This window comes from Nocardioides euryhalodurans (genome assembly GCF_004564375.1).
Classification (GTDB): Bacteria; Actinomycetota; Actinomycetes; order Propionibacteriales; family Nocardioidaceae; genus Nocardioides; species Nocardioides euryhalodurans.
This window is the reverse complement of sequence record NZ_CP038267.1, coordinates 1,499,625-1,613,309: the sequence shown is the minus strand read 5'-3', so window position 1 is coordinate 1,613,309 and position 113,685 is coordinate 1,499,625. Positions and strand designations below refer to the sequence as shown.

At 72.4% G+C, this 113,685-nt stretch carries 106 protein-coding genes and 1 riboswitch (2 of these 107 running past the window's edge); of the genes, 69 read left to right on the top strand and 37 right to left on the bottom strand.

Annotated elements, in window-relative coordinates:
- A protein-coding gene (locus EXE57_RS07535; RefSeq protein WP_135075857.1) for a SigE family RNA polymerase sigma factor crosses the window boundary here: on the bottom strand, positions 1–290 show its 5' portion. 241 nt of this gene lie to the left of the window's left edge; only the first 290 of its 531 coding nucleotides appear in the window; its start codon is at positions 288–290; the stop codon falls past the left edge of the window.
- A 107-nt stretch (positions 291–397) separates the two neighbouring features.
- On the opposite strand from EXE57_RS07535, the gene EXE57_RS07530 reads away from it, so the two are divergent.
- The 23 genes from EXE57_RS07530 (at position 398) to EXE57_RS07420 (ending at position 27,950) form a co-directional block, all read left to right on the top strand.
- On the top strand, positions 398–1,645 hold the full coding sequence (locus tag EXE57_RS07530; RefSeq protein ID WP_135075854.1) for a multidrug effflux MFS transporter: 1,248 nt from the start codon (positions 398–400) through the stop codon (positions 1,643–1,645).
- Positions 1,646–1,733: 88 nt separating this feature from the next.
- The gene (locus EXE57_RS07525; RefSeq protein ID WP_135075851.1) at positions 1,734–2,606 is read left to right on the top strand and encodes a GNAT family N-acetyltransferase; all 873 of its coding nucleotides are present in this window, start codon (positions 1,734–1,736) and stop codon (positions 2,604–2,606) included.
- A 28-nt stretch (positions 2,607–2,634) separates the two neighbouring features.
- Positions 2,635–4,137 (top strand): IMP dehydrogenase, encoded by a 1,503-nt coding sequence (guaB, locus tag EXE57_RS07520; RefSeq protein WP_135075848.1) that lies wholly within the window; start codon positions 2,635–2,637, stop codon positions 4,135–4,137.
- A complete protein-coding gene (locus tag EXE57_RS07515; protein ID WP_135075845.1) occupies positions 4,134–4,757 on the top strand; it encodes a TetR/AcrR family transcriptional regulator in 624 nt (207 codons plus the stop codon). Before guaB ends, EXE57_RS07515 begins: the two co-directional genes overlap by 4 nt.
- Before the next feature lie 360 nt (positions 4,758–5,117).
- The gene (locus EXE57_RS07510; RefSeq protein WP_135075842.1) at positions 5,118–7,100 is read left to right on the top strand and encodes a pre-peptidase C-terminal domain-containing protein; all 1,983 of its coding nucleotides are present in this window, start codon (positions 5,118–5,120) and stop codon (positions 7,098–7,100) included.
- A gap of 87 nt (positions 7,101–7,187) precedes the next feature.
- Positions 7,188–8,294, top strand: coding sequence for a GuaB3 family IMP dehydrogenase-related protein (locus tag EXE57_RS07505; RefSeq protein WP_135075839.1), 1,107 nt, complete (start codon positions 7,188–7,190; stop codon positions 8,292–8,294).
- On the top strand, positions 8,294–8,779 hold the full coding sequence (locus EXE57_RS07500) for an SRPBCC family protein (RefSeq protein WP_135075836.1): 486 nt from the start codon (positions 8,294–8,296) through the stop codon (positions 8,777–8,779). The genes EXE57_RS07505 and EXE57_RS07500 overlap by 1 nt, the downstream gene beginning before the upstream one ends.
- Positions 8,776–9,222 carry an NAD(P)H-binding protein gene (locus EXE57_RS07495; RefSeq protein ID WP_135075834.1) on the top strand — a complete coding sequence of 149 codons (447 nt, stop codon included), beginning with the start codon at positions 8,776–8,778 and terminating at the stop codon, positions 9,220–9,222. Before EXE57_RS07500 ends, EXE57_RS07495 begins: the two co-directional genes overlap by 4 nt.
- 14 nt (positions 9,223–9,236) lie before the next feature.
- Positions 9,237–9,884 carry a Rossmann-fold NAD(P)-binding domain-containing protein gene (locus EXE57_RS07490; RefSeq protein ID WP_135075831.1) on the top strand — a complete coding sequence of 216 codons (648 nt, stop codon included), beginning with the start codon at positions 9,237–9,239 and terminating at the stop codon, positions 9,882–9,884.
- A gap of 13 nt (positions 9,885–9,897) precedes the next feature.
- Positions 9,898–11,610 carry a glycerol-3-phosphate dehydrogenase gene (glpD, locus tag EXE57_RS07485; protein ID WP_135075828.1) on the top strand — a complete coding sequence of 571 codons (1,713 nt, stop codon included), beginning with the start codon at positions 9,898–9,900 and terminating at the stop codon, positions 11,608–11,610.
- Positions 11,611–11,754: 144 nt separating this feature from the next.
- Positions 11,755–13,371 carry a succinic semialdehyde dehydrogenase gene (locus EXE57_RS07480; protein ID WP_135075825.1) on the top strand — a complete coding sequence of 539 codons (1,617 nt, stop codon included), beginning with the start codon at positions 11,755–11,757 and terminating at the stop codon, positions 13,369–13,371.
- Positions 13,372–13,374: 3 nt separating this feature from the next.
- The gene (locus EXE57_RS07475) at positions 13,375–15,078 is read left to right on the top strand and encodes a GMC oxidoreductase (protein WP_135075822.1); all 1,704 of its coding nucleotides are present in this window, start codon (positions 13,375–13,377) and stop codon (positions 15,076–15,078) included.
- A gap of 301 nt (positions 15,079–15,379) precedes the next feature.
- Positions 15,380–16,951 carry a glutamine-hydrolyzing GMP synthase gene (gene guaA / locus EXE57_RS07470; protein WP_135075819.1) on the top strand — a complete coding sequence of 524 codons (1,572 nt, stop codon included), beginning with the start codon at positions 15,380–15,382 and terminating at the stop codon, positions 16,949–16,951.
- Positions 16,952–17,015: 64 nt separating this feature from the next.
- A complete protein-coding gene (locus EXE57_RS07465; protein ID WP_135075816.1) occupies positions 17,016–18,227 on the top strand; it encodes a DUF6986 family protein in 1,212 nt (403 codons plus the stop codon).
- Positions 18,228–18,229: 2 nt separating this feature from the next.
- Positions 18,230–19,090, top strand: coding sequence for a factor-independent urate hydroxylase (gene pucL / locus EXE57_RS07460; protein WP_135075813.1), 861 nt, complete (start codon positions 18,230–18,232; stop codon positions 19,088–19,090).
- The gene (uraD, locus tag EXE57_RS07455; RefSeq protein ID WP_135075810.1) at positions 19,090–19,578 is read left to right on the top strand and encodes a 2-oxo-4-hydroxy-4-carboxy-5-ureidoimidazoline decarboxylase; all 489 of its coding nucleotides are present in this window, start codon (positions 19,090–19,092) and stop codon (positions 19,576–19,578) included. The genes pucL and uraD overlap by 1 nt, the downstream gene beginning before the upstream one ends.
- On the top strand, positions 19,578–19,889 hold the full coding sequence (gene uraH / locus EXE57_RS07450) for a hydroxyisourate hydrolase (RefSeq protein WP_135075807.1): 312 nt from the start codon (positions 19,578–19,580) through the stop codon (positions 19,887–19,889). The genes uraD and uraH overlap by 1 nt, the downstream gene beginning before the upstream one ends.
- Positions 19,879–21,204, top strand: a complete 1,326-nt coding sequence (allB, locus tag EXE57_RS07445; protein WP_135075804.1) for an allantoinase AllB — start codon at positions 19,879–19,881, stop codon at positions 21,202–21,204. Before uraH ends, allB begins: the two co-directional genes overlap by 11 nt.
- Positions 21,201–22,007, top strand: coding sequence for a bifunctional allantoicase/(S)-ureidoglycine aminohydrolase (locus EXE57_RS07440; protein WP_135075801.1), 807 nt, complete (start codon positions 21,201–21,203; stop codon positions 22,005–22,007). The genes allB and EXE57_RS07440 overlap by 4 nt, the downstream gene beginning before the upstream one ends.
- Before the next feature lie 19 nt (positions 22,008–22,026).
- Positions 22,027–23,448 carry a xanthine dehydrogenase small subunit gene (locus EXE57_RS07435; protein WP_135075798.1) on the top strand — a complete coding sequence of 474 codons (1,422 nt, stop codon included), beginning with the start codon at positions 22,027–22,029 and terminating at the stop codon, positions 23,446–23,448.
- Positions 23,445–25,811 (top strand): xanthine dehydrogenase molybdopterin binding subunit, encoded by a 2,367-nt coding sequence (locus EXE57_RS07430; RefSeq protein WP_135075795.1) that lies wholly within the window; start codon positions 23,445–23,447, stop codon positions 25,809–25,811. Before EXE57_RS07435 ends, EXE57_RS07430 begins: the two co-directional genes overlap by 4 nt.
- Before the next feature lies 1 nt (position 25,812).
- Entirely contained in the window at positions 25,813–26,634 is an 822-nt protein-coding gene (gene xdhC / locus EXE57_RS07425; RefSeq protein ID WP_135075792.1) for a xanthine dehydrogenase accessory protein XdhC, read from the top strand.
- Positions 26,631–27,950, top strand: coding sequence for a guanine deaminase (locus EXE57_RS07420; RefSeq protein ID WP_135075788.1), 1,320 nt, complete (start codon positions 26,631–26,633; stop codon positions 27,948–27,950). The genes xdhC and EXE57_RS07420 overlap by 4 nt, the downstream gene beginning before the upstream one ends.
- Here EXE57_RS07420 and EXE57_RS07415 read toward each other — a convergent pair.
- The 9 genes from EXE57_RS07415 to EXE57_RS07380 form a co-directional block, all read right to left on the bottom strand.
- A complete protein-coding gene (locus EXE57_RS07415; protein WP_135075785.1) occupies positions 27,899–28,489 on the bottom strand; it encodes a hypothetical protein in 591 nt (196 codons plus the stop codon). The genes EXE57_RS07420 and EXE57_RS07415 overlap by 52 nt on opposite strands.
- Positions 28,490–28,733: 244 nt before the next feature.
- Positions 28,734–31,262: a bifunctional FO biosynthesis protein CofGH gene (locus tag EXE57_RS07410; RefSeq protein ID WP_135075782.1), complete on the bottom strand. Its 2,529-nt coding sequence runs from the start codon at positions 31,260–31,262 to the stop codon at positions 28,734–28,736.
- The gene (locus tag EXE57_RS07405; RefSeq protein WP_135075779.1) at positions 31,262–32,413 is read right to left on the bottom strand and encodes an acyl-CoA dehydrogenase family protein; all 1,152 of its coding nucleotides are present in this window, start codon (positions 32,411–32,413) and stop codon (positions 31,262–31,264) included. The genes EXE57_RS07410 and EXE57_RS07405 overlap by 1 nt, the downstream gene beginning before the upstream one ends.
- The gene (locus tag EXE57_RS07400) at positions 32,410–33,327 is read right to left on the bottom strand and encodes an oxygenase MpaB family protein (RefSeq protein ID WP_208543002.1); all 918 of its coding nucleotides are present in this window, start codon (positions 33,325–33,327) and stop codon (positions 32,410–32,412) included. The genes EXE57_RS07405 and EXE57_RS07400 overlap by 4 nt, the downstream gene beginning before the upstream one ends.
- Before the next feature lies 1 nt (position 33,328).
- Positions 33,329–34,369 (bottom strand): LLM class F420-dependent oxidoreductase, encoded by a 1,041-nt coding sequence (locus tag EXE57_RS07395; protein ID WP_135075776.1) that lies wholly within the window; start codon positions 34,367–34,369, stop codon positions 33,329–33,331.
- Positions 34,370–34,457: 88 nt separating this feature from the next.
- The gene (locus EXE57_RS19685; protein WP_167305848.1) at positions 34,458–34,613 is read right to left on the bottom strand and encodes a hypothetical protein; all 156 of its coding nucleotides are present in this window, start codon (positions 34,611–34,613) and stop codon (positions 34,458–34,460) included.
- Positions 34,614–34,690: 77 nt separating this feature from the next.
- Positions 34,691–35,233 (bottom strand): YbaK/EbsC family protein, encoded by a 543-nt coding sequence (locus EXE57_RS07390; RefSeq protein WP_135075773.1) that lies wholly within the window; start codon positions 35,231–35,233, stop codon positions 34,691–34,693.
- A gap of 9 nt (positions 35,234–35,242) precedes the next feature.
- Complete coding sequence (locus tag EXE57_RS07385) at positions 35,243–35,518, bottom strand: hypothetical protein (RefSeq protein ID WP_135075770.1); 276 nt, start codon at positions 35,516–35,518, stop codon at positions 35,243–35,245.
- Between the two features lie 8 nt (positions 35,519–35,526).
- The gene (locus tag EXE57_RS07380; RefSeq protein ID WP_167305847.1) at positions 35,527–36,678 is read right to left on the bottom strand and encodes a PspC domain-containing protein; all 1,152 of its coding nucleotides are present in this window, start codon (positions 36,676–36,678) and stop codon (positions 35,527–35,529) included.
- A gap of 143 nt (positions 36,679–36,821) precedes the next feature.
- Here EXE57_RS07380 and EXE57_RS07375 point away from each other — a divergent pair, with 143 nt between their 5' ends.
- From EXE57_RS07375 to EXE57_RS07355, 5 genes are all read left to right on the top strand, one after another.
- Positions 36,822–38,129, top strand: a complete 1,308-nt coding sequence (locus tag EXE57_RS07375; protein WP_135075764.1) for an ATP-binding protein — start codon at positions 36,822–36,824, stop codon at positions 38,127–38,129.
- Positions 38,126–38,785, top strand: coding sequence for a LuxR C-terminal-related transcriptional regulator (locus EXE57_RS07370; protein WP_135075761.1), 660 nt, complete (start codon positions 38,126–38,128; stop codon positions 38,783–38,785). Before EXE57_RS07375 ends, EXE57_RS07370 begins: the two co-directional genes overlap by 4 nt.
- Before the next feature lie 91 nt (positions 38,786–38,876).
- Positions 38,877–40,313 (top strand): APC family permease, encoded by a 1,437-nt coding sequence (locus EXE57_RS07365; RefSeq protein ID WP_208543001.1) that lies wholly within the window; start codon positions 38,877–38,879, stop codon positions 40,311–40,313.
- Positions 40,313–40,780, top strand: a complete 468-nt coding sequence (locus EXE57_RS07360) for a universal stress protein (RefSeq protein ID WP_135075758.1) — start codon at positions 40,313–40,315, stop codon at positions 40,778–40,780. Before EXE57_RS07365 ends, EXE57_RS07360 begins: the two co-directional genes overlap by 1 nt.
- A gap of 38 nt (positions 40,781–40,818) precedes the next feature.
- Complete coding sequence (locus EXE57_RS07355) at positions 40,819–41,175, top strand: hypothetical protein (protein WP_135075755.1); 357 nt, start codon at positions 40,819–40,821, stop codon at positions 41,173–41,175.
- A 4-nt stretch (positions 41,176–41,179) separates the two neighbouring features.
- On the opposite strand, the gene EXE57_RS07350 is transcribed toward EXE57_RS07355, so the two are convergent.
- A complete protein-coding gene (locus tag EXE57_RS07350; protein ID WP_135075752.1) occupies positions 41,180–42,994 on the bottom strand; it encodes an NAD(P)/FAD-dependent oxidoreductase in 1,815 nt (604 codons plus the stop codon).
- A gap of 122 nt (positions 42,995–43,116) precedes the next feature.
- Between EXE57_RS07350 and EXE57_RS07345 the strand changes: the two genes are divergently transcribed.
- The gene (locus EXE57_RS07345; protein WP_208543000.1) at positions 43,117–44,247 is read left to right on the top strand and encodes a glutamate--cysteine ligase; all 1,131 of its coding nucleotides are present in this window, start codon (positions 43,117–43,119) and stop codon (positions 44,245–44,247) included.
- Between the two features lie 53 nt (positions 44,248–44,300).
- On the top strand, positions 44,301–46,712 hold the full coding sequence (gene pcrA / locus EXE57_RS07340) for a DNA helicase PcrA (protein ID WP_135075749.1): 2,412 nt from the start codon (positions 44,301–44,303) through the stop codon (positions 46,710–46,712).
- Between the two features lie 16 nt (positions 46,713–46,728).
- Here pcrA and EXE57_RS07335 read toward each other — a convergent pair whose 3' ends face one another.
- Positions 46,729–47,583: a M23 family metallopeptidase gene (locus EXE57_RS07335; protein ID WP_135075746.1), complete on the bottom strand. Its 855-nt coding sequence runs from the start codon at positions 47,581–47,583 to the stop codon at positions 46,729–46,731.
- Between the two features lie 179 nt (positions 47,584–47,762).
- Here EXE57_RS07335 and EXE57_RS07330 point away from each other — a divergent pair, with 179 nt between their 5' ends.
- The 4 genes from EXE57_RS07330 (at position 47,763) to EXE57_RS07315 (ending at position 51,052) form a co-directional block, all read left to right on the top strand.
- Entirely contained in the window at positions 47,763–48,182 is a 420-nt protein-coding gene (locus tag EXE57_RS07330) for a cobalamin B12-binding domain-containing protein (protein WP_135075743.1), read from the top strand.
- Positions 48,183–48,308: 126 nt separating this feature from the next.
- Positions 48,309–49,481: an ADP-forming succinate--CoA ligase subunit beta gene (gene sucC / locus EXE57_RS07325; RefSeq protein ID WP_135075740.1), complete on the top strand. Its 1,173-nt coding sequence runs from the start codon at positions 48,309–48,311 to the stop codon at positions 49,479–49,481.
- A 1-nt stretch (position 49,482) separates the two neighbouring features.
- Positions 49,483–50,364, top strand: a complete 882-nt coding sequence (gene sucD / locus EXE57_RS07320; RefSeq protein WP_135075737.1) for a succinate--CoA ligase subunit alpha — start codon at positions 49,483–49,485, stop codon at positions 50,362–50,364.
- Between the two features lie 10 nt (positions 50,365–50,374).
- Positions 50,375–51,052, top strand: a complete 678-nt coding sequence (locus tag EXE57_RS07315) for a hypothetical protein (protein ID WP_135075734.1) — start codon at positions 50,375–50,377, stop codon at positions 51,050–51,052.
- 9 nt (positions 51,053–51,061) lie between these two features.
- Here the strand turns inward: EXE57_RS07315 and EXE57_RS07310 are convergent, their stop codons facing one another.
- Positions 51,062–52,882 carry a SigE family RNA polymerase sigma factor gene (locus EXE57_RS07310; RefSeq protein WP_135075731.1) on the bottom strand — a complete coding sequence of 607 codons (1,821 nt, stop codon included), beginning with the start codon at positions 52,880–52,882 and terminating at the stop codon, positions 51,062–51,064.
- A 91-nt stretch (positions 52,883–52,973) separates the two neighbouring features.
- Between EXE57_RS07310 and EXE57_RS07305 the strand changes: the two genes are divergently transcribed.
- From EXE57_RS07305 to EXE57_RS07285, 5 genes are all read left to right on the top strand, one after another.
- On the top strand, positions 52,974–54,236 hold the full coding sequence (locus EXE57_RS07305) for a cell division protein PerM (protein ID WP_135075728.1): 1,263 nt from the start codon (positions 52,974–52,976) through the stop codon (positions 54,234–54,236).
- A gap of 27 nt (positions 54,237–54,263) precedes the next feature.
- Positions 54,264–54,857, top strand: a complete 594-nt coding sequence (gene purN, locus EXE57_RS07300; RefSeq protein ID WP_135075725.1) for a phosphoribosylglycinamide formyltransferase — start codon at positions 54,264–54,266, stop codon at positions 54,855–54,857.
- Positions 54,854–54,931: riboswitch (ZMP/ZTP riboswitch) on the top strand. (Overlaps the previous gene by 4 nt.)
- Positions 54,932–54,956: 25 nt before the next feature.
- Entirely contained in the window at positions 54,957–56,540 is a 1,584-nt protein-coding gene (purH, locus tag EXE57_RS07295) for a bifunctional phosphoribosylaminoimidazolecarboxamide formyltransferase/IMP cyclohydrolase (protein WP_135075722.1), read from the top strand.
- A 22-nt stretch (positions 56,541–56,562) separates the two neighbouring features.
- Entirely contained in the window at positions 56,563–57,408 is an 846-nt protein-coding gene (locus EXE57_RS07290) for a bifunctional methylenetetrahydrofolate dehydrogenase/methenyltetrahydrofolate cyclohydrolase (protein WP_135075719.1), read from the top strand.
- A gap of 2 nt (positions 57,409–57,410) precedes the next feature.
- Positions 57,411–57,740 carry a DUF3017 domain-containing protein gene (locus tag EXE57_RS07285; protein ID WP_208542999.1) on the top strand — a complete coding sequence of 110 codons (330 nt, stop codon included), beginning with the start codon at positions 57,411–57,413 and terminating at the stop codon, positions 57,738–57,740.
- 17 nt (positions 57,741–57,757) lie between these two features.
- Here the strand turns inward: EXE57_RS07285 and EXE57_RS07280 are convergent, their stop codons facing one another.
- Complete coding sequence (locus EXE57_RS07280; protein WP_135075716.1) at positions 57,758–58,756, bottom strand: malate dehydrogenase; 999 nt, start codon at positions 58,754–58,756, stop codon at positions 57,758–57,760.
- A gap of 81 nt (positions 58,757–58,837) precedes the next feature.
- Between EXE57_RS07280 and EXE57_RS07275 the strand changes: the two genes are divergently transcribed.
- From EXE57_RS07275 to EXE57_RS07265, 3 genes are all read left to right on the top strand, one after another.
- Complete coding sequence (locus EXE57_RS07275; RefSeq protein ID WP_135075713.1) at positions 58,838–59,593, top strand: hypothetical protein; 756 nt, start codon at positions 58,838–58,840, stop codon at positions 59,591–59,593.
- 10 nt (positions 59,594–59,603) lie between these two features.
- Positions 59,604–61,829, top strand: coding sequence for an NADP-dependent isocitrate dehydrogenase (locus tag EXE57_RS07270; protein WP_135075710.1), 2,226 nt, complete (start codon positions 59,604–59,606; stop codon positions 61,827–61,829).
- Between the two features lie 144 nt (positions 61,830–61,973).
- On the top strand, positions 61,974–63,206 hold the full coding sequence (locus tag EXE57_RS07265) for an MFS transporter (RefSeq protein WP_135075707.1): 1,233 nt from the start codon (positions 61,974–61,976) through the stop codon (positions 63,204–63,206).
- Positions 63,207–63,213: 7 nt separating this feature from the next.
- Here the strand turns inward: EXE57_RS07265 and EXE57_RS07260 are convergent, their stop codons facing one another.
- Complete coding sequence (locus EXE57_RS07260; protein ID WP_135075704.1) at positions 63,214–64,485, bottom strand: glycosyltransferase; 1,272 nt, start codon at positions 64,483–64,485, stop codon at positions 63,214–63,216.
- Between the two features lie 153 nt (positions 64,486–64,638).
- Here EXE57_RS07260 and trpS point away from each other — a divergent pair, with 153 nt between their 5' ends.
- From trpS to EXE57_RS07240, 4 genes are read left to right on the top strand one after another with little or no spacing between them, the layout of a single operon-like run.
- Positions 64,639–65,697, top strand: coding sequence for a tryptophan--tRNA ligase (gene trpS / locus EXE57_RS07255; RefSeq protein WP_135075700.1), 1,059 nt, complete (start codon positions 64,639–64,641; stop codon positions 65,695–65,697).
- A 9-nt stretch (positions 65,698–65,706) separates the two neighbouring features.
- Positions 65,707–66,225: a 2'-5' RNA ligase family protein gene (locus tag EXE57_RS07250; protein WP_135075697.1), complete on the top strand. Its 519-nt coding sequence runs from the start codon at positions 65,707–65,709 to the stop codon at positions 66,223–66,225.
- A gap of 1 nt (position 66,226) precedes the next feature.
- The gene (locus EXE57_RS07245) at positions 66,227–67,285 is read left to right on the top strand and encodes a YihY/virulence factor BrkB family protein (RefSeq protein WP_244247039.1); all 1,059 of its coding nucleotides are present in this window, start codon (positions 66,227–66,229) and stop codon (positions 67,283–67,285) included.
- Positions 67,282–67,506 carry an SCO4848 family membrane protein gene (locus tag EXE57_RS07240; RefSeq protein ID WP_135075694.1) on the top strand — a complete coding sequence of 75 codons (225 nt, stop codon included), beginning with the start codon at positions 67,282–67,284 and terminating at the stop codon, positions 67,504–67,506. The genes EXE57_RS07245 and EXE57_RS07240 overlap by 4 nt, the downstream gene beginning before the upstream one ends.
- Positions 67,507–67,530: 24 nt before the next feature.
- On the opposite strand, the gene EXE57_RS07235 is transcribed toward EXE57_RS07240, so the two are convergent.
- From EXE57_RS07235 to EXE57_RS07225, 3 genes are read right to left on the bottom strand one after another with little or no spacing between them, the layout of a single operon-like run.
- Positions 67,531–68,274 carry a succinate dehydrogenase/fumarate reductase iron-sulfur subunit gene (locus tag EXE57_RS07235; protein WP_135075691.1) on the bottom strand — a complete coding sequence of 248 codons (744 nt, stop codon included), beginning with the start codon at positions 68,272–68,274 and terminating at the stop codon, positions 67,531–67,533.
- A complete protein-coding gene (locus EXE57_RS07230) occupies positions 68,271–70,304 on the bottom strand; it encodes a fumarate reductase/succinate dehydrogenase flavoprotein subunit (protein WP_135080704.1) in 2,034 nt (677 codons plus the stop codon). The genes EXE57_RS07235 and EXE57_RS07230 overlap by 4 nt, the downstream gene beginning before the upstream one ends.
- 30 nt (positions 70,305–70,334) lie before the next feature.
- Complete coding sequence (locus EXE57_RS07225; RefSeq protein ID WP_135075688.1) at positions 70,335–71,036, bottom strand: succinate dehydrogenase cytochrome b subunit; 702 nt, start codon at positions 71,034–71,036, stop codon at positions 70,335–70,337.
- A gap of 108 nt (positions 71,037–71,144) precedes the next feature.
- Between EXE57_RS07225 and EXE57_RS07220 the strand changes: the two genes are divergently transcribed.
- Complete coding sequence (locus tag EXE57_RS07220; RefSeq protein WP_135075685.1) at positions 71,145–71,939, top strand: alpha/beta fold hydrolase; 795 nt, start codon at positions 71,145–71,147, stop codon at positions 71,937–71,939.
- 6 nt (positions 71,940–71,945) lie between these two features.
- Here EXE57_RS07220 and EXE57_RS07215 read toward each other — a convergent pair whose 3' ends face one another.
- From EXE57_RS07215 to EXE57_RS07185, 7 genes are all read right to left on the bottom strand, one after another.
- Entirely contained in the window at positions 71,946–72,929 is a 984-nt protein-coding gene (locus EXE57_RS07215) for an electron transfer flavoprotein subunit alpha/FixB family protein (RefSeq protein ID WP_135075682.1), read from the bottom strand.
- Positions 72,926–73,696 carry an electron transfer flavoprotein subunit beta/FixA family protein gene (locus EXE57_RS07210; protein WP_135075679.1) on the bottom strand — a complete coding sequence of 257 codons (771 nt, stop codon included), beginning with the start codon at positions 73,694–73,696 and terminating at the stop codon, positions 72,926–72,928. The genes EXE57_RS07215 and EXE57_RS07210 overlap by 4 nt, the downstream gene beginning before the upstream one ends.
- Positions 73,693–76,239, bottom strand: coding sequence for a GcvT family protein (locus EXE57_RS07205; protein WP_208542998.1), 2,547 nt, complete (start codon positions 76,237–76,239; stop codon positions 73,693–73,695). The genes EXE57_RS07210 and EXE57_RS07205 overlap by 4 nt, the downstream gene beginning before the upstream one ends.
- Before the next feature lie 109 nt (positions 76,240–76,348).
- Positions 76,349–77,140, bottom strand: coding sequence for an IclR family transcriptional regulator (locus EXE57_RS07200; RefSeq protein ID WP_208542997.1), 792 nt, complete (start codon positions 77,138–77,140; stop codon positions 76,349–76,351).
- 65 nt (positions 77,141–77,205) lie between these two features.
- Positions 77,206–78,882, bottom strand: a complete 1,677-nt coding sequence (locus EXE57_RS07195) for a formate--tetrahydrofolate ligase (protein ID WP_135075676.1) — start codon at positions 78,880–78,882, stop codon at positions 77,206–77,208.
- Between the two features lie 18 nt (positions 78,883–78,900).
- A complete protein-coding gene (locus EXE57_RS07190; protein WP_135075673.1) occupies positions 78,901–80,205 on the bottom strand; it encodes a glycine cleavage T C-terminal barrel domain-containing protein in 1,305 nt (434 codons plus the stop codon).
- A 44-nt stretch (positions 80,206–80,249) separates the two neighbouring features.
- A complete protein-coding gene (locus EXE57_RS07185; protein ID WP_135075670.1) occupies positions 80,250–81,146 on the bottom strand; it encodes a methylenetetrahydrofolate reductase in 897 nt (298 codons plus the stop codon).
- Between the two features lie 199 nt (positions 81,147–81,345).
- Here EXE57_RS07185 and EXE57_RS07180 point away from each other — a divergent pair, with 199 nt between their 5' ends.
- The 4 genes from EXE57_RS07180 to EXE57_RS07165 are packed head-to-tail and all read left to right on the top strand — an operon-like array spanning position 81,346 to position 85,215.
- Complete coding sequence (locus EXE57_RS07180; protein WP_135075667.1) at positions 81,346–82,140, top strand: hypothetical protein; 795 nt, start codon at positions 81,346–81,348, stop codon at positions 82,138–82,140.
- A gap of 23 nt (positions 82,141–82,163) precedes the next feature.
- Entirely contained in the window at positions 82,164–84,002 is a 1,839-nt protein-coding gene (locus EXE57_RS07175) for a fumarate reductase/succinate dehydrogenase flavoprotein subunit (RefSeq protein WP_244247038.1), read from the top strand.
- A gap of 3 nt (positions 84,003–84,005) precedes the next feature.
- On the top strand, positions 84,006–84,782 hold the full coding sequence (locus tag EXE57_RS07170; RefSeq protein WP_135075664.1) for a succinate dehydrogenase/fumarate reductase iron-sulfur subunit: 777 nt from the start codon (positions 84,006–84,008) through the stop codon (positions 84,780–84,782).
- Positions 84,783–84,837: 55 nt separating this feature from the next.
- On the top strand, positions 84,838–85,215 hold the full coding sequence (locus EXE57_RS07165; protein ID WP_135075661.1) for a VOC family protein: 378 nt from the start codon (positions 84,838–84,840) through the stop codon (positions 85,213–85,215).
- Between the two features lie 3 nt (positions 85,216–85,218).
- On the opposite strand, the gene EXE57_RS07160 is transcribed toward EXE57_RS07165, so the two are convergent.
- Positions 85,219–85,503 carry a putative quinol monooxygenase gene (locus EXE57_RS07160; RefSeq protein WP_135075658.1) on the bottom strand — a complete coding sequence of 95 codons (285 nt, stop codon included), beginning with the start codon at positions 85,501–85,503 and terminating at the stop codon, positions 85,219–85,221.
- A gap of 40 nt (positions 85,504–85,543) precedes the next feature.
- Positions 85,544–85,957 carry a hypothetical protein gene (locus tag EXE57_RS07155; protein ID WP_135075655.1) on the bottom strand — a complete coding sequence of 138 codons (414 nt, stop codon included), beginning with the start codon at positions 85,955–85,957 and terminating at the stop codon, positions 85,544–85,546.
- Positions 85,958–86,099: 142 nt separating this feature from the next.
- On the opposite strand from EXE57_RS07155, the gene EXE57_RS07150 reads away from it, so the two are divergent.
- Entirely contained in the window at positions 86,100–87,218 is a 1,119-nt protein-coding gene (locus EXE57_RS07150; protein WP_135075652.1) for a glycerophosphodiester phosphodiesterase, read from the top strand.
- Between the two features lie 6 nt (positions 87,219–87,224).
- Here EXE57_RS07150 and EXE57_RS07145 read toward each other — a convergent pair whose 3' ends face one another.
- On the bottom strand, positions 87,225–87,854 hold the full coding sequence (locus EXE57_RS07145; RefSeq protein WP_135075649.1) for a LysE family translocator: 630 nt from the start codon (positions 87,852–87,854) through the stop codon (positions 87,225–87,227).
- A 106-nt stretch (positions 87,855–87,960) separates the two neighbouring features.
- Between EXE57_RS07145 and EXE57_RS07140 the strand changes: the two genes are divergently transcribed.
- From EXE57_RS07140 to EXE57_RS07085, 12 genes are all read left to right on the top strand, one after another.
- Positions 87,961–89,658 (top strand): methylmalonyl-CoA mutase family protein, encoded by a 1,698-nt coding sequence (locus EXE57_RS07140; RefSeq protein ID WP_135075646.1) that lies wholly within the window; start codon positions 87,961–87,963, stop codon positions 89,656–89,658.
- Complete coding sequence (gene scpA / locus EXE57_RS07135) at positions 89,655–91,865, top strand: methylmalonyl-CoA mutase (RefSeq protein WP_135075643.1); 2,211 nt, start codon at positions 89,655–89,657, stop codon at positions 91,863–91,865. The genes EXE57_RS07140 and scpA overlap by 4 nt, the downstream gene beginning before the upstream one ends.
- Positions 91,858–92,859 carry a methylmalonyl Co-A mutase-associated GTPase MeaB gene (meaB, locus tag EXE57_RS07130; RefSeq protein WP_135075640.1) on the top strand — a complete coding sequence of 334 codons (1,002 nt, stop codon included), beginning with the start codon at positions 91,858–91,860 and terminating at the stop codon, positions 92,857–92,859. Before scpA ends, meaB begins: the two co-directional genes overlap by 8 nt.
- Before the next feature lie 112 nt (positions 92,860–92,971).
- Positions 92,972–94,075, top strand: coding sequence for a ScyD/ScyE family protein (locus EXE57_RS07125; RefSeq protein ID WP_135075637.1), 1,104 nt, complete (start codon positions 92,972–92,974; stop codon positions 94,073–94,075).
- Positions 94,076–94,188: 113 nt separating this feature from the next.
- On the top strand, positions 94,189–95,379 hold the full coding sequence (locus EXE57_RS07120) for an amidohydrolase (protein ID WP_135075634.1): 1,191 nt from the start codon (positions 94,189–94,191) through the stop codon (positions 95,377–95,379).
- 149 nt (positions 95,380–95,528) lie between these two features.
- Positions 95,529–96,554 (top strand): BMP family lipoprotein, encoded by a 1,026-nt coding sequence (locus EXE57_RS07115; protein WP_425271711.1) that lies wholly within the window; start codon positions 95,529–95,531, stop codon positions 96,552–96,554.
- A gap of 117 nt (positions 96,555–96,671) precedes the next feature.
- Positions 96,672–98,189, top strand: coding sequence for an ABC transporter ATP-binding protein (locus EXE57_RS07110; RefSeq protein WP_135075628.1), 1,518 nt, complete (start codon positions 96,672–96,674; stop codon positions 98,187–98,189).
- A complete protein-coding gene (locus EXE57_RS07105) occupies positions 98,186–99,445 on the top strand; it encodes an ABC transporter permease (RefSeq protein WP_135075625.1) in 1,260 nt (419 codons plus the stop codon). Before EXE57_RS07110 ends, EXE57_RS07105 begins: the two co-directional genes overlap by 4 nt.
- Positions 99,445–100,764, top strand: a complete 1,320-nt coding sequence (locus tag EXE57_RS07100; RefSeq protein ID WP_167305846.1) for an ABC transporter permease — start codon at positions 99,445–99,447, stop codon at positions 100,762–100,764. The genes EXE57_RS07105 and EXE57_RS07100 overlap by 1 nt, the downstream gene beginning before the upstream one ends.
- Before the next feature lies 1 nt (position 100,765).
- Entirely contained in the window at positions 100,766–101,164 is a 399-nt protein-coding gene (locus tag EXE57_RS07095) for a cytidine deaminase (protein ID WP_135075619.1), read from the top strand.
- A complete protein-coding gene (locus tag EXE57_RS07090) occupies positions 101,161–102,447 on the top strand; it encodes a thymidine phosphorylase (RefSeq protein ID WP_135075616.1) in 1,287 nt (428 codons plus the stop codon). Before EXE57_RS07095 ends, EXE57_RS07090 begins: the two co-directional genes overlap by 4 nt.
- A 2-nt stretch (positions 102,448–102,449) precedes the next feature.
- On the top strand, positions 102,450–103,223 hold the full coding sequence (locus EXE57_RS07085; protein WP_135075613.1) for a GNAT family N-acetyltransferase: 774 nt from the start codon (positions 102,450–102,452) through the stop codon (positions 103,221–103,223).
- A gap of 92 nt (positions 103,224–103,315) precedes the next feature.
- Here EXE57_RS07085 and EXE57_RS07080 read toward each other — a convergent pair whose 3' ends face one another.
- Positions 103,316–103,768 (bottom strand): MaoC family dehydratase, encoded by a 453-nt coding sequence (locus EXE57_RS07080; protein WP_135075611.1) that lies wholly within the window; start codon positions 103,766–103,768, stop codon positions 103,316–103,318.
- A gap of 18 nt (positions 103,769–103,786) precedes the next feature.
- On the opposite strand from EXE57_RS07080, the gene EXE57_RS07075 reads away from it, so the two are divergent.
- Positions 103,787–104,872, top strand: a complete 1,086-nt coding sequence (locus EXE57_RS07075) for an adenosine deaminase (RefSeq protein ID WP_208542996.1) — start codon at positions 103,787–103,789, stop codon at positions 104,870–104,872.
- A 1-nt stretch (position 104,873) separates the two neighbouring features.
- On the opposite strand, the gene EXE57_RS07070 is transcribed toward EXE57_RS07075, so the two are convergent.
- From EXE57_RS07070 to deoC, 5 genes are read right to left on the bottom strand one after another with little or no spacing between them, the layout of a single operon-like run.
- The gene (locus tag EXE57_RS07070) at positions 104,874–105,407 is read right to left on the bottom strand and encodes a hypothetical protein (RefSeq protein WP_135075608.1); all 534 of its coding nucleotides are present in this window, start codon (positions 105,405–105,407) and stop codon (positions 104,874–104,876) included.
- Positions 105,400–106,008 (bottom strand): ATP-binding protein, encoded by a 609-nt coding sequence (locus EXE57_RS07065; protein ID WP_135075605.1) that lies wholly within the window; start codon positions 106,006–106,008, stop codon positions 105,400–105,402. The genes EXE57_RS07070 and EXE57_RS07065 overlap by 8 nt, the downstream gene beginning before the upstream one ends.
- Positions 106,009–106,011: 3 nt before the next feature.
- A complete protein-coding gene (locus EXE57_RS07060; RefSeq protein WP_135075602.1) occupies positions 106,012–106,890 on the bottom strand; it encodes an aldehyde dehydrogenase family protein in 879 nt (292 codons plus the stop codon).
- Positions 106,890–108,338, bottom strand: coding sequence for an aldehyde dehydrogenase family protein (locus EXE57_RS07055; protein ID WP_135075599.1), 1,449 nt, complete (start codon positions 108,336–108,338; stop codon positions 106,890–106,892). The genes EXE57_RS07060 and EXE57_RS07055 overlap by 1 nt, the downstream gene beginning before the upstream one ends.
- A 5-nt stretch (positions 108,339–108,343) precedes the next feature.
- Positions 108,344–109,303, bottom strand: a complete 960-nt coding sequence (gene deoC / locus EXE57_RS07050; protein WP_135075596.1) for a deoxyribose-phosphate aldolase — start codon at positions 109,301–109,303, stop codon at positions 108,344–108,346.
- 97 nt (positions 109,304–109,400) lie between these two features.
- Between deoC and EXE57_RS07045 the strand changes: the two genes are divergently transcribed.
- Entirely contained in the window at positions 109,401–110,051 is a 651-nt protein-coding gene (locus EXE57_RS07045; RefSeq protein WP_135075593.1) for an SRPBCC family protein, read from the top strand.
- A gap of 1 nt (position 110,052) precedes the next feature.
- Entirely contained in the window at positions 110,053–110,379 is a 327-nt protein-coding gene (locus tag EXE57_RS07040; RefSeq protein WP_135075590.1) for an ArsR/SmtB family transcription factor, read from the top strand.
- Between the two features lie 4 nt (positions 110,380–110,383).
- Here the strand turns inward: EXE57_RS07040 and EXE57_RS07035 are convergent, their stop codons facing one another.
- Complete coding sequence (locus EXE57_RS07035; RefSeq protein ID WP_135075587.1) at positions 110,384–112,036, bottom strand: phospho-sugar mutase; 1,653 nt, start codon at positions 112,034–112,036, stop codon at positions 110,384–110,386.
- A gap of 47 nt (positions 112,037–112,083) precedes the next feature.
- Here EXE57_RS07035 and EXE57_RS07030 point away from each other — a divergent pair, with 47 nt between their 5' ends.
- Both EXE57_RS07030 and EXE57_RS07025 read left to right on the top strand, forming a co-directional pair.
- Positions 112,084–112,629, top strand: coding sequence for a HEAT repeat domain-containing protein (locus EXE57_RS07030; RefSeq protein ID WP_135075584.1), 546 nt, complete (start codon positions 112,084–112,086; stop codon positions 112,627–112,629).
- Entirely contained in the window at positions 112,626–113,057 is a 432-nt protein-coding gene (locus EXE57_RS07025; RefSeq protein ID WP_135075581.1) for an SRPBCC family protein, read from the top strand. Before EXE57_RS07030 ends, EXE57_RS07025 begins: the two co-directional genes overlap by 4 nt.
- A 12-nt stretch (positions 113,058–113,069) precedes the next feature.
- Here the strand turns inward: EXE57_RS07025 and tpx are convergent, their stop codons facing one another.
- Entirely contained in the window at positions 113,070–113,567 is a 498-nt protein-coding gene (tpx, locus tag EXE57_RS07020; RefSeq protein ID WP_135075578.1) for a thiol peroxidase, read from the bottom strand.
- Between the two features lie 21 nt (positions 113,568–113,588).
- A protein-coding gene (locus EXE57_RS07015; RefSeq protein ID WP_135075575.1) for an alpha/beta fold hydrolase crosses the window boundary here: on the bottom strand, positions 113,589–113,685 show its 3' portion. 770 nt of this gene lie beyond the right edge of the window; 97 of the gene's 867 nt are visible here — the last part of the coding sequence; its start codon lies beyond the right edge, outside the window; its stop codon occupies positions 113,589–113,591.

Below are 113,685 nucleotides of genomic sequence, written 5' to 3'. Positions count from 1 at the left end.
GCCACGTCCTGCTCCGAGGAACGGGAGGTGTCCGACTCGGTGGGGATCTCCCCGCTCGACCGCTTGCGGCGCGCGTCGAGGACGGCGCTGACGACGGCCTTGCGGGCGTAGGCGAGCTCACCACCGTTCCGTGTGAGCCGCGGCCACGCGGCGTACACCCGGACCAGCCCCTCCTGCACGTGGTCGGAGGCCAGGTGCCAGTCGCCGCACATCAGGTACGCCGTGCTCCGCAGCCGCGGTCGCGCGGCGAGGGCGAAGTCGACGAACGCCGCCTCGTCGGCCGCCTTCACCGAGATCCCATCCGGTCCATGTCCTCAGAACGTGTCGAGCGGCCGATCGGTTGCCCCGGCCCTCTCGCGGCCTCCTGCGCGGGGTCCGTGTGGGAGGCTGCGGCGTGATGACGAGCCCGGCCGACCGCCGCCTGATGTGGCTGGTCCCCGCCATCCTCGCCGGTCTGTCGATGCTCGGCCCGTTCAGCATCGACACGCCCTTCCCGGCCTTCCGGGAGATGGGCCGCGACTTCTCGGTGAGCTCGGCGGAGATGCAGCTGGTCGTGTCGGCCTACCTCCTCGCCTTCGGGCTGATGAGCCCGTTCCACGGGCCGCTGTCCGACGCCCTCGGCCGGCGACCGGTGATCGTCGGCGGCGTCGTGGTGTACGTCGTCGCGTCGGTCGGCTGCGCGCTGTCGCCGGACCTGACGACGCTGCTGGTGTTCCGGGTCCTCCAGGGTCTCAGTGCGGGCGGCGGCGTGATCGTCAGCCGCACCGTCGTGCGTGACATGTTCGAGGGGCCCGCGGCGCAGCGGCTGATGAGCCGCGTGATGATGATCTTCGGGCTGGCCCCGGCCGTCGCGCCGATCATCGGCGGGCTGCTGCTGCAGCTCGGGGCGTGGCCGGTCGTCTTCTGGTTCATGGCCGGCGCCGGGCTCCTGCTCGTCGCGGTCGTCGTCGTGGCGCTCCCCGAGACCCACCCGGTCGAGCTGCGCACCCCGCTGCACCCGGGCCGGCTGGTCGGGACGCTGCTCGAGGTCACCCGCCACCTGCCCTTCCACCGGGTGGCCTGGGCGGCGGCGCTCAGCTTCGCCGGCCAGTTCCTCTACATCGGCACCGCGCCGATCTTCGTCGTGGAGCTGCTCGGGCTCGGGGAGCTCGACTTCTGGGTGTTCTTCGTGCCGATGATCGCCGGCGTCACGATCGGCGCGTGGGTCTCGGGGCGCGCGGCCGGCCACGTCACGACCCGCACGCTGATCACCGCCGCGCTGGTCTTCTCGACGGCGGGAGCCGCGGTCAACGTCGTGCTGGCGACGCTCCCGACCGCCGCGAGCCTGCCGTGGGCCGTCCTCGGGCCGGCCCTGATCGCGGTCGGCACGGCCGCGGCGTACCCCAGCCTGCAGCTCACGATGCTCGACATGTTCCCGGCGACCCGTGGGGCGTCGGTGTCGATGTTCACCTTCTTCACGCTGCTGCTCAACGGCCTCTCGGCCAGCGCGCTGGCGCCGTTCGTCACCGGATCCGTCCTGGCGCTGGCGCTGGCCTCGACCGGGATGGTCCTCGCCGGGCTGCTCTTCTGGGTCTGGCACCTGCGCGCCACCTCGGCGTCGCCCCGCGGTGTCCCGGAGCCGGTGGAGCCCACGGAGCAGCTGTAGCCGGACGGAAACCTGCGGGCAACACCGCGCAACAATCCCCACGCAGACTCGTCCGCAGCGAACCGTTGCCCGACCCGAGGAGTGAGCGATGCTGTGGCGCGTGCGTACGACCCTGCACGACCGGCCGGGGGCGCTGGCCGACCTGGCGAGCGGCTGCGGGCGGGCCGGGGTCAACATCCTGGGGCTGCAGATCTTCCCGGGCGTCGACCGGGTCACCGACGAGCTGGTGCTCCGCACCCCCGAGGGCTGGGGGCTGGGCGACCTGGTCGCCCTCGTGGAGTCGGCGGGCGGCACCTCGGTCAGTGCGCTGCCCTGCACCGAGGCGGCTCTGGGGGACCAGCCGACGCGCTACGTGGTGGCCGCGCGGAGCATCCTCGAGGCGCCGGCCTCCTTCCCCGACGTGGCCGCCCGGCTCTTCGACGCCGAGCCGGACGCGGCGGGGGAGGGGGACCTGATGGACCTCGAGGTGGACGACGTCTCGGTGCAGCTGCGGCGCACGGCGGCCTTCACCGGGACCGAGCTGGCCCGCGGTGCGGCGCTCGCGGCGCTCGTCACCGAGGTGCTCCACCAGCGGCATGCCCCGCGACGCGACCCCGACGCGGTCGAGGAGTCCGCGACGACGTACGTCGTCGCCGTCGGGCGGGTCTCGGCGCTCGTCGACGGCGCGCCGGTCGGTGACGCCTCGTGGCACCGGGTGGAGGGCGAGGAGCCGGCGGCCTGTCGGCTGGAGCTCGCGGTCGACCCCGCCTGGCGACGCCGCGGGATCGGCAGCGGGCTGCTCCGGGAGGCCGCGCTGGCGGCCTTCGCCGAGGGGGTGGAGGAGCTCGTGGTGCGCACCGCGGCGGACAACCAGGCGGTGCTGCCGCTGGTGCTCGGGACCGGGATGCGGGGCCGGATCCGGATGGCCGCGGACGAGCTGACCGTCCGGATCCCGATCCGGCAGCTCTCCGGCGCACGGTGACCCGGAGCGGCCTCGTAGACTGACCGGCGTGGAGGTCCCTGAGAAGTTCGCTGCGCTCGGTCTCACCTACGACGACGTCCTGCTGCTGCCCGGCCATTCGGACCTGGCGCCCAGCGACATCGACACCACCACCCGGCTGACGCGCGAGATCTCGCTGCGTGCGCCGCTGGTGAGTGCCGCGATGGACACCGTGACCGAGTCGCGGATGGCGATCGCGATGGCCCGGCAGGGCGGCCTCGGGGTGCTCCACCGCAACCTCTCGATCCAGGACCAGGCCTACCAGGTGGACCTGGTCAAGCGGACCCAGACGGGGATCATCTCCAACCCGGTCACGATCGGCCCCGACGCCACCCTCGAGGAGCTCGACCGGATCTGCGGCGAGTACCGCGTCTCCGGCCTGCCCGTGGTCGACGTCGACGACCGGCTGCTCGGCATCTGCACCAACCGCGACCTCCGGTTCACGCCTGTCGCCGAGTGGGCGACCACCAAGGTCGACGAGGTGATGACGCGGATGCCGCTGGTCACCGGACGCGTCGGCATCGCCCGCGAGGAGGCCACCGCGCTGCTCCGCAAGCACAAGCGCGAGCGGCTGCCGCTGGTCGACGACGAGGGCCGTCTGGGCGGCCTGATCACCGTCAAGGACTTCGTGAAGTCCGAGCAGTTCCCCCACGCGTCCAAGGACGGCGACGGCCGGCTCATGGTCGGCGCCGCGATCGGCTACTTCGGTGACGCCTGGGAGCGGGCGACGACGCTGGTCGAGGCCGGCGTCGACGTCCTCGTCGCCGACACCGCCCACGGCAACGTCCGACTGCTGCTCGACATGGTGCAGCGGCTCAAGACCGACCCCGCGACCCGCCACGTGCAGGTGATCGGCGGCAACGTCGCGACCCGGGAGGGCGCGCAGGCCTTCGTCGACGCGGGCGCCGACGCGGTCAAGGTCGGCGTCGGACCGGGATCCATCTGCACGACGCGTGTGGTGACCGGCGTCGGCGTGCCCCAGGTCACCGCCGTCTACGAGGCGTCCCTGGCAGCCCGCGCCGCCGGCGTACCCGTCATCGCCGACGGCGGCATGAAGCACTCCGGCGAGATCGCGAAGGCGATCGTGGCCGGTGCCGACGCGGTCATGGTGGGCTCGCTGCTGGCCGGCTGCGAGGAGTCGCCCGGCGACCTGGTCTTCGTCAACGGCAAGCAGTACAAGTCCTACCGCGGCATGGGCTCGCTCGGCGCGATGAGCAGCCGCGGCAAGAAGTCGTACTCCAAGGACCGCTACTTCCAGGCCGAGGTCACCAGCGACGACCAGATCGTGCCCGAGGGCATCGAGGGTCAGGTCGCCTACCGCGGCCCGCTCTCGGCGGTCGCCCACCAGCTGATCGGCGGGCTCACCCAGTCGATGTTCTACGTCGGCGCGCGCACCATCCCTGAGCTGCAGGAGAAGGGTCGGTTCGTCCGGATCACCTCGGCCTCGCTCACCGAGAGCCACCCTCACGGCGTCCAGATGACGGTCGAGGCGCCGAACTACACCGGTCGATGACCACCAAGCGGCGCTACGACACGACCGGGCGTCGCGCCGCGGCCGAGGAGCGGCGCTGGCGGATCGCGGGCGTCGCCGCCGACCTGTTCACCCGGCAGGGATGGTCGGCCACCACGATCGCGGGCGTCGCCGAGGCGGCCGGGGTCTCGCCCGAGCTCGTGTCGGGGGCCTTCGGGGGGAAGGCCGGCCTGTTCATGGCGGCGTTCCGTCACGCCAGCCTCGGCCACGGCGGCACCCTCCCCACGGCCCTGGCAGCCCTCCACCTCGACGACGAGCCGGACGTGGCGGCCAGGCTCGACCGCATCGTCGCGTTCGCGTGCGAGACGCTCGCGGGCATGGCGCCCCTGGTGCCGGTACTGTCCTTCGGCGCGGACCAGGACGATGAGCTGCGCGCCCTCATGGTCGGGGCCGAGCAGCGCCACGCACAGACGGCCGAGGACGTCGTACGCCTGCTCGCGACCGGGCCGGTGCGCGACGACGCCGTCGACGAGGTCTACGTGCTCACCCGGGCGGAGGCCTACCTCGCGCTCGTCCACCAGCGGGGCTGGAGCAGCGAGCACTACGCACGCTGGCTGCGGCGGTCGCTGCTCGCCGCGGTGGCTCCGGACCCGGGAGCCTGACCGACCGCTGGTCGGATGCGGTTCCGTCGTTTGCCGATATTGGCTACAGTTTGCATGTAGCCAAATGACGGACACCGTGAAGCCGCGCGATCGTGGGGATCCGCGGCCGATGGAACGCGGTGACGGCGTGACGACGTCGTCCGTCTTGGCGAGGGGGCCCTCGAGGTCTCCCGGCGGCGCCGGTCCCACGGGGGAGGCCGGTGCCGCCGCCCCGCCCCGTACCCACCCTGCCTACCTCTGGACGGCGCCGGTCCGGGGGCCTACGTTGACAAGGTCAGGGACCGGGCCCTGGCTGCCTCGGGAGTACGAACCGGCGTGTCACGGTCCGTCCGTACTCCACGGGGGAGGGACCTCCACATCATGCGAAGGGCACTCACCGGCGCTCTCGGCCTCGCGGTCGTCGCCGGACTCACCATCACCACCACCTCGACAGCGGCACCGGACCGCGACCGGCTCTCGCCCGCGCAGCGCGAGGCCCTCGACGCCGGGCTGCAGGTCGCGCCGAAGGGGTCGGCGGGGGCCGGGAAGGGCGTGGGACTCAACCCGTACCTCGCCAACCTGCCGTCGCTCGGCGACGCCGACTACTTCACCTGGAACAAGCGGATGCGTGCGGCCGGAGAGCGCCGCGCGGACTCGGGTGCGCTCCGGGCGAACCGTCGGGCGGCCACCCGCGCGATGACCGGTGAGGCGCTGGCGCCGCCGTTCGTCCACGACGAGGAGGAGCCCGCGGGCACCGCCGGGTCCAACGACACCTGGCAGGACGCGGAGCCGATCCCCGAGTTCGGCACGACGCGGTCGCGCAACCACCGGGTCCGGGTGCTCGGCGAGCTCGCCGACCTGACCGGCCCCGCTCCGGACGAGATCGAGGTGGTCGAGGACAACGGGTCGATCCCGCTCGCGACCGACACCGGGATCGAGGGCACGGGCGCGGTCGAGACCGCGGCGACCCTCGGCGACGGCCCCCACGGGAGCGCCGGCGACGGGACCAACGACTTCGAGTTCTTCGCGATGGACGTGGCTGACGGGCAGTCGATCATCGCCTCGACGATCGGCAGCCCCGCCGGGACCGACACGGTCCTCGCCGTCTACGACGCCGAGGGCGCGCCGCTCGCCGCCGTCGACGACTCCGCAGGCACGCTCGCGAGCGAGCTGACCTATACCCCGGAGGAGCCCGGCACCTACTACGTGCTCGTCGCGGGCTACGACTTCTTCGGCCCGCTCCCCAACGACCCGTTCGACTCGGGCAGCGGCAACGGCGGGGCGGACGAGGGCGGCTACGTCCTCGACATCTCGGTGCAGCAGCTCGACCGCGACTTCTACTCCGTGCGGCTGCGCCCCGGCGACACCGTCGGTGCGGTCGGCAACGGCTCGGCACAGACGCTCGCCGTGACCACGCCCAGCGGCGAGGACCGCGTCGGAGGGACCAACACCGACGCCTCGTCGCTCTACCCGCCCACGTCGCCGCTGCCAGGCGGGGGCAACACCACCGTCGCCTACGTCGCCGAGGAGGCGGGCTGGTACGCCGTCGAGGTCTCCGGGGGCACCGGCGACTACGACGTCGTGGTGGAGGCCTACCGACCCGGTGCCGAGGTGGACCGCAGCCGACGTACGCAGACGGTGCTGCTGGACTTCGCCCCCGGGCGGGTCAACACCGGCACCTGGGGCGGCCCCGGTGTCCGCGAGGTCTCGCCGTTCGCCGCCTTCCTGCCGCTGTGGGACATCCCGCGGTCGCAGGCCCGTCAGGTGGAGAAGCGGGTCCTGGCGCAGGTGCGGGCCAACCTGCAGCGCGAGGTCCAGCGAGGTGGGCTCAACCCCGACGTCAACGTCGAGGTCGTCAACGCCCGGGGCAACCGGGACCTGATCGGCGAGGAGAACGTGTCGCGGATCTACATCGCCGGGACGATCGACCAGACCGGGCTGCCCACGATCGGGGTCGCCCAGTACATCGACCCGGGCAACTTCGGCCACCAGGACGAGGCGATCGTGCTGCTCGACGTGCTCAGCGAGCCGGCCGGTCCGGTCTCCTCGCTCAACACGTTCATGGACGCCTCGAGCGACCGGGTCGCGTTCGTGTCGGCGGCCGTGGGCAACGTGACCGGCCACGAGGTCGGGCACACGATCGGCAGCTACCACACCGACAACGCCAACGACGTGCACAACATGATGGACTCGGGCGGCGAGAACTTCGCCGAGAACCTCTACGGGGTCGGGCCTGACGGCATCGGCGGCACCGCCGACGACGAGAACATCCGTTTCGTCACCGACGTCTACTCACCGGTGGAGGGATTCACCGGGCTGGAGGACACCCTCAACGTCGCGGCCTGGGCCTACTCGGGACGCTGACGTACGTACGCCGACGACGGCCGCACCCCCGGCGGGGTGCGGCCGTCGCCGCGTCCGGCGGAGGGGCCGCATGACAGACTGCGGGACGTGAGCGAGATCGAGATCGGCCGTGCCAAGCGCGGCCGCCGCGCGTACTCCTTCGACGACATCGCGATCGTGCCGTCCCGGCGCACGCGTGACCCGGAGGAGGTCAGCGTGGCTTGGCAGATCGACGCCTACCGCTTCGAGCTGCCGGTGCTCGCCGCCCCGATGGACTCGGTGATGTCGCCGGCCACCGCGATCGCCTTCGGGCGGATGGGCGGGCTCGGGGTGCTCAACCTCGAGGGGCTCTGGACGCGCTACGAGGACCCGAACGACCTGCTCGAGGAGGTCGCCGGGCTGCAGGGCGCCGACGCGACGTACCGGATGCAGGAGATCTACGCCGAGCCGATCAAGCCGGAGCTGATCACGGCCCGGCTCAACGAGATCCGCGACGCGGGTGTCACGGTCGCCGGCTCCCTCTCGCCGCAGCGGACCAAGGAGTACGCGAAGACGGTCGTCGACGCGGGGGTCGACATGTTCGTCATCCGCGGGACCACCGTCAGCGCCGAGCACGTGTCGAGCCAGGCCGAGCCGCTCAACCTCAAGGAGTTCATCTACGAGCTCGACGTCCCGGTCGTGGTCGGTGGCTGCGCCACCTACCAGGCGGCCCTGCACCTGATGCGCACCGGCGCGGCGGGGGTGCTGGTCGGCTTCGGCGGCGGCGCCGCCCACACGACGCGCACGGTGCTCGGGCTCTCCGTCCCGATGGCGAGTGCCGTCGCCGACGTGGCGGCTGCCCGCCGCGACTACATGGACGAGTCGGGCGGCCGTTACGTCCACGTCATCGCCGACGGCTCGATCGGCCGCTCCGGCGACATCGCCAAGGCGGTCGCCTGCGGCGCCGACGCGGTGATGGTCGGCTCGCCCTTCGCCCGGGCCACCGACGCCCCGGGCCGCGGCTTCCACTGGGGCGGGGAGGCGCACCATCCCCAGCTCCCGCGCGGCGAGCGCGTGGAGTTCGCGCCGGTCGGGACGCTGGAGGAGATCCTCTTCGGCCCCTCGCGCGTGGCCGACGGCACGATGAACCTGATCGGCGCGCTGCGCCGCTCGCTGGCGACCACGGGCTACACCGAGCTCAAGGAGTTCCAGCGGGTCGAGGTCGTCGTCCAGTAGTGGCCACCTTCACGAGCACGCGGCGCGACGTCGCGGACGTCCCCCATCCCGTCGACGCGGTCTGGGGGCTGCTGGCCGACCCCGCCGCCGTGGCCCGGATGACACCGATGGTGGCCTCGATCGACGTCGACGACCGGGGTCGGTGGGTCTGGTGCCTGCAGCGCGTGCCGCTGCCCGGGCACCGTCTCGACCTCACGATGGTCGAGGAGATGACCTTCACGCCGCAGACCCGGATCGACTTCACCCACGGCCCGCTCGGCGGCGACCGTGGCCGGGCGGGGGCCGAGGGCCACTACCTCCTCGAGCCGGTGGCCGACGGGACCCGGCTCGAGATCGAGCTCACCGTCAGCGCCGAGCTCCCGATCCCGGGGCTGGCGCGGCGGGCGGTCGAGACCGCCATGCGCCAGGTGCTCAACCAGATGGGCAACCGCTTCGCCGCCAACATGCTGCGCGAGCTCGGCACCCGGGACCCGGGGGCGCGATGACCGCCCCGGAGCCCGACCCCCGGCGGGTGCTGGTGCTCGGCGCCACCGGCTACGTCGGATCGCGACTCGTGCCGGCCCTGCTCGCGGCCGGTCACCAGGTGATCGCCTCGTCCTCGCGACCGCCGCAGCCGGCGGCGTACGACTGGGGGAGCGAGGTCGAGTGGCGCCGCTGCGACGCCACCGACGCCGACCAGGTCGCCGCGGCGCTGGAGGGCGTCGACGCCCTGTGCTACCTCGTGCACTCCCTGGACGGCCCGCGCTTCGACGAGCGCGACCGGGTCGCGGCCGCCACGGTCGCCGAGGGCGTGCGCCGCTCCGGCGTACGTCGCCTCGTCTACCTCTCCGGGCTGCTGCCCGAGCGGTCCGCTCACGACCTGTCCCCCACCTCGCCTCGCGGCACGAGGTCGAGACGATCCTCGCGGCCTCGGACTGCCCGACGCTGACCCTGCGGGCGGGGGTGGTCCTCGGCGCCGGCTCGACGTCCTTCGAGATCATCCGCCAGCTCGCGACGCTGCTGCTCGTGCAGCCGGTGCCGGTCTGGATGCGGCGCCGGGTCCAGCCGGTGGCCGTCCGCGACGTCGTCCGTGCCCTGGTGGAGGCGCTGGGCGACGACTCCGCGACCGGCAACCTCGACGTCGGCGGGCCCGACGTCCTCAGCTATCCCGAGCTGCTCGGCACCTTCAGCCGGGTCGCGGGCCTGCTGCGGGTGCGCGTCCCCGTGCCTGCCGCGCCGAGCAGGGTCGTCGGGCTGGGCATGGCCGCGCTCTCCTCGGCCCCGCCGCGGACCGCCCTCGCGCTCGCGCGCAGCCTGCGCGACGACATGGTCTGCCGTCCTGACCGGACCTGGGTGCCGGCCGACGGCCTGCCGCTCCTCGACGCCGAGGAGGCGATCCGGCAGGCGCTCGAGGGCGACGGCTCGGCGCCGGAGACCAGCCGGTCGGGCGACGCGGCGTGGACCACGACCCGGCTGCCGGTGGGTGACGCGGTGCCGTCCCCGGCCTCGGTCCGGGCCGCCTCGCTGCTGGCCGTGCAGCGGGCGCGGACGGTCGCGGGCCGTGCCCGCCGGGTGCTCGTCCGCCCCGACGAGCGGGCTCCGGGCGCCTGACACACTGGGCGGCATGACCAGCGCGCTCAGCCCGGCTGCCCGCGCGGACGCGCTCGTCGCGATGGCGGCGACGACCGCCGACCAGCCGCTCGACGTGCTCGTCGTGGGTGGCGGGATCACCGGCGCCGGTGTCGCCAACGACGCCGCGACGCGCGGCCTCTCCGTGGGCGTCCTCGAGCAGCGCGACCTCGCCTCCGGCACCAGCAGCCGCAGCTCCAAGCTGCTCCACGGCGGGCTGCGCTACCTCGAGATGCTCGACTTCGGCCTGGTCCGTGAGGCGCTGCAGGAGCGCGGGCTGCAGCTGACCCGGCTGGCCCCCCACCTGGTCCGCCCGGTCCCGTTCCTCTATCCGCTGCACCGCACGCGCGAGCGCCCCTACGTCGGTGCCGGGCTCGCGCTCTACGACGCGATGGCGACCTTCGGCAAGTACGACATGGGCGTGCCGCGCCACCGGCACCTCTTCCGCAGGCAGGTCGCCCGGATCGCCCCCGACCTGCGCACCGATGAGCTGACCGGGGCGATCCGCTACTACGACTGCCAGGTCGACGACGCCCGACTGGTCGTGACCATCGCACGGACCGCCGCGTCGTACGGCGCCCACGTCGCGACCCGGGTCCGGGTCACCGGCTTCCTGCGCGAGGGGGAGCGGGTGGTCGGGGTACGGGCGACCGACCTCGAGACCGGGCAGGACCTCGAGGTCCGGGCGCGGGTCGTCATCAACGCGGCGGGCGTGTGGACCGACGAGATCCAGGAGCTGGCCGCCGCGGGGCAGCTGCACGTCCGCGCCTCCAAGGGCATCCACCTCGTCGTCCCGCGCGACCGGATCCGGTCCGAGTGCGGCCTGATCACCCGGACCGAGACGTCCGTGCTCTTCGTCATCCCGTGGGGCGACCACTGGATCATCGGCACCACCGACACCGCCTGGGACCTCGACAAGGCTCACCCCGCCGCGAGCCGCGCCGACATCGACTACCTCCTCGGCCACGTCAACACCGTGCTGCGCGACCCGCTCGACCACGACGACGTCGAGGGCGTGTACGCCGGCCTCCGGCCGCTGCTGTCCGGGGAGTCGGAACCGACCTCGCGGATCTCCCGGGAGCACACCGTGACCGAGCCGGCACCGGGCCTCGTGCTCATCGCCGGGGGCAAGCTCACCACCTGGCGGGTGATGGCCCGCGACGCGATCGACGCCGTCGTCGACCAGCTCGAGGACACCCAGGCGCCGGTCAGGACCTGCATCACCGACCGGGTGCCGCTCGCAGGCGCGGCCGGCTTCGAGGCGAGGACCAACCAGCGGGTGATGCTCTCCCGGCGCTCGGGGCTGGCCCTCGCGCAGGTCGACCACCTGCTGGGTCGCTTCGGCGGCCTGATCGACGAGGTGCTGGAGCTGATCCGGCTGCGACCCGAGCTGGGCGAGCCGCTCGCCGGCACCGAGGTCTACCTGGCCGCCGAGGTCGTCTACGCGGTCACCCACGAGGGCGCCCGCCACCTCGACGACGTGCTCACCCGGCGTACGCGGATGTCGATCGAGGCGTTCGACCGCGGCACCGCGGCCGCCCGGCCCGCGGCCGAGCTGATGGCCGGCGAGCTCGGCTGGGACGCGGCGCGGACGGAGGAGGAGGTCGACCACTACCTGCGCCGCGTCGAGGCCGAGCGGCAGTCGCAGCAGATGCCGACCGACCAGGAGGCCGACGAGGCGCGGGTCCGCGCGCCCGACATCGTCTGAGCCCGGTCGCCGAACGGCCGTCTCGAGTTCCCCGGGAGCGCTGTCGCGGCGGCGACGCTTGACAGATCCACGGAATGTGTCAAGCGTCTCAGTCGGCTACCGAGGGGTAGCAGGGGAGATGGGCGTCACATACGCTCCCAGAGCATGAGCTCCCAGCACCCCGAGGGCGGGCCGCTGACCGACGGCCCGGCCGACCCCGAGCACGACCCGACGGCGTCGTACGGGCTGGAGCCCGGCTACGTCCGCCGGCTCACCGACCGGATCGTCTCGACCACCCGGGAGACCGCCCCGCTCCACTCGCCGCTCGGCGGCCAGCCGCTCGCCCACGTCCCGCAGTCGAGCGACGACGACGTGGCGCGGGCCTTCGAGCGGGCCCGGCGCGCCCAGCAGGAGTGGGCCAGGCGCAGCATCGACGAGCGTGCGGCCGCACTGCTGCGTCTGCACGACCTGATCCTGGACCGCCAGGACGAGATCATCGACCTGATCTGCTGGGAGTCCGGCAAGGCCCGCAAGCACGCCTTCGACGAGCCGCTCCACGTCGCCCTCACGGCCCGCTACTACGCGCGCACCGCCCACGAGCACCTCGACACCCGGCGCAAGCTCGGCGTCGTGCCGGGCCTGACCCGGGTCGAGGTCAACCGGCTCCCCAAGGGCGTCGTCGGCATCATCTCGCCGTGGAACTACCCCTTCACGATGGCGCTGTGCGACGGGCTGCCGGCCCTCCTCGCGGGCAACGCCGTCGTCGCCAAGCCCGACGCGCAGACCATGCTCTCGGCGCTGCTCGGGGCCGAGCTCCTCGAGGAGGCGGGCTTCCCGCGCGACCTGTGGCAGGTCGTCGCCGGCCCGGGCTCGAAGGTCGGCACCTCGATCATCCAGCGGGCCGACTACGTCTGCTTCACCGGCTCGACCACCACCGGGCGGCTGATCGCGACCCAGTGCGCCGAGCGGCTGATCGGCTGCTCGCTGGAGCTGGGTGGCAAGAACCCCATGCTCGTGCTGCGCGACGCGGACGTCGAGCGCGCCGCGGAGGGGGCGGTCCGGGCCAGCTTCTCCAACGCCGGCCAGCTGTGCGTCTCGATGGAGCGGCTGTTCGTGGCCGACCAGGTCTACGACCGCTTCGTGGAGCGCTTCGTGTCCCGGACCGAGGCGATGACCCTGGGGGCCACGCTCGACTGGGGCAACGACATGGGGTCGCTGATCTCCGCCGACCAGCTCGAGACCGTCACCCGCCACGTCGAGGACGCGGTGGCCAAGGGGGCGCGGCTGCTGACCGGGGGCAGGGCGCGACCCGACCTCGGGCCGTACTTCTTCGAGCCGACGATCCTCGAGGGCGTCACCCCCGACATGGCGTGCTTCGGCGACGAGACCTTCGGGCCGGTGATCGCGCTCTACCGCTTCCACGACGAGGCCGACGCCGTCGCCCGCGCCAACGAGGGCTCCTACGGCCTGAACGCCTCGATCTACAGCCGCGACGGCGCGCGGGCGAGGACGATCGCCCGCCACGTCCTCTGCGGCACCGTGAACATCAACGAGGCGTTCGGCGCCACCTTCGCCAGCATCGACTCCCCGATGGGCGGGATGCGCGAGAGCGGCATGGGGCGCCGGCAGGGCAGCGAGGGCATCCACCGCTACACCGAGTCGCAGTCGGTCGCGACCCAACGGCTGATCCGCTTCGCCCCGATGCTCGGGATGTCCGACGAGACGTACGGCAAGGTCATGACCGCCCAGCTGCGCCTGATGAAGAAGCTCGGGAGGGCCTGACCGTTGCCTCACTACGACGTCCTGGTCGTCGGATCGGGCTTCGGCGGCTCGGTCACGGCGCTGCGGCTCACCGAGAAGGGCTACCGCGTCGGCGTGCTGGAGGCGGGTGCCCGGTTCGACGACGCGGACTTCCCGGCGACCTCCTGGGACCGGACCAACTACCTCTTCGCGCCCGCGCTGGGCCTCTACGGCATCCAGCGGATCGACATGGTCAAGGACTGCATGATCGTGGCCGGCGCGGGGGTGGGCGGCGGTTCCCTGGTCTACGCGAACACGCTCTACGAACCGCTCGACGCGTTCTACCGCGACCCCTCGTGGGCCCACATCACGGACTGGAGGTCCGAGCTCGCCCCCTACTACGACCAGGCCAAGCGGATGCTCGGCGTGGTCGAGAACCCCGTCCGCACGCCCTCGGACGAGGTGATGGAGAAGGTCGCCGGCGAGATGGGCGTCGCCGACACCTTCCACCCGACCCCGGTGGGGGTGTTCTTCGGCGGGCCCGGTGACCGGCCCGAGCAGGCCGTCGCCGACCCGTACTTCGGGGGAGTCGGGCCGGACCGCAACCCGTGCCGCAACTGCGGCGAGTGCATGACCGGCTGCCGCCACAACGCCAAGAACACGCTGGTCAAGAACTACCTCTACCTCGCCGAGCAGCACGGCGCCGTGGTCCACCCGCTGACGACCGTCACCCGGGTCCGGCCGCGTGCGGAGGGGGGCTACACCGTCGAGGCCCGCTGGACCAAGGCCAAGCTCTCGCGTCGCAGCGCCACCGCGACCTTCACCGCCGACCAGGTCGTCTTCTCGGCGGCCTCGCTCGGGACCCAGAAGCTGCTCCACCGCCTCAAGCTCGAGGGTGACCTGCCCGGGCTCTCCGACCGGCTCGGCCACCTGACCCGCACCAACTCGGAGTCGATCCTCGGCGCCATCGCCCCCGACACCTCGGTCGACTACAGCACCGGCGTGGCGATCACGTCCTCCTTCCACCCCGACGCCGACACCCACGTCGAGCCGGTGCGCTACGGCCGCGGGTCCAACTTCATGGCGCTGATGCAGACCGTGCTCACCGACGGCGACGGGCCGCTGCCGCGGTGGCGGACCTGGCTGCGCGAGCTCTGGGCGCAACGACGCAACGCGCGGTCCTTCTACGACTTCCGGCACTGGTCCGAGCGCACCGTGATCGCGCTGGTCATGCAGTCGCTGGACAACTCGATCACGACGTACCTGAAGAAGACGCCGACCGGCTGGCGGATGACCTCGCGGCAGGGACACGGTCGGCCCAACCCGACCTGGATCCCCGCCGGCAACGACGCCGTCCGCCGGATGGCCCGGATCATGGGCGGCACCGCCGGCGGCTCGGTGGGAGACCCCTTCGACCGGCCGCTGACGGCCCACTTCATCGGCGGCTGCGCCATCGGCGACTCCGCGGAGACCGGGGTCGTCGACGCCTACCAGCGGGTCTTCGGCCACCCCGGGCTCCACGTGGTCGACGGCTCGGCGATCTCGGCCAACCTGGGCGTCAACCCGTCGCTGACCATCACCGCCCAGGCCGAGCGTGCGATGGCGTACTGGCCCAACCGGGGGGAGCCCGACCCCCGGCCCGGGCTCGGGTCGGCGTACGAGCGGATCGAGCCCGTGCAGCCGCGCTCCCCGGTGGTGCCGGACTCGGCTCCCGCCGCCCTCCGGCTGCCCATCGTCGACATCTCCTGAGAGCTCGCGGAAAAACTTCTCGGAACCCGCGTAACCACCCCCGGGCCCCTCGTTGGGCGGGACAGGACCCGGACACCTGCTCCCTCCGTGAACCGGGTCGCAGTAGAGGTCCGCGACGCTGTCCTGCGGCGCGTGGACGATCAGGGCCCGACCACCCTCCCTCCCCGGTCGGGCCCTGATCTGCGTCCGGGGGATGCTGTGGCTGCCGCGTCGTACCCGGCAGATCGGTCGTCGAGAGGCAGGTTCCGCGACCGGAATGCCGGGTGCGTGCGGCGGCGGGGCGCCCGGATAGGCTGCGGCCATGTCGGACGCACCCGAGCACGACCTGGTCCTGGTGGTCGACTTCGGCGCCCAGTACGCCCAGCTGATCGCCCGCCGCGTGCGCGAGGCGAACGTCTACTCCGAGATCGTGCCGCACACCATGCCGGTGGCCGAGATGCTCGCGCGCCAGCCGCAGGCGATCGTGCTCTCCGGCGGCCCCTCGAGCGTGTACGCCGAGGGCGCACCCGGCATCGACACCGGGCTCTTCGAGGCCGGGGTCCCCGTCTTCGGCATGTGCTACGGCTTCCAGCTGATGGCCCGCGGGCTCGGGGGCGAGGTCGCCCACACCGGCTCCCGGGAGTACGGCCGCACCCGCGTCACCGTCTCCGAGGGCGGCACCCTGCTCGGGGGCCTGCCGGCCGAGCACACCGTCTGGATGTCCCACGGCGACTCCGTCACCGCAGCGCCCGCCGGCTTCGAGGTCCTCGCGTCGACCCTCACGACGCCGGTGGCCGCCTTCGAGGACGTCGACCGCGGCCTGGCCGGCGTGCAGTGGCACCCGGAGGTGCTCCACACCGAGCACGGCCAGCAGGTGCTCGAGCACTTCCTGCTGGAGATCGCCGGCTGTCGGCCGACCTGGACGATGCTCAACATCATCGACGAGCAGGTCGAGCGGATCCGCGAGCAGGTCGGTGAGGGGCGGGCGATCTGCGCCCTCTCCGGCGGCGTCGACTCCGCGGTGGCCGCCGCGATCGTGCAGCGCGCCATCGGCGACCGGCTCACCTGCGTCTACGTCGACCACGGGATGATGCGCCACGGCGAGACCGACCAGGTCCGGCGCGACTTCGAGGCGGTCTTCAGCGACCTCGACGTGGTCGACGCGGCCGACCAGTTCCTCGACGCGCTCGCCGGGGTGCAGGACCCCGAGGAGAAGCGCAAGATCATCGGCCGCGAGTTCATCCGCACCTTCGAGGCGGCCGAGGTGCGGGTCTTCGGGGACCTGGCCTCCGGCGCGCAGGCCACGGCCTACCTGGTGCAGGGCACGCTCTACCCCGACGTCGTCGAGTCCGGCGGCGGCGCCGGCACCTCCAACATCAAGTCCCACCACAACGTCGGCGGACTGCCCGACGACCTGCAGTTCGAGCTCGTCGAGCCGCTGCGCACCCTGTTCAAGGACGAGGTCCGCGCCGTCGGCGAGCAGCTCGGCCTGCCGCCGACCATGGTGTGGCGCCACCCGTTCCCCGGACCCGGCCTCGGCATCCGGATCATCGGCGAGGTCACCCGCGAGCGGCTCGACATCCTGCGTCGCGCCGACCTGATCGCCCGCGAGGAGCTCACCGCCGCCGGCCTCGACCGCGACATCTGGCAGTTCCCCGTGGTGCTGCTCGCCGACGTCCGGTCGGTGGGCGTCCAGGGTGACGGGCGGACGTACGGCCACCCGGTCGTGCTGCGCCCGGTGACCTCCGAGGACGCGATGACCGCCGACTGGGCCCGGCTGCCCTACGAGGTGATGGAGACGATCTCGACCCGGATCACCAACGAGGTCCCCGAGGTCAACCGGGTCGCCGTCGACATCACCTCCAAGCCGCCGGGCACCATCGAGTGGGAGTGAGCGTCACCCCCGGGGCGTGCGGCGGTGACCGACCGCGCGCGCCGCGAGGTCTAGAGTCCGGGCCATGGATCTGGACGCGCTGACCACCGAGGTCGACGCCCTGCTCGCCGAGGCGGACCAGGCCCTGGCCCGCGACTACCCCGGCGAGCGGGCGGGCCGGCAGCCGGTGCACACCCTGTACCTCCCCGCCGACCGGTACGTGGAGCGCAGCATCCACGACATCAGCCGCGAGGCCGAGCAGGCCGTCTTCGACCACGCCGAGGAGTTCCTCACCGCCCTCGGCGGCGACGACGACCTGATGGCGCGGGTGCTGACCAAGCTCGACACCGAGCCGGTCGAGGACCTGCGGATCGACTTCGAGGACGGCTACGGCGACCGCGGCGACGACGAGGAGGACGCGGCCGCCGAAGCAGCCGGGCTCTCCCTCGGCGTCGCGCTCGAGCAGGACGAGGCCAGCCCCTTCCACGGCGTCCGGATCAAGAGCTTCGACCCCGACACCCGCAGCCGTGGCCTGCGGACCCTCGCCCGGTTCCTCGGCGCGCTCGACCGGATCCCCGAGGGCTTCGTCGTGACGCTGCCCAAGGTCACCTCGGTCAGCCAGGTCGAGGCGATGGTGCTGACCTGCGAGAGGTTCGAGAAGGACCTCGACGGCCGACTGCTGTTCGAGGTGCAGGTCGAGACGCCGCAGTCGGTGCTGGGCCCCAAGGGGTCGGTCCTGCTCTCCCGGATGGTGCGCGCGGCCGACGGGCGGCTCACCGCGTTCCACTACGGCACCTACGACTACAGCGCCGCCTGCGGGATCGCCGCCGGCCAGCAGTCGCTCGACCACCCCGCCGCCGACCACGCCAAGGCGGTGATGCAGGTCGCGGCCGCCGGCACCGGCGTCCGTCTCTCCGACGGCTCCACCAACCGGCTGCCGGTCGGCGACCAGGTCCTCCCGGCCTGGGAGGAGCACCTGCGCCTGGTCCGGCGCTCGCTGGAACGTGGCTTCTACCAGGGCTGGGACCTCCACCCGGCCCAGCTCCCGACCCGCTTCGCCGCGACGTACGCCTTCTTCCGCGACGGCTTCGACGCCGCGGCCGAGCGGCTCTCGGCGTACGTCGGCAAGCGCGACTCCTCGATCCTCGACGAGCCGGCCACGGCGCGGGCGCTCTCCGACTTCGTCGTGCGCGGCCTCGACTGCGGCGCCCTGGACGAGGCCGAGGTCACCTCGGCGACCGGCCTCGAGACGAGCACGTTGATGATGCTGGCCAAGCGGCCGACCACGGGGGAGTGACGGTGGGGATCCGGCTCGGGGCGAACCGCTACGGCAAGGCCGAGAACCGGGTCGTGCGCATCGTCCGCGACACCGAGCGCCACGAGATCCACGACCTCAACGTCTCGACCTCCCTGCGGGGTGACTTCGCGTCCGCCCACCTCGAGGGGGACCAGTCGGCCGTGCTGCCGACCGACACCCAGAAGAACACCGCCTTCGCCTACGCCAAGGAGCACGGCGTGGCCTCGGTCGAGGACTACGCGATCGCCCTGGGGCGGCGGCTGCTGACCGCGACGCCGGCGGCGACCGGCTGCCACGTCCGGGTCGAGGAGTACGCCTGGGACCGGATCTTCGTCGGCGGCGACGAGCTCAGGGGCCACGACCACGCGTTCGTGCGCCGGGGCGGCGAGGTCCGCACCGCAGAGGTCGACGTGACCCACGACCGGGTGGTCGTCACCTCCGGGCTCACCGACCTCGTGGTCCTGAAGTCGACCGGCTCGGAGTTCACGGGCTTCCTCCGCGACGACTACACCACCCTGGCCGAGGCCGACGACCGGATCCTCGCGACCTCCCTCACCGCGTCGTGGCGCTGGGCACGGTCCGAGGGGACCGACTGGAACCAGGCCCACGCCCAGGTCCGGTCCACCCTGCTGGAGGCGTTCGCGACGACGTACAGCCGCGCGTTGCAGGAGACGCTGTGGGTGATGGGGCGGGCGGTCCTGGAGCGGCGTCCCGAGATCGCCGAGATCAGCTTCGCAGCGCCCAACAAGCACCACCACCTCGTCGACCTCGCGCCCTTCGGGGTCGAGAACCACGGCGAGGTCTTCATCGCCGCCGACCGGCCCTACGGGCTGATCGAGGCCACGATCACCCGGGACGTCTGATGGACCTCGACGCGTTCAACGCCCTGCCCGAGCCCGCCGCCCGCGAGCAGCTGAGCGGCTGCCTCGACGTGCCCCGCTGGGTCGACACCGTCCTCGAGGCGAGGCCGTACGCGGACCTCGGCGCGCTGCTCGCCGTCGCGTCGACGGCGGCGGGGTCGCTGTCCGACGACGAGCTCGAGACCGCGCTGGCCCGCCACCCCCGGATCGGTGAGCGCGCCGGCGCGGGCCACGACACCGACCACTCGGCCCGGGAGCAGGCGGGCGTCGACGCCTCCGGCGACACCGCCACCCTGCTGGCCGCCGGCAACCGGGCGTACGAGTCGCGCTTCGACCGGGTCTTCCTGATCCGGGCGGCCGGTCGCGACAGCAGCGAGATCCTCGGCGAGCTGTCCCGCCGTCTCGGCAACGACGCGGAGAGCGAGCGCGCCGAGACCGTCACCCAGCTCCGGGAGATCGCGCTGCTGCGGCTCGAGCAGGTGGTGTCCTGATGGCCACCCTCAGCACCCACGTCCTCGACACCGCGGCCGGACGTCCCGCCGCCGGCATCCCCGTCGCCCTGCTCGACCTGGACGGTGAGGTGCTGGCCGAGGCGACCACCGACGACGATGGCCGGGTCGCCTCCCTCGGCGGACGGCTCGAGACCCGGACCTACCGGCTGCGCTTCGTCACGGCCGGCCACCTCGGCGAGCACGCCTTCTTCCCCGAGGTGGAGGTCGTGTTCCGGGTCCTCGACGACCGGCACCACCACGTCCCGCTGCTGCTGAGCCCGTACGGCTACTCGACCTACCGTGGCAGCTGACACCTACGACGTCGTCGTCCGGGCCGCCCGGGCGGTCGTCGACGGCCGGGAGCAGCCGGTCACCCTCGGCATCCGCGACGGCCGGATCGCCAGCCTCGACGCGGCGCAGCCTTGGGACCTCGTGCTGGCGGACGACGAGGTGCTGCTGCCGGGCCTCGTCGACACGCACGTCCACGTCAACGAGCCGGGACGTACCGAGTGGGAGGGCTTCGACTCGGCCACCCGGGCGGCGGCCGCCGGCGGCGTCACGACGGTCGTCGACATGCCGCTCAACAGCATCCCGCCGACCACCACCCTCGCCGGGCTGCGGGTCAAGCAGCAGGCCGCACGCGAGCAGGTGCACGTCGACGTGGGCTTCTGGGGCGGCGCCGTGCCCGGCAACGTCGCCGACCTCGCCCCGCTGCACGGGGCCGGGGTCTTCGGGTTCAAGTGCTTCCTGCTGCCGTCGGGGGTGGAGGAGTTCCCCGAGCTGGACGCGGCGGGGCTCCACGCCGCCATGACCGAGCTCGCGCGCCACGACGCGCTGCTGGTCGTGCACGCCGAGGACGAGGGCGAGCTCGGTGCGTCGCCGCACGGTGTGGCGTACGCCGGCTTCCTGGCCAGCCGCCCGGCCCGGGCCGAGCAGGTGGCGATCGACCGGGTGGTCGGGACCGCGGCCGCGACCGGCGGCCGGGCGCACGTGGTCCACCTGTCCGGCGCCGACGCGCTGCCGGCGATCCGGGCCGCGCGTGCCGCGGGCGTACGACTCACGGTGGAGACCTGTCCCCACTACCTCTCGTTCGTCGCCGAGGAGATCGGTGACGGCCACACCGAGTTCAAGTGCTGCCCGCCGATCCGCGACGCCGCCAACCGCGAGCTGCTCTGGCAGGCGCTCGCCGACGGCGACGTCGACCTGGTGGTCTCCGACCACTCCCCGTGCACCCCGGAGCTCAAGCGCCTCGACAGCGGCGACTTCGGGGACGCCTGGGGCGGCATCGCGTCCCTCCAGCTGGGGCTGCCGGCGGTGTGGAGCGAGGCGCGGCGTCGCGGCCACGACCTGGTCGACGTGGTCCGCTGGATGTGCGAGGCGCCCGCCGACCTGGTCGGGCTGCGCCGCAAGGGCCGGCTCGCGGTCGGCCACGACGCCGACCTGTGCGTGCTGGCACCCGACGCGTCCTTCACCGTCGACGCGTCGACGCTCCACCACCGCAACCCCGTGACGGCGTACGCCGGGCGTACGCTCACCGGCACCGTCCGGCAGACCTGGCTGCGCGGCGTCCCCGTCGACCTCGACGGCGCGCCACGCGGACGACTCCTGGAGAGGGGAGAGGCATGACCTACTACGTTCCCCGCGGCGGACTGCCCGGGCAGGAGCAGCTCACGACCGACCGCGCGGTCTTCACCGAGGCCTACGCCGTGCTGCCGCGCGGCACGATGCGCGACATCGTCACCAGCCGGCTGCCCCACTGGGACGACACCCGCGCCTGGGTGATCGCGCGCCCGCTGTCCGGGTTCGCCGAGACCTTCAGCCAGTACGTCGTCGAGGTCGGCCCGGGCGGCGGCAGCGAGCGGGTCGACGACGACCCCCGCGCCGAGGGGGTGCTGTTCGTGGTCGACGGCACGCCGCAGCTGCGGATCGGCCACACCCTCCACGACCTGCGGCCCGGCAGCTACGCCTACCTGCCGCCCCACAGCGGGTGGTCCCTGCGCAACGACACCGACCGGACCGCGACGTTCCACTGGATCCGCAAGGCCTACGAGGTGGTCGACGGCATCGACGCGCCTGAGGCGTTCGTGACCCACGAGGACGACGTCGCTCCCGAGCCGATGCCCGGCACGGAGGCCTGGGCGACCCAGCGGTTCGTCGACCCCCTCGACGTACGGCACGACATGCACGTCAACATCGTCAGCTTCGAGCCCGGCGGGTCGATCCCGTTCCCCGAGACCCACGTCATGGAGCACGGTCTCTACGTCCTCGAGGGCAAGGCCGTCTACCTGCTCAACCGGGACTGGGTCGAGGTCCAGGAGGGCGACTTCATGTGGCTGCGGGCCTTCTGCCCGCAGGCCTGCTACGCCGGCGGTCCCGGCCGGTTCCGCTACCTGCTCTACAAGGACGTCAACCGGCATGCCCGGCTCTGACCCGGATTACAGTGAGGGGATGGAGGGACAGGGGTCGGTCACGGTCAACGGCACGCCACGAGCCCTCGCCGGCACCCGCGTCCACACCTCGCTCCTCGACTTCCTCCGTGACCAGGGCCTGACCGGCGCCAAGGAGGGCTGCGCCGAGGGCGAGTGCGGCGCCTGCTCGGTGATGGTGGCCCGTCCCGACGGGTCGCAGTCGCAGTGGACGGCCCTCAACGCCTGCCTGGTCCCCGCCACGGCGTACGACGGCCAGGAGGTCGTGACCGCCGAGGGACTCGGCAGCCCCGACCGGCTCCACCCCGTCCAGCGGGAGCTGGCCGACCGCGGCGGCTCGCAGTGCGGCTACTGCACGCCGGGCTTCGTGTGCAGCATGGCGGCGGAGTTCTACCGCCGTGACCGGGCTCCGGGTGAGCCCGACCACGAGCACGGCCCCAACGGCTTCGACCTGCACGCGCTCAGCGGGAACCTCTGCCGCTGCACCGGCTACCGGCCGATCCGCGACGCCGCCTGGGCGCTCGAGCAGCCCGAGGGGGCCGATCCGCTCGCCGCCCGGCTGGCCGATCCTGCCCCGGCGCCGGTCCCGTCACGCGTCTCGGCGAGCGACGCCGGCTTCGTACGCCCCGCCGACCTCGACGAGGCCCTGGCGGTGCTCGCCGAGCACCCGGACGCCGTCGTCGTCGCCGGCAGCACCGACTGGGGCGTGGAGGTCAACCTGCGGGGCCGGCGCGCCCCCCACGTCGTGATGGTCGACCGCCTGCCCGAGCTGCGGGGGGTCGAGGTGGCCGAGCACGCGGTCACGCTCGGCGCGGCGCTGACGCTGACCGAGCTCGAGCACCAGCTCGCCGGTCGGGTGCCGCTGCTGGACGAGGTGTGGCCGCAGTTCGCGTCCCGGCTGATCCGCAACGGCGCCACCCTCGGCGGCAACCTCGGGACCGGGTCGCCGATCGGCGACACCCCGCCCGCGCTGCTCGCGCTCGAGGCGTCGCTGCTGCTGGTCTCGGAGCGGGGCGAGCGCGAGGTCGCGCTGGCCGACTACTTCACCGGCTACCGCGCGTCGGTGCGCCGGCCCGACGAGCTGATCCGCGCGGTACGGGTCCCGCTGCCGCTGAGCCCCGTGGTCGGCTTCCACAAGGTCGCCAAGCGTCGCTTCGACGACATCTCCGGGGTGGCGATCGGCTTCGCGCTCGACGTCGCCGACGGGGTGGTGCGCAAGGCGCGGATCGGTCTCGGGGGCGTCGCGGCCACCCCGGTCCGGGCGCTCGCGACCGAGGCTGCCCTCGAGGGACGGCCCTGGACGTCGGAGACGGTTGCCGGGGCGGCCGAGGTGATGCGCGGCGAGGGCACACCGATCGACGACATGCGAGCCAGTGCGGCGTACCGCTCGGCGATGCTGGCGAACGCGCTGCCGCGGCTGTTCGCGGAGGTGGGCGACCGATGAGCCGGTTGTCCGAGCGCCCGCCCGGCGCGGCGGTGGGGGACCCGCTGGCCCATGAGAGCGCAGCGCTGCACGTCACCGGTCACGCGCTCTACACCGACGACCTCGTCCAGCGCACGCCCCGCGTCCTGCACGCCCACCCGGTGTCGTCGCCCCACGCGCACGCGCGGGTGACCGGCCTGCGCGTCGCCCCGGCGTACGACGTCGACGGGGTCGTCCGGGTGCTGACCGTCGAGGACGTGCCCGGCGTCAACGACGCCGGCGTCAAGCACGACGAGCCGCTCTTCCCCTCCGAGGTGATGTTCGTCGGGCACGCCGTGTGCTGGGTGCTCGGCGAGACGCTCGAGGCGGCGCGGCTGGGCGCGGCGGCCGTCGAGGTCGACTACGAGCCGCTGCCGTCGCTGGTCGGGCTGCGCGAGGCGATCGCGGCCGGGTCGTTCCAGGGCGGGCAGCCGACCGTGGAGCGCGGGGACGTCGAGACCGGCATCGCGGCTGCGGCCCACGTCTTCAGCGGCGTCACCGAGATGGCGGGGCAGGAGCACTTCTACCTCGAGACCCACTGCTCGCTGGCGCTCCTCGACGAGGCCGGCCAGGTGTTCGTCCAGTCCAGCACCCAGCACCCGACCGAGACCCAGGAGATCGTCGCCCACGTGCTGGGCCTCCCGAGCCACGCGGTGACGGTGCAGTGCCTGCGGATGGGCGGCGGCTTCGGCGGCAAGGAGATGCAGCCCCACGGCTTCGCCGCCGTCGCGGCCCTCGGCGCCACGCTCACCGGACGACCTGTCCGGCTCCGGCTGACCCGCCAGCAGGACATGACGATGACGGGCAAGCGGCACGGCTTCCACGCCGAGTGGCGGGTCGGGTTCGACGACGAGGGCCGGCTGCTGGCGCTCGACGCGACCCTGACCAGCGACGGTGGCTGGAGCCTCGACCTCTCCGAGCCGGTGCTGGCGCGGGCGCTGTGCCACGTCGACAACGCGTACTGGATCCCGCACGTGCGGGTCAACGGCCGGGTCGCGCAGACCCACAAGACCTCGCAGACCGCCTTCCGGGGCTTCGGCGGCCCGCAGGGCATGCTGGTCGTCGAGGACGTCCTCGGTCGCTGCGCGCCGCTCCTCGGCATCGACCCGGTCGAGCTCCGGAGGCGCAACTTCTACGAGGACGGGCAGGACACGCCGTACGGCCAGCCGGTCCGGCACGCCTCGCGGCTCGCCACCGCGTGGGACCAGCTCCTCGCGAGCGCGGAGGTCGAGCAGCGGCGGGCGGAGGTGGCGGCGTTCAACGCCTCCCACCCCCACGCCCGTCGCGGGTTGGCGGTGACGCCGGTGAAGTTCGGCATCTCCTTCAACTTCACGGCCTTCAACCAGGCCGGGGCGCTGGTGCACGTCTACAAGGACGGCTCGGTGCTCATCAACCACGGCGGCACCGAGATGGGTCAGGGTCTGCACACGAAGATGCTGCAGGTCGCCGCGACCGCGCTGGGGGTGCCGCTGGAACGCTTGCGCCTGGCGCCGACGCGGACCGACAAGGTGCCCAACACCTCGGCGACCGCGGCCAGCTCCGGCGCGGACCTCAACGGGGGCGCGGTCAAGGCCGCCTGCGAGCAGATCCTGGCGCGGCTGGAGGAGGTCAGGGCGGGCCGCGAGCTGACGTGGGACGACCTGGTGCGCGAGGCGTACTTCGGTCGGGTCCAGCTCTGGGCCGCGGGCTTCTACCGGACCGAGGGGCTCCACTGGGACTCCACGGTGATGCGGGGCCACCCGTTCAAGTACTTCGCCTACGGCGTGGCTGCCACCGAGGTCGAGGTCGACGGCTTCACCGGTGGCTACCGGACCCGTCGCGTCGACATCGTCCACGACGTCGGCGACTCGCTCTCCCCGCTGGTCGACCTCGGCCAGATCGAGGGCGGCTTCGTGCAGGGCGCGGGCTGGCTGACGCTCGAGGACCTGCGCTGGGACGAGTCGGGCACGCCGTCGCGGGGCCGACTGACGACCCAGTCGGCGTCGACCTACAAGCTGCCGAGCTTCTCCGAGATGCCCGAGGACTTCCGGGTCTCGCTGCTCGAGCGGGCGCACGAGGACGGCGCGGTCTACGGCTCGAAGGCCGTGGGCGAGCCGCCGCTGATGCTCGCCTTCTCGGTGCGTGAGGCGTTGCGGGAGGCCGCGGCCGCGTTCGGCCCGACGGGCGTCAGCGTCGACCTCGCGTCGCCGGCGACGCCGGAGGCCGTCTTCTGGGCGGTCCAGCAGGCCAGGTCCGGGGGTGAGGAGCCGGTCGAGGGATCGCCGGGCGTGGAGCCCGAGCAACCTGATGCCGACCGGCCCTTGCTGCATCCGCGGTCCGAGCAGCACGCCGGGCGTGGGGCCTGAGATGCACTGGACCGAGGCTGTCGCCAGGCTCCGTCGCGAGCGCGAGGCCGGGGTGCTCGTCACCGTCACCGAGGTGCGCGGTCATGCCCCCCGCGAGGCGGGCGCCAAGATGGTGGTGGCGGGTGACGTTGCCTGGGGGAGCGTCGGCGGGGGCAACCTCGAGGAGACGGCGATCGCGCGGGCGCGGGCGGTGCTCGACGCCGGCGGCGGGCCTCCGGAGACGATGGTCGTGTCGCTGTCGGACAAGGCCCGCACCGACCACGGGCGGCAGTGCTGCGGGGGAGAGGTCACGCTGCTGCTCGAGCCGCTCCCGGTCGTCCCGTCGGTCGCCGTCTTCGGGGTCGGGCACGTCGGGCTGGAGCTGGCGCGGATCCTCGCGCGCCACGACCTCGAGCTGCACCTGGTGGACTCCCGGGCCGACCAGCTCGACGGCGTACGCCTGGGCTGCCTCGACGACGCCCTGGCGACGGTCCACGTCCACCACGCACCGGTGCCGGAGCTCGTGCTCGGCAGCGTCCCCGCGGGGACGCACGTGCTGGTGCTGACCCACGACCACGCCGAGGACTTCGCGCTGTGCGACGCGGCGCTACGGTGCTCCCACCTCGGCATCATCGGGCTGATCGGGTCGTCGGCGAAGTGGACCCGCTTCCGGCAGGGGCTGCGGGTCGAGGGCCACGCGGAGGCGGAGATCGACCGGATCGTGTCGCCGATCGGCCAGACCCCCGACGGTGGTGTCGGGCCCGGCAAGGCGCCGGCCGCGATCGCGCTGGCCGTGGCGGCGGCCCTGACGGGCGTCCTGGCCGGCGACAGGGTCGCCCGGTGACGATCTACCGCGCCCGGGTGCTCGACACCCCGGACGACCCCTTCGCGGGCGGCACCCTCCGGGCCGAGGACGACTGCTCGCTCGTCGTCCTCGACGGGGCGGTGGTGGCGCGTGGCGCCCTGGCCGACGTACGCCACCACGACCCGGAGGGGCTGGTGATCGACCTGCGTGACGGGTGGCTGCTGCCGGGCCTGGTGGACACCCACGTCCACTACCCGCAGGTGCGGGTGATCGGCGCGCTCGGGATGCCGTTGCTGGAGTGGCTCGACCGGTGCGCGCTGCCCGAGGAGCAGCGGCTGGCCTCCGACGACTACGCGCGCCTGGTCGCGCAGGAGTTCTGCGCGAGCCTGGTGGCGGCCGGCACGACCACGGCGCTGGTCTTCGGCTCCCACTTCGCGGGCGCCGTCGACCAGCTCTTCGAGGAGGCGGCCCGCTACGGGCTGCGGGTCACCAGCGGGCTGGTCGTCTCCGACCGCGGCCTGCCGGAGCCGCTGCTCACGACCCCCGAGCGCGCCCACGCCGAGGCGGTGGCGCTGGCCTCCCGCTGGCACGGCGTCGGTCACGCCCGCTATGCGATCACCCCGCGCTTCTCGTTCTCGGCGAGCGAGGCGGTGCTGGAGGCGTGTGCCGGGGCGGCGGAGGAGATCGGCGACGCCTGGTTCACCTCCCACGTGAACGAGAACGCGGCCGAGGTGGCCGAGGTCGCCCGGCTCTTCCCCTCCGCGGCCCACTACGTCGGCACCTACGACGACCACGGCCTCCTCGGTCCCCGCTCGGTGCTGGCCCACGACGTGCACGCGACCGACGCCGAGCTCGACGTCCTCGCCGGCCGACGGACGTCGGTCGCCCACTGCCCCTCCAGCAACGCGGCGCTCGGCAGCGGGCTGTTCCCGCTCGCGCGCCACGTCGACGGCGGGGTCGCGGTGGCCCTCGGGTCGGACGTCGGTGCCGGGACCGGGTTCTCGCTCTTCAAGGAGGGGCTGCAGGCGTACTTCATGCAGCGGCTGCTCGCGGACGCCGGCCTGCCCCTCACCCCGGCCCACCTGCTCCACCTCGCGACGAGTGCCGGTGCCCGCGCGCTCGGCCTCGGGGACCGGGTCGGGGACCTGTCCGTGGGCAAGCAGTTCGACGCGATCTGCCTCCGCCCGGTCCGCGGCACCGAGCTCGACATCGGGCTGCGCCACACCGAGGTTCCGGAGGAGGCGCTCGGCAAGATCTTCGCGCTGGCCTCCGACGCCGACGTGGCCGACGTGTGGGTGGGCGGTCAGCAGATCGCCTCCGGCGGCTTCATCAGGGGGCACGCCCAGAGCAGGTAGGGGTTCCCGGGCGGTTGGCGGAGCACCCGGCCATCGAAGTGGTCCGCGAACCAGTCGCCCGGCGGACGCGTCTCCAGCATCCAGAGCGGGGGGCGTCCGGGCCACCGCTCGGCGGCGGCGACCTGCGGGTGGTCGCGCGGCGCCGGCACGATGTCGAGCAGCTCGGCACCGGCGACGACGGCGTGGTGGATCAGGACCACCAGCGGGAACCACCCCTGCCCCTCGGGCCGCGCCAGACGCGTCGCCGCCCGGGTGATCATCGAGAAGCGGGCCGGGCCGTGGACCGCTCCCAGGGGGTCGGTCGTCTCGGTGGTGCGCGCCACCAGCACCCCTCCCCGGCAGCCCGGCGGCAGGTCGTCCTGGTCGACCTCCGGCCGCTGCGCGAGTGCTTCGACGCGCTCGGCCTCGTAGAGCGCGGCGCTGCTGGTGACCACCGGCTCGCCGGCCAGCCCCGCAGCCAGCAATCGCTCGGCGGCTCGACGGGCGATGCCCAGCCGTTGGTCGAGGAGCTGTGCGGCCTGTCGGCGCGAGAGGTACATCCACCAGACCGTAGGCACTCCGACGCCTCGGTGTGAGGTCTCTCCACAGGCATCCCCGTCACGGGTCGTCCGTGCTTGCCCCGGCGGTCCGCGGCCGGGCGGTCGGGTCGGGGTGTGAGGCGGCGGGGGCTGGCGCGTGGTTGCTGTCGTCCGTGCTCGCCTTGGCGATCCGCGCCTGGCTGTCGAGGTTGGTGGGGTGCCCGCGCGGTGGGTCGTTGGGGCCACGCGGCCCGGCGACGTGGCGCTAGCGACCCACTGCGCGAGGGGCAGGCTGGCCATAGGTCGTGGTCCGCTCCCGCACCGGGCGACCGATCCCCGCCGCGATGTCGGCGAGCTCCTCGACGGTGCGGGCCGAGCCGTGGGAGGAGCCCGCCATCCGGGAGATCGTCTCCTCCATCAACGTGCCGCCCAGGTCGTCGGCGCCGCCCTGCAACATCGCCCGCGTCCCCTCGGTGCCCAGCTTGACCCAGCTCGTCTGCACGTGGTCGATGCTGCCGTGGAGCATGATCCGCGCCATCGCGTGCACGGCCCGGTTGTCGCGCAGAGTCGGACCCGGGCGGGCCACGCCCGCGAGGTAGAGCGGCGCCGAGTGGTGCACGAACGGCAGCGGCACGAACTCGGTGAAGCCCTCGACCCCGTGCTCGTGGGCGGTGTCCTGCACCCGGCGCAGCACGCGCAGGTGGGCGACCCAGTGGGCGGGGTGGTCGACGTGGCCGTACATCATCGTCGAGCTCGACCGCAGGCCCACCCGGTGCGCGGTGCTGACCACCTCGATCCACGTGCTCGTCGGCAGCTTGCCCTTGGTCAGCACCCAGCGCACGTCGTCGTCGAGGATCTCCGCGGCCGTGCCCGGGATCGTGTCGAGTCCGGACTCCCGTGCCTTCACGAGGAAGTCCTCGATCGACAGCCCGGTCCGGCCGGCGCCGTTGACGACCTCCATCGGCGAGAAGGCGTGGACGTGCATCTGCGGCACCCGCCGCTTCACGGCGGCGGCGAGGTCGAAGTAGGCGGTGCCCGGGAGCTCGGGGTCGATGCCGCCCTGCATGCACACCTCGGTCGCGCCGAGCTGCCAGGCCTCCTCGGCCCGGTCCGCCACCTGGTCGAGCGAGAGGGAGTAGGCGTCGGCGTCGGTCCGCCGCTGGGCGAACGCGCAGAACCGGCAGCCGACGTAGCAGACGTTGGTGAAGTTGATGTTCCGGTTGACGACGTAGGTCACCTCGTCGCCGACGGTGTCGTGTCGCAGGCCGTCGGCCAGCCGGCAGAGCTCGTCGAGGAGGTCGCCGTCCGCCGTCATCAGGGTGAGCGCCTGCTCGTCCGTGAGCCCCGCCGGGTCACGCTCGGCCGCCCGCAGCGCGTCCCGGCCCTCGCTGCCGGTCGAGGTGTGGGCGGCGGGAGCACCGAGCCCCCCGAGTGCCGCCTCCCGCACGGATCCCCAGTCGCCGTACACCTCGTCGAAGTCGCTGCGGCGGTCCTCGGTCCGCCCGTCGGTGTCGATCGAGGCGTGCAGGTCGGTCCGGCCGCTGCCGACGTGGGCGAAGCCGCCGTCGGGCTCCTGCCAGGGCAGGCCGACAGGCCGTACGTCGGGCCGGGCCAGACCGTCAGGCCCCGCCAGCGCGGCCACGTGGGCCGAGACCCGCGGGTCGAGCCACGGCTCCCCGGCACGGACGTACTCCGGGTGCGCGGTCAGCCGCGGGCGCAGCTCGAACCCGCACGACGCGGTCACCGACGCCAGCCGCTCCAGCGACGGCCACGGCCGCTCCGGGTTGACGTGGTCGGGCGTGAGGGGTGAGACCCCACCCCAGTCGTCGACGCCGGCGGCCAACAGGGCCCGACACTCCGCGAGGTCGACCAGGTTGGGCGGCGACTGGACGCGTGCGCGCGGCCCGAGCACCACCCGGGTCACGGCGATCGCGGCGCGGTAGTCGTCCAGGGGCAGGTCGTCGGCGTGACGCATCGCGGTGTCGGCCTTGGCCCGGAAGTTCTGGACGATCACCTCCTGCACCGCGCCGTAGCGGCGCATCGTCGCCCGCAGGGCGAAGATCGTGTCGGCCCGCTCCTCCAGGGTCTCGCCGATGCCGACCAGCAGCCCGGTGGTGAACGGGACCGACTGCCGGCCGGCGTCCTCCAGCACCCGCAGCCGCACCTCGGGGTCCTTGTCGGGCGACCCGAAGTGGGCCAGCCCGCGGGTCTCGAACAGCCGTCGCGAGGTCGTCTCCAGCATCATCCCCATCGACGGGGCGACGGGCTTGAGCCGGCCGATCTCCTCCCAGTCCATGACGCCGGGGTTGAGGTGCGGCAGCAGCCCGGTCTCCTCGAGCACCCGGACCGCCATCGCGCGGACGTAGCCGAGCGTCGAGTCGTAGCCCCGCGACTCCAACCACTGCGCAGCCTCGGGCCAGCGGTCCTCGGGCCGGTCGCCGAGCGTGAACAGCGCCTCGAGGCAGCCGAGCTCGGCTCCCCGGCGCGCGATGTCGAGGATCTCGTCGGGGGAGAGGTACGGCGCCTCGACCTTGCCCGGCACGGTCACGAACGTGCAGTAGTGGCAGCGGTCGCGGCACAGGCGGGTGACGGGGACGAACACCTTGGGGGAGTACGTCACGACGCCCGGTCGCCCTGCGTCCTCCAGCCCGGCGTCGCGCACCCGGGCCGCCACGGCGCAGAGCCGGTCGAGCTCCTCGCCGCGGGCGGCGAGCAGCGCGGTCGCCTCGGCCGGGTCGAGCGCGGCACCGCGCTCGGCGCGGGCGAGGGCGCGCCGGATCTGGTGGGGTGTCATCAGATGCCCAGACTACGGCCGATGATCTCCTTCTGGATCTCGGTGGTCCCGCCGTAGATCGTGGAGATCCGGCTGTCGAGGAACGCCTTCGCGATCGGGAACTCCGTCATGTAGCCGTAGCCGCCGTGCAGCTGGACGCCCTGGGTGACGATCCGCTGCTGCAGCTCGGTCGCCCACCACTTGATCATCGCTGCGTCGACGGCGGTCAGGGTGCCGTCGAGGTGGCGGCGTACGCAGTCGTCCAGGAAGGCGCGGGCGACCCGCGCCTCGGTCGCCATCTCGGCCATGAGGAAGCGGTTGTGCTGGAACTTCCCGATCGGCCGGCCGAACGCCTCCCGCGTCCTCGCGTAGTCGACGCACATCTCGACCACGGCCTCGATCGCGGCGACCGCCTGGGCGCCGATGATCAGCCGCTCCTGCGGCAGGTTGGTCATCAGGTAGACGAACCCCTGGCCCTCCTCGCCGAGCAGGTTCTCCCTGGGCACCCGGACGTCGGTGAAGGACAGCTCCGCGGTGTCCTGCGCGTGCAGCCCGATCTTGTCGAGGTTGCGACCGCGCTCGAACCCCTCCATGCCGCGCTCGACGACGAGGAGGCTGATGCCCTGGTGGCCGGCGTCGGGGTCGGTCCGCGCCACCACGATGACGAGGTCGGCGTGGATGCCGTTGCTGATGAAGGTCTTGGAGCCGTTGAGGACGTAGTGGTCGCCGGCATCGACGGCCGTGGTGCGGATCCCCTGCAGGTCCGAGCCGGCGCCCGGCTCGGTCATCGCGATGGCCGTGATCGTCTCGCCGCTGACGCAGCCGGGCAGCCACCGCCGCTTCTGCTCCGGCGTGCCGAGGGAGGTGAGGTACGGGACGATGATGTCGCTGTGGACCGAGAAGCCCGGCCCGGAGGCGCCGCAGCGGGTCTGCTCCTCCGACAGCACGACGGGGAAGCGGAAGTCGTCGATGCCCGGGCCGCCGTACTCCTCCGGGACGTCGAAGCACAGCAGGCCTGCCTCGCCTGCCTTGAGCCACACCTCGCGCGGCACGATGCCGTCCGCCTCCCACTGCGCGTGGTGGGGCACGACCTCCCGTTCGAAGAAGGTGCGGGCGGCCTTGCGGAAGTCCTCGTGCTCGGGCTCGTAGAGGGGCGCGGCGTGGGGGCTCATGCGGTGGCTCCTGTTCCTGGGTGGCTGAGTCCGCGCTCCGCGCGGTTGAGCTCGTCGAGCATCGACAGCGGGCCGAGGTCGGCCAGCGTGTGGCCGTGGGGATAGCTGAGCGGGCGGTTGACGAAGGGCCTGCGGCGCGGCGGGGCGAGGGTCCGCAGCAGCCGCGCGCGAAGCCTCAGGCAGCGGCGTACGCCGGCGACGAACCAGGCCGGTTGGGCCGGCATGCCGAGCGCGGTGCGCAGCGGCTCGTCCATCAGCGCGATCGCCAGCCGGCGCGCCAGCGGCTTGAGCGGCCACGGCGCCGTCCGCCGTCCGACGCGCAGCGTCGCCTCGGTGACCCGCCGGCCGGCGGGCGAGGGCGCGAAGTGGTCGCGTTCGTAGTCGCGGAGCAGCCGGAGGTAGCCGTCGTACGTCGTGGGGAGGCCCTTGAGGCCCATCAGCTCCCCGAACCGCGTGGTGACGCGCGTGATCGCCACCAGCTCGTGCGGGTCGAGCTCGCGCCAGCCGTGCTCGCGGATCCACTCGACGGGGCCGACGATCGTGGTCGCGAGGACGTAGGCGTACTCGTCGGCGGGGATGTCGTAGTGGCCGTGGATCCGGTTGAGGCGACGGATCGCCGCGTGCGACTCCACCGAGTCGACGCCGTGGTCGACGGTCGCGTCCCCGATGAGCAGCGTGTCGTCGTACCGCTTGAGGCCGTGGTCCTCGAACTCCCGGGTGCGGTCGAGCAGGGCCGCGATGGACGGAACGCCGAAGTCGCGGAGGAAGGCGATGCCGGTCCCCTGCCCGTAGTCCCACGGGAACTCGAGCCGGGCCGTGATCCGGAGGATCTCGTCGTGGTCGCGTTGGGGGTCCAGGTCGCGGATCCGGGCCAGGTTGCGGTACCTCGCCGGGTGGTGCAGGCGGGGGCGCACCCTACGACACCCACTCCTTGACCTGGGCGACGGTCGCGGCGGGGTCGTCGCTGGCAGGGAGCACCGTCAGGTGGGTGACGCCGGCCTCGCGGAACGCCGCGATCCGCTCCTTCACGTACGACGCCGGGCCGACGAGGTTGCACGCCTCGAGCCACTCCTGCGGGACCAGCGCCTCGGCCTCCTTCTTCTTGCCGGCGAGGTAGAGCTCCTGGATCTCCTCGGCCTCCTGCTCGTAGCCGTAGGCCCGCGCGACGTCGTTGTAGAAGTTCTTGCCCTTCGCGCCCATGCCGCCGACGTAGAGGGCGAACAGGGGCCGGGCGAAGTCGAGCAGGGCCTTGGTCTCGGGCCCCTCGCCGATCGCGACCATGCCGCCCGCCGTGACCTGCAGGGGACCGAGGTCGGGGGAGCGCCGGGAACGGCCGGCCTCGAGCGCCTCGCCCCAGACCAGGTGGGACTTCTCGGGGTGGAAGAGGTGGGGGATCCAGCCGTCGGCGATGCCGGCCGCCTGCTCGACCGACTTCGGTCCGAGCGCGGCGATCCAGATCGGGACGCTGTCGCGCTCGGGGTGGGTGAGCAGCTTGAGCGGCTTGCCGAGGCCGGTGACCGCGCCGTCCTCCTTGGTGAGCGGGAGCGGGAAGGTGCCCTCGTTGGTCAGCACCTCCCGCTTGAGGCCGCGGCGGACCAGGTCGATGATCTCGGCCGTCCGCGCCAACGGCTTGCTGTAGGGGACGCCGTGCCAGCCCTCGATCACCTGCGGGCCCGAGGCGCCGAGTCCCAGCACGGCCCGCCCGCCGGACACGTTGTCGAGGCCGGCCGCGGTCTGGAGCAGGGTGCCCGGGGTCCGGGAGTAGATGTTGAGGATCGCCGAACCGATCTCGACCGTCTCGGTCCGGGCGGCGAGGTAGCCCATCAGCGTGGGGGAGTCGAAGCCGTACGCCTCGGCGACCCACACCATGTCGAGCCCGGCCTTCTCCAGCCCCGCGACCTGGTCGGCGGCCGCCCTCGGGTTGCCGTCGTACATCAGGGTGTAGGAGAGCTTCACGGCGTCATCGTGACAGTCGTGCTGTCACGATCGCAAGGGTCGGACCGGAGCCCGGTCGGGCGTACCGACCGGGCCCCGGAGAGCAGGGTCAGCCGGTCGCAGGCTCCGAGACCGGGACCGGCTCGCGGGTAGGCGCCCCCGGCGCTCCGGGCTCCGAGGAGGCGGCGTCGGTGACCGTGAGCGACAGCGGGAACGCGAGGAGAAGGACGGTGCCCAGCACCAGGTCGCGGGCGGAGAGGCTCATGGTGCGAGCGTCGGCGGCCACGGCGTCCTCGCCATGAGGAGACGGTTTCCGCGCGATGAACTCTCCGTGCCCGCGGATCAGCGCGCGAGCCCCTCCACGACCTCGGCCCGCGGCAGCTCGGCCAACAGGGAGCCGGGCACGAGCAGCTTGGAGCGTCGTACGCCGGAGCCGATGAGCGCGACGTCCAGCTCGACCGCACGCGCGTCGACCAGCAGCCGCCAGCGTGCCGGCAGCCCGACCGGCGTGATGCCGCCGTACTCCATGCCGGACTCCTCGACGGCCCGGTCCATCGACAGGAACGAGCACTTGCGCACGTCGAGCAGCCGCTTGACCAGCCCGTTGACGTCGGCCCGCGTGTCGGCGCGGACCACGCACGCGGCCACCCGCTCCTCACCGTCCCGCCGGCCGGCGACCACGACGCAGTTGGCGCCGACGCCGAGCGGGACGGCGTAGGCCTCCGAGCAGGCCGCGGTGTCGGCGAGGTCCGGGTCGATCTCGGCGACGCCGACCCGGTCGGCCGCGGGCCAGGCGTCGAGGGCGTCGCGGACCGGGGACGGCACGAGGTCCGGCCGGTCGGTGACCGGCCGGACCTGGAGGGTGCCCAGCGTCGGGAGGCTCATCCCTCCACTCTAGGAAGCCTGCGACCGCCGTCGCGCGCCCAGGGCCGTGGCGACCAGCCCCGCGCCGCCGGCCAGCACCCAGGGGACGGGGAGCAGCCAGCGGATGTCGTCGTCGGCCACCACGTCGCCGGCGATCAGGCCCCAGACGACGACCAGCCCCAGGAAGGCCAGTCCCATCACCAGGTGGGCGACGTTGACGGGGTGCCGCCAGCTGTCGGTGTCCTGGCCGGGCTCGTCGGTCGGGAGGACGGTCGTGTCGTCCGGGTAGCTGTCGTACTCGCTCATCGTCGTCCTCATTCCGTGGTCACGGTGATCTCGCCGACGCTCAGTCGCGCGTCGATGGTCACCTCGGGTGCGTCGGGGCCGCCGTCGTGGGAGGCCTGCTGGGTCCAGTCGATGCCGCCGCCCTCGCTGCCGAACAGGTCGTAACCCCCGGGTCCGTCGACGTCGGCCTCGACCTGCACGTCCATCTCCTCGGGCACGATCACCTCGATCCGGCCCGCCTCCCCGCTGACCGCGATGGTGCGACCGTCGAGCTGCTCGGGGTCACGGACGTCGGTCAGGTCGACGACCAGCTCGCCGGTCGTCATCGAGTAGTCCTCACCGACCCCGTCGGCGGTGACCGGAGCGGCGTAGATCTGCTCGCCCTCCCACCGGTCCGCGAGGGTGGCGCCGACCAGGGCGGTGCTGGCGACCAGGCCGAGCAGGATCAGGCCACCGGCGCGGCCGATCACGGAGCCGACGACGAGCATCGTCCCGATCACGCCCACGGCGAGGGCGGGGTACGCCGAGTCGGCGACGGCCACGCCGGCCAGGTCGACGATCCCGAGGACGCCGAGGGCGAAGGCGAGCAGCGCGAGGGTGAACCAGAACAGCAGCGGGCCACGCTTGCGTGGGTCGCGTGGCCGCGGCGCCACCGGGGCGCTGGCCCAGGTGGCCGGTGGCGGGGAGCCGGCGTCGTACGGGCCGTACGCGTCGTCGCCGGTGCCGGCGTGGACCGGTCCGGCCTCGTCGGCGTCGGACCGGTTGCTGCGGCTGAGCCACACGAAGACGATCAGGCCGAGGATCGCCAGCGGCCAGGGGAACCAGTACGCGCCCCAGCTGTCGCCGACCAGGGCGAGCGCGGCGATGACCGCCAGCGCGACCAGGGCGACCGTCCGGCTGCGCTCGTCGAGGTGGACGGCCGCCCGCTCGCGGCCCTCCTCCGGCACGAGCGCCCAGCCGGCGGCGTACAGGATCAGGCCGGCGCCGCCGAAGAAGGCGAGGACGACGAAGGCGACCCGGAGGATGACGGGGTCGATGTCGAGGTGGCGCGCGAGGCCGCCGGCGACGCCGGCGACCTTGCGGTCGCCGACCGTGCGCCGGAGCCGGCCGAGGTCGCGGATCTCGTCGCGGGTGGTGCGGGGACCCTCGTCGATCGGGGCCTCAGGTGGTGTCGTGGTCATGGCTCCAGCCTCCGCCCCGCAGGGCTCCGCCACCATCGGGGACGCCCCTGATCCTGCCCCGTCCCGGGGCGTCCGGCGTCAGGGTCGGGTCGGGGTCGTACCTCATGGTCCGACCCCCCTCGCTGTGTGACGATTGAGGCGTCATGACGACCACCACCTCCACCAGCTCCGCGCCGGACGCGCCCCGGAGCGTACGCCGCGCCAGCCGCGACAGCCAGCACCCGGTCATCGGGGGCGTCGCGGCCGGGCTGGCGCGCCACCTCGCGCTGCCGGTGCTGTGGGTGCGGGTGGCCTTCCTCCTCGCCGTCGCGCTCGGCGGCCTCGGCTTCTTCCTGTACGCCGGCCTGTGGCTGGTGCTCCCCTCCGACAGCCGGTTCGCGACCGCCCCGCCGGGTCTCGAGGGGGCGACCCGCGACGGGCGCCGGCCGGGCCCGATCCGCCGGCTGACCGACGTCGGCCCGGCGATCGCCCTGGCGGCACTCGCGATCGGGGTGGTCCTGATGGCGCAGGCGCTGCTCGGCGGCCCGGCGGTCTTCTGGCCGGTGCTGCTCGGCGTGGTGGGCCTCGGCCTGCTCTGGCGCCAGGCCGACGAGGCCCAGCGGGAGCGCTGGCTCGACAGCACGGGCCGGATCGACCCGGTCCGGATCGTGTTCGGCACCGGCGGCTGGGCGTCCTGGACCCGCCTCGGCCTCGGCCTGCTGCTGATCGTGTCCTCCCTGGTGCTGGTCCTGCTCCAGGGCGGGTCGCTCGCGGCTGCCCGTGACGTGACGATCGTGGTGCTGCTCGCCGTGGCGGGCATCGGCCTGGTGGCCGGCCCCTGGGTCTACCGGCTGGCCGCGGACCTCACGGCCGAGCGTGCCGAGCGGATGCGCACCCAGGACCGCGCCGACGTCGCCGCCCACCTCCACGACTCGGTGCTGCAGACCCTGGCCCTGATCCAGAAGAACGCCGACGACGGCCCGGTCGTCGCCCGGCTCGCCCGCGCCCAGGAGCGCGACCTGCGGGCGTGGCTCTACTCCGCCGAGACTGCCGACGAGCGCACCGTGGCCGGTGCCCTCCGGGCGGCCGCGGCCGCCGTCGAGGACGCCCACGGGATCGCTGTCGAGGTGGTGGTGGTCGGCGACTGCGACCACTCCGAGGCGCTGCTGCCGGTGGTGCAGGCGACTCGCGAGGCGATCACCAACGCCGCCAAGCACGCCGGCGTCCCGCGTGTCGACGTCTACGCCGAGATCGACGACGCGGCCGTGGACGTCTTCGTCCGCGACCGGGGGGTCGGGTTCGACCCCGACGACGTGCCGGCCGACCGCTACGGCGTACGCCACAGCATCGAGGACCGGATGGACCGCCACGGCGGTCGCGCCGAGGTCCGCTCCACCCACGGCGAGGGCACCGAGGTGCGGCTGCACCTGCCCCGCCCGGGCAACCCCGAGACGGAAGGATCCACCCCATGACCAGCGAGAGCACCAGCGACCCGATCCGCGTCGTCCTCGTCGACGACCACGCGATGTTCCGCTCCGGGGTGCGGGGCGAGCTGGCCGGCTCGGACGCGGTCGAGATCGTCGGCGAGGCCGGTGACGTCGACGAGGCCGTCACCGCCATCACGGCCCAGCGTCCCGACGTGGTGCTGCTCGACGTCCACCTGCCCGGCGGGGGCGGCGTCTCGGTGATGAAGCGCGCCACCAGCCCTGCCACGAGCTATCTCGCGCTCAGCGTCTCCGACGCCGCCGAGGACGTGATCGGCACCATCCGCGGCGGCGCACGCGGCTACGTCACCAAGACCATCACCGGCCCCGAGCTGGTCGACGCGATCCGCCGGGTCGCCGAGGGCGACGCCGTCTTCTCGCCCCGGCTGGCAGGCTTCGTCCTGGACGCCTTCGCGGGCTCGATCTCGGTCGCCGCGGTCGACGAGGACCTCGACCGGCTGACCGAGCGGGAGCGCGAGGTGATGCGCCTGATCGCCCGCGGCTACGCCTACAAGGAGGTCGCCAAGGAGCTGTTCATCTCGATCAAGACGGTGGAGACCCACATGTCGTCGGTGCTGCGCAAGCTCCAGCTCTCCTCGCGCCACGAGCTGACCCGCTGGGCCTCCGACCGTCACCTCCTGTGACCGCGGCGGCTCCGGGAGCGGATTGACAACCTCCCGGTGGTCCGGTTCGGTGGGGCCTGCTCGGAAATCTCCTGCCCGGAAGCGAGGCCCCGTGGCCGACCCCAGCAGCATCTCCACGATCGACGACGACGACGAGGGTGGCCTCCGCAGGTCCATCACCGGGAAACAGCTCTTCTTCTACACCCTCGGCGACGTGCTCGGGTCGGGGATCTACGTCCTCATCGGCCTCGTCGCGGCCGCCGTCGGCGGGGCGTTCTGGATCGCCTTCGCGGTCGGCGTCTCCATCGCGGCGATCACGGGCACCGCGTACGCCGAGCTCGTCACCAAGTACCCCCAGGCCGCCGGTGCCGCGCTCTACGTCAACAAGGCGTTCGGCAGCAGGGCGCTCACGTTCCTGATCACGGTGTCGTTCCTGTCGGCCAGCTTCGCGGCCGCGGGCTCCCTGGCTGGTGGCTTCGCGTCGTACTTCGCCACGCTGTGGGCCTCGCCGCCGACCCTGCTGGTGACGCTGCTCTTCATCCTCGTGCTGACCGTCGTCAACTTCATCGGCATCACCGAGTCGGTCGTGATGAACATGGTGATGGCGTTCATCGAGATCTTCGGCCTGCTGATCGTCCTGTTCATCGCGATCTGGCACATCGCCGCGGGCGACGCGGACTTCGCGATCCTCACCGAGTTCGACACCGGCGGCACCAACTGGGCCCTGGCGATCCTCGCCGGTGTCGCCCTCTCCTTCTTCGCCATGACCGGCTTCGAGAACACCGCCAACGTCGCCGAGGAGACCATCGACCCGCACCGGTCCTTCCCGCGCTCGCTGATCGGCGGCATGATCACCGCCGGCGTGATCTACGTGCTGGTCTCGATGGCGGCCGCCCTGACCGTCCCGGTCGACGACCTGGCGGGGTCGGAGGCGGCCCTGCTGGAGGTCGTGAAGTCCGGCATCCTGCCGATCTCGAGCGACTTCATGGAGACGTTGTTCTCGATCATCGCGCTGATCGCCATCACGAACACGACGCTGGTCGCGATCGTGACCCAGCCGCGGATCCTCTACGGCATGGCCAACGAGGACGTCGTCCCGGGCGTCTTCGCCAAGATCCACCCCACCCGGCGCAGCCCGTGGGTGGGACTGCTCTTCAGCGGTCTCGTGGTCGGGCTCCTGCTCGTGGTCGGGACGGTCGCACCCGAGGTCGAGGGGACCTCGATCGTGGAGCGCCTCGCCCTGGTGACGGTCGTGTTCCTGCTGTTCATCTACGCCCTGGTGATCGTGTCCTGCCTCAAGCTGCGCGGGAAGGACGAGGACGAGCGGGCCTTCCGGGCCAACACGCCGCTGCTGCTCGTCGGCCTGGCGGGCAACCTGGCCATCCTCGCCTGGTCGGTCTACGACGACCCGACCTCGCTGCTGTGGTGCGCCGGACTGGTCGCGGTGGGCGTGGTGCTCTTCCTCGTCGAGTACTTCTTCGGCAAGAGCAACCGTCCGCCGGGTGTCGAGCGCGGCGAACCCACCACCGAGTCGAGGGGAGACCTCTGATGCACGTCGTCGTGGCCACGGACGGGAGCCAGCAGTCGCTGCGCGCCGCCAAGCAGCTCAAGTCGTTCGCCGACCCCGAGAAGATCACCGACATCTCGGTGGTCGCCGTCATCCGGCCGCTGGCAGCCGTCGCGTTCGCCGACGACCTGTCGCCGGTCGACCGTCGCCGCGGCGACCTCGAGACCGGCGGGTTCCGCAAGGCCGCCGAGTCGGCGGTCGCGACGGTGGCGGAGGTCTTCGACGGCTGGGGGCCCAAGGTCCACAGGCGCATCCGGTCCGGGTCGCCGGCCAACGAGATCATCAAGGCCGCCGGGCAGCTGAACGCGGGCCTGGTCGTGGTGGCCGCGGGTGGTCGGGGGATCAGCGACACGGTGCTGGTCGGCAGCACCGCCCAGCGCGTCCAGCACTACGCGCCCTGCCCGGTGCTCGTCGTACGCCCGGCGCCGCGCAAGCGCACGAAGAAGTAGGCGTCGGGAGCGGCAGGACCCGTCGCTAGGCTCCTCGCATGGAGACCCTCCGCCTGGTCCTGCTGTTCCTCCACGTCCTGGGCTTCGCGGCCCTCCTCGGCGGCCTGCTCGTGCAGGTGCGCGAGCCGACCAAGCAGGTCAACGCCGCGATGCGCGACGGCGCGGGCACGGCCTTCCTGATGGGGCTGCTCCTCGTCGGCGTGCTCGAGGCGGGCGACGGCGCCGTCGACCACGCCAAGGTCGGCGTGAAGTTCGCGATCGGCCTGGTGATCCTCGTCCTCGTGATGGCCAACATGCGCAAGCCGCGCATCCCGACCGGCCTCTACCTCGGCCTGCTCGCCCTCACCGTCGCCAACATCGCCGTCGCGATCTTCTGGACCCCCACCCACGCCTGACGGCTCAGCTGGTGTGGTGCACCTCCTGCAGCCCGTAGACCGGGGTCGGGATCCCCTCGAACCGGGCCTTGAGCTGCAGCGCGAGGTAGAGCGAGTAGTGCCGTGACTGGTGCAGGTTGCCGCCGTGCATCCACAGCGCCGGCACCTGCGTGGGCTTCCACATGTTCCGTTGCTCGCCCTCCCAAGGGCCGGGGTCCTTGGTGGTCTCCGAGCCGAGGCCCCACACCTTGCCGAGCCGGTCGGCGGTCTCCTGGTCGATCAGGTCGGCCACCCAGCCGTTCATGGAGCCGTAGCCGGTCGCGAAGACCACGAGGTCCGCGGGCAGCTCGGTCCCGTCCTCGAGCCGTACGCCGTCCTCGGTCAGCTCGGTGACCTGCCCGTGGGCGAGCTTGACCCGGCCGTCGGCGACCAGGTCGGCCGCGCCGACGTCGATGTAGTAGCCCGACCCGCGGCGCAGGTACTTCATGAACAGTCCGGAGCCGTCGTCGCCCCAGTCGTGCCGGAAGCCGGACCGCTCCAGCCGCTCGTAGAACTCCTTGTCACGCTCGGCCATCGCCTCGTAGAGCGGGACCTGGAACTCGTGCAGGATCCGGTAGGGGAGCGAGGCGAAGATCAGGTCCGCCTTGTCGGTCGTGACGCCGGCCGCCAGCGCGCGCTCGGAGTAGAGGTCGCCCAGGCCGATGTCCATGAGCGAGTCGCTCTTGACGATGTGGGTCGAGGACCTCTGCACCATCGTCACGTCGACGTCGTTCTCCCAGAGCGCGCCGCAGATGTCGAAGGAGCTGTTGTTGCTCCCGATCACGACGGCCTTCTTGCCCCGGTAGGCGTCCGGACCCGGGTGGGCGGAGGAGTGGTGTACGTCACCGCGGAAGGTCTCGATCCCGGGGACCTCGGGGAGGTTGGGCTTGCCGGACATGCCCGTGGCGAAGACCAGCTGCTTCGGCCGCAGGGTCAGCGGCTGTCCCTCGCGCTCGACCTCGACGGTCCACTCGCCGGTCTCCTCGGACCAGGTGGCGCTGGTCGCGGTGGTGCTGGACCAGTACGGCACCTCCATCACCTTGGTGTAGGACTCCAGCCAGTCGCCGATCTTGTCCTTGGGCGCGAAGACCGGCCAGTTGTCCGGGAACTTCAGGTAGGGCAGGTGGTCGTACCAGACCGGGTCGTGGAGGCACAGCGACTTGTAGCGGTTGCGCCACTGGTCGCCCGGCCGGGGGTGCTTGTCGATCACCAGCGAGGGCACGCCCAGCTGCCGCAGCCGCGCGCCGAGCGCGATCCCGCCCTGGCCGCCGCCGACCACGAGGACGTACGGCTGGACCGTGCTGCCGAGGCTCTCGGCCTCGGCCTGGCGCTGCTCCTTCCACGTGGTGCGGTGCTTGTCGGCACCGTGCTGCGCCCCCATCGGCCGCTGCTCGTTCATCGGCTCCTCGTGGCCCTTGAGCTCGTAGAGGGTGGTCAGCAGGGTCCAGGCGCCCTCCTCGGTGAGCCGCAGCAGCCCGCGACCCCGGCCGACGGCCGTCTCGAAGACGATCCACGCCGTGGTGACCCCGTCGGCCTCCGTCGGGGGCTCGCTGGTCGCGAAGCCGCTCGGGTCGGTGGCCTCGAGGGTCTGCGCCAGCAGGTCGCGGACGCCGTCGGGGCCCTCCACCGTGGTGATGTTCCAGGAGAAGGCGATCAGGTCGCGCCAGAAGCTGGTCGCGGCGAACAAGCCGCTCGCCCGCTCGACGTCTCGCGCGGTGAGCGCGTCCTCGAACGCCGCCAGCCACGCGTCGACCCGCTCCTGGGGTCCGGTCGCGGTGGATGATTCCAGGGTCTGGGTCATGGTGGTCTCCTGATCGATCTGTGCCCGAGCCCATGCCTACGCCCACGGGGGTTGGAAACAGGTTGTGGCGGTCCCCCCGTCCGGGTGGTGACGCCGGTCCGGGCGGGTGGTGTGATGGTCACGTGCCCGTCGACTTCGCTGGCTCCCCGCGGCCCACGGTCGGCGTGGAGTGGGAGTTCGCCCTCGTCGACCGGGTGACCCGCGACCTCTCCAACTCCGCTGCCGCGCTCTTCGAGGCGGTCCACGAGGGCGAGTCGGCGCTGGTGGACGAGTCCAAGCTGCACCGGGAGCTGCTCCGCAACACGGTCGAGGTCGTCACCGGGATCTGCGAGACGGTGCCCGAGGCGGTGGCCGACCTCGCCGGCACGATGCGCGCCGTCCGGCGTACGGCAGCGACGCTCGGCGTCGACCTGTACGCCGCCGGCACCCACCCCTTCGCCCAGTGGTCGGTGCAGCAGCTCACGCCCGGTCACCGCTACGAGGAGCTGATCTCGCGCACCCAGTGGTGGGGCCGGCAGATGCTGATCTGGGGGCTGCACGTGCACGTCGGCGTCCGCCGCCGCGAGCACGTGCTGCCGATCGTCAGCTCGCTGCTCAACCACTTCCCGCACCTGCAGGCGCTCAGCGCCTCCTCGCCGGTGTGGAGCGGGCAGGACACCGGCTACGCCAGCAACCGGGCGATGATGTTCCAGCAGCTGCCCACGGCCGGTCTGCCCTTCCAGTTCCAGGAGTGGGAGGAGTACGAGACCTACGTCGACGACGCCTTCCGCACCGGCGTCATCGAGCACATCAACGACATCCGCTGGGACATCCGCCCTGCGCCGGCCCTCGGCACCGTCGAGGTCCGGGTGTGCGACGGCGTCTCCAACCTCCGCGAGCTCTCGGCCCTGACCGCCCTGACCCACTGCCTCGTCGTCGACCTCGAACGCCGGCTGGAGGCCGGGGAGCGGCTGCCGGTGATGCCGCCGTGGCACGTCCAGGAGAACAAGTGGCGTGCCGCCCGCTACGGGCTCGACGCGGAGATCATCCTCGACGCGGCCGGCGCGGAGCGGCTGGTGACCGACGACCTCGACGACCTGCTCGAGCGGCTCACCCCGCTCTCGCGCGAGCTCGAGTGCGAGGAGGAGCTGCGGCTGGTGGCCGAGATCCCCAAGCACGGGGCGTCCTACCAGCGGCAGCGCCAGGTCATGGACCGTACGGGTGGCGACCTGGTCGCCGTCGTCGACTCGGTGGTCGCCGAGCTCGAGCCCTGACCCGGCCCTGCGCGGCCGCGGTGTCGGTCGGGGACCGTAGGCTGGAACCCGACATGAGCACCCCCTTCCCGATCCCCGGCCTCGAGGCCGTCGCCAGCGAGCGGACCCCGCGCGGACCCCGTCCCGAGGAGCTCCTCGACGGCCTCAACGAGCAGCAGCGGGCCGCCGTCGTCCACGAGGGCCACCCGCTGCTCGTGGTGGCTGGTGCGGGCTCCGGCAAGACCCGGGTGCTGACCCGCCGGATCGCCTGGCTGGTGGCGCAGCGAGGCGCTCACCCTGGGTCGATCCTGGCGATCACCTTCACCAACAAGGCCGCCGCCGAGATGAAGGAGCGGGTCGAGGACCTCGTGGGCCGCCGGGCGCGGGTCATGTGGGTCAGCACCTTCCACTCGGCCTGTGTCCGGATCCTCCGCAAGGAGATCGACAAGCTCGGGTTCAAGTCCAGCTTCTCGATCTACGACGCCGCCGACTCCAAGCGGCTGATGACGCTGGTCGCGAAGGACCTCGACCTCGACCCCAAGCGGTTCCAGCCCAACGCGCTGCTCCACTGGATGTCGGACCACAAGAACGAGCTGCGCGACCACGAGGAGGCGACCCGCGAGGCGCGCAACGGGTTCGAGGAGTCCGCGGCCGCCGCCTACACCGCCTACCAGCGCCGGCTGCGCGAGGCCAACGCCCTCGACTTCGACGACCTGATCATGACCACCGTCCACCTCTTCCAGGCCTATCCCGACGTGCGTGAGACCTACCGGCGCCGCTTCCGCCACGTGCTCGTCGACGAGTACCAGGACACCAACCACGCCCAGTACGCGCTCGTCCACCAGCTCTGCGCAGACGACCCCGAGGACCTCGACCCCGAGGCGGAGCGGGTCGCCCCCAGCGAGCTGATGGTGGTGGGCGACGCCGACCAGTCGATCTATGCCTTCCGCGGCGCCAACATCCGCAACATCCTCGACTTCGAGCAGGACTTCCCGGACGCGGCGACCATTCTGCTCGAGCAGAACTACCGCTCCACGCAGACCATCCTCAACGCTGCCAACGAGGTGATCGGCCACAACAAGGGCCGCAAGGCCAAGCGGCTGTGGTCCGACGCCGGCACCGGCGAACGGATCGTCGGCTACGTCGCCGACGACGAGCACGACGAGGCGCGCTTCGTCTCCGAGGAGATCGACCGGCTGGTCGACGACTCCGGGGTCCGGCCGGCGGACGTGGCGGTCTTCTACCGCACCAACGCGCAGTCGCGAGTCTTCGAGGAGGTGTTCATCCGCACCGGCCAGCCCTACAAGGTCGTCGGCGGGGTTCGCTTCTACGAGCGGCGCGAGGTGCGCGACGCCCTGGCCTACCTGCGGATGCTGGCGAACCCGGCCGACGAGATCTCGCTGCGGCGGATCCTCAACACCCCCAAGCGGGGGATCGGCGACCGCGCGGTCGCGTGCGTCACGGCCCTGGCCGAGCGCGAGGGCATCATCTTCTGGGAGGCGCTGCGGCGGGCGCAGGAAGCCGTCGGCCTCGCCTCCCGCTCGCTCAACGCGATCACGGGCTTCGTCGGGATGGTCGACGAGCTGCAGTCGATGGTCGACGCGGGGGAGCGGCCCGACGTGGTGCTGGAGACGGTGCTGGAGCGGTCCGGCTACCTCGCCGAGCTCGAGGGGTCCGACGACCCGCAGGACGAGACCCGGGTGGAGAACCTCGCCGAGCTGGTGGCGGTCGCGCGGGAGTTCGCCGACGACCCCGTCGCCGGCCCGAGCGCCGACCCGTCCGACGTCGACGCGGGGACGGTGGCCCCCGGCCTGGGTGACTTCCTGGAGCGGGTGGCGCTGGTCGCCGACACCGACCAGATCCCCGACAGCCCGGAGGGTGACGACTCGGGGGTGGTCACGCTGATGACCCTCCACACCGCCAAGGGCCTGGAGTTCCCCGTGGTGTTCCTGACCGGCATGGAGGACGGCGTCTTCCCCCACTCCCGCTCCCTGGGTGACCAGCCGGAGCTCGAGGAGGAGCGGCGGCTGGCCTACGTCGGCGTGACGCGCGCGGAGCAGCGCCTCTACCTCAGCCGGGCCGTCGTCCGATCCGCCTGGGGTGCGCCGTCGCACAACCCCGCGTCACGCTTCCTCGACGAGATGCCGATCGACCTCGTCGACTGGCGCCGCACCGAGGCCGCCCAGACCCAGTGGGGCCGTCCCGACCTCGCCTCGGGCAGCCGGGCCCGGCTCGGCCAGCCCACCGCGGCCGGTCGGCGCAACTTCTCCTCGGCGGCCGCCCGCGCTGACGCGGCCGCCAAGTCGAAGCCGACGCGCGCCATCCCGTCCCTCGACCCGGGCGACCGGGTGGTCCACGACTCCTTCGGCATGGGCACCGTCGTCGCCCTCGAGGGGGTCGCCGAGAAGACCGTCGCCTCGATCGACTTCGGGAGCGAGGGCGTCAAGCGGCTGCTGCTGCGCTACGCGCCGGTCGAGAAGCTCTGAGGCGGGAGGCGATCGGCTACGGAGTGAGCCCGTGCACGACGAACGCTTCGTACGGGTCGACCGGGTCACCGCCACCGGGGCGCACCTCGAGGTGCAGGTGGGAGCCGGTCACGTTGCCGGTCGAGCCGACGTACCCGATCACGTCGCCGGCGCTGACCGTGTCGCCCTCGCTGACGTCGTAGCCGCTCTGGTGGCAGTACCAGATCTCGGTGCCGTCCTCCAGCGTCACCACGGTCTTCTCGCCGTAGGAGCCGTCGTAGCCGACCGAGGTCACGACACCGTTGGCGACGGCCATGATCGGCTGGCCCTCGCTGCCGTTGAAGTCGAGGCCGGTGTGGTAGCTCGCCCACAGGCCGTAGTCGCCGAACTCGGCGGTGGTGACCGAGGGGCTGAGCGGGAGCACCCACTGGTTCTCCGCCAGCTTCTTGGACTGGGCCTCGGCGAGCTGGGCGAAGCGGGCGAGGGCGGCGTTGCGCTGCTTGGAGATCGCCTCGGCCTCGGCCACCAGGTCGGCGCTCGCGGCGTCGGCCACGGCGTCGCGGCGGGAGTCGCGGGAGACGACGACGCCGCGGCCCTCGAGCAGGTCGCTGCTGGACTGGCCGCTGGCCCCGCTGCTCGCGTTGGCGGCGACCAGCCGGTGCGGGGTGTCCTCGGAGCCGAGCAGCGTCGGGTCGGCTGCGGTCACGGCGCCGCCGGCGGAGACCGCCAGGGCGGCGATGCCCATCAGGACCGGCACCGACGGCAGGCCCCGGAACAGGGCCCGGCGGGAACCGGTGTGCTTGCTGGCGCGTCGGCGACCGACCTCGGGAGCGATCGGGGTCGTCGAGGGGGCACGCCGGGGGGCGCGACGATCCGCTCGGTGGTTACCCATCAGTGAGTGCGTGCTCCGTATCGGGGGTCAGAGACAACGAGACGGAACTGTAACGGACCGGTCACGAAGAGGGGAATCCCGTCACACAAATCTGTGGACAACGGGTGCTCCGAGAGGCGCGATCACGCCTGACGGCGGCCTCCCGCCGTGGTCGGGATCACGTCGGCTAGCCTGCGGCCATGACCTCGACCAGCACCGGTGGCCGGATCCGGATCGTCGTCGGCAAGCCCGGGCTGGACGGCCACGACCGCGGCGCCAAGATCGTCGCCCGCGCGCTGCGCGACGCCGGGCACGAGGTCATCTACACCGGGCTCCACCAGACTCCCGAGCAGATCGTGGAGACCGCCATCCAGGAGGACGCCGACCTGATCGGCCTCTCGGTGCTGTCGGGTGCCCACATGACCCTCTTCCGCAAGCTGCTCTCGCTCCTTGCCGAGCGCGACGCGTCCGACATCGTCGTCTTCGGTGGCGGGATCATCCCCGACGAGGACATCCCGGCACTCCAGGAGATCGGCGTCGCCCAGGTGTTCACACCGGGTGCGACCACGGGCGACATCACCGGCTGGGTCGCCGAGCACTTCGCCGAGTCGGGTTCCTGACCCGCTCGCTGCCGCCGGGAGTCCCGTCCGCCAGCGACCCGCCCTCCCCGCGACCCCCGCCACGGGACTAGGGTGCTGCGACGGGAAAGACCTGACGTGTCGAGCAACGAAGGACAGGGTCGAACAGTGGACTTGATGGAGTACCAGGCGAAGGAGCTCTTCGCGAAGCACGGGGTGGCCGGCGCGCTCGGCAAGACCGTCGAGACCCCCGAGGACGCTCGCGCGGCCGCGGAGGAGATCGGTGGCGTCGTCGTCGTCAAGGCGCAGGTCAAGGCCGGAGGCCGCGGCAAGGCCGGCGGCGTGAAGGTCGCGAAGTCGCCGGAGGAGGCCGAGCAGGCCGCGCGGGCGATCCTCGACCTCGAGATCAAGGGGCTCCCCGTCAACCGGGTGCTCGTGGTCCCCGGCGCGTCGATCGAGGAGGAGTACTACTTCTCCTTCCTGCTCGACCGGTCCAACCGCTCCTACCTCTGCATCGCGAGCGTCGAGGGCGGCGTCGAGATCGAGGAGGTCGCCAAGACCAACCCCGACGCGGTCAAGAAGATCCCGATCGACGCCGGCACCGGCGTCGACGAGGCCAAGGCCCGTGCGATCGTCGACGAGGCCGGCTTCCCGGCCGAGCTGCGCGACCAGGCGGTCGAGATGGTCCAGCAGCTGTGGACCGTGTTCGTCGAGGAGGATGCGACGCTCGTCGAGGTCAACCCGCTGGCCCGCCTGACCGGCGACAAGCTCGAGGCGCTCGACGGCAAGGTGTCGCTCGACGACAACGCCGACTTCCGCCACGAGGACCACGCCCGGTTCGTGATCCGCGAGGAGTCCGACCCGCTCGAGGCCAAGGCCAAGGACAAGGGCCTCAACTACGTCAAGCTCGACGGGCAGGTCGGGATCATCGGCAACGGTGCCGGCCTCGTCATGTCGACGCTCGACGTCGTCGCGTACGCCGGGGAGGCCCACGGCGGCGTGAAGCCGGCCAACTTCCTCGACATCGGTGGCGGCGCCAACGCGCAGGTCATGGCCGACGGCCTCGACGTGATCATCCACGACGAGCAGGTCAAGAGCGTGTTCGTGAACGTCTTCGGCGGCATCACCGCCTGTGACGAGGTCGCCAACGGCATCAAGGGTGCGCTGGAGATCCTCGGTGACGAGGCCTCCAAGCCGCTCGTCGTACGCCTCGACGGCAACAACGTCGACAAGGGGCGCGCCATCCTCGCCGAGCTGGACCACCCGCTCGTGACGATGGTCGACACGATGGACGGCGCGGCGGACAAGGCCGCCGAGCTTGCGAACGCGGGAGGCAACTGAGATGTCGATCTACCTCAACAAGGACTCCAAGATCATCGTCCAGGGCATGACCGGCGGGATGGGCTCCAAGCACACCACGCTCATGCTCGAGGCGGGGTCCGACATCGTCGGGGGCGTCAACGCACGCAAGGCCGGCACCACCGTCGAGCTGGCCGGCAAGGAGCTGCCGGTCTTCGGCAGCGTCAAGGAGGCGATGGCCGAGACCGGCGCCGACGTGTCGGTCCTCTTCGTGCCGCCCGCCTTCACCAAGGACGCCTGCATCGAGGCCATCGACGCGGGCATCGGCCTGCTCGTGGTCATCACCGAGGGCGTCCCGGTCCAGGACTCCGCGGAGGTCTTCGCCTACCTCGAGGGCAAGGGCACCCGCATGATCGGCCCCAACTGCCCGGGCATCATCACGCCCGAGGAGTCGTTGGCCGGCATCACGCCCCACACCATCGCGGGCAAGGGCCCGGTCGGCCTGGTCTCGAAGTCGGGCACGCTGACCTACCAGATGATGTTCGAGCTGCGGGACTTCGGCTTCTCGACCGCCATCGGCATCGGCGGCGACCCGGTCATCGGCACCACCCACATCGACGCCCTCGAGGCCTTCGAGAACGACCCGGAGACCAAGGCGATCGTGATGATCGGCGAGATCGGCGGCGACGCCGAGGAGCGTGCCGCGGCCTACATCAAGGACCACGTGACGAAGCCGGTCGTCGGCTACGTCGCCGGGTTCACCGCGCCGGAGGGCAAGACCATGGGCCACGCCGGGGCGATCGTGTCGGGCTCCTCCGGCACCGCGCAGGCGAAGAAGGAGGCCCTCGAGGCCGCCGGGGTCAAGGTCGGCAAGACGCCCTCCGAGACCGCTGCCCTGATGCGGGAGATCCTGCAGGCACTCTGACAGCACGACCGTGCCGCCCCACCTGCTCGTCCTGCCGAGCCCGTTCCTCGGGCCGGCGGCCTACGGGCCGGTGGTGGCGGCACTGTCGTCCCTGGGGCTGGGGGCGTCGGTGGCCGACGTACCGGCCGACCCGGAGGGCGCCTGCCTCGTCGACGCGTGGAGCGCCGCGGCACGAGGCGTCGACGACGTGGTGCTGGTCCCGCACAGCAACGCCGGCTACCTCGCGCCGACGGTGAGCGCCGCCGCCGGGGGAGCACCCGTGGTCTTCGTCGACGCCGCCCTGCCCGTGACCACGGGCAGCACCACCCTGGCGCCTCCCGCCTTCCGTGAGCACCTGGCCGCGCTGGCCGGACCGGACGGGCGACTGCCGCGCTGGACCCGGTGGTGGCCCCGGGCCGACGTCGCCGCGGTGCTGCCCGGCCCGCTCCTCGAGGACCTGGACTCGCTGCTGCCCGAGGTCCCGCTGTCGTACGTCGACGGCGAGGTGCCCGTGCCCCCTGGCTGGCAGGCGGGCGCCCGTGCGTACCTCGCCCTCGGCACCACCTACGCCGAGGAGCTCGCCGTGGCCCGGGCCCACCGCTGGCCGACACGGGTGCTGGATGACGCCGGGCACCTGCACCTGCTGGTCGATCCCGGCGAGACCGCCCGGGTCGTGGCGGACCTGCTCGACGCGCTCCGCCTGCGCTGACCGGTCCGCCTACCGCTTCGGCAGGTACTCCAGCCGCTCGCCCGCCCTCAGGAGCAGCGCCTCGAAGGCCTCCGTCCCGATCGTCACCGTCCGGGTCGGGAGGAAGCCGAGCTGGGCGACGTGGTTGCCACGGCGGACGACCCCCATCAGGAACGTGACGGTCTGGTCGTCGCTGATCTCCGTCGTCACGCGCCACACGGCGTGCTCGGCATCGGCCTTCGAGGACGAGGTGATCGGAGTGACGTCGGAACCGAGGTCGCGGTCGGGGCAGGCCGCCATCCGGCGCCGGATGGTCGCGACGAACTCGCGTGCGCGGCCGGCCGAGGGGAGGGTGCCCGCGGTCTCGGTGACGCCGAACGTGGCGGGAAGGGGGGCATCGGGGATGAGGAAGGTCCGGGTGACGTTGCCGGTGACCGGGCGGGCCGCGAAGTCGGTCTGGTCGCAGTTGGTCGCCGCGACGTTCTCCCGCGCCTCGAGCGGCTCGGTGCCGACCCACGCCTCCCTGATGCCCGGGACCGGCGGCAGGTCGACGGTGGCCAGCAGCCCGGGGACCTCGCCCACGGGCACGGGGGGTCGGGCCGAGGTGGCCGGGGTGGTGGCGCAGGCACCGCCCTGCGGCGTCGGGCACATCCCGTTGACGGCCAGCACCAGCATCCTGGTCGCGCCGGCGACGTCGGGGTCCGCGTTGTCGTCGGTGCGGTAGAAGGTCGTCGTCGTGACCTGGCCGGTGCGCGCCACGCCGGCGAGGTAGGTCTCGTCCCGCCGCCAGTCGCGCAGCTGCACCAGCATCGCCTGGTCGCCGACGTTGCGGACCTGGGTGGTCTCCTGGAGCTGAACCCGCGGGGCGGTGCAGCCGGCGTACCACGCCAGGGACTGCTCCCACGTGCGGCGGGCTGCCCGGGTGCTCGTCGACAGCTCGGCGACCTGGACGGCGCCCACCCGGGGCTCGCCCCGCCCGGGCGAGGTGGTGAACGAGCGGACCAGCGCGGCGCGGCCACGCGGGTCGGCGTACCGCCGCTGCTGGCAGGGCGTGGCGAGCCCGTCGCCGCGGGTGTTGTCGCTGGTCCGGGTGGCTCGCCAGCCCGTGCCGTCGACGGCCAGCCCGAGCTCCCCGGCGCTCACGAGGGCGTCGGCGTCGAACTGGGCCGGGTCCTCCTCGGCGGTCACCATCGCGCCGCCCCGGTCGGCCGTCGGGAGCTCGGTGCGCAGGCCGGAGCCGTCGACGAGCACCCCGGTCACGAGCACGGCGGCGACGCCGGCGACCGCGCCGACCACGGTGTGCGTACGTCGGCGGGCGGCCCCCGAGCGGCGCAGGATCGTGGCGCGGGGCCAGGTGACGGCGTCGACCTGGGTGTGCAGGGTCTCGAGCAGCGCGGGGAAGCGGGCGGCCTCGACGTCGCGGTGGACCGAGAACCGGGCCGATGCGGTCAGTGTCTGCCGCTCGGCCTCCTGCCGGGTCAGCCCCAGCTCCCGCGCCCGGTCGGCGAGCGAGAGCTCCGTGAGCTCGGCGAGCAGCAGCGCCTTGCGCTGCACCACCGACAGCTTGCCGAGCGACTCCAGGGTGGCGGCCACCTCGGGGTCCAGCTGCTTGTCGCGGTGCCAGAGGCGGGCCGTGTGACGGCGCTGCGCCTGCGCCCAGGCACGGGGACGGACCCACGACTCGGGGTCCGGCAGGCGGCCCACCTTGCGCCAGTGGTGCCAGGTGACGACGAACGAGTCGCGGACCGCGGACCGCGAGGCGGGGAGGTCGCCGGTGAGGGCGTAGGTCTGCAGCAGGAGCCGGGTCCGGGCGCGCTTGTAGAAGGCGTCGAACTCGTCGGGCTGCTTCATGACCGATCCACCATACGGGCCGAGGCGGTCCCGGAGCACACCGGCGTGGGAGCGCCGATCGCCACGGGAGCCGGGCGAAGATGGCCGGGCCATGACTTCGCTGCTCTCGGCCCCCGACCGCGCCGCCGCTCCGTCGGTGGACCCCCGGCACCGGCGCCCGCTGGCCCTCGTGGCCACGCTCGGCGGTGTCGTCGCGGCCTCGTCGCTGCTCGTGGTCTGCCTCGGCGTGGGGGTGACGGGCTGGTTCCTCTCCGACGCCGGCACCCACGGCCAGCCGCGCGACGGGCTGCGCGTCGGGGCGCTTGCGTGGCTCATGGGCCACGGCTCGACCGTCACGGTGGACGGGGTCGTCGTGACCGCCGTACCCCTGCTGCTGACGTTGGCCGCGGCCTGGCTGTCGTGGCGGGTCGGACACCGGGTGGGCGACTCGATCTCCGGCCACGGGCCCGACTCCGACCAGATCTCCGACGGCGAGCGCGACTGGACGGTGCCGGTCGCCGCCGGCTTCTTCGTCGCCGGGTACGCCGCCGTCGTCCTGCTCACCCACGTGCTGGCCGCCACGCCCGCGACGGCCCCGTCGCTCCCGCGCTCGTTGGGCTGGTCGCTGGTGCTGGCCCTCGGCGCCGGCGGCTCCGCGATCGCCGTCGGCAGCGGGCGGGCCGCGATCTGGACCGCGGTGGTGCCCGCCGAGCTGCGCGCGACCGCGGCCACCGCGGTCGCGGTCCTGCGGGCCTTCCTGCTGGTCTCCTTCGTCGCGCTGCTGGTCGCGCTGGTGCTCGACCTCGGGACGGCCGCCAACATCGTCTCCGGTCTCGGGCTCGAGGCGGGGGAGGCGACGGTCTTCCTCGGCGCCACCGCCCTCGTGCTGCCCAACGCCACGCTCTTCGCCGGCTCCTACCTGCTCGGTCCCGGCTTCACGGTCGGCACCGGCACGATGGTCTCCCCGACGCTCGTCGTGACCGGCCCGCTGCCGGCCTTCCCGCTGCTCGCAGCGCTCCCCGACAGCGGCCCGGTCCCCGTGTGGACCGTCGGCCTGCTGGCGGTGCCGGTCCTCGCCGCGGCCCTCGCCGCCGCCCGGGCGCAGCGCCGCCGTCCCACCCTCCGCTGGGAGCAGGGCGCGCTGCGGGGCTGTGCGGGTGGTGTCGCCGCCGGACTGCTGCTCGGGGGGCTAGCCCTGCTCGCCGGCGGAGCGGTCGGCCCCGGCCGGATGACCGACGTGGCGCCCCTGGCCCTCGACGTGCTCGTCCACGCCGTCACCTCCTTCGGCATCGGCGGGCTGGTCGGTGGGGTCGTCGCCACCGGGCTCGCCCGTCGCCGGCACCGCGCCGGCACCGCGGTCGTCCAGCCCGGCTGACGGAAGACACCCCCTAGAGTTGCGGCCGTGCGCCTCGTCGTCCTCGTCTCCGGCACCGGCACCAACCTCCAGGCCCTGCTCGACGCCTGCGCCGACCCCGCCTACGGCGCCGAGGTGGTCGCGGTGGGTGCCGACCGCGACGGCATCGAGGGCCTCGCTCGCGCGCAGCGCGCCGGGGTCCCGACCTTCGTCTGCCGGGTGCGCGACCACGAGTCTCGCGCCGACTGGGACGGGGCCCTGCTCGAGGCCGTGGCGGCGTACGAACCGGACCTCGTGGTGTCGGCCGGCTTCATGAAGCTGGTCGGGCCGCCGCTGCTCGAGCGGTTCCCGATGGTCAACACGCACCCGGCGCTCTGCCCCGCCTTCCCCGGGACCCAGGGGGCCGCGGACGCGCTGGCGTACGGCGTCAAGGTCACCGGCGCGACCCTCTTCGTCGTCGACGACGGGGTCGACACCGGGCCGATCGTCGCCCAGGCGACGGTGCCGGTGGCCGACGACGACACCCCGGCGTCGCTGCACGAGCGGATCAAGGTCGTCGAGCGGTCGATGCTCGTCGACAGCATCGGCCGGATGGCCCGCGAGGGCTGGTCGGTCACCGGGCGGCACGTCCGGATAGGCTGAGGGCACACGACTGGCGCAGGTGGGCAACCACCGGGGAGTGACCGCGATGAGCATCGTCCGCCTGGGTGCTCAGCTCCGAACCGCAGGAGGAGTCGTCCCGTGTCCCAGCACGAGCAGGAAGCGCGCATCCCGATCCGACGGGCCCTGGTGTCCGTCTACGACAAGGCCGGGCTGGAGGACCTCGCACGTGGCCTCCACGACGCCGGCGTCGAGCTGGTCTCCACCGGTGGCTCGGCGGCACTGATCGAGGGACTCGGCCTCCCGGTCACGCGGGTCGAGGAGCTCACCGGCTTCCCGGAGTGCCTCGACGGGCGGGTCAAGACGCTGCACCCGCGGGTCCACGCCGGCATCCTCGCCGACCGGCGCCTGGACTCCCACGTCTCCCAGCTCGAGGAGCTCGGCGTCGAGCCGTTCGACCTCGTGGTCTCCAACCTCTACCCCTTCACGCAGACCGTCGCGTCGGGTGCGACGCCCGACGAGTGCGTCGAGCAGATCGACATCGGTGGCCCCTCGATGGTCCGCGCCGCCGCCAAGAACCACCCCTCCGTCGCGATCGTCACCTCGCCCGACCACTACGACGCCGTCCGCGAGGCGGTCGCCGCCGGCGGATTCACCCTTGCCCAGCGGCGCACGCTGGCGGCCGAGGCGTTCCAGCACACCGCCGCGTACGACGTCGCCGTGGCCGGCTGGATGACGCAGGAGCTCGCCGAGGCCGACGAGGACAGCTGCTTCCCGACCTGGGTGGGCGCGACGTACGAACGCACGGCGGTGCTGCGCTACGGCGAGAACCCCCACCAGCAGGCGGCGCTGTTCAGCGACGGCTCGACCGGCCTCGCCAGCGCGCGGCAGCTCCACGGCAAGGAGATGTCCTACAACAACTACGTCGACACCGACGCGGCGCGCCGCGCCGCGCTGGGCTTCGACGAGCCGGCCGTCGCGATCATCAAGCACGCCAACCCGTGCGGGATCGCGGTCGGCGCCGACGTGGCCGAGGCCCATCGGCGCGCCCACGAGTGCGACCCCGTCTCGGCCTTCGGCGGCGTGATCGCGGTCAACCGCCCGGTCTCGGTCGAGATGGCGCAGCAGGTGGCCGAGGTGTTCACCGAGGTGATCGTGGCGCCGGGCTACGACGAGGGCGCGGTCGAGGTGCTGCAGGGGAAGAAGAACATCCGGATCCTGGTCTGCGCGGCCGACGAGGAGCCGGCTCCCTCGGAGTTCCGCCAGGTGAGCGGCGGTCTGCTCGTGCAGCAGGTCGACCACGTGGACGCCGTGGTCGACAGCGGGGGCGACGACCCGTCGACCTGGACCCTCGCCACGGGCGAGGCGGCCCCGGCCGGGGTGCTCGCCGACCTCGCCTTCGCCTGGCGCGCCTGCCGGTCGGTGAAGTCCAACGCCATCCTGCTGGCCCACGACGGGGCCTCCGTCGGCATCGGCATGGGCCAGGTCAACCGTGTGGACTCCTGCCGGCTCGCCGTCGAGCGGGCGGGGGAGCGGGCCGCCGGCTCGGTCGCCGCGTCCGACGCGTTCTTCCCGTTCGAGGACGGTCCGCAGATCCTCCTCGACGCCGGCGTCCGCGCCATCGTCCAGCCCGGCGGCTCGGTCCGTGACGAGCTGACGGTCAAGGCCTGCGAGGCTGCCGGCGTGACGATGTACTTCACCGGCACCCGACACTTTGCGCACTGAGCGCCACGAGAGGATCCGACACGTGACTGCCCAGACGCTCGACGGAGCCGCCACGCTCGCCACGATCAAGGAGGAGCTGACCGCCCGGGTGGCCGCGCTCCGCGACCGGGGCGTCGTCCCCGGCCTCGGCACCGTGCTCGTGGGCGACGACCCCGGCTCCCACTGGTACGTCGGTGCCAAGCACAAGGACTGCGCCGCGATCGGCATCACCTCGATCCGGCGCGACCTGCCCGCCACCGCGACCCAGGCCGAGGTCGAGGCGGTGATCGACGAGCTCAACGCCGATCCCGCGTGCACCGGCTTCCTCGTGCAGCAACCCACGGGGCTCGACGAGTTCGCCCTGCTGTCGCGGGTCGACCCTGCCAAGGACGTCGACGGTCTGCACCCCTTCAACCTCGGCAAGCTGGTCCTCGGCGAGACCGGCCCGCTGCCGTGCACCCCGGTGGGCGCGATCGAGCTGCTGCGACGTCACGGGGTCGAGATCGCCGGCGCGGAGGTAGTCGTCGTCGGCCGCGGCCTCACGGTCGGCCGGCCGCTGGGTCTGCTGCTGACGCGGCGCAGCGAGAACGCCACCGTCACCCTCTGCCACACCGGGACCCGCGACCTGGCTGCTCACGTCCGACAGGCCGACGTCGTGGTGGCCGCCGCCGGGGTCCCCGGGATCATCACCGCCGACATGGTCAAGCCGGGTGCCGCCGTCCTCGACGTGGGCGTCTCGCGGGTCGACGGCAAGATCGCCGGCGACGTCCACCCCGACGTCTGGGAGGTCGCGGGCTGGGTGTCGCCGAACCCCAGGGGCGTCGGCCCGATGACCCGCGCGATGCTGCTGAGCAACATCGTCGACATCGCGGAGAGGTCGCTGGACTGATCGTGGACGACGTACCTGCCGGGCTGCCGGTCCCGCCGCCGGAGCAGCCCCTGGAGCGGCGCTACCCCTCGACGATCGGCGGCGCGCTCTACCTCGTCGCGCTGCTCGGGGTCGCCGTGGGGCTGATCTTCGTGGTGCTCGCCGACTGGCGGATGGGGGTCCGCTGGCTCGGCGGCTCGCTGCTCTTCGCCGCGGTCTGCCGGTTGGTGCTGCCTGCCCAGCACGCCGGCATGCTCGCCGTACGCAACCGCCTGCTCGACGCCGGCCTGCTCATCGTGGTCGGGGCGTCGGTGATCTTCCTGGCGGGGACGATCCCGAACCAGCCCCTCTGAGCAGTCAGGCGGGCCGCTCAGATCAGCCCGAGCTCCGTGACCGCCTGGCGCTCGTCCTCGAGCTCGGCGGCCGTCGCGTCCATCCGGCCGCGGGAGAAGTCGTCGATCTCGAGGCCCTGGACGATCTCCCAGTTCCCCTCGTGCGTGGTGACGGGGAAGGAGTAGATGATCCCCTCCGGCACGCCGTAGGAGCCGTCGGACTTCACGGCCATCGAGACCCAGTCGTTGGCGGCGGAGCCGAGCAGCCAGTCGCGGGCGGCGTCGATGGTCGCGGACGCGGCCGAGGCGGCCGAGGAGGAGCCCCGCGCCTCGATGATCGCCGCGCCACGCTTGGCGACGGTCGGGATGAAGTCGTTCTCGATCCAGGCCTGGTCGTCGACGACCTCGGCGGCGTTGCGGCCGCCGATCTCGGCGTGGAAGACGTCGGGGTACTGGGTGGCGGAGTGGTTGCCCCAGATGGTCATCTTCTTGATCTCGGTCACGGCCGCGTCGGTCTTGGCCGAGAGCTGCGAGATCGCCCGGTTGTGGTCGAGCCGCGTCAGCGCGGAGAACCGCTCCGCCGGGATGTCGGGGGCGTTGGTCATCGCGATCAGCGCATTGGTGTTGGCGGGGTTGCCGGTCACGCCCACGCGTACGTCGTCCGCGGCCACGGAGTTGAGCGCCTTGCCCTGCGCGGTGAAGATCGCGCCGTTGGCCTCGAGCAGGTCGCCGCGCTCCATGCCGGGGCCGCGCGGGCGGGCGCCCACGAGGAGGGCGAGGTTGACGCCGTCGAAGATCTTCTCGGGGTCCGCGCCGATCTCCACGCCCGCGAGCGTCGGGAAGGCGCAGTCGTCGAGCTCCATGACGACGCCCTCGAGCGCCTTGAGGGCGGGCTCGATCTCCAGCAGCCGCAGCTCCACGGGGCGGTCCGGGCCCAGCAGCGCGCCACTGGCGAGGCGGAAGAGCAGGCTGTAGCCGATCTGGCCGGCGGCGCCGGTGACGGCCACCTTGAGCGGACCGGAGAGATGGTGGGACACGTCGTACTCCTAGACGCAGGGTGCGGGACGGGAGCGGGTGGGACCCGTCCGACGCTAGCAGCGGTAGGACATGCTGTGGACATGGCCCTGCGTCCTCCGGCACCGCTCCGAGCGGTCGCCGTGCTGCTGGTCGCCGCGGTCGCCTCGGGATGCGCCAGCGACCCGCCCACGGTCGACCCCACGGGCGTGGACCTGCTCGAGATCCCGACGCCCTCGCCCGACCCGGACGACTTCGTGTCCGGGATCGACAACCGCTGGCTGCCGCTGACACCCGGCTCCGAGTGGGTCTACGAGTCGACGGACGGCGAGACGATCACCGTGACGGTCACCGACGAGACCCGGCTGGTCGCGGGAGTACGGACCACCGTCGTCCGCGACGTCGTCACGGGCGAGGACGGCGAGGTCGTCGAGGAGACCTCGGACTGGTTCGCCCAGGACGTCGACGGCAACGTCTGGTACTTCGGCGAGGAGACCACCGAGTACGACGACCGCGGCCGGCCCGACACCGCCGGCTCGTGGGAGGCCGGGGTCGACGGCGCGGAGGCCGGCGTCGTGATGCTCGCCGAGCCACGCCGCGGCGACGGCTACCAGCAGGAGCACCTCGCGGGCGAGGCCGAGGACCGCGCCACCGTGCTCTCCCTCGACGAGTCCCTCCAGATCGACTCGGGCTCCTACGACGGCCTGCTGGTGACCGAGGAGACGACGCCGCTGGAGCCGGGCCTCGTCGAGCACAAGTACTACGCGCCCGGGCTCGGCCTGGTCCTCGAGCAGACCGTGGCCGGGGACGGCGGGGAGGCAGAGCTGGTCGGGTTCACCGAGGCCGGGGCGGCACGATAGTTTCGGGGACGTGACCGACAACGCTGCGTCCAGGATCATCTACACCCTCACCGACGAGGCGCCGCTGCTGGCGACGTACTCCTTCAAGCCGATCGTCGAGGCGTACGCCGCCCAGGCCGGCGTGGCGGTGGAGACCCGTGACATCTCGCTGGCCGGCCGGATCATCGCCCAGTTCCCCGACCGGCTGACCGACGAGCAGCGGCTCGACGACGCTCTCGCAGAGCTGGGTGAGCTCGCTACGAAGCCCGAGGCGAACATCATCAAGCTGCCGAACATCTCCGCCTCCATCCCGCAGCTCAAGGCCGCGATCAAGGAGCTGCAGGAGCAGGGGTACGACCTGCCGGACTACCCCGAGAACCCCCAGTCGGAGGACGAGCGCGACGCCCGCGCGAAGTACGACAAGGTCAAGGGCTCGGCCGTCAACCCGGTGCTGCGCGAGGGCAACTCCGACCGCCGCGCGCCCGCCTCGGTCAAGAACTACGCGAAGGCGCACCCGCACCGGATGGGCGCCTGGTCGACCGACTCGAAGACGTCGGTGGCGACCATGGGTGAGCACGACTTCCGCTCCAACGAGCAGTCCGTGGTCGTCGACGCCGACGACACGCTGCGGATCGAGCACGTGGCTGCCGACGGCACCACCACGGTGCTCAAGGACGAGCTGAAGGTGCTCGCCGGCGAGGTCGTCGACGCGACCTTCATGGACGTCGCGGCGCTGCGCCGCTTCCTCACCGAGCAGATCGCCCGCGCCAAGGCCGACGACGTGCTCTTCTCCGTGCACCTGAAGGCCACGATGATGAAGGTCTCGGACCCGATCATCTTCGGCCACGCCGTGCAGGCCTTCTTCCCCACGCTCTTCGAGCAGTACGGCGAGCAGCTCCGCGCCGCCGGCATCTCGCCCAACGACGGCCTGGGCGGCCTGCTGTCGGCCGCCGCCGACCTCCCCGAGGGCGAGGCCATCAAGGCCGCCGTCGAGACCGGGCTGGCCGAGGGGCCGACGATGGCGATGGTCGACTCGGACCGCGGCATCACCAACCTCCACGTCCCCTCCGACGTGATCATCGACGCCTCGATGCCGGCGATGATCCGCGGCGGCGGCCACATGTGGGGCCCCGACGGCGACGAGCACGACACGCTCGCGGTGATCCCCGACTCCTCCTACGCCGGCGTCTACCAGGCGGTGATCGACGACTGCCGCGAGCACGGCGCGCTCGACCCCGCAACGATGGGCTCGGTCCCCAACGTGGGCCTGATGGCCAAGGCGGCCGAGGAGTACGGCTCCCACGACAAGACCTTCGAGGCGCCCGCGGCCGGCACCATCCGGGTCGTCGCCTCCTCCGGCGACGTGCTCCTCGAGCACGAGGTCCAGCCGGGCGACATCTGGCGTGCGTGCCAGACCAAGGACGCCTCGATCCGCGACTGGGTCAAGCTCGCCGTCTCCCGCGCCCGCGCCACCGGCTCGCCGGCCGTCTTCTGGCTCGACGAGTCGCGCGCCCACGACCGCAACCTGATCGCCAAGGTCGAGCAGTACCTCCCCGAGCACGACACCGAGGGACTGACGATCGAGGTGATGGCGCCCGCCGAGGCGACGACGTACAGCCTGGAGCGGATCCGCAAGGGTGAGGACACCATCTCCGTCACCGGCAACGTGCTGCGCGACTACAACACCGACCTCTTCCCGATCCTCGAGGTCGGTACGTCGGCGAAGATGCTCTCGATCGTGCCGCTGATGAACGGCGGCGGCCTGTTCGAGACCGGCGCCGGCGGATCCGCCCCCAAGCACGTCCAGCAGCTGGTCAAGGAGAACTACCTGCGCTGGGACAGCCTGGGTGAGTTCTTCGCCCTCGCCGCGTCGTTCGACCACCTGGCCGACTCGACCGACAACGCCCGCGCGAAGGTGCTCGCCCAGACCCTCGACCGCGCGACCGGCACGTTCCTGGAGAACGACAAGTCGCCCTCGCGCAAGCTCGGCGGCATCGACAACCGGGGCTCGCACTTCTACCTCGCCCTCTACTGGGCGCAGGAGCTCGCGAAGCAGGACGACGACGCCGAGCTGGCCGCCGCCTTCGGCTCGCTGGCGGAGAGGCTCGCCGCTCAGGAGGACACCATCGTGGGCGAGCTCGTCGGCGTGCAGGGGGAGCCGGCCGACATCGGTGGCTACTTCCGCCCCGACCCCGCCAAGGCCTCGGCCGTGATGCGCCCCTCGACCACGCTGAACGAGGCGCTCGCGTCGCTGTAGCGGCCACAGCTGGATAGTCCGCCGCCGGATGCGTCAGCGCACCTCGCGAAATGACGCATCGGGCGGCGGACCATCCGTCCCTGCCGCCGGACAGCCCGATCACGGTGAGACCCACACGACAGTGAGTCGTTCCGGGATCATGGAATGCCTGCCCCGGCCGACCGGTTGCAGCCCCTCGTGACCCTCACCGCCCCCCAGCCCGAGCTCGCGCCTGCGCGCACCCGCCACGTGACGCTCGCGCTGGTCGCGCTCGCGATGGGCGGCTTCGCGATCGGCACCACCGAGTTCGTCTCGATGGGGCTGCTGCCGCAGCTCGCCCGCGGGGTCGAGGTGTCGATCCCGTCGGCCGGCCACGCGATCTCGGCGTACGCCCTGGGCGTGGTCGTCGGCGCCCCCACCATCGCGTTCCTCGCGGCCCGGCTGCCGCGACGGTCGCTGCTCGTGGGGCTGATGCTCGCCTTCGCGCTCGGCAACGCAGCCTCCGCGCTGGCCACCTCGTACGGCGCGCTGCTGGTGGCGCGGTTCGCCGCGGGCCTGCCGCACGGCGCCTACTTCGGTGTCGCGTCGCTGGTCGCCGCGAGCATGGTCCCGGCCGCACGCCGGGGCCGCGCGGTCGCCTCGGTGATGCTCGGCCTGTCCGTCGCCAACGTGGTCGGCGTCCCGGCGGCCACCTGGCTCGGCCAGAACCTGGGCTGGCGGACGGCCTACTGGCTGGTGGCCGTCCTGGGCGTCGTGACCGTGGCCCTCGTGCTCGCCTACGTCCCCGCGTCGCGGGGTGACAGCGACGCCACCTGGAAGCGGGAGCTGGCGGCCCTCAAGCGGCCACAGGTGCTGCTGACCCTGGTCGCCGGCGCCGTGGGCTTCGGCGGCATGTTCGCCGTCTACACCTACATCGTGCCGACGATCACCGAGGTCGGGGGACTGCCGGAGGCGGTCGCGCCGGTCTTCCTGTTCGTCTTCGGGCTCGGCATGGTCGCCGGCACCTGGCTGGCGGGGCGGATGGCCGACTGGTCGGTGATGCGCTCGATGTTCATCGGCGGCGCCGGACAGGGCCTGTTGCTCCTGCTCTTCGCGCTGCTCGCCCCGGCGGGCTGGTGGACGCTGCCGGTGCTCTTCGGCATCACCGTGACCGGGTCGGTCCTCGTGGTGGCCCTCCAGCTGCGGCTGATGTCGGTCGCCGAGGAGGCCCAGACCATGGGTGCCGCGATGAACCACGCCTCCCTCAACGTCGCCAACGCGCTCGGCGCCTGGCTCGGTGGCCTGGTCATCGCTGCCGGCTGGGGCTACCGTGCCCCGGCGATCGTCGGCGCCGTGCTCGCGGGGCTGGGCCTGCTGGTCCTGGCCTGGTCGGCGCGGCTGCGCCACAGCCACGGCTGAGCCGGGCTCAGCCCGCCAGCGCCGCCTCGATGATGTCGACGGCGCGCGAGGTCGCCGAGGGGCGGGCCCGCAGCTCCCCGCCGACCGCGGCAGCCCGTCCCGCCACCGCGGGATCGAGCGCCCTGCGGAGCGCGCCCTCGAGCCGGTCGGCGTCGAGGTCCGCGAACCGCAGCGTCGCCCCGAGGCCGAGCTCCTCGAGACGGGCTCCCCAGAAGGGCTGGTCCGCGAAGACCGAGCAGACCACGGTCGGGACACCCGCCGCGAGACTGGCGTACGTCGTCCCGGCGCCGCCGTGGTGGACCGCGGCGCGGCAGCGGGGAAGCAGGGCGTCGTGGTCGACCTGGCCGACCACCGTCACGTCCGTGCCGTCGGGGTCGAGCGCGGCCAGCCCGCCCCAGCCGGCGTTGACGACGGCGCGGACCTCCAGCCGCCGGGCGACCTCGGTGATCAGCGTGACGGCCGCGTCCGGGTCGTGCACCGGCATGCTGCCGAAGCCGAAGAAGACGGGTGGCTCGCCGTCGCCGAGCCAGTCCGCCAGCGGCGCCGGCAACCCGGCCTCGCCCAGCTTGTCGCGGAACCCGCCGTCCGGCGCCAGGAAGCCGACGAGAGGTCGGCGTTCGCCGTACGCCTCGGCCAGACCGGGCGTGAGGAGGGGGTCGTAGGCCTGGATCGCGACCCTCCCGTCGCGGGCCATCTGCCGGGCCGTGGGGACGCTGGTGGCCTCCAGCCCCACCGAGGCACGGAAGGCGTTGATCTCCTGGCTGAAGCCCTGCCACCACACCCGCTCGAACAGCTTGCCGCTGACCAGGTTGAGAGGGCCGGGCAGCCGCCGGTTGGTCATGAACAGGTTGGGGTAGCGCCGGTTGGCGTCGAAGGGGAAGGAGTGCACGGCCACCATCGGGATGCCGCGGGCCTCGGCGAGGGGGAGGGCCAGGTCCTGCATCAGCACCCCGGCGACGACCAGCTCCGCGCGCTCGCAGGCCGCGAGCAGCCCCGCGGTGGTCGCCTCGCTGGCACGCGACGACAGCTCCGACAGCTCCTTCATGAAGGACTTGCTGTCGCCCGCTGCCAACCACGCCCGGCCCTGCTCGGACTCCACCAGCTGCTGGGTGTCGGGGCCGAGGGCGTGGGTGGTGAGGCCTGCCTGCTCGCCCAGTGCGACCAGGTTGGGGGGCAGCCCGAGGACCGGTTCGTGACCGCGTTCGAGGAGCTCCCTCGCCAGCAGGATGAGCGGTTGGGCGTCCCCGCGGGTCCCCGAGGTCACGAGGGCGAGGCGCATGGATCTCCCGGTGTCGGGGCCGTCTCCGCGGCCCGGTCGCCCTCAGGCTAGGGACCCGCGGCGCGGATGTCCCCCCTTTGGTGACATGGATCGAGGTCGGCGTACGACACCCGTCGGCGGGGGCGGGCCGGGTGCTTTGACACAATCGCGCCCATGCCCGCCCTCACCGAGCCGCAGACGGAGACCGCCCGCACCGCGTCGGGCGGAGCCCGCCCCCGCGTGCTCTCCGGCATCCAGCCGACGGCCGACTCGTTCCACTTCGGCAACTACCTCGGTGCGCTTCGGCAGTGGGTGGACCTCCAGGAGGAGCACCAGCCCTTCTTCTTCATCGCCGACCAGCACGCGATCACCGTCGAGCAGGACCCCAGGCTGCTCCGGGAGCGGACGCTGCGGGCCGCGGCCCAGCTGCTGGCCATGGGGGTCGACCCGGAGCGGTCGGCGATCTTCGTGCAGAGCCAGGTCCCGGCCCACGCCCAGCTCTCCTGGGTCCTGCAGTGCCTGACCGGCTTCGGTGAGGCCCGACGGATGACCCAGTTCAAGGACAAGTCGGCCAAGAACGGCGAGGGCGCCGCGAGCGTGGGGCTCTTCACCTATCCGGTGCTCCAGGCGGCCGACATCCTGCTCTACCGGCCGCACTTCGTGCCCGTCGGCGAGGACCAGCGCCAGCACCTCGAGCTGACGCGTGACCTCGCCCAGCGCTTCAACCACCGCTACAAGAAGACCTTCCGGCTGCCGGAGCCCTACATCCTCAAGGCGACGGCCAAGATCACCGACCTGCAGGAGCCCCGGGCCAAGATGTCGAAGTCGGCGTCCTCACCGGCAGGCATCATCGAGCTCCTCGACGAGCCCAAGGTGAGCGCCAAGAAGGTGCGCTCCGCCGTCACCGACTCCGGCTCGGAGATCCGCTTCGACCCCGAGGGGAAGCCGGGCATCAGCAACCTGCTGACGATCTACTCGGCGCTCACCGCGCGCCCGGTCGCCGACCTCGAGGCGGAGTACGACGGCCGCGGCTACGGTGCGCTGAAGACGGACCTGGCCGACGTGGTCGTCGAGTTCGTCACGCCGTTCCGCGACACCACCCTCGAGCTGCTCGACGACCAGACCCACCTGACCGAGGTGCTGCGCCGCGGGGCCGAGCAGGCGGGGGCGATCGCCGAGGCCACGCTGCGTGACGTCTACCAGCGGGTCGGCTTCGTCGCGGCAGCGCGTTAGGGTCGAACGGTGCCTACGATCGGTGTCGCCCTGGCCATCCCCGAACCCTGGGCCACCCAGCTCCAGGACTACCGCACGGCGCTCGGTGACGAGACGGCCACCATGATCCCCACCCACATCACGCTGGTCCCGCCGACCGAGGTCGCCGACGACGACCTCGCCGTGATCGAGGACCACCTCGCCGCGGCGGCCGCCGAGGTGGGCGCCTTCGGCATCCACCTCCGCGGCACGGGTACCTTCCGACCGGTCTCGCCGGTCGTGTTCGTGACGCTGGCGGAGGGGATCTCGCAGTGCGAGCAGCTCGCCGCGCACGTACGCAGGGGACCGCTCGACGTACCCCTGCAGTTCCCGTACCACCCCCACGTCACCATCGCCCACCATCTCGCGGACGAGGTCCTCGACCGCGCCTTCGAGGAGCTCGCCGGCTTCGAGTGCGTCTTCGAGGCCGAGGAGTTCCACCTCTACCGCCACGAGGAGCAGGCCGGGTGGCGACCCTCCCGCGACTTCCCGCTCGGTGGCGGGGCCTGACGTGGCGTCGATCAAGGAGCGGCTGGAGGCGATCCGGGAACGACGGCCGTTCGTCGACCACGTGCTGCGGATGGTCGACCACTACGGGACCGTCAGGGGCAGCCTCCAGGCGGGCGCGGTCACGTACTTCGCGTTCCTGTCGTTCTTCCCGGTGCTGGCGCTCGGGTTCTTCGTCGTCGGACAGGTCTCCAAGCTCTTCGACGGGGCCGACGACGCCCTGGCGGAGGCGCTGGAGCAGCTGCTGCCCGGGATCGTCGGCGACGATCCCGGCGAGATGTCGGTGGAGACCTTCCAGAGCGCGGCCGCGGTCGCCGGGATCATCGGCCTCGTCGGCGTCGTCTACGCCGGGCTGGGCTGGCTGTCGGCCATGCGCGAGGCCCTGGTGGTGGTCTTCGAGCTCCCGCAGCGCGAGCAGCCGAACTTCGTCCTCGGCAAGCTGCGAGACCTCGTGAGCCTGGCCGTGATCGGCACCACGCTGGTGCTCAGCGTCGCCGTCACCGGGTTCGTGAGCGGCTTCGCAGGGGACCTGCTGGCCTGGATCGGGCTCGACCAGGAGCTCGCCCCGCTGCTGGAGCTGATGACCTACGTCCTCGGCTTCGGCGCCAACATGCTGCTGTTCTTCACGCTCTTCAAGCTGCTCGCGCAGCCGCACGCGCCGAACCGTGCGCTGTGGGGCGGTGCGCTGCTGGGCGCCGTGGGGTTCGAGGTGCTCAAGCGCATCTCGTTCCTGCTGCTGGCCGCGACGCAGGAGTCGGAGGCCTTCCAGGTCTTCGGCATCGCCCTGATCCTGCTGGTGTGGATCAACTACTTCTCCCGTGTCGTGATGTACGCCGCCGCGTGGGCCCACACCGCGCCCGAGGCGCGCGCCGTGCGCGACCGGGAGGCGCTCGACGCCGACCGGTCGGACCTGGCGATGAAGGAGCTGGCCCACGTGCAGCTGCGGGAGACCCCGGAGGGCGGTCACGGGAGCAGGGTGGACCCGAAGGTCGCGTTCGCGGCCGGTGGGGCGTCGATGCTGGGACTCGTGGCGCTGGTGCGCCGCCGGAAGGAGAAGCCGTGAGGTTCGAGCGCAGGCACGGGGTGCTGCTGCTGGCCGTGGCCGTCTGGAACGTCCTGACCTTCGGGATGTTCACCCGCAACCTCTACGCCGCGTACGCCGCCGGCGAGGACCGCGCCACGGGCTACTGGGTCGCCCACTCCGTGCTGATCGTCGTCAACTTCGCCATCGCAGGGGTGCTGGGCCGACTCGGCTGGAAGGCCCTGCGCGCCCCGCGACAGTGAGGGCGTGGTCCCGGTCGTCCGGGCTCAGTGACCGTGACGCATCGCGGTCCGCAGGTCCTTGTTGAGCTGCGAGATGACGTCGAGCGGGATCTCCTTGGGGCAGGCGGCGGTGCACTGGCCGATGTTGGTGCAGCCGCCGAAGCCCTCGTGGTCGTGCTGCGCCACCATGTTGACGACCCGGCTGTCGCGCTCGGGCTGGCCCTGGGGCAGCTCCCCGAGGTGGGTGATCTTGGCGCCCATGAACAGCGACGCCGACCCGTTGGGGCAGGCGGCCACGCAGGCGCCGCAGCCGATGCAGGTCGCCACGTTGAAGGCACGCAGCGCGTCGTCGCGGGGGACCGGCACGGAGTGCGCCTCGGGGGCCGAGCCGGTGTTGACCGAGATGTAGCCGCCCGAGGCGATCATCCGGTCGAAGGCGGAGCGGTCGACGCACAGGTCCTTGAGGACCGGGAAGGCGTCGGCGCGCCACGGCTCGATGGTGATCGTCTCACCGTCGGAGAACGAGCGCATGTGGAGCTGGCAGGTCGTGGTGACCTCCGGTCCGTGGGCGTCGCCGTTGATCATCAGGCCGCACATGCCGCAGATGCCCTCGCGGCAGTCGGAGTCGAAGGCGACAGGGTCCTCGCCCTGCTCGATCAGCTGCTCGTTGAGGACGTCGAGCATCTCGAGGAACGACATGTCCTCCGAGACCTCGTCGAGCTCGTAGGTGTGCATGCCGCCGGGGTCCGACGAGTCGGCCTGGCGCCAGATCTTGAGGGTGAGCTTCACTTGTACGACCTCTGCTTCATCTCGATCGCCGTGTAGACGAGGTCTTCCTTGTGCAGGACGGGCGGCTGGTCGTCGCCGGCGAACTCCCAGGCGGCGACGTAGGCGTACTGGTCGTCGTGGCGCAGCGCCTCGCCGTCCTCGGTCTGGGACTCACCGCGGAAGTGGCCGCCGCAGGACTCGCGACGGTTGAGGGCGTCGATGCACATCAGCTCGCCGAGCTCGAAGAAGTCGGCGACGCGGCCGGCCTTCTCGAGGCTCTGGTTGAGCGAGTCGGCGGTGCCGAGCACCTTCACGTTGCGCCAGAAGTCGTCCTTGAGGGTGCGGATCAGGTCGATCGCCTTCTTCAGGCCGTCCTCGGTCCGCTCCATCCCGCAGAACTCCCACATGATGTTGCCGAGCTCGCGGTGGTAGGAGTCGACGCTGCGGGTGCCGGCGTTGTTGAGGAAGTGGTCGATCCGCGACTGCACGGACTCGCGGGCCTCGACGACCGCGGGGTGGTCGTCCGCGACCGGCTCGAACGGGCCGTCGGCGAGGTAGTCGCGGATCGTGTGCGGCAGCACGAAGTAGCCGTCGGCCAGGCCCTGCATCAGCGCCGAGGCGCCGAGCCGGTTGGCGCCGTGGTCGGAGAAGTTGGCCTCTCCGGTGACGAACAGGCCCGGGATCGAGGCCTGCAGGTCGTAGTCGACCCAGAGCCCGCCCATGACGTAGTGGACGGCCGGGTAGATGCGCATCGGCATCTCGTACGGGTTCTCACCCGTGATCCGCTCGTACATGTCGAAGAGGTTGTCGTACTTCTCCTCGATGCCGTCCTTGCCCATTCGCTCGATCGCGGCCGTGAAGTCGAGGTAGACACCTCGCCGTACGCCGTCGACCTCCGGGCCGACACCGCGACCCTCGTCGCAGACGTTCTTGGCAGCACGCGAGGCGATGTCGCGGGGGACCAGGTTGCCGAAGGAGGGGTAGATCCGCTCGAGGTAGTAGTCGCGGGCCTCCTCGGGGATCTCGCGCGGGTCCTTCTCGCAGTCCGCCTTGCTCTTGGGCACCCAGATCCGGCCGTCGTTGCGCAGCGACTCGCTCATCAGGGTCAGCTTCGACTGGTGGGACCCCGAGACCGGGATGCAGGTCGGGTGGATCTGCGTGTAGCAGGGGTTGGCCATGTAGGCGCCCTTGCGGTGGGCACGCCAGGTCGCGGTGACGTTGCAGCCCATGGCGTTGGTCGAGAGGTAGAAGACGTTGCCGTAGCCACCGGAGGCCAGCACCACGACGTCGGCGGTGTGGGTCTCGATCTCGCCGGTGACCATGTCGCGGGCCACGATTCCACGAGCCCGCGGTCCGTCCTCACCGTCGACGACGATCAGCTCGACCATCTCGTGCCGGGTGTAGCAGGACACCGTCCCGGCGGCCACCTGCCGCTCGAGGGCCTGGTAGGCGCCGATCAGCAGCTGCTGGCCGGTCTGGCCGCGCGCGTAGAAGGTGCGGGAGACCTGGACGCCGCCGAAGGACCGGTTGTCGAGCAGGCCGCCGTACTCGCGGGCGAACGGGACGCCCTGCGCGACGCACTGGTCGATGATGTTCACGCTGACCTCGGCCAGCCGGTAGACGTTCGACTCGCGGCTGCGGTAGTCGCCGCCCTTGACCGTGTCGTAGAAGAGGCGGTGGGTGGAGTCGCCGTCCTCCTTGTAGTTCTTGGCCGCGTTGATGCCGCCCTGCGCGGCGATCGAGTGGGCGCGGCGCGGGGAGTCCTGGTAGCAGAAGGACTTCACCCGGTAGCCGGCCTCGCCGAGGGTGGCCGCGGCGGAAGCGCCGGCCAGGCCGGTGCCGACGATGATGATCGAGAGCTTGCGGCGGTTGGCCGGGTTGACCAGCCGGGACTCGAACTTGCGGGTCGCCCACCGGTCGGCGACCGGGCCGCCCGGGGCCTTGGCGTCGGCGATCGGCTCGCCCGGCGTGTAGAAGCCCGCGGCGTCGTCGTGCTCGCCCTCGGTGTCCGCGGACAGGGACGGCTCGGCGGCCGAGGTGGTGTCGGGCATGTCCTTGAAGTCACTCATGGGGCTGCTCCCTTACTTCGAGATGATGCCGGCGAGCACGGCGACCGGCACCAGCGAGAAGCCGACCGAGATGATCAGCGCGAGGGTGAAACCGACGGCCTTGGCCCGCTGGCGGGCGTGGGCGGTGCCGGTGAGTCCGAGGGTCTGGGCGGCGCTCCAGATGCCGTGGTGCAGGTGCGCGCCGAGCATGGCCATCGCGGCCAGGTAGATCAGCGTGAGCCACCACGTCGAGAAGCTGTCGACCAGGAGGTTGTAGGGGTCGCTCGTCGAGCCGCCGGTCGGGTTCACCTTGACGACCGTGAAGTTCAGCAGGTGCCAGACGATGAACAGCAGCAGCGTCACGCCGCCCCAGCGCATCATCAGGCTCGCGAACGTCGCGCCGGTGCGCTTCTTCATGACGTACGACGTGGAGCGCGCCCGCTTGGCCCGGGACCAGAGCGTGAACGCGGCGTACACGTGCGCGAGCAGCGAGCCGAGCAGGACCACGCGGATGATCCACAGCGCACCCTCGTGGGGCAGCATCGGCTCGCCCAGCACGCGCAGGTGGTGCGCGTACTCGTTGAAGGCGTCGTGACCGGCGAAGGCCTTGAGGTTGCCGTACATGTGGAGCAGCACGAAACCGATGAAGACGATGCCGCTCACGGCCATCAACAGCTTGAGGGCGATGGTCGAGCGGGTCGAGCGTGCTCCCTTGACCAGGGTCGGAGTTGCCACGGATAAGAACGCTACCTTCCCGATGGACCGCGTGGGTTCGCGGGGCGTGTGACATTGGTCGTCGAAACCGGGTTGCCGCGCGTCACGGCCGGCCCGTTGGATGGGGCGATGCCCTCGCTCGCGTTCGATCGTGCCGGTCCGACCGGCTCCGTCCCGGTGCTGCTGGTCCACGCCGGCGTCGCCGACCGCCGCATGTGGGAGTCGTTCTGGGGGGAGCTGACCGCGCGCCGGGACGTGCTCCGGGTCGACCTGCGCGGCTTCGGCGAGTCCACGGAGCGACCGGAGGGGGAGCTGGCACCCCACCGCGACGTGCTCGACGTCCTCGCCGCCGAGGGGATCGACGCCGTCCACGTGGTCGGGGCGTCGTTCGGTGCCGGGGTCGCAGCCGAGGTCGCCGTGACCGACCCCGCCCGGGTCCGCTCGCTGCTGCTGGCCGCGCCGGGCGGCTCGCTGATCCCGGAGATGACCGACCAGCTGCGTGCCTTCGCCACCGCGGAGAACACCGCGCTCGCCTCCGGTGACCTCGCGGCCGCCGTCGAGGCCAACCTCGCGACCTGGGTGGACGGTCCCGGGCAGCGGTCCGACCGGGTGGACCCGCAGGCGCGAGCCCTCGTCGGCGAGATGCAGCGCCGGGCCTTCGAGCTGACCGACGGCTGGGACGACGTCGAGGAGGCCGAGCTCGATCCGCCCTTGCTGGAGCGGCTCGGTGAGATCGGCGTCCCGACCCTGGTGCTCAGCGGCGGCCTCGACGTGGACGCCATCGCGGACGCCGCGGCGCGCGTGCTGGCCGGCGTCCCGCACTCCCGCGAGGTGCTGTGGCCCGAGGCGGCGCACCTGCCGTCGCTGGAGCGCCCCGAGGAGTTCACGCGGCTGCTGCTCGACTGGCTCGACGAGGTCGGCTGAGCCCGGTCAGCCGCGCTTGCGGATCTCCTCGACGATCGCCGGCACCACCTCGTGCATGTCGCCGACGACGGCGTACGTCGCCCGGGTCATCATCGGCGCCTCCGGGTCGGTGTTGACGGCGAGGATCGCCCGCGACGAGGCGCACCCTGCCCAGTGCTGGATCGCACCGCTGATCCCGCAGGCGACGTAGAGGTCGGGGGAGATCCGACTCCCCGTCTGGCCGACCTGCTCGTGGTGCGGTCGCCAGCCGAGGCTCGTGACCACCCGGGTGACGCCGACGGCGCCGCCGAGCAGCTCGGCCAGCTCCGTGACCGGGCCGAAGCCGTCCGGCCCGCCGGCGCCTCGGCCTGCCCCCACCACCACGGGCGCCGAGGTCAGGCTGCCGGACTCGTCGGCCGCGCGCTCGGCCGTGCGGACGACGCGGGCCACCAGCTCCTCCGCGGGTACGTCGACCGTGGACTCGACCCACGTGGCCGGCCCGGCCCCGGTCTCCTCGGCCTGCCACGCGTGGCCGGCGACCGTGAGGAGTGCCGGCCGGTTGCTCAGCCGCATCTCCTCCAGGGCGACCCCGCCGGCCACCTGGCGTCGCACCGTGAGCGGCGAGAGGCCCTCGAAGGAGACGACGTTGGCGGCCATCGGGACCGCCAGTCGAGCGGCGAGGTGCGCGACCACCTCGTTGCCGCGGGGGGTGCCGCCGGCCAGGACGGCCACGGATCCGGTCTCCTGGCGGACGGCGTCCAGGGCCGTGGCCCACGCGGCGCCACCGAAGCTCGCGACGCCGTCGCCGGTGGCGTGCCGGACCTCCGTCGCACCGTGGCCGCCCAGCGTCGCGGCGACGGCGTCGGTGTCGGCCACCGGCCCGACGACCACGGCGCGGACGGCGACTCCGCCACCCTCCGTGGACAGCGCGCGGGCCAGCGCCAGCGTCTCGAGCGACACCTCGTCCACCTCGCCGGTCGCGGGGTCGGTCTCGCACAGCACCAGGATCACCGGAGCACCCCCAGCCGCTCGAGGACCTCGACCACGGCAGGCGCGGCGGCCGGTCCCTCGCCGAGCACCTCGGCCTCCCCGGAGGCTGCCGGGGGGACGTGCCAGCGGACCCGCCCGCTCCCCGAGGGGGAGCCGGCCGGGGCGCGGACGTCGATCTCGACCTTCTTGGCCGCCATCCGCCCCCGCAGCGACGGGTAGCGGGGCTCGGCGCCGCCCTCGAGCACAGCCGCGACGGCCGGCAGCGGCAGCTCGTACGTCTCGTCGCCGTACGGCCCCTGCACCTGGGCGACGAGCACGCCGTCGGCCACCTCGAGCATCCGGGCGCCGGTCACGATCGGTCGCCCGACGAGGTGGGCGAGCCGGATCGGCACCTGGAAGTCGCCGGTGTCGGCGGCGTCGTTGCCGAGCACCACGAGGTCGTAGGGCTCGCCCGCCTCCGCTGCGCCGGAGACGACGGCGGCGATCTCGGCGGCGACGTCTGCCGGGCCCATCGCGGACGGGTCGGTCTCGACGAGGATCCCGGCACCGGCGCCGAGCGCCAGCGCCGAGCGGATCTGCTCGACGGCCTCGGGTGCCCCGACGCTGAGGACGGTCACCGAGCCGTCGCCCGCCTCCGCCACCCTGATCGCGAGCTCGACCGCGCACGCGTCGTGGTCGCCGATGGTCCAGCCCGCGAAGCGACCGTCGAGGCCCTGACCGTCCTCGGTGAGCACCACCTCGCCGGAGGTGTCGGCCACCCGCTTGACGGCCGCGAGGACGCGGGTCACGACCGGAGCCGCTCGTTGTCGGGGTCGAAGACCGGGGTGGCGTCCGCGCTCAGCACGCTCACCGGGTAGAGCTCCTCCATGTAGGAGACGGCCAGCTGCGTCCCGACCGAGGCCAGGCCCGGCGGCAGGTAGGCCATCAGCAGGTGCTTGCCGAGGCTGGGTGCCGAGCCGGCGGAGGTGACGTACGGGTGGTGCCCGTGGTCGTCGGTGACCGGCTCGCCGCTGCGGGTCAGGATCGGCTCACCCCCGAGCATGTAGCGACGGGTGCCCGAGGCCGAGGTGTGGTCGTCGACGGCCAGGGTGCACAGCACGCGGTCCGGGTCCTTCTCGCGCTGGGCGAGGTAGGCGTCGCGACCGGTGAAGGAGGCGGCCTTGACCTTGGGTCGCTGCATCCCCGCCTCGACGATGCTCCGCTCGGAGTCGAGCTCGGCACCGAAGGCGCGGTAGCCCTTCTCGAGCCGCCCCGTCGTGCCGTAGACGCCGATGCCGACGGGCACCGCGCCGTCGGGCGCACCCGCCTCGTGGAGCAGCGTCCACAGCCGGGCGCCCTGCTCGCTCAGCACGTAGAGCTCCCAGCCGAGCTCGCCGACGTAGGAGATCCGCGAGGCCAGCACGTCGAGGCTCCCGACCTCGATGTCCTCGCAGGTCGCGAACCGGAAGCCCTCGTGGCTGATGTCGGCCGTCGTGAGCCGACCGAGGATGTCCCGGGCCCGCGGACCCCACACCCCGATGGTGGTGTACGCGGACGTCACGTCGACCACCGCCGCGGCCAGGCCCCGGGCGTGGGCCCGGAACCACGCCAGGTCGGCCATGCCGTGCGCGCCGCCGGTGACGACGCGGAAGTGGTCGTGGGCCAGCCGCATGACCGTGAGGTCGGAGCGGAAGCCGCCGCGGGCGTCCAGCACCGGCGTGTAGACGACCCGGCCCGGCGCCACGTCGACCTGCGCCACGACGGTCCGCTGCACCGCGTCGAGCGCCTCGGGTCCGGCGACGTCGAAGATGCAGAACGCCGAGAGGTCCACGATCCCGGCGCGCTCGCGCATCGCGAGGTGCTCGGCGTTGATGATCGGGCTCCACCACCGGCTGTCCCACTCGTTCTCGCGGGGCATCACCGCGTCGCCGTAGTCGCCGAGCAGCGCCTCGTTGGCGGCGTACCACTGCGGGCGCTCCCAGCCGACGGCCTCGAAGAACTGCGCTCCGCGCTCGCGCTGGTCGGCGTGCATGGGGGCCAGCCTCTTGCCGCGCTCGGACTCCCACTGCTCGCCCGGGTGGACGATGCCGTACGTCTTGATGAACGCCTCGGAGGTCCGTGCGGCGACGTGCTCGCGGGTGCGCTGGTGGGGGTGGAAGCGGGCGATGTCGCTGTGGTGGAGGTCGATCTCGGACCAGCCGTGGGTCATCCACTCGGCCAGCGCGCGACCGACCCCGGGACCCTCCTTGATCCACACCGCGGCGGCGGACCAGAGGCCGCGCACCTCCGGGCTCTCGCCGAGGATCGGCGCGCCGTCGGGCGTGAGCGAGAGCAGCCCGTTGATCGCGTAGCGGATCTCGGCCCCGTCGGCCCCGAGCGCCTCCGGCATCAGCTCCAGCGCCGTCTCGAGCTGCGGGTCGAAGTCGTCGGCGGTGAAGGGCATCTCGGTCGGGCTCAGCTTCGCCCGGTCCAGCGAGGGGATGTCCTCGGGCGCGTGCAGGATCGCGCGGTGGGCGTAGGAGCCGACCTCCATGTCGGCGCCGTGCTGGCGCTCGTAGCAGAGGGAGTCCATGTCGCGGATGATCGGGAACTGGATCTCGCCCGTGATCTCGCCGTGTTGTCCGGCGAGCTGGGGGATCGGTCCGACGCTGATCATCTGGTGGACGGCGGGGGTGAGCGGGATCGAGGCACCCGCCATCGCCGCGAGGTGGGGGCTCCATACGCCGCACGCCACGACGACGGTGTCGCAGGCGATGTCGCCCTGGTCGGTCCGGATCCCGCGCAGCGCGCCGTCGACCACGTCCATCCCCGTGACCTCGACGTTGGGGACCACCGTCAGCGCGCCCGCCTGCTGCGCGCTCTCGCGCATCAGGGTCCCTGCGCGGAGCGAGTCGACGACGCCGACGCTCGGCGTCCAGAAGGCGCCGAGCAGCTCGGAGGTCTCGAGGAACGGCACCCGCTCGCGGACCTGCTCCGGTGTGACCAGCTCGGCCTCGATGCCCCACGCCCGGGCGCTCGACATCCGTCGCCGCAGCTCCTCCATCCGCTCCGGGGTGCGCGCCAGCTCGTAGCCGCCGGAGCGCGTGAAGACGCCCAGCTCCTCGTACTGGCGCATCGAGTCCAGCGTGAGGTCGGTGATCTCGCGCGAGTGGTCGACGGGGAAGATGAAGTTCGACGCGTGCCCCGTCGACCCGCCCGGGTTGGGCAGCGGACCCTTGTCGATCTGGACGATGTCGCGCCAGCCCAGTCTGGCGAGGTGGTGCACCAGGCTGTTGCCGACGATCCCGGCGCCGATCACGACGACCTGTGCTGACTCCGGCAGTGCCACGGCGACCTCCGAACGGGTGGGCACGCATGTTGCGCCATGCGCACGTCATCGCGTCATACGAGACAAACCCACTCTCATGGGCGAGGCGCCGCGTGTCAACGGACCGACCGCCCGTCGTACGCCGCACGTGCGGTCAGTCAGGAGCCGGCCCGGCCCAGCCCATGGCCAGGGACACCTCGCGGGCCGCGCGGAGCAGCGGCTCGACAGTGGCCTCGAGGGTGGCCGCGTCCATCCGGTGCGTGGACCCGCTGACGCTCAGCGAGGCGACGACGTCGCCGTGCGCGTCGCGGATCGGTGCGGCGAGCGCGGTGAGGCCCTCCTCGAGCTCGTCGACCGCGAGGGCGTACCCGCGCTCCCGTACGCCGGCGAGCTCGCGGTGCAGCGTGGTCCGCCGGGTCACGGTCCGCGCCGTGTGGGGCTCGAGGTGGGGCACGAGCCGGTCCACCTCGCGCGGGTCGAGGTGGGCGAGCAGGGCCTTGCCGTTGCTGGTGGCGTGCAGCGGGATCCGCTGGCCGACCCAGTTGTGGGGCTGGAGCGCGGACGCGCCGGCGATCTGGTCGAGGTAGAGCGCCATCGAGTCGACGAGGACGGCGAGGTTGATGGTCTCGCCGGTCTCGGTCGCGAGCTGCTTGCACATCGGCCGGGCGACCCGCACCAGGTCGGTCCGGGCGGCCGAGGTCCCGGCCATCCGCACCAGCGACAGGCCGATGCGGTACTTCCCGCGGTCGTCGGTCTGCTCCACCAGCCCGCGCGCCTGCATGGTGCCGACCAGCCGGAACGCCGTGCTCTTGTGGACGCCGAGCTCGCCCGCGATCTCGGTGACCCCCGCCTCGCCGACGCGGGCGAGGATCTCCAGTATCGTGATGGCGCGGTCCACGGACTGCACCACCGCGACGTCCCGGACGCCGTCGATCGTCTCGCTCATGCGACCACCCTAGGCCCTGTTGCGTATCGCACGACAGGTTGCGCAGGACGCAACCTGTCGGTCGTTCAGGAGAGGCCGCGGATGTGGCCCTCCCCGTCGATCGTCATCCGGGCGCTGGCCGGCACCTTCGGCAGGCCCGGCATCGTCATCACCTCACCCGCCACGAGCACCACGAACCCCGCACCGGCGCTGAGCCGCACGTCACGTACGTCGACCGTGTGGCCCTCGGGAGCCCCCAGCGCCTTCGGGTCGGTCGAGAACGAGTACTGCGTCTTGGCGAAGCAGACCGGGAGGTGGCCGAGGCCGTCCGCCTCGATCCGGTCGAGCTGCTTCAGGGCGCGCTTGCTGAAGCCGACCCCCTCGGCGCGGTAGACCCGGCGGGCCACGGCCTCCGCCTTCTCGACCACCCCGCCCTCGTCCGGGTAGCAGTAGGAGAAGGACACCTCGTCCTTGTCGAGCAGGTTCTGCACCGCCTCGGCCAGCTCGACCGCCCCGGCACCGCCGTCGACCGCGTGCGTGCTGGCCACCGCCCGGCAGTCCTCGGACTCGGCGATCTCCCGGACCACCTCGATCTCCGCCTCGGTGTCGTTCGGGAAGCGGTTGATCGCCACCACGGCCGGCACGCCGAAGACGTCGCGCAGGTTCTGCAGGTGGCGCCGCAGGTTCGCGCCACCCCGGCGGAGCGCCTCGAGGTCCTCGGTGCCGGTCTCGGCCACCGGGACCCCGCCGTGGTGCTTCAGCGCCCGCACCGTCGCCACGACCACGGCCGCCCCCGGGCGCAGGCCCGAGAGCCGGCACTTGAGGTCGAAGAACTTCTCCGCACCGAGGTCGGCTCCGAAGCCGGCCTCGGTGACGACCACGTCGTTGAGCTGCAGCGCCGTCCGCGTCGCGAGGACCGAGCTGCAGCCGTGGGCGATGTTGGCGAACGGCCCGCCGTGGACGAAGGCGGGCGAGTGCTCGAGGGTCTGCACCAGGTTGGGCTGCAGCGCCCCCGCGAGCAGGATCGTCAGCGCGTCCTGGGCCTCCAGCTGTGCCGCCGTGACGGGCGAGCCGTCCCGGGTGTGGGCCAGGACGATCCGGCCGATGCGCTCCTTCAGGTCGGTCAGCGAGGTCGCCAGGCAGAAGATCGCCATCAGCTCGCTGGCCACCACGATGTCCCAGGCGTCCTCCCGCGGAACGCCGTTCGCAGTCCCGCCCAGCCCGGTGACGACGTCGCGCAGCGACCGGTCGTTGACGTCGAGCACCCGTCGCCAGGTGATGGTCCGGGGGTCGATGTCCAGGGCGTTGCCGTGGTGGAGGTGGTTGTCGAGCAGGGCGGCCAGCAGGTTGTTGGCCGCCGCGATCGCTGCGAAGTCACCGGTGAAGTGGAGGTTGATCTCCGTCATCGGGACGACCTGGGCGTAGCCACCACCCGCGGCGCCGCCCTTCATGCCGAAGACCGGCCCCATGCTGGGCTCGCGCAGCGCCGCCGCGGCCTTCACCCCGATCTGGCGCAGCCCGTCGGTGAGGCCGACCACGGTCGTGGTCTTCCCCTCCCCGGCCGGGGTGGGCGAGATCCCGGTGACCAGCACCAAGCGGCCCAGCGGTGCGTCGTCGAGGGTGGACAGCCAGGTCCGGTCGAGCTTGGCCATGTGCCGGCCGTACGGGATGAGGGCCTCGTCGGGCACGCCCAGCATCTCGTGGGCCACCCGGGCGATGGGCCACAGCTCGGCGGCCTCGGCGATCTCGGAATCGTGGAGCATGCAGTGATCCTCGCCCGCTCAGACGGCCGCGTCGAGGCCGCGCGCCTTGAGCAGCTCGCGCTGGTTGGGGTTGACCGAGGGGCGGAAGGGCATCTCCACCACCTCCGCCGGCACCGGTACGCCGGGGGAGTCGGCGTAGTCGTCGGGCAGGTGCACCCACAGCCGGGTGCCGACCTCGGTGCAGCGGAGCGGGACGTGGCCCATGGCGATGTTGCCCTCGAGCTCCGGGGAGTACCACGGCGAGGTGACGTAGCCGACGGGGTCGCCGTCCTCGCTGTCGCTGATCAGCCAGAAGTCGGGGGCGTAGTCGTCGACGGGGCGGCCACCGAGCCGCATGCCCACGAGCGTGTGGGTGTAGGGCGGGGAGCCGGCCTCGATGGCGTCGCGTGCCGCCTCGAGCGCGGCCTTGCCGATGTAGTCGGCCTCCTTGGTGCGGGGCACCTGGTAGCCGAGGTTGACCTGGAAGGGCAGGGTCTCGACGTCCATGTCCTGGCCCCAGGAGAGGATCCCGGCCGCGATCCGGCGGTGGTGGGCCGGGGCGATGACGGCGAGCTGGTGCCGTTCGCCGGCCGCCAGCACCGCCCGCCACATGGTCTCGGCGTGGATCGAGGCGTCCTTGAGGTAGATCTCGTAGCCCTTCTCCCCGGAGAAGCCGGTCTGCGAGACGATCACGTCGCACCCCTCCACCTGCCCGGCCAGCAGCCCGTACGACGGGAGCTCGCCGATCGCCGGGCCGAACAGGTCGGTCATCAGGTCGACCGACTTGGGGCCCTGGATCTGCACGGGAGCGACGTCGATCTCGTTGATCTCGACGTCGAAGCGGCGACCGACGTTGACGCCCTGCAGCCAGAACATCAGGTCGGAGTCGGAGAGGCTGAACCAGTACTCGTCCTCGGCGATGCGCAGCAGCACCGGGTCGTTGAGGATGCCGCCGGCCTCGTTGCAGAGGATGACGTAGCGGGCGCGCATCGGCGGGATCTTGGTCGCGTCCCGGGTGATGACGAAGTTGACGAAGTCGGCGGCGCCCGGGCCCTTGACCTGGATCTGCCGCTCGACGGCCACGTTCCACATCGTCACGTGGTTGACGAGGGAGTCGTACTCCACCATGGCGCCGCCGTCCTCGGGGCGGACGTACCCCCGCGGGTGGTACATGCGGTTGTAGACCGAGGCCCGCCAGCAACCCGCCTCGGCGGACAGGTGCCAGTACGGCGACTTGCGGATGCGGGTGTCGACCAGCATCTGCACCGGGGTCCATCCCGACTGGCGCAGGTTGATGGGGACACGGCGGTCCGACTGGTCGACCGAAGGGACGTTCATGCTCATGTGGTGCTCCTGGGTGGTGTGCGAACCCGCGCGCGGGTCGGGGCCTAACGAGTCGCCGCCGGTCCTCGGCGGGTCGAGCGGGGGGAGGCACCTCCTTCCCGCAGCTTCGCGACCAGGCGTGCGCGCCAGGCCTCGGTCTCGGCGACCTGGTTGAAGGTGAAGACGTGCAGCCCGGCGACGACCGAGGCGTCGCTGACCAGGGCGGGGGCGAGGGTGCGGAGGAACTTCTCGGTGTCGAAGCCGCGGGGCGACGCGAGCCGCGCCACGGTGCGCTTGTGCTTGAGCAGGAAGCGCGTCGAGTCGCCGACCCCGATCCGGGTCGCCACCGAGAGCAGCCGGGTGGGGTCCACGCGTCCGGGGACGCCGAGCCAGAGCGGGAGCGTCACGCCCCGGCGCCGCACCCGGCCCAGCCAGGTCTCGACGACCCGGGGGTCGAAGGAGAGGTTGCTGACCATCTCGGTGGCGTGCCGGCGCTTCTCCCACATCGCCTGGATGGTGATGTCGTCGGAGATCGTGGGGTGCGACTCGGGGTAGGCGGTGATGCCGACCACGGGGAAGGGCCGGCCGAGGGCCGTGAGCGCCTCGAGGAGCGAGACCGCGTCGGCGTACGCCCCGGCTTCGGGGGCGTCGCCGCTCGGCACGAAGATCCGCGTGATGCCGGCCTCGGTGAGCCGGTCGACCACCTCCGCGAGGTGGTGCTCGTCCGCCACCATCCGGGCCGCGAGGTGGGGGACCACCTCGTAGCCGAGCCCCGCGAGCTCCACCGAGAGCGCCAGCGTCACCTCGAGGCCCTTGCTGGGCGAGGCGGTCACCGTGAGCATCCGCCCGCCGGGCACGTGGGCGGCCACGAGGTCGGCCGTACCGCTGGTGGGCAGCACCTCGAAGCGCGGCTGTTCCAGCAGGTCGGCGAGGCCGCCCGACGTGGCTGCGATGTTGCGCATGGCGCATTCCATTTCATGATGCGCACCTGACAGCGCCACGGTAGCCACAGTCGAGCCGGTTGCGGTAGGCCGTCGCCGCAGAAACTCGCGCCGAGGTCCCCGGGTGCCACGACTTCGTCCGGTGTGGCCCCTTTCACAACGGGCGATCTCGGGCAAGACTGCCAACCGTTGCACCGACGCCGACGGCCGAGAGGTACACATGACGACAGGGGTGACCGGTCCGGGCAGGGCCGCGATCGACGAGAGAACCCTTCGCCCGGACCGATGGTGGCTGGCGCCCCTGGTCACCTTCGTGGTGTTCAGCAGCTTCGTCGTCTACGCCACCTGGCGGGCCTTCTCGGGCGCCAACTACTACGCCTCGCCCTACCTCTCGCCCTTCTACTCGCCGTGCCTGGGCGACTGCGTCGAGGGCGCCTCGGACTTCGGGCAGCCGTTCGCATGGTGGCCGCTGTCGGCGGCGCTGATCATCCTGATCTTCCCGCTCGGCTTCCGGATGACCTGCTACTACTACCGCAAGGCCTACTACCGGGCCTTCTGGCTGAGCCCGCCGGCGTGCGCGGTCGCCGAGCCGCACGGCGCGTACTCCGGGGAGACCCGGTTGCCGCTGATCCTCAACAACCTCCACCGCTACTTCTGGTACGCCGCGGTGCTGGTCGCCCTCGTGCTCTCCTTCGACGTGGTGCTGGCGTTCCGCGACACGAACGGCGAGTGGGACTCCGTTCCCCACATGGGCCTCGGCACGCTGCTGATGCTGGTCAACGTCGTCTACATCTGGCTCTACACGCTGTCGTGCCACTCCTGCCGCCACGTCGTGGGCGGCCGGCTGCGCCACTTCAGCAAGCACCCGGTCCGCTACCGGCTGTGGACCTGGGTCTCGGGGCTGAACGCCCGGCACGCCCGCTACGCGTGGGTGTCCCTCTTCTCCGTGGCCCTCGTCGACCTCTACATCTACCTGCTCGCCACCGACGTGATCGAGGACGTGAGGTTCTTTTGAGCCAGGCTGAGGGCCGGCACCCGATGACCGGCAACGAGATGTCCTACTACTCCGAGGGCGGCATCGAGCGTCACTCCTACGACGTCGTCGTCGTCGGTGCCGGCGGTGCCGGGCTGCGGGCCGCGATCGCCGCTCACGAGGCGGGTGCCGACACCGCGATCGTCTGCAAGTCGCTCCTCGGCAAGGCCCACACGGTGATGGCGGAGGGCGGCATCGCCGCCGCCATGGGCAACCGGTGGCCCGAGGACAACTGGGAGGTCCACTTCCGCGACACCATGCGCGGCGGCAAGATGCTCAACAACTGGCGGATGGCGCAGCTCCACGCCCAGGAGGCGCCCGAGCGGGTGATGGAGCTCGAGGACTGGGGCGCCCTCTTCGACCGCACCGAGGACGGGTTGATCAGCCAGCGTGACTTCGGCGGCCACCGCTACGCGCGGCTCGCCCACGTCGGCGACCGGACCGGCCTGGAGATGATCCGTACGCTCCAGCAGCGGGCCGTGCAGGTCGGCATCGACGTCTTCATGGAGTGCACCGTCACCGAGCTGCTGCTCGACCAGGAGGACGGTGACCCCAGGATCTCCGGCGTCTTCGGCTACTGGCGCGAGACCGGCCGCTTCGTCACCATCGAGGCGCCCTCGGTCATCCTCGCCACCGGCGGGATCGGCAAGTCCTTCAAGGTCACCTCCAACTCCTGGGAGTACACCGGCGACGGGCACGCGCTCGCGCTGCGCGCCGGCGCCTCGCTGATCAACATGGAGTTCGTGCAGTTCCACCCGACCGGCATGGTGTGGCCGCCGTCGGTGAAGGGGCTGCTGGTCACCGAGTCGGTGCGCGGCGACGGCGGCATCCTCAAGAACTCCGAGGGCAAGCGCTTCATGTTCGACTACATCCCGGAGTTCTTCCGATCCGAGACCGCCGACACCGAGGAGGAGGCGGACCGCTGGTACGACGACAAGGCCAACAACCGCCGCCCTCCCGAGCTGCTGCCGCGTGACGAGGTGGCGCGGGCGATCAACAGCGAGATCAAGGCGGGTCGCGGGTCACCGCACGGCGGGATCTTCCTCGACATCGCCTCCCGCCGCGACGCCGACTACATCCGCAAGCGGCTGCCGTCGATGTACCACCAGTTCAAGGAGCTGGCCGACGTCGACATCACGGCCGAGCCGATGGAGATCGGCCCCACCTGCCACTACGTCATGGGCGGGATCGAGGTCGACCCCGACACCCAGCAGAGCGCGGTGACCGGCCTCTACGCCGCCGGCGAGGTGTCCGGCGGGATGCACGGCTCCAACCGGCTCGGCGGCAACTCGCTGTCGGACCTGCTGGTCTTCGGCCGGCGTGCGGGCGAGGCGGCGGCCGCCCACGCAGCAGGGCTGGAGAAGCGGCCGGTCCTCACCGACGACGACGTGCGGAGCGGGGAGTGGCGGGCGGTGGCCCCCTTCAACGTCGAGGGCGGCGACAACCCCTACACCATCCAGCAGGACCTCCAGCAGACGATGAACGACCTGGTCGGCATCATCCGCACCGCCTCGGAGCTCGAGGGTGCGCTGGCCGAGATCGAGGCGCTCAAGCGACGGGCGCAGTCGATGACGGTCGGTGGCCACCGGCAGTACAACCCCGGCTGGCACCTCGCGCTCGACCTGCACAACATGCTGCTGGTCTCGGAGTCGATCGCGAAGGCCGCGCTGGCCCGTGAGGAGTCGCGGGGCGGTCACACCCGTGACGACTTCCCGAAGCCGAGCCCGGAGTGGGGCACGCGCAACCTCGTCGTACGCCTCGACGAGGCCGGCACCGGGGTGACGCTCACCGAGCAAGCGCTGCCGGAGATGCCCGACGAGCTGAAGTCCTACTTCGAGGAGTGAGCGATGGGATACGACCTGAAGCTCCGCGTCTGGCGCGGCAACGAGGCCGGTGGCGAGCTCTGCGACTACACCGTCGAGGTGTCCGAGGGGGAGGTGGTGCTCGACGCGCTCCACCGGCTGCAGGCGACCCAGTCGGGTGACCTCGCGATCCGGTGGAACTGCAAGGCCGGCAAGTGCGGCTCCTGCAGCGCCGAGATCAACGGCCGGCCGCGGCTGCTCTGCATGACCCGGCTCTCGGACTTCGAGGAGACCGAGACGATCACGGTCACGCCGATGCGGACCTTCCCGGTGATCCGCGACCTCGTCACCGACGTCTCCTTCAACTACAAGAAGGCGCGGCAGCTCCCGGGTGTCGAGCTCGGCCCCCGTGACGCCGACGGCAAGCGGCGGATGATGCAGCAGGACGTCGAGCGCGGGCAGGAGTTCCGCAAGTGCATCGAGTGCTTCCTGTGCCAGGACGTGTGCCACGTGGTCCGCGACCACGAGGACAACAAGGAGGCCTTCTCCGGGCCGCGATTCTTCCTCCGCTACGCCGAGCTCGACATGCACCCCCTCGACACCCACGACCGGCGCAAGCTCGCCCAGGAGGCGGCCGGCATCGGGATGTGCAACATCACCAAGTGCTGCACCGAGGTGTGCCCCGAGGGGATCCGGATCACCGACAACGCGATCATCCCGATGAAGGAGCGCGTGGTCGACCGCAAGTACGACCCGCTGGTGTGGCTCGGCAGCAAGATCGGGCTGCGACCCAAGGACAGCGAGGGCCGTCAAGAGCTCTGAAACCTGTCTCCACAGCGGACACATCCTGACCGGATGGGTCCCTAGGGTCGGTGCCATGGAGATGAAGCTGGAGCTGGTGATGGTGCCCGTGACCGACGTGGACCGGGCGAAGGACTTCTACGTCAGGGCGGGCTTCGTGTGCGACCACGACCAGACCGTCAGCGACGAGATCCGGTTCGTGCAGCTGACCCCGCCGGGGTCCGCGTGCTCGATCGCGGTCGGCCGGGGGTTGACCGCTCTCGCGCCGGGGTCGCTGGACAACCTGCAGATGGTGGTGGCCGACGCCGACGCGACGCTCGCCGACCTCCGCGACCGAGGGATCGAGGCGGAGGGCGTCGACGAGCAGGTCTGGGGGCGATTCGTGTCGATGACGGACCCGGACGGCAACCGGTGGGCGCTGCAGCAGCTCCCCGACTGGTCCGCCGACGCCTGAGGTTCAGAGCAGGGTCTGGCCCGCGACGTCGTACTCGGCCACGGACGCGGCGCGGATGCGGGACTGCTGGTCGTCCGGGGTGCCGCTGCCCCGGAAGGCGTCCAGGGCCGCGCGGGACGTCCAGCGCTCGAGGATGTTGATCCGTCCCGGGACGAGCAGGTCGGGTGACAGCGCGAAGTCGAGGCAGCCCTCCGCCGCCCGCCCCCGGGCCACCACCTCCCGGCAGCCGTCGAGGTAGTCGCCGCGGTCGTCGGCGTCGACGAGCAGGTGTCCGCACACGATGATCATGGACGTTCCGACCTCCGGCGGCCCGGGGACTCATCGGCTCTCACTCCATGAGCGTGCGCGGTGGGAGCTGCCCGCGCTCGATCGCGGCGCACACCTCCCGGATCCGCCGCGCGCTCCCGGACCAGCCGCCGGCCTCGCCCTCCCAGACCGGGGTCCAGCCACGCCTCGCCTCGACGTGCCAGTGGCGTCCGAGGACCACGCGGGCGAGCAGGACCAGGGGCAACAGCGCCACGAGCAGGGCGAGCTCGAGGCCCGCGAGCACGAAGAGCACGAGCCCGGGCGCCAGGACGACGAGCAGCAGGCCCCCGAGCAGCAGGTCACCGGGGTCGTGGCCGAGGTCGCCGACCCTGGAGGGGTCACCCGTCGGGAGGTCCACGCCGCGGAGCTGCCGCTGCCAGGGCAGCCAGCGGCGCGTGACGCGCCAGGTCGTGCCGTACGGATCGCTCACCCTCATGCCCCGGAGCCTGCCCCGGCCCGTGGCCTCCCGCCACCGGTCCTCCACAGGCCCACGTCGTCGTCGGAGGTTCGTCTCGTCGTCACCGGGTGGTCGCCCGGCGTCCGACCTGCTGTCGGCCGAGGCCGGTTGCGTTCCCGGCATGACCTCTCGGACCTCCCGCACCCTCGCCGCCGCCCTGGCCGCGGCCCTCCTCCCCAGCCTCGCCGTGGTCGTCACGGCCCCCGCCGAGGCCGCGCCCGACCACCGGGCCGCCAAGCCGGGCCACCACGGCAAGAGCCGTCCGCTCGTGGTGGGCCACCGCGGTGCCAGCGGGTACCGCCCCGAGCACACGCTGGCGGCGTACGAGCTGGCGATCGAGCAGTGCGCCGACTACATCGAGCCCGACCTCGTCCCGACCAGGGACGGCGTGCTGGTCGCGCGCCACGAGAACGAGATCGCCGGCACGACCGACGTCGAGGACCACCCGGAGTTCGCCGGCCGGCGCACCACCAAGGTCATCGACGGGGTGCCGGTCACCGGATTCTTCACCGAGGACTTCACCCTCGCCGAGCTCCGGACGCTGCGCGCCGAGGAGCGGATCCCCCAGGTCCGCCCCGGCAACACGGCGTACGACGGACGCTTCCGGGTGCCGACCCTCGAGGAGGTCATCGACCTCGCGCAGTCCAGCGAGACCTGCGACGGCCGGGAGGTCGGGATCTATCCCGAGACCAAGCACCCCAGCTACTTCGACTCGATCGGCCTGTCGATGGAAGAGCCGCTCGTCGAGACGCTCGACGCCGCCGGCTACGACAAGCGTCGCGACGCGGTGATCGTGCAGAGCTTCGAGGTCGGCAACCTGCAGGCCCTGGACGAGATGACCGACGTGACCCTGGCGCAGCTGGCCAGCTGCACGGGCGGGCCTGCCGACGACCCGCGGCCGTACTCCGAGATCGTCAGCCGGGCGGGCCTGCGCGAGGTGGCGTCGTACGCCGACGGCGTGGGGCTGTGCAAGGACCTGATGATCCCGCGCGAGGCCGACGGAACGCTCGGTGAGCCGACGCGCGTGATCAAGGACGCCCACCGAGCGGGACTGACCGTCCACGGCTGGACCTTCCGCGCCGAGAACACGTTCCTGCCGGCCGAGTTCCGCTCGAGCGCCGACCCGACCGAGCTCGGCGACATGACCGGTGAGCTGCGGGTGTTCCTGCGCGCCGGCATGGACGGCGCGTTCAGCGACCACCCGGACCTCGCGGCGGCGGAGATGCGGCGCCGCCGCTGACCGCGGTCAGTCGGTGGCCGCCATGGTGGCGCCCATGCCGATCATCAGCACGCCGCCGGCGGCCCCCATCGCGTCGAGCCGCTGTGGCTTGCGCGCGAACCACTGGCGGGCCTTGCCGGCAGCGGTCGCCCACATGCTGTCCGAGACGACCGCCAGCAGCCCGAAGACCAGCCCCAGCACGACCAGCTGCGGGGCGGCGGGGGAGCCGGGGGCCGTGAACTGCGGCAGGAAGGCGACGAAGAAGACGATCGTCTTGGGGTTGCTGACGCCGACGGTGAAGCCCGTGAGCAGCGAGCGCCCGGCCCGCTCGGGCGGCCGGCCACCGGTGTCCAGGGCCGCCCGGGCGTCGCCACGGTGCCGGATGGCCTGGACGCCCAACCAGACGACGTAGGCGGCGCCGGCCAGCTTGAGCGTGGCGTACGCGGTCGCGCTGGTCGCCACGACAGCACCGAGCCCGACCGCGACGAGCACGGCCTGGGTGACGATCCCGAGCGCGTTGCCGGCCGCGGACAGCAGGGCGTCGCGCAGGCTGACCGTCAGGGCCCGGCCGAGCGTGAAGAGCAGGCTCGGGCCCGGGAGCTGGATGAAGAGGACGGACGCCACCAGGAAGGCGACCCACTGGGCGGTGCTGGGCATGTCGACCAGTATCGACCCGGCAGCGCGCGGCGGCGAGGGCGTTTCGCACGCGCAATAGGTCACACTCGGTGGCCCCTTCGGCAGCGCCCCTCCTAAGGTTCGCACCATGAGTGACCAGCCGACCGTCGACGGCGGCCTCGACGAGCCGGAGGACCTCGAGCCCGCGCAGGGCACGCTGGCCCTGGCCGCACCCGAGGACCGCCACACCCGCGCCGACTGGGAGCGGGCGGCCGCCGGGGTGCTGCGCAAGGCGCGCCGGCTCGGCGAGGACGAGCCCGACGACCTGGTCTGGGAGCGGTTGGCCGGCGACTCCCTCGACGGGCTCGTGGTCACCCCGCTCGGCACCCCCGACCTGCTCGACGACCTCGTCACCCGCGGCCGGCCGACCGGCGCCGGTGGCTGGGACGTCCGCACCCGGCCCGCGGACAACGAGCAGGCGCTCGCCGACCTCGACACCGGCGCCACGTCGCTGTGGGTCGAGGCCTCCGCCGACCTCCCGGTGCTCCTCGACGGTGTGCTGCTCGACCTGGCCCCCGTCGTCCTCGAGGGCGCCACGCCCGAGGCCGCCCGCGAGCTCGCGGGCCTGCTCGGCGACACCGACCCCGCCGACGGCACCAACCTCGGGGCCGACGCGGCCGGCGACCACGTCGTCGAGGTGGCCCGGATCGCGCAGGACGCCGGCGTCCTGGCGGCCGTGGTCGACGGCACGACCGCCCACGACCGGGGCGCCTCCGACGTCCAGGAGCTCGGTCACGCGCTTGCCACCGCGGCGGCGTACCTCCGGACCCTCGTCGCTGCCGGCTTCTCCGTCGAGGAGGCTGCCGGTCTGGTCGAGTTCCGGTTCGCGGCGACCGCCGCGCAGTTCCCGACCATCGCCAAGCTCCGCGCCGCCCGCCGGCTGTGGGCACGGATGCTCGAGCTGAGCGGCGCCGGCGAGGTGCCGATGCGGATCCACGCCGTCACCAGCCGGCCGATGATGAGCAGGTACGACCCCTGGGTCAACATGCTGCGCACCACCGTCGCCGCGTTCGCGGCCGGCGTGGGCGGGGCCGACTCGGTGACCGTGCTGCCCTTCGACAGCCCGCTGGGGGAGCCCGACGCCTTCGGCCGGCGGATCGCCCGTAACACCTCCCACCTGCTGCTCAGCGAGTCCCACCTCGGCCGCGTCGCGGACCCGGCCGGCGGGTCCTACGCCGTGGAGAAGCTCACCGACGACCTCGCCGTCGCCGCGTGGGAGGAGCTGGGGCTGGTCGAGGCCGAGGGCCACGACGCCTTCTGGGGGCGGGTCGCCGACACGGTCGCGGCGCGTGACGAGGCCGTCGCGACCCGCCGGCTGCCGATCACCGGCCTCACCGAGTTCCCCCACCTCGACGAGGTGCTCCCCGAGCGCCCCGGTGACGGCGACGACGTGCGCCGGTGGGGCGCGGCGTTCGAGGAGCTGCGCGACGACCCCGCCCTGACCCCGGTCTTCCTGGCCACGATGGGCCCGGTCGCGGCCCACACCGCGCGGGCCGGCTTCGCGGCCAACCTGCTCGCCGCCGGCGGCGTCGCGGTCGTCCCGGCCGGACCGACCGACGGTGTCGAGTCCGTGCTCGCGGCGTACGACGGCCAGCCGGTCGTCTGCCTGGCCGGCACCGACCCGGCGTACGACGAGTGGGGCGCCGACCTGGTCACCGCCCTCCGCGACGCCGGTGCCCGCCACGTGGTCGTGGCCGGCAAGGCTGACGTGGGTGCCGACGACCGCTGCTTCGCCGGGGTGGACGCGCTTGCGTTCCTCCGCCGTACGAGGGAGGAGCTGGCATGAGCGTGCCGGAGACGTTCGCGGGGCTGTCGGTGGCGGGTGCGGGTTTCCCCGGTCGGCCGGGTGACCACGGGGTTGGTCACCCAGACAACCGTGACGAACCCCCGGTTTCCCCGGCCGACCGGGGAAACCACACCGACCCCTGGCCCAGCCCCGAAGGCATCGACATCCTCCCCGTCTACGGCCCCGAGCACCTCGCGGGCCTCGACGCCCTCGACACCTGGCCGGGGCTCAGCCCGTTCCTGCGCGGGCCGTACCCGACCATGTACACCACGCAGCCGTGGACCATCCGGCAGTACGCCGGCTTCTCGACGGCCGAGGAGTCCAACGCGTTCTACCGGCGCAACCTCGCGGCCGGCCAGAAGGGGCTCAGCGTCGCCTTCGACCTCGCCACCCACCGCGGCTACGACTCCGACCACCCGCGGGTGCGCGGCGACGTCGGGATGGCGGGCGTGGCGATCGACTCGATCTACGACGCGCGCACGCTCTTCGACGGCATCCCGCTCGACCAGATGTCGGTGTCGATGACCATGAACGGCGCCGTGCTCCCGGTGATGGCGCTCTACATCGCTGCCGCGGAGGAGCAGGGGGTGAAGCCGGAACAGCTCGCGGGGACGATCCAGAACGACATCCTCAAGGAGTTCATGGTCCGCAACACCTACATCTACCCGCCGGCGCCGAGCATGCGGATCATCTCCGACATCTTCGCCTTCACCGCCGAGCGGATGCCGCGCTTCAACTCGATCTCGATCTCCGGCTACCACATGCAGGAGGCCGGGGCGACCGCCGACCTCGAGCTGGCCTACACGCTCGCCGACGGCGTCGAGTACCTCCGCGCCGGCCTCGACGCGGGCCTCGACGTCGACCGCTTCGCACCCCGGCTGAGCTTCTTCTGGGCGATCGGCATGAACTTCTTCATGGAGGTCGCCAAGATGCGCGCCGCCCGCGCCCTCTGGAGCCGGCTCGTGCGCCAGTTCGACCCGCAGAACCCCAAGTCGCTCAGCCTCCGGACCCACTGCCAGACCAGCGGCTGGTCGCTCACCGCGCAGGACGTCTACAACAACGTCGGCCGCACCTGTGTCGAGGCGATGGCCGCCACCCAGGGGCACACGCAGTCGCTCCACACCAACGCGCTGGACGAGGCGATCGCGCTGCCGACCGACTTCTCCGCGCGGATCGCCCGCAACACCCAGCTGCTGCTCCAGCAGGAGAGCGGCACGACCGACACCATCGACCCGTGGGCCGGCTCCTACTACGTGGAGCGGCTGACCCACGACCTCGCCGAGCGTGCCTGGGGGCACCTCCAGGAGGCCGAGCAGGCCGGCGGGATGGCGGCGGCCATCGAGCAGGGCATCCCCAAGATGCGGATCGAGGAGGCGGCGGCCCGTACGCAGGCGCGGATCGACTCCGGCCACCAGCAGGTCATCGGGGTCAACACGTTCCGGCTGGCCGCCGAGGACCGGCTCGACGTGCTCAGGGTCGACAACGACGACGTCTACCGGCAGCAGGTGGCCAAGCTCGAACGGCTGCGTGCGGAGCGCGACGACCGCGAGGTCGAGGACGCGCTGCACGCGCTGACCCGCAGTGCCGAGGACGGCTCGGGGAACCTGCTGGAGCTCAGCGTCGCGGCCGCGCGGGCCAAGGCCACCGTCGGGGAGATCTCCGGTGCGATGGAGAAGGTCTTCGGCCGGCACCAGGCGGTGATCCGTACGATCTCCGGCGTGTACCGCGACGAGTCGGGAGACGACGGTCCCGTGCAGCGCGTGGTCGCCATGGCCGACGAGTTCGAGGAGAACGAGGGCCGGCGGCCACGGATCCTGGTCGCCAAGATGGGGCAGGACGGGCACGACCGGGGACAGAAGGTCGTGGTCAGCGCCTTCGCCGACATGGGCTTCGACGTCGACGTCGGGCCGCTCTTCTCCACTCCCGAGGAGGTCGCCCAGCAGGCGGTCGACGCGGACGTCCACATCGTCGGGGTCTCCTCGCTGGCGGCCGGCCACCTCGCGCTGCTCCCGCAGCTGCGGCAGGCGCTCGCGGACCTCGGCCGTGAGGACGTGATGGTCGTCATCGGCGGCGTCATCCCGCCCGACGACGTCGCGACGCTCCGGGAGATGGGTGCCGCCGCGGTCTTCCTGCCCGGCACCGTGATCGCCGAGTCGGCGCTGGACCTGCTGACGAAGCTGTCGGAGCAGCTCCACCACGGTGACTGAGCGGCGGGCCTCGAGACCGGTCGACCTCGACGCCCTGGTCACCGGGATCCGCGAGCGGCAGCGGGCCTCGGTCTCGCGCGCCATCACCCTGATGGAGTCCTCGCGGGCCGAGCACCGCGCCCTCGCCCGCGAGCTGCTGTCACGGCTCGAGCCCGGCGGGGCCGTCCGCGTCGGCATCTCCGGCGTCCCGGGGGTCGGGAAGTCCACCTTCATCGAAGAGCTCGGCACCCGCCTCACGGCCGCCGGCCACCGGGTCGGCGTGCTCGCGGTCGACCCGTCGAGCGTGCGTACCGGCGGCTCGGTGCTCGGCGACAAGACCCGGATGGCACGGCTCGCCCACGACCCCCACGCCTACATCCGGCCCTCGCCCGCCGCCGGCACGCTCGGGGGGGTGGCCCGGGCGACCACCCAGGCGATGGCGGTCCTCGAGGCGGCCGGCCACGACGTGGTGCTGGTCGAGACGGTGGGCGTCGGGCAGTCGGAGATCACCGTCGCCGGGATGGTCGACACCTTCTTGTTCCTGACCCTGGCCCGGACCGGTGACCAGCTGCAGGGCATCAAGAAGGGCATCCTCGAGATCGCCGACGTGATCGCGGTCAACAAGGCCGACGACGGCGGTGGCGCCGACCGGCGGGGCGAGGCCCGCGCAGCCGCCCGCGAGCTGGCCGGCGCCCTGCGCCTGGTCCGTGGCCGCGGCGAGTGGGTGGCGCCCGTCGTCACCTGCTCCGGGCTCACCGGCGACGGCGTCGACGAGGTCTGGCAGCAGGTCGTGGCGCACCGCGACCACCTCGGTCCCGAGGGCCTGGCCCGCAAGCGCGCCGGCCAGCAGCTCGACTTCACCTGGTCCCTGGTCCGCGACGAGCTGGCCGAGCGGCTGCGGCGCTCGCCCGGGGTCGCGGCGATCCGCGACGACGTACGCCGGCAGGTGCTCGCCGGGGAGATCAACGCGCCCGTGGCGGCCGACCTGATCCTCGAGGCCTACGACGCCGGCTGACCGGTCCATACCACTTACCGCGGCGCAAGGGAATACCGCGTCTGGCTGATGCGCGCCCCTCGTGGCGGCGGCAGTGTTCGAGGGATCCACGAGGACAACGCTGGGGGGAACCATGCGCCGAACACTCACGGCCCTGCTGGGTCTCGCACTCTCCGTACCCATGGCGGCCGGGGCGGCCACCGCCGGGACGGTCACACCGTCGCCGGACGACCCCGAGGTGATCGCCGAGGGGCTGCTGTCGCCGCTGAGCCTGGCTGTCAGCAAGGACGACAAGAAGCTGTGGTTCAGCCAGAACTTCGCCGGACTGCTGATGAAGTCCAAGGGCGGGGCCGAGCCGCAGGTGGTCTACTCCGCAGACGGGGGCACCGAGGTCGGGGCCGTCTCGGCGCGCGGCAAGGGCGCCACCTTCGCGACCACCGCACCCGACGGCACCACCGCGCTGATGGCGATCTCCCGCCGCGGTGACGTCTCGACCCTCGCCGACCTGTCCGGCCACGAGGAGTCCGAGAACCCCGACGCCGACAACGCCTACGGCGTGGTCGGCATCTCCGACGAGTGCGCGGCGGAGTGGCCGGCCGACGACTTCGGGCCGGCGACCTACACCGGCATCGTCGAGTCCCACCCGTACGCCAGCACGAGCATGCGCGGGAAGCGCTACGTCGCCGACGCTGCCGCCAACGCGATCATTTCCGTCGGCGGGAAGGGCGCAGTGCGCACCGTCGCGGTGCTGCCGCCGCAGCCGCTGACGATCTCGGCCGAGATGGCCGAAGGGCTGGGCCTCCCCGACTGCGTGGTCGGCTTGGACTACCTCTTCGAGCCGGTCCCGACCGACGTCGAGAAGGGCCCGGACGGCAAGCTCTACGTGACCACGCTGCCGGGCGGTCCGGAGGACCCCAGCCTCGGGGCGCGCGGCGCCGTCCACCGGATCGACCCGCGCAAGGGCAAGGTCGAGACCGTGGCCACGGGCCTGCTGAGCGCCACCGGCCTGGCCGTCGCGAGCAACGGGGACATGTACGTCGCCGAGCTCTTCGGCGGCTCGATCGCCCGGATCCCGGCGGGCAGCTCGACGCCGGAGCCGTGGGCGAGTGTCGGGCTGCCGGGTGACGTCGAGCTCGGGACCAGCGGACTCTGGGCGACGACGAACGTCCTGACCGGTCTCTCCGGGGAGCCGGGCGACGAGCCGATGGGCGAGGTGGTGCTCTTCGGCGGTCAGTGACCGCCGGCCCCACCCGGGACGGGCGCCGCGGGGACCCCACCCCCGCGGTGCCCGTCCGCACGCCCTGAGACTGATTGGGGGCAGGGTCGCCGGTGAACTAACCTCTAGGAGCGATGCCGATCCCCTCACACGACGCCTCAGCCACCGTCGACGCCGTCGTCGACAAGCACACCGACGACCTCGTCGAGCTCCGCCGTGACCTGCACGCCCACCCGGAGCTGTCCTGGAACGAGCACCGCACCACCGAGGCCGTCTCGGACCGGCTGGCCGCAGCGGGCATCCGCGTGACGCGGGTGGCCGGTACGGGCCTGCTCGCCGACATCGGCGAGGGCCGCCCGCTGATCGGCCTCCGCGCCGACCTGGACGCGCTGCCCGTCGAGGACACCTCCGGGCTGCCGTGGGCGAGCGGGACGCCGGGAGTGGCGCACGCGTGCGGCCACGACGTCCACACCGCTGGCCTGGTCGGCGCCGGCCTGGCGCTCGCCGAGGTCCACGCGCGCGGGCTGCTGCCCGGTCGGGTGCGCCTGCTCTTCCAGCCCGCCGAGGAGGTCATGCCCGGCGGGGCGCTGCACCTGATGGACCAGGGCGCGCTCGACGGCATGGAGCGGATCTTCATGCTCCACTGCGACCCGACCCTCGAGGTCGGGCAGGTGGGCGTCCGCGAGGGGGCCCTGACCGGGGCCGCCGACGCGTTGTCGGTGCGGCTGTCCGGCCAGGGCGGGCACACCTCGCGTCCCCACCTCACCGAGGACCTCACCTTCGCGCTCGGCAAGCTCGTCACCGAGCTTCCCGCGATCCTGTCCCGCCGGCTCGACCCGCGTTCGGGCGTCAGCGTCGTGTGGGGGATGGTGCGGGCCGGGTCCGCCCACAACGTGATCCCCGAGGTCGGGCAGGCCGCCGGCACGGTCCGGATGCTCGACCCGGTCGCCTGGGCCGAGGCCGAGGGGCTGGTCCGGGTGCTCATCGACGAGATCGTGGCGCCGTACGGCGTGACCGCCGAGGTCGACTACCGCCGCGGCGTACCCCCGGTCGTCAACGAGTTCCAGGCCGCGCAGCTGCTGGCCTCCGCCGTACGCCGGGTGGTCGGCGTGGCCGGGCAGGTGCAGACGACCCAGAGCCTCGGTGGCGAGGACTTCGGCTGGTACCTCGAGCGGGTCCCGGGCGCGATGGGCCGGCTGGGCACCCGCACCCCGGGCGGGCCGCGCTACGACCTGCACCAGGGCAACATCGTGGTCGACGAGGGGGCCACGGCCGTGGCCGCACGCGTGCTGGCCGAGGTGGCGCTCACCGCGATGGCTCCGTGACCATCCCGACAGGCAGGTAACAACCTCATATCTTCCGGCGATCATGCTGCTCGTCGCGCTGACCGAAGTTTAAGGTGGGCCGAACGTGCGCCCGCCCGGGCCACGGCATGCAAACGCTGCAGGAGAACACTGTGAAGAAAACCGTAGGGATGGCGGCGGTCGCCGCGCTGGCGTTGTCGCTGGCCGCGTGTGGCGAGCGGGCCGAGGACAGCCCGCAGGCCGAGGAGATCGACTTCAAGGCCTGCATGGTGTCCGACTCGGGTGGGTTCGACGACAAGTCGTTCAACCAGACCTCGCTGGCGGGCCTCACGGCGGCCGAGGACGACCTGGGCGTCCAGACCGCGACCATCGAGTCCGCGAGCGACGCCGAGTACGCCGACAACCTGCAGAGCCTCGTCGACGAGGGCTGCAACCAGATCACCACGGTGGGCTTCCTGCTCGGTGACGCGACCCGCGAGGCCGCGGACGCCAACCCGGACGTCGACTTCGCGATCGTCGACTTCGAGTTCACCGACCCGGAGACCTTCGAGCCGAACCCGCCCGACAACGCCAAGGGCCTGACCTTCGACACCGGCCAGCCGTCGTTCCTCGCGGGCTACGTCGCCGCCGGCACCTCCGAGTCCGGCACCGTCGGCACCTTCGGTGGTCTCAACATCCCCACGGTCACGATCTTCATGACCGGCTTCCTCCAGGGTGTCGAGTACTACAACGAGGAGAACGACGCCGACGTCAAGGTCATCGGCTGGGACGGCAAGGACGGCTCGTTCACCGAGGACTTCGAGGACCAGGCCAAGGGCCAGCAGGTCGCCGAGCAGATGATCCAGCAGGGCGCCGACGTGATCTTCCCGGTCGCCGGGCCGGCGGGTCTCGGTGGCCTCAAGGCCGCCCAGGACGCCGAGGCGTGGGGCATCTGGGTCGACACCGACGGCTGCGTCTCGGCCGCCGAGTACTGCGACACCCTGCTGACCTCCGTGGTCAAGGGCATGGACGTCGCGGTCGAGCAGGCCATCGAGGACTCGGTCAACGACGAGTTCACCAACGAGGTCTACCGCGGCACCCTCGAGAACGACGGTGTCGGCCTGGCCGACCTGGGCGAGGACGTGCCCAGCGAGGTCGCCGACAAGGTCGAGGAGCTCCGTCAGATGATCATCGACGGTGAGATCCAGGTCGGCTGACCACCGTACGAGCAACGCCCTCGGGCCGGAGCGGGGAACCTCCCGCTCCGGCCCGAGGCGCGTCTGGCATATTGAGGCGTCGGTTTCGTCGCGCAACGGTGCGCGGAGGGGAGTGGGATGAAGCTCGAGATCAAGGGGCTCACCAAGCGGTTCGGGGCGTTCACCGCCAATGACCACATCGATCTCACCGTGGAGCCCGGTGAGATCCACTGCCTCCTCGGGGAGAACGGCGCCGGCAAGTCGACGCTGATGAACATGCTCTACGGGCTGCTCGAGCCCACCGAGGGCGAAGTCCTGCTCGACGGCAAGCCGCTGACCTTCTCCTCGCCCGGGGACGCGATGGCGGCCGGCATCGGCATGGTGCACCAGCACTTCATGCTGATCCCCGTCTTCACCGTCGCCGAGAACGTCATGCTGGGTCGCGAGCAGACCCGCGGCCTGGGGGTCCTCAACCGCGCCGGCGCCTCGGCCATGGTGCGCGAGCTCTCCGACCGCTACAAGCTGGCGGTCGACCCCGACGCCCTGGTCGAGGACATCCCGGTGGGGGTCCAGCAGCGGGTCGAGATCATCAAGGCGCTCGCCAACGACGCCCAGGTGCTGATCCTCGACGAGCCGACGGCGGTGCTCACGCCGCAGGAGATCGACGAGCTGATGGACATCATGCGGGCGCTCAAGGAGCGCGGCACCTCCATCATCTTCATCACCCACAAGCTCCGCGAGGTCAAGGCGATCGGCGACCGGATCAGCGTGATCCGCCGCGGCAAGGTCGTCGGCACCGCCCCGCCGACCGCCAGCGAGGCCGAGCTTGCCGAGATGATGGTCGGCCGCTCGGTCAAGCTCAAGGTCGACAAGCCCCCCGCCGACGTCGGCAAGGCCGTGCTCGAGGCGCGCGGGGTCACCGTCGTCGACTCCCGGGGCGTCCCGGTCGTCAAGGACGTGAGCTTCGAGGCCCGCGCCGGGGAGGTGCTCGGCATCGCCGGCGTCCAGGGCAACGGCCAGACCGAGCTGATCAAGGCGATGATGGGGCTGATCAAGCCCTCGGCGGGCGAGATCTGGCTCGCCGGGGAGAACATCAGCAAGCACGGCCCGCGCGAGAGCCTCGAGGACGGCATCGGCTACATCCCCGAGGATCGCTCCCACGACGGCTTCGTCGGCTCCTTCAGCGTCCGCGAGAACCTCGTCCTCGACCTCTACCGCAACGACGAGTTCTCCCGTGGCCTCGCGCTGGACCGCGACGCCATCGTCGCGAACGCCGACTCCCGGATCGAGGAGTTCGACATCCGTACGGAGAACCGCGAGAGCCCGGTGAGCTCGTTGTCCGGCGGCAACCAGCAGAAGGTCGTCGTCGCGCGCGAGTTCTCGCGTCCGCTCAAGGTCCTCGTCGCCTCGCAGCCGACGCGCGGTGTCGACGTCGGCTCGATCGAGTTCATCCACAAGCGGATCATCGAGGAGCGCGACCGCGGTACCGCCGTCGTCATCGTCTCCACCGAGCTCGACGAGATCTTCGCCCTCGCCGACCGGATCGCCGTCATGTACGACGGCCGCATCGTCGGCACGGTGAGCCCTGACATCGCCCGCGAGGACATCGGCCTGATGATGGCCGGCGCCCACGAGCCCGAGGAGGCCTCCGCATGAGCGAGGAGTCGTCCACGCCGGAGAAGCAGCCCACCCCGGCCGCCGGCCAGGTCACCGAGCCGGCGCCCGGTTCGGGCGACAAGCCCCCGGTCACCACGAGCGAGCCCGACCAGCAGCCCGCACGTCCCGGCGCCGCCTGGCTGCCGGACGTGGTCACCACGCTGCTGGCGATCGGCCTCGCGCTCGTCGTGGGCGCCGTCCTGGTCGCGCTGAGCGACGAGGATGCCGTCGCCTCGCTGAGCTACGTCTTCAGCTACCCCGCCGACTTCTTCAGCTACGCCGGCGAGGCGATCTGGGAGTCGTACTCCTCGCTGGTCAGCGGCTCGGTCGGCAGCATCGACGCGATCGGCGTGACGCTGGTCCGTGCGGCACCGCTGATCTGCGCCGGCCTCGGCGTGACGCTCGCCTTCCGCGCCGGCCTGTTCAACATCGGTGCCCAGGGCCAGCTCGTGGTCGGCGCGCTCTTCGCGGGCTACGTCGGCTTCACCTGGAACCTGCCGCCCGGACTCCACCTGGTTGCGGCAGTGCTCGCCGGCATGATCGGAGGCGCGATCTGGGGCGGCATCGCCGGTTTCCTGAAGGCCCGGACCGGTGCCCACGAGGTGATCACGACGATCATGCTCAACTACCTCGCGACCAGCTTCCTGCTCAACTACCTGCTGTCCAAGGAGGCCTTCCAGCGGCCGGGCAGCGACAACGCCCAGTCGCCCGCACCCGCCGACTCGGCGATGTACCTCCAGCTGGGCAACATCCACCTCGGCGTCTTCGTCGCGGTCGCGGCGGCGATCGTGGTCTGGTGGCTGATCGAGCGCAGCACCTTCGGCTTCGAGCTGCGGGCCGTCGGGGCCAACCCCGACGCGGCCCGTACGGCCGGCATGAGCGTCGAGCGCGTCTACACGCTGGCCATGGTCGGGGCGGGCACGCTGGCCGGCCTCGCCGCCACGATGAACATCCTGGGCAAGGGCGACTCGCTGAGCAGCGGGGTCGCGGGAACCATCGGCTTCGACGCGATCACCGTCGCCCTGCTCGGTCGCGCCAGCCCGCTCGGCACGGTCCTCGCCGGCCTGCTCTTCGGCGCGCTGAGCGTCGGCGGCACGGCGATGCAGGCCTCGGCCGGCACCCCCAAGGAGCTCGGTGACGTGCTGCAGGCGCTCATCGTGCTGTTCGTGGCCGCACCGGCGCTGGTCCGCGGCATCGTCCGGATGAAGACGGCCGGAAGTGGCAACACCGTCATGGCGAAGGGATGGGGTTCCTGATGAGCGTGCTGATCGCCACCGAGGGCGAGGAGCAGGTCGTCGTCCGCTCCGCCGCCGACAAGCGCCGCCAGTGGAAGATGGTCGGCCTGTTCGCGGTCGCTGCCCTCGCGCTGCTGTGGTTCTGGACCGACATCGACGACCCGACGGTCACCTACCTCCTCGACAACGCCCGCGGCGAGGACCCCAACACGATCAACGCCCACGTGGTGGTGGTCGTCGGGCTGGTGCTCACGCTCGTGTGCCTGGCCCTCGCGGCGCTCAACCGGATCCCCGACGGCTGGCCGACGGTGCTCGCCGCCTCCGTGGTCGGGCTGGCGTTCCTGCTGGGCTTCCTGGTCTGGAACTACGCCGACCAGTCGGGCTCGACCTTCGCGATGGTCAATCCGCTGCCCGGCACCGTCAAGTACGCCGTACCTCTGGTCTTCGGAGCGCTCGCGGGCTGCCTGTGCGAGCGGGCGGGCGTCATCAACATCGCGATCGAGGGCCAGTTCCTCTTCGCGGCGTTCTGGGCCTCGGTGGTGGCGAGCTTCGCCGGTCAGGCCGAGTACGGCCTGCTGGGCGGCATCGCGGCAGGCATCGCGATCGGCGCGCTGCTCGCCGTCTTCGCGATGCGCTACCTCGTCAACCAGGTGGTGCTCGGTGTCGTGCTGATCGCGCTGGCGACCGGCCTCACCGACTTCCTGCTCAGCCAGATCCCGGCCGACCCCGAGATCCGCGCCCGGCTCAACAACCCCGAGACGCTGGGCCCGGTGCCCGACGCCGGCATCCCGCTGCTCTCGTCGGTCGCCGACGCGCTCACCGGCATCCCGGTGATCGGCCCGACGATCTTCGACCAGACGCTGCTGGCCTACCTGATGTACGTCTCGATCGGCGTCGTGGCCTTCCTGATCTTCCAGACCCGCTGGGGGCTGCGAGTCCGCTCGGTCGGCGAGCACCCCAAGGCCGCCGACACGGTGGGGCTGAAGGTCAACCGGCTGCGCTGGCAGGCCGTGCTGCTCGGTGGCGCGTTCGCGGGCCTGGGCGGCGCCTACTTCACCGTGGGCTCCAACGGCGCCTTCACCTCCGGGATGTCGGCCGGCAACGGGTTCATCGCGCTGGCCGCGGTGATCATGGGCCGGTGGCACCCGATCTACGCCAGCCTGGCCGCGCTGTTCTTCGGCCTGATGACGACCCTGTCCAGCCAGCTGGAGTTCCTCGGCAAGGTCCCGGCGTCCTTCCTCACCGCGCTGCCCTACCTCGCGACGATCATCGCGGTGGCGGGCCTCGTGGGCCGGGTGCGGCCGCCGGCCGCCGACGGCGAACCGTACGTCAAGAGCTGACATGGCCGACGTCGACTGGGAGCGGCTGCGCGCGAGCGCCGTCGAGGTGGCCGCGCACGCCTACGCCCCCTACAGCAACTACGCCGTCGGCGCCGCGGCGATCGCCGACGACGGCAGGGTGCTCGTGGGGTGCAACGTCGAGAACGCCGCCTACGGCGTCGTCCTCTGCGCGGAGTGCGGCGTGGTCTCGTCGCTGCACGCCACCGGTGGCGGCCGGCTCACCCACTTCGTGTGCGTCAACGGGGAGGGCGAGGTGATCATGCCGTGCGGCCGCTGCCGACAGCTCTTGTGGGAGAACGGCGGCCCCGAGCTGCTGGTGTGGACCGTCTCCGGCGTCCGGCCGATGACCGAGGTGCTGCCCGACGCGTTCGGGCCCGACGACCTGGAGGCCACGAGATGAGCGCGCACGACGCCCTCGAGGTGATCATCGCCAAGCGGGACGGCCAGGAGCTCAGCGACAGCCAGATCGACTGGGTGATCGACGCCTACACGCGCGGCGACGTGGCCGACGAGCAGATGTCGTCGCTCGCGATGGCGATCCTGCTCAACGGCATGAACCGGCGCGAGATCTCCCGCTGGACCGGCGCGATGATCGCCTCGGGGGAGCGGATGGACTTCTCCGCGCTCTCGCGCCCGACCGCCGACAAGCACTCGACCGGCGGCGTCGGCGACAAGATCACGCTGCCGCTGGCCCCGCTGGTCGCCGCGTGCGGTGTCGCGGTGCCGCAGCTCTCGGGTCGCGGCCTCGGGCACACCGGCGGGACGCTGGACAAGCTCGAGTCGATCCCGGGCTGGCGGGCGGCGCTCTCCAACAACGAGATGCTCGACCAGCTCGAGCAGGTCGGCGCGGTGATCTGCGCGGCCGGCGACGGCCTCGCGCCGGCCGACAAGAAGCTCTACGCGCTGCGCGACGTCACCGGCACCGTCGAGGCGATCCCCTTGATCGCCTCCTCGATCATGTCGAAGAAGATCGCGGAGGGCACCGGGTCGCTCGTCCTCGACGTCAAGGTCGGGACCGGCGCGTTCATGAAGGACCTCGAGCGCGCCCGGGAGCTTGCCGAGACCATGGTGGCGCTCGGCACCGACGCGGGGGTGCACACGGTCGCGCTGCTCACCGACATGAGCACCCCGCTGGGCCGTACCGCCGGAAACGCCGTCGAGGTCGCGGAGTCGGTTGAGGTGCTGGCCGGTGGCGGGCCTGCCGACGTGGTCGAGCTGACGCTGGCCCTGGCCCGCGAGATGCTCGCCGGCGCCGGTCGCGACGACGTCGACCCGGCCGAGGTGCTCGCCTCCGGCCGGGCCATGGACGCCTGGCGCTCGATGATCTCGGCGCAGGGTGGCGACCCGGACGCGGCGCTCCCGCAGGCGCGGCACTCCCACGAGGTGCTCGCGCCCCGCTCCGGTGTGCTCACCCGACTCGACGCGATGGCGGTCGGCCTGGCCGCGTGGCGGCTGGGGGCGGGTCGGGCCCGCAAGGAGGACCCCGTGCAGGCGGGAGCCGGTGTCGTCTGGCACGCCCGCCCCGGCGACGAGGTCACCGAGGGCTCGCCGCTGATGACCCTGCTGACCGACGACGAGGCCCGCCTCGACCGGGCGCTCGCCTCGCTGGAGGGCGGCTACGACATCGGCGACGCGACGTCGTACACCCCGACACCGCTGGTGCTCGACCGCGTCTCCTCCTGATCGTGGTCTCGCTCGACGGCGCCGTGGTGCGCGACGTCGCCGCGAAGTGGATCTGGGCGCCCGCGGACGCGACCGAGCACGTGACCGAGGAGTACCGCCTCACGCACTACCTGCCCGACCAGTCCAGCGTCCACTGGTCGCGGACCGACCGGCCGCTGGGGGAGGTGCTCGACGAGGTCACCGGGCTGGCGCGTGCCGCTGGGTCACCGAGGCTGGAGTGGTGGGTGGACGAGCAGACCCGCCCGCTCGACACGGCCGACCGTCTCGCAGCGCTCGGCCTCGTGCTGCGACAGACCCTGGAGGTGCTCGCGATCCCGCTGGGCGCGGAGGTGGGCAGCCCCTCGGACGTGACGATCCGCGAGGTCACCGACCGGGAGGGCCTCGCCCTCGCGTCCCGTGTCTCGGCGGAGGTCTTCGGGATCGCCCCGGCCTCCGAGGCCCAGATCGACCGGGAGGTGGAGCTCGCCTCCGTGCCGACGATGCGTCGTACCGTGCGCAAGTACATCGCCTGGGTCGACGAGGCGCCGGTGGCGAGCGCCGGCGCCACGGTCGACGGCCCTGCCGTGCGGCTGTGGGACGGTGCCGTCGCCCCGGAGCACCGCGGCCGAGGGATCTACCGGGCCCTCGTCGCCCGACGGCTCCGGGACTTCCGCGACACCTCGGCCGACTTCGCACTGGTCAAGGCCGTGAGCACCACCTCGGCCCCGATCCTCAGGCGGCTCGGCTTCACCGCCTACGGGGAGCAGCGCTGCTGGTCCCTCCCCCTGGCTCGTTGAGATGGGCCCCAGCAACCGTTCAGATGGGGACCCGCAACGCCCGGGACGGTGCGCCCACCCAGCTCGACCGTTGCGGGGGCCCATCTCGACGGTCAGGGGAGGAGCAGGACCACCGTCTCGGCGACGCAGGCCGGCTTGTCCTGGCCGTCGATCTCGATGACGTGGCCGAGCACGAGCTGCTTGCCGCTGGACAGGTCGGTGACCTCCTTGACCGACACCGTGTCGCGGACCTTCGAACCCACCCGGACGGGGTGGGGGAAGCGGACCCTGTTGACGCCGTAGTTCAGCTTGGCCCCGGGGGTGTCGAGCGCGAAGACCTGCGCCCCGAGCCAGGGGATCAGCGAGAGCGTGAGGTACCCGTGGGCGATGGTGCCGCCGAACGGGCCGCTCGCGGCACGCTCCACGTCGACGTGGATCCACTGGTGGTCGCCGGTCGCGTCGGCGAACTGGTCGACCCGCTCCTGCTCGATGGTGAGCCAGTCGCTGGTGCCGAGCTCCTGCCCGACGGCGTCGGCGACCTCGTCGAGGGTGGTGAAGGTGCGCATGGGTGGAAGGATAGGCGGGTGAGCACTCCCAGCCGCGACCTGGTGCGCCGTGCACCGAAGGCCCTCCTCCACGACCACCTCGACGGCGGCCTGCGCCCGCAGACGATCATCGAGCTCGCCGCCGACTGCGGGCACGAGCTGCCCGCGGGCACGGAGGGTGATGCGGAGGCGCTGGGCCGGTGGTTCGCCGAGGCCGCGGACTCCGGGTCGCTGGTCCGCTACCTCGAGACCTTCGACCACACCGTGGCCGTGATGCAGACCGAGGCCGCGCTGACCCGGGTGGCCAAGGAGTGCGTGCTCGACCTCGACGACGACGGCGTGGTCTACGCCGAGGTCCGCTACGCGCCCGAGCAGCACGTGGAGGCCGGGCTGTCGTTCGACGACGTCGTCGCGGCCGTCCAGGCGGGCTTCGACGCGGGCGTCGCCGAGACGGGCGGTCGGATCGTCGTACGCCAGCTGCTCACGGCGATGCGCCACCAGGCCCGCAGCCGCGAGGTCGCCGAGCTGGCCGTCGCGTGGCGCGACCGCGGCGTGGCGGGCTTCGACATCGCCGGCGCGGAGGCCGGCTTCCCCCCGACCCGCCACCTCGACGCGTTCGAGTACCTGCAGCGGGAGAACTTCCACTTCACGATCCACGCCGGTGAGGCCTTCGGGCTGCCCTCGATCTGGGAGGCGCTGCAGTGGTGCGGGGCCGACCGGCTCGGCCACGGCGTCCGGATCATCGACGACATCACCGTCGGCGACGACGGCTCGGTGACGCTGGGCCGGCTGGCGGCGTACGTCCGGGACAAGCGGATCCCGCTCGAGATGTGCCCTGCCTCCAACGTCCAGACCGGTGCCGCCGACTCGATCGCCGAGCACCCCATCCGGCTGCTCACCGAGCTGCGCTTCCGGGTCACCGTCAACACCGACAACCGGCTGATGAGCGGGACCTCGATGACCGACGAGATGTGGTCGCTGGTGCAGGCGTTCGGCTACCGCCTCGAGGACCTGCGGTGGTTCACGATCAACGCGATGAAGTCGTCGTTCCTGCCCTTCGACGAGCGGCTGCGGATCATCGACAGCATCATCAAGCCGGGCTACGCGGCGCTCGGCGCCCGCTGAGTCACCGCGGGGGGAGCACCGACACCCACGGGACGTCCCAGCCAGCCAGGGCGAGGCGGTGGTCGACGAAGCGCTCGCGCGCGACGTGGACGACCTCGCCTGCGGCCGGCTCGTAGACGCGAAGCCCGTCGGTGGTCCCGTCGAGGACCAGGACGACGTGGCGTGGCAGCCACGAGCTGCCGACGAAGAGCGCAGCCGGACGGGAGAGCCCGACCAGCTCGCCGTACGCCGGCGCCGCGTCGCCCCAGCGGGTCGGCCGGACGCGGTGCGGGACACCCGTGGTGCCCTCCAGCTGCCGCTCGACGGCCCACGGGGGAGTCCCGAAGGCTCGTGGCCAGGGCAGCTGCATGGTGCCGCTGACGTCGGCGGAGGACGTGACGCGCCGGTGCATCGCCAGCACCTCCGTGCGGAACCCGTCGCGCGAGCCCACCCGGGCGGCGTAGGCCGGGTCGCGGAGCCCCTGGGCGACCACCAGGCAGGCCGCACCGCAGGACCGCTGGTCCGGCTGCGCGAGTCCGGCCGGGAAGTCAGCCACGGCGGGCCGGCTGCCGCTCGCGGATCTCGGCGAACGCCTCGTCGGGGCTGACCTGCCGGCAGCCCAGAGCCGCGGCGTGCTGGACGACCTGCTGCTGCGCCCGCATCAGCGACCAGCCACGCCGGACCAGGACCAGCGGAGGCTTGCGGTGCTCGCGCAGGTCGCGGGTGAGCCGGCGCCAGAAGGTGACCATCGGGTGCTGGGTGACGCAGTAGGCGGCCTCGAGCAGCCCCTCGCGCTCACAGGCCGGGACCACCTCCTGGGCGAAGATGCCCTCGGCGGCGAAGACCTGGTGACCGTCGAGGTCGAGCAGCTGCTCGCCGGAGCGGCCGCTGTGGGCGATGTCGTAGACGGGAACCCGTGCCCGGCCGTCGCGGCAGAGCGTGCGAATGGCGTCGAGCGCGTCGTCGAGGAACCAGGAGTCGGGGTGGTCCCAGTCGACCAGTCCCGCGTTGGCGCCCTCGGTGATGAGGGGCAGCCCGTCGTCGCTCGCCGACCGGTAGAAGTCGTCGAGGCGCAGCACCGGCAGCCCGAGCCGTTCGGCGAGGCGAGACTTCCCGGCCCCGGAGGGACCGGCGAGGACGAGGACGCGCGCAGGCACCGGTCAGACGCCGATGGGGTGCCAGACGGTCTTGGTCTCGAGGAACGCCGTCATCGGCTCCAGGCCCGGGTCGCGCGACCAGTCGGGCACCGCGGCCGGAGCACGACGGACCCGCTTGAGGTTCTCGGCCGCGGCCTCCTCGAGCGACACCGCCAGCGTGGCGACGTCGTCGTGGCCGGCCAGGCCGGTCAGGTCGAGGCCGTTGACGTCCATGTGGGCGGCCAGCCACGGGGCGGTCGCCGACGGGTCACCGGTCAGGATGTTGACCACACCGCCGGGCACGTCGCTGGTGGCGAGAACCTCCGAGAAGGTCACGGCCGGCAGCGGCCGGGTGTACGACGACATGACGACGGCCGTGTTGCCCGACACGATGACGGGTGCGACGACGCTGATCAGCCCCAGCAGGCTGGACTCCTCCGGCGCGACCACGGCGACGACGCCGCTCGGCTCGGGGGTGGAGAGGTTGAAGAACGGACCGGCGACCGGGTTGGCGTTGCCGACCACCTGGGTCAGCTTGTCGGCCCAACCGGCGTACCAGACCAGGCGGTCGATCGCGTCGTCGACGGCCGCGTTGGCGCGCGCGGGGGTGAGCCCCTCGGACTGCCGCACGGCCTCGACGAACTGCGGGCGGCGGTCCTCCATGACCTCGGCGACCCGGTAGAGGACCTGCGCGCGGTTGTAGGCGGTCCGGCCGGACCAGCCCTTGAAGGCACCCCGGGCGGCGACGACGGCGTCGCGGGCGTCCTTGCGCGACGCCTTGGCGGCGTTGGCCACGAACTTCCCCTTGCTGTCCAGGGCGGCGTAGGAGTGGCCCGACTCCGAGCGGGGGAACGCCCCGCCGATGTAGAGCTTGTACGTCTTGCGCACGTCGACCCGTGCCATCAGTTGTCGCCTCCCTTGAGGTACGAGGCCAGGCCGTGGCGACCGCCCTCCCGGCCGTAGCCGGACTCCTTGTAGCCGCCGAACGGCGACGTCGGGTCGAACTTGTTGAACGTGTTGGCCCACACCACGCCGGCGCGCAGCTGGTTGGCGACCTTGAGGATCCGCGAGCCCTTCTCGGTCCAGACCCCGGCCGAGAGGCCGTACGGCGTGTTGTTGGCCTTCTCGACCGCCTCGGCGGGGGTGCGGAAGGTCAGCACCGACAGCACGGGGCCGAAGATCTCCTCGCGGGCGATCCGGTGGGCCTGCGAGACGCCCGTGAACAGCGTCGGCGGGAACCAGAACCCGTTGCTCGGCAGCTCGCACTCGGGCGACCAGCGCTCGGCGCCCTCGGCGTCGCCGATGTCGGACAGCTCCCGGATCCGACCCAACTGCTCGGCGGAGTTGATGGCGCCGATGTCGGTGTTCTTGTCGAGCGGGTCGCCCACGCGCAGCGTGGCCATCCGGCGCTTGAGCCGGTCGAGCAGCTCCTCGGCGATCGACTCCTGCACCAGCAGCCGGGAGCCCGCGCAGCAGACGTGCCCCTGGTTGAAGAAGATGCCGTTGACGATGCCCTCGACCGCCTGGTCGATGGGGGCGTCGTCGAAGACGATGTTGGCCGCCTTGCCGCCGAGCTCGAGCGTGACCTTCTTGTCGGTGCCCGCGACGGACTTGGCGATCGCCCGGCCGACCCCGGTGGAGCCGGTGAAGGCGACCTTGTCGACGTCGGGGTGCTCGACGAGGGCCTGGCCGGTCGTGCCGGCGCCGGTGACGATGTTGACGACGCCCGGCGGCAGGTCGGCCTGCTGGCAGATCTCGGCGAACAGCAGTGCCGTGAGCGGCGTGGTCTCGGCCGGCTTGAGCACGACGGTGTTGCCGCAGGCCAGGGCGGGGGCGATCTTCCACGACAGCATCAGCAGCGGGAAGTTCCACGGGATGACCTGGCCGGCCACGCCGAGCGGCGTGCTGCCGTAGCCGGAGTACTCCAGCTTGTCGGCCCAGCCTGCGTAGTAGAAGAAGTTGGCGGCGACCTGGGGGACGTCGACGTCGCGCGACTCCTTGATCGGCTTGCCGTTGTCGATCGACTCCAGGACGGCGAGCTCGCGGCCGCGCTCCTGGATGATCCGGGCGATCCGGTAGAGGTACTTGGCGCGCTCGCGACCCGGCATCCGGCCCCAGGTGCGCGAGTGGGCACGGCGGGCGGCCTTGACCGCGGCGTCGACGTCGGCCTGGTCGGCCTCGGCGACCTCCGCGAGCACCTCCTCGGTGGCGGGGCTGATCGTCTTGAAGCTCTTGCCGTGCCCGTCGACGAACTCGCCGTTGATGAACAGGCCGTACGACGCCTTGATGTCGACGATGCCGCGCGACTCGGGAGCGGCGGCGTACTCGAAGGGGCTGCTGTTGTCTGCCATGGCGATCAGTCCAGCGTGAAGTAGTCGGGGCCGGAGTAGCGACCGGTGGTCATCTTGGTGCGCTGCATCAGCAGGTCGTTGAGCAGGGTGGAGGCGCCGAAGCGGAACCAGTGGGGGTCGAGCCAGTCGGCGCCGGCCACCTCGTTGACCATCACGAGGTACTTGATGGCGTCCTTGGCGGTGCGGATGCCGCCGGCGGGCTTGACGCCGATCATCTGGCCGGTGGCCTCGCGCCAGTCGCGGACCGCCTCGAGCATGATCAGCGTGACCGGCAGCGTCGCGGCCGGCTGCACCTTGCCGGTGGAGGTCTTGATGAAGTGGGCGCCGGCCATCATCGCCAGCCAGCTGATCCGCCGGACGTTGTCGTAGGTCTGCAGCTCACCGGTCTCGAAGATCACCTTGAGGTGGGCGTCCCCGCAGGCCTCGCGGACCTGGGCGATCTCCTCGAAGACCTGGAGGTAGCGGCCGGCGAGGAACGCGCCCCGGTCGATGACCATGTCGACCTCGTCGGCACCGGCCTCGACGGCGTCCACGGTGTCGGCCAGCTTGATGTCCATCGCCGCGCGGCCGCTGGGGAACGCGGTGGCGACCGCGGCGACGTTGACGCCGGAGTCACCCAGGGTCTGCTTCGCGGTGGCGACCATGTCGGGGTAGACGCAGACGGCGGCGGCCGCAGGGCAGCTCGGGTCGGCCGGGTCGGGGCGCATCGCCTTGCTGGCCAGGGCCCGGACCTTGCCGGCGGTGTCGGCGCCCTCGAGGGTCGTCAGGTCGACCATCCGGATCGCGAGGTCGAGCGCGTAGGCCTTGGACGTCGTCTTGATGGAGCGGGTGCCGAGGCCGGCAGCCCGCGCCTCGGCGCCGACCTGGTCGACGCCCGGGAGGCCGTGGAGGAAGCGCCGCAGGGAAGCGTCGGAGCGAGTGATCTCCGTGACGTCTCCAGCAGCGCTGATGGAGGTCGTTGTCACCCCGTCAGCATAGGGCCGGGGGAGGCCCCGCGGACAATCAGGGCAAGGCGGTTTATAAGTCTTGACGAATATAAGTACAAACACTTAATGTCGGGCCATGGACCTCACGGACGCACTCGACCAGATCGGCGCCGTGCGGCGCGCTCTCACGACCACCGAGTACCGCGGCGCGACGGCGCGGGTGCTGACGATGGAGCAGCAGTACCCGACCACGGCCGAGGACCTCTGGGACGCCCTGACCGACCCGGAGCGGCTCTCGCGCTGGTTCACCCCGGTCTCCGGGGACCTGCGCGAGGGCGGCCGCTACCAGCTCACCGGGAACGCGGAGGGCACCATCGAGCGCTGCGACCCCGCGAGGGCGCTGGTCGTGACCTGGGAGTTCGGGGGTGGCATCAGCTGGGTCGAGGTCGACCTGGTGGAAGCGGACGGGGAGACCACCCTGGTGCTGCGCCACCTCATGCACACCGACGCACTCGACGAGCACACCCAGCGCTACGGTCCCGGTGCGGTCGGGATCGGCTGGGACCTGTCCCTGCTCGGGCTGGAGCGTCACCTCGCGACGGGGGAGGCCGCCGATCCCGCGGCCGTGGAGGAGTGGTCGACAGGCGAGTCCGGCCGGGCGTTCATGACCCGCAGCAGCGACGCCTGGTACGAGGCCGACGTCGCCGACGGCACCGAGGCCGCCGACGCACGGCTGCGGGCCGACCGCACCCTCGCCTTCTACACGGGTCAGGAGGAGCCGGCCTGACATGCACGCCTTCGACGTCCTCGGAGACCCGGTCCGCCGCCGGATCCTCGAGCTGCTCACCGAGGGGGAGCTCGCCTCGGGCGAGGTGGTGAGGGTGATCGCGGACGAGTTCGGCATCAGCCAGCCGGCCGTCTCCCAGCACCTGCGCGTGCTGCGCGAGAGCGGCTTCGCGACCGTACGCCCCGAGGGCGCCCGACGCCTCTACGCCGTGGACCCCACCGGCATGCGCGAGGTCGACGCGTGGCTCGAGCAGTTCCGCGGGTTCTGGGAGCAGCGGCTGGACGCGCTCGGCACCGAGATCGCCCGCGGTCGGAGCTCGCGGAGGTGAGGGCTCAGATGCCGGCGGCGGCCTTGATGCCGTCGCGCAGGGCGTCGAGCCGGCCGGCGGCCGAGATCCGCGCGGCGTCGACGTCCTCGTCGCCGACCCGGACGACCACCTCGAGGTAGCACTTGAGCTTGGGCTCGGTGCCGCTCGGCCGGACGATCACGCGCGCACCCTCGGCCAGCCGGTAGCGCAGGCCCTCGGTCGGCGGCAGGTCTGGGCTCCCGGCGGACAGGTCCTCGACGCGCTCCACGGCGAGGCCGCCGAGCGAGGTCGGGGGCTCGCGCCGCAGGGTGTCCATCGCCCGGGCGATCTCGGCCAGGTCCTCGACGCGGACCGAGAGCTGGTCGGTCGCGTGCAGGCCGTGCTCGCGGGCGATGTCGTCGAGCAGGTCGACCAGGCTGCGCCCGTCGGCCTTGGCGCCGGCCGCGATCTCGCACAGCAGCAGCAGCGCGGAGACACCGTCCTTGTCCCGCACGTGCTCCGGGTCGACGCAGTAGCCGAGCGCCTCCTCGTAGCCGAAGGCCAGCCCGTCGACGCGACCGATCCACTTGAAGCCGGTCAGCGTCTCGGCGTACGGCTGGCCGTGGGCGGCGGCCATCCGGCCGAGCAGCGAGGACGAGACGATGGAGGTGGCGTACGTCCCCTGCTTGCCGCGCTGCAGGAGCTGGTGGGCCAGCAGGGCGCCCACCTCGTCACCGCGCAGCATCCGCCAGCCGTGCGGGCCGGGCACCGCGGCGGCACAACGGTCGGCGTCGGGGTCGTTGGCGACGACCAGGTCGGCGTCGGTCCGCTCCGCGAGCTCCATCGCGAGGTCCATCGCTCCCGGTTCCTCGGGGTTGGGGAAGGCGACGGTGGGGAAGGCCCCGTCGGGCTCCTCCTGCTGCTCGACGACCTGGGGAGCGTCGAAGCCGGCGGTCTCGAGCACCTGCTGGACCGACGTCCCGCCGACGCCGTGGAGCGGCGTGTAGACGATCCGCAGGTCGCGGGCGCCGTCCACGGCCAGCCCGGCGACGGTGTCGAGGTAGCGGTCGACGATGTCGTCGGCCAGCGTGGTGCCGGCGTGCCCGCGCGGGACCTCGGCCACGGCGCCGACGGCGGCGATCTCCGCGGCGATGCCGGTGTCGGCCGGGGGCACGATCTGGCTGCCGTCACCCAGGTAGACCTTGTAGCCGTTGTCCTCGGGCGGGTTGTGGCTGGCCGTGACCATGACGCCGGCGACGCAGCCCAACTCGCGGATCGCGAAGGCCAGCAGCGGGGTCGGCAGCGGCCGGGGCAGCACCAGCGGCTTGAACCCGGCGCCGCTCATCACCTCGGCGGTGTCACGGGCGAACACGTCGGAGTTGCGGCGGGCGTCGAAGCCGATCACCACGGAGCTGCCGGAGCGGGCACCCTCCGCCAGGAGGTACGCCGCCAGTCCGGCCGCGGCGCGGACCACCACCGCGCGGTTCATCCGGTTGGGGCCGGCGCCCAGCGCACCCCGCAGGCCGGCGGTCCCGAACTCCAGCGTCCCGTCGAACCGGTCGGCCAGGTCGGCGGCGTCGCCCCCGGCCTCGACGTCCGCCACCACCGCGGCCAGCTCCTCGCGGGTCTCGGCGTCGGGGTCGTCGGCGATCCAGGCGCGGGCGCGGTCGAGGAGGTCGGCGGTGTCGGTGCTGCTCATGGCGGCACCGTACTGCGTCGCCCCGGGGCACCCGTCATGATGGCGGCATGGGGGAGCGACCCGTGGGAGAGCTGATCGAGGAGCTGGCGGCCCGGCTGGGGCCGGGCCGGTTCACCGAGGTGTGCGTCGACCTGCTCGGGGGTGCCCGGCGGGAGGACCACCTCGCCGAGCTGCCGTCGCTGACCGGCCACGACTGGTCGGCGGGCGAGCCGGTCCGCGACCCGGCGGTCTGGAAGGACCACTGGCTGCGCACCTGGGGCGCCCGCGGGCTGCTGCACTGCTGGGACGACCGGGCGACCGACGCGGTCCTGGCCGGGCTGGCCGACGAGGAGTGGCGCCCGGCCGAGATGTGCCTCAAGGTCGCAGCCCGGCACGAGGTGGCCGGCGCCGGTGACGGCGCGGCTCGCCTGGCCGCGCACCCCCTGCCCCGGGTCCGGGTGGCGGCCCTGCGCGCGCTGGCCGTGGTCGGCGACACCGAGCACGCGGCCGCGGTCGACGCCGCGCAGGGCGACCCGGAGGCCGACGTACGCCGGGCGGCCGGCCGGGCCCGGGAGCAGCTGCGTCGGCGGCTGGACCTCCCGGAGGAGGCGTGACCCGGCGCTTCACGTTCCACGCCGACTGGGTGGTCGACGCCCCGCCGGGGGAGGTGCAGTCCGTGCTGGTCGACCTCGAGCACTACCCCGACTGGTGGCCCCAGGTGCTCGCAGTCGCCAAGGTCGACGACGACCACGCACGGGTGCTGTGCCGCTCGACCCTGCCCTACACGCTCGACCTGCTGCTCACGGCCGTCCACCGGGAGCAGGCCCTGCTCGAGACCACCCTCGGGGGCGACCTGGTGGGCACGGTGCGCTGGCGGCTGACGCCTGCCGGTGGGGGAACCCGGCTCGCCTTCGAGCAGGAGGTCGTCGTCGGCCACCGGCTGCTGGCAGTCCTCGCCGGACCGCTGGCGCCGCTGCTCCGGTGGAACCACCACCGGATGATGGCCGGCTGCCTCACCGGCCTCCGGGCCAGGCTCGGCTGACCCGGAGGAGCGTCAGCCGAGCACGGCCAGCGCGGCGTCGTAGTCGGGCTCCTGCCCGATGTCGGGCACGAGCTCGGTGTGGAGCACCGTGTCGTCGACGTCGAGCACCACCACCGCACGGGCCAGCAGGCCGGCGAAGGCGCTGTCGAGCAGGCGGACGCCGTACCGCTCGCCGAAGTCGCCGCGGAACGCCGACCCGACCCGTACCGACTCCAGGCCCTCGGCCCCGCAGAACCGTTGCTGGGCGAAGGGCAGGTCCTCCGAGACGCAGACCACCGTCGTCCCGTCCAGGCTCGCGGCCAGCTCGTTGAAGCGGCGGACGCTCCGGGCGCACGTCGGGGTGTCGATGCTGGGGAAGATGTTGAGCACGACCCGCTGGCCCTCTGTGGCCGAGCGGTCGAAGTCGCGCAGGTCGCCCCCCGTGAGGACGTAGGCCGGAGCGGTGCTGCCGACTGCGGGGAGGTCGCCGGCGGTCCGCGCAGGGCGGCCCCCGAGTGCCGTGGTTGCCATGGCCCATTCCTACAGGACTTCTCAGGAGTCGAGCACCTCGTGCAGCCGCGCCGCGAACGCCTCGGGCTCCCCGGCCTGGCCGAACTCCCCGCCGAGGAAGCCGCCGTGGTGGCTCGGG

Excerpts from the sequence above, each read along its gene's own strand:
- EXE57_RS07125 (WP_135075637.1), top strand. The coding sequence starts at position 92,972 with ATGCGCCGAACACTCACGGCCCTGCTGGGTCTCGCACTCTCCGTACCC.
- EXE57_RS07140 (WP_135075646.1), top strand. The coding sequence starts at position 87,961 with ATGAGTGACCAGCCGACCGTCGACGGCGGCCTCGACGAGCCGGAGGAC.
- EXE57_RS07515 (WP_135075845.1), top strand. The coding sequence starts at position 4,134 with ATGACCACCAAGCGGCGCTACGACACGACCGGGCGTCGCGCCGCGGCC.
- xdhC (WP_135075792.1), top strand. The coding sequence starts at position 25,813 with ATGCACTGGACCGAGGCTGTCGCCAGGCTCCGTCGCGAGCGCGAGGCC.
- EXE57_RS07100 (WP_167305846.1), top strand. The coding sequence starts at position 99,445 with ATGAGCGTGCTGATCGCCACCGAGGGCGAGGAGCAGGTCGTCGTCCGC.
- EXE57_RS07160 (WP_135075658.1), bottom strand. The coding sequence starts at position 85,503 with ATGATCATCGTGTGCGGACACCTGCTCGTCGACGCCGACGACCGCGGC.
- EXE57_RS07305 (WP_135075728.1), top strand. The coding sequence starts at position 52,974 with ATGACTTCGCTGCTCTCGGCCCCCGACCGCGCCGCCGCTCCGTCGGTG.
- EXE57_RS07170 (WP_135075664.1), top strand. The coding sequence starts at position 84,006 with ATGGGATACGACCTGAAGCTCCGCGTCTGGCGCGGCAACGAGGCCGGT.
- scpA (WP_135075643.1), top strand. The coding sequence starts at position 89,655 with ATGAGCGTGCCGGAGACGTTCGCGGGGCTGTCGGTGGCGGGTGCGGGT.
- EXE57_RS07095 (WP_135075619.1), top strand. The coding sequence starts at position 100,766 with ATGGCCGACGTCGACTGGGAGCGGCTGCGCGCGAGCGCCGTCGAGGTG.
- EXE57_RS07375 (WP_135075764.1), top strand. The coding sequence starts at position 36,822 with ATGACGACCACCACCTCCACCAGCTCCGCGCCGGACGCGCCCCGGAGC.
- EXE57_RS07165 (WP_135075661.1), top strand. The coding sequence starts at position 84,838 with ATGGAGATGAAGCTGGAGCTGGTGATGGTGCCCGTGACCGACGTGGAC.
- EXE57_RS07415 (WP_135075785.1), bottom strand. The coding sequence starts at position 28,489 with ATGTACCTCTCGCGCCGACAGGCCGCACAGCTCCTCGACCAACGGCTG.
- EXE57_RS07430 (WP_135075795.1), top strand. The coding sequence starts at position 23,445 with ATGAGCCGGTTGTCCGAGCGCCCGCCCGGCGCGGCGGTGGGGGACCCG.
- EXE57_RS07120 (WP_135075634.1), top strand. The coding sequence starts at position 94,189 with ATGCCGATCCCCTCACACGACGCCTCAGCCACCGTCGACGCCGTCGTC.
- uraD (WP_135075810.1), top strand. The coding sequence starts at position 19,090 with ATGGACCTCGACGCGTTCAACGCCCTGCCCGAGCCCGCCGCCCGCGAG.
- EXE57_RS07105 (WP_135075625.1), top strand. The coding sequence starts at position 98,186 with ATGAGCGAGGAGTCGTCCACGCCGGAGAAGCAGCCCACCCCGGCCGCC.
- EXE57_RS07440 (WP_135075801.1), top strand. The coding sequence starts at position 21,201 with ATGACCTACTACGTTCCCCGCGGCGGACTGCCCGGGCAGGAGCAGCTC.
- EXE57_RS07175 (WP_244247038.1), top strand. The coding sequence starts at position 82,164 with ATGACCGGCAACGAGATGTCCTACTACTCCGAGGGCGGCATCGAGCGT.
- EXE57_RS07230 (WP_135080704.1), bottom strand. The coding sequence starts at position 70,304 with ATGCCCGACACCACCTCGGCCGCCGAGCCGTCCCTGTCCGCGGACACC.
- EXE57_RS07090 (WP_135075616.1), top strand. The coding sequence starts at position 101,161 with ATGAGCGCGCACGACGCCCTCGAGGTGATCATCGCCAAGCGGGACGGC.
- EXE57_RS07200 (WP_208542997.1), bottom strand. The coding sequence starts at position 77,140 with ATGAGCGAGACGATCGACGGCGTCCGGGACGTCGCGGTGGTGCAGTCC.
- EXE57_RS07185 (WP_135075670.1), bottom strand. The coding sequence starts at position 81,146 with ATGCGCAACATCGCAGCCACGTCGGGCGGCCTCGCCGACCTGCTGGAA.
- EXE57_RS07465 (WP_135075816.1), top strand. The coding sequence starts at position 17,016 with ATGGATCTGGACGCGCTGACCACCGAGGTCGACGCCCTGCTCGCCGAG.
- guaA (WP_135075819.1), top strand. The coding sequence starts at position 15,380 with ATGTCGGACGCACCCGAGCACGACCTGGTCCTGGTGGTCGACTTCGGC.
- EXE57_RS07190 (WP_135075673.1), bottom strand. The coding sequence starts at position 80,205 with ATGAGCATGAACGTCCCTTCGGTCGACCAGTCGGACCGCCGTGTCCCC.
- pcrA (WP_135075749.1), top strand. The coding sequence starts at position 44,301 with ATGAGCACCCCCTTCCCGATCCCCGGCCTCGAGGCCGTCGCCAGCGAG.
- EXE57_RS07355 (WP_135075755.1), top strand. The coding sequence starts at position 40,819 with ATGGAGACCCTCCGCCTGGTCCTGCTGTTCCTCCACGTCCTGGGCTTC.
- EXE57_RS07030 (WP_135075584.1), top strand. The coding sequence starts at position 112,084 with ATGGGGGAGCGACCCGTGGGAGAGCTGATCGAGGAGCTGGCGGCCCGG.
- tpx (WP_135075578.1), bottom strand. The coding sequence starts at position 113,567 with ATGGCAACCACGGCACTCGGGGGCCGCCCTGCGCGGACCGCCGGCGAC.
- EXE57_RS07510 (WP_135075842.1), top strand. The coding sequence starts at position 5,118 with ATGCGAAGGGCACTCACCGGCGCTCTCGGCCTCGCGGTCGTCGCCGGA.
- EXE57_RS07180 (WP_135075667.1), top strand. The coding sequence starts at position 81,346 with ATGACGACAGGGGTGACCGGTCCGGGCAGGGCCGCGATCGACGAGAGA.
- EXE57_RS07060 (WP_135075602.1), bottom strand. The coding sequence starts at position 106,890 with ATGGCACGGGTCGACGTGCGCAAGACGTACAAGCTCTACATCGGCGGG.
- sucD (WP_135075737.1), top strand. The coding sequence starts at position 49,483 with ATGTCGATCTACCTCAACAAGGACTCCAAGATCATCGTCCAGGGCATG.
- EXE57_RS07220 (WP_135075685.1), top strand. The coding sequence starts at position 71,145 with ATGCCCTCGCTCGCGTTCGATCGTGCCGGTCCGACCGGCTCCGTCCCG.
- EXE57_RS07265 (WP_135075707.1), top strand. The coding sequence starts at position 61,974 with ATGCCTGCCCCGGCCGACCGGTTGCAGCCCCTCGTGACCCTCACCGCC.
- EXE57_RS07275 (WP_135075713.1), top strand. The coding sequence starts at position 58,838 with ATGGCCCTGCGTCCTCCGGCACCGCTCCGAGCGGTCGCCGTGCTGCTG.
- EXE57_RS19685 (WP_167305848.1), bottom strand. The coding sequence starts at position 34,613 with ATGAGCCTCTCCGCCCGCGACCTGGTGCTGGGCACCGTCCTTCTCCTC.
- EXE57_RS07035 (WP_135075587.1), bottom strand. The coding sequence starts at position 112,036 with ATGAGCAGCACCGACACCGCCGACCTCCTCGACCGCGCCCGCGCCTGG.
- EXE57_RS07495 (WP_135075834.1), top strand. The coding sequence starts at position 8,776 with ATGACCGCCCCGGAGCCCGACCCCCGGCGGGTGCTGGTGCTCGGCGCC.
- EXE57_RS07040 (WP_135075590.1), top strand. The coding sequence starts at position 110,053 with ATGCACGCCTTCGACGTCCTCGGAGACCCGGTCCGCCGCCGGATCCTC.
- EXE57_RS07530 (WP_135075854.1), top strand. The coding sequence starts at position 398 with ATGACGAGCCCGGCCGACCGCCGCCTGATGTGGCTGGTCCCCGCCATC.
- trpS (WP_135075700.1), top strand. The coding sequence starts at position 64,639 with ATGCCCGCCCTCACCGAGCCGCAGACGGAGACCGCCCGCACCGCGTCG.
- EXE57_RS07145 (WP_135075649.1), bottom strand. The coding sequence starts at position 87,854 with ATGCCCAGCACCGCCCAGTGGGTCGCCTTCCTGGTGGCGTCCGTCCTC.
- EXE57_RS07335 (WP_135075746.1), bottom strand. The coding sequence starts at position 47,583 with ATGGGTAACCACCGAGCGGATCGTCGCGCCCCCCGGCGTGCCCCCTCG.
- EXE57_RS07480 (WP_135075825.1), top strand. The coding sequence starts at position 11,755 with ATGAGCTCCCAGCACCCCGAGGGCGGGCCGCTGACCGACGGCCCGGCC.
- EXE57_RS07115 (WP_425271711.1), top strand. The coding sequence starts at position 95,529 with ATGGCGGCGGTCGCCGCGCTGGCGTTGTCGCTGGCCGCGTGTGGCGAG.
- EXE57_RS07410 (WP_135075782.1), bottom strand. The coding sequence starts at position 31,262 with ATGACACCCCACCAGATCCGGCGCGCCCTCGCCCGCGCCGAGCGCGGT.
- EXE57_RS07155 (WP_135075655.1), bottom strand. The coding sequence starts at position 85,957 with ATGAGGGTGAGCGATCCGTACGGCACGACCTGGCGCGTCACGCGCCGC.
- EXE57_RS07260 (WP_135075704.1), bottom strand. The coding sequence starts at position 64,485 with ATGCGCCTCGCCCTCGTGACCTCGGGGACCCGCGGGGACGCCCAACCG.
- EXE57_RS07310 (WP_135075731.1), bottom strand. The coding sequence starts at position 52,882 with ATGAAGCAGCCCGACGAGTTCGACGCCTTCTACAAGCGCGCCCGGACC.
- EXE57_RS07080 (WP_135075611.1), bottom strand. The coding sequence starts at position 103,768 with ATGCGCACCTTCACCACCCTCGACGAGGTCGCCGACGCCGTCGGGCAG.
- EXE57_RS07110 (WP_135075628.1), top strand. The coding sequence starts at position 96,672 with ATGAAGCTCGAGATCAAGGGGCTCACCAAGCGGTTCGGGGCGTTCACC.
- EXE57_RS07055 (WP_135075599.1), bottom strand. The coding sequence starts at position 108,338 with ATGGCAGACAACAGCAGCCCCTTCGAGTACGCCGCCGCTCCCGAGTCG.
- glpD (WP_135075828.1), top strand. The coding sequence starts at position 9,898 with ATGACCAGCGCGCTCAGCCCGGCTGCCCGCGCGGACGCGCTCGTCGCG.
- EXE57_RS07525 (WP_135075851.1), top strand. The coding sequence starts at position 1,734 with ATGCTGTGGCGCGTGCGTACGACCCTGCACGACCGGCCGGGGGCGCTG.
- EXE57_RS07350 (WP_135075752.1), bottom strand. The coding sequence starts at position 42,994 with ATGACCCAGACCCTGGAATCATCCACCGCGACCGGACCCCAGGAGCGG.
- EXE57_RS07370 (WP_135075761.1), top strand. The coding sequence starts at position 38,126 with ATGACCAGCGAGAGCACCAGCGACCCGATCCGCGTCGTCCTCGTCGAC.
- EXE57_RS07390 (WP_135075773.1), bottom strand. The coding sequence starts at position 35,233 with ATGAGCCTCCCGACGCTGGGCACCCTCCAGGTCCGGCCGGTCACCGAC.
- EXE57_RS07150 (WP_135075652.1), top strand. The coding sequence starts at position 86,100 with ATGACCTCTCGGACCTCCCGCACCCTCGCCGCCGCCCTGGCCGCGGCC.
- EXE57_RS07405 (WP_135075779.1), bottom strand. The coding sequence starts at position 32,413 with ATGAGCCCCCACGCCGCGCCCCTCTACGAGCCCGAGCACGAGGACTTC.
- EXE57_RS07330 (WP_135075743.1), top strand. The coding sequence starts at position 47,763 with ATGACCTCGACCAGCACCGGTGGCCGGATCCGGATCGTCGTCGGCAAG.
- EXE57_RS07435 (WP_135075798.1), top strand. The coding sequence starts at position 22,027 with ATGGAGGGACAGGGGTCGGTCACGGTCAACGGCACGCCACGAGCCCTC.
- EXE57_RS07045 (WP_135075593.1), top strand. The coding sequence starts at position 109,401 with ATGGACCTCACGGACGCACTCGACCAGATCGGCGCCGTGCGGCGCGCT.
- EXE57_RS07195 (WP_135075676.1), bottom strand. The coding sequence starts at position 78,882 with ATGCTCCACGATTCCGAGATCGCCGAGGCCGCCGAGCTGTGGCCCATC.
- EXE57_RS07380 (WP_167305847.1), bottom strand. The coding sequence starts at position 36,678 with ATGACCACGACACCACCTGAGGCCCCGATCGACGAGGGTCCCCGCACC.
- EXE57_RS07360 (WP_135075758.1), top strand. The coding sequence starts at position 40,313 with ATGCACGTCGTCGTGGCCACGGACGGGAGCCAGCAGTCGCTGCGCGCC.
- EXE57_RS07385 (WP_135075770.1), bottom strand. The coding sequence starts at position 35,518 with ATGAGCGAGTACGACAGCTACCCGGACGACACGACCGTCCTCCCGACC.
- uraH (WP_135075807.1), top strand. The coding sequence starts at position 19,578 with ATGGCCACCCTCAGCACCCACGTCCTCGACACCGCGGCCGGACGTCCC.